General features: G+C 72.0%; 36 protein-coding genes and 2 pseudogenes (2 of these 38 only partly in view). 6 read left to right on the top strand and 32 right to left on the bottom strand.

Features of this window, described 5'->3' with window-relative positions; translation table 11 throughout:
• Together BJY18_RS33405 and BJY18_RS33400 are read left to right on the top strand one after the other, a co-directional pair.
• On the top strand, positions 1–181 hold the 3' end of the coding sequence (locus BJY18_RS33405; protein WP_184783837.1) for a RidA family protein. It extends 236 nt beyond the left edge of the window; the window shows 181 of its 417 coding nt (coding positions 237–417); its start codon lies off the left edge, out of view; it ends in the stop codon at positions 179–181.
• Complete coding sequence (locus BJY18_RS33400) at positions 174–1,046, top strand: amidohydrolase family protein (protein ID WP_184783836.1); 873 nt, start codon at positions 174–176, stop codon at positions 1,044–1,046. Before BJY18_RS33405 ends, BJY18_RS33400 begins: the two co-directional genes overlap by 8 nt.
• Positions 1,047–1,050: 4 nt before the next feature.
• Here BJY18_RS33400 and BJY18_RS33395 read toward each other — a convergent pair whose 3' ends face one another.
• On the bottom strand, positions 1,051–1,950 hold the full coding sequence (locus tag BJY18_RS33395) for a LysR substrate-binding domain-containing protein (RefSeq protein ID WP_184783835.1): 900 nt from the start codon (positions 1,948–1,950) through the stop codon (positions 1,051–1,053).
• Positions 1,951–2,093: 143 nt separating this feature from the next.
• Between BJY18_RS33395 and BJY18_RS33390 the strand changes: the two genes are divergently transcribed.
• Positions 2,094–2,867, top strand: a complete 774-nt coding sequence (locus BJY18_RS33390) for a maleylpyruvate isomerase family mycothiol-dependent enzyme (protein WP_184783834.1) — start codon at positions 2,094–2,096, stop codon at positions 2,865–2,867.
• Between the two features lie 7 nt (positions 2,868–2,874).
• Here the strand turns inward: BJY18_RS33390 and BJY18_RS33385 are convergent, their stop codons facing one another.
• A complete protein-coding gene (locus BJY18_RS33385; protein ID WP_184783833.1) occupies positions 2,875–3,093 on the bottom strand; it encodes an amidohydrolase family protein in 219 nt (72 codons plus the stop codon).
• Positions 3,094–3,113: 20 nt separating this feature from the next.
• Here BJY18_RS33385 and BJY18_RS33380 point away from each other — a divergent pair, with 20 nt between their 5' ends.
• A complete protein-coding gene (locus BJY18_RS33380) occupies positions 3,114–3,920 on the top strand; it encodes a LysR substrate-binding domain-containing protein (protein WP_312874050.1) in 807 nt (268 codons plus the stop codon).
• A gap of 19 nt (positions 3,921–3,939) precedes the next feature.
• On the opposite strand, the gene BJY18_RS33375 is transcribed toward BJY18_RS33380, so the two are convergent.
• Together BJY18_RS33375 and BJY18_RS33370 are read right to left on the bottom strand one after the other, a co-directional pair.
• Positions 3,940–5,160, bottom strand: a complete 1,221-nt coding sequence (locus BJY18_RS33375) for an MFS transporter (RefSeq protein WP_184783832.1) — start codon at positions 5,158–5,160, stop codon at positions 3,940–3,942.
• A 25-nt stretch (positions 5,161–5,185) separates the two neighbouring features.
• Positions 5,186–6,430, bottom strand: coding sequence for an FAD-dependent oxidoreductase (locus BJY18_RS33370; RefSeq protein WP_184783831.1), 1,245 nt, complete (start codon positions 6,428–6,430; stop codon positions 5,186–5,188).
• A 98-nt stretch (positions 6,431–6,528) separates the two neighbouring features.
• Between BJY18_RS33370 and BJY18_RS33365 the strand changes: the two genes are divergently transcribed.
• On the top strand, positions 6,529–7,416 hold the full coding sequence (locus BJY18_RS33365; RefSeq protein WP_184783830.1) for a LysR family transcriptional regulator: 888 nt from the start codon (positions 6,529–6,531) through the stop codon (positions 7,414–7,416).
• Between the two features lie 20 nt (positions 7,417–7,436).
• Here the strand turns inward: BJY18_RS33365 and BJY18_RS33360 are convergent, their stop codons facing one another.
• Positions 7,437–8,849 carry a pyridoxal phosphate-dependent decarboxylase family protein gene (locus BJY18_RS33360; RefSeq protein ID WP_184783829.1) on the bottom strand — a complete coding sequence of 471 codons (1,413 nt, stop codon included), beginning with the start codon at positions 8,847–8,849 and terminating at the stop codon, positions 7,437–7,439.
• 12 nt (positions 8,850–8,861) lie between these two features.
• Between BJY18_RS33360 and BJY18_RS33355 the strand changes: the two genes are divergently transcribed.
• Positions 8,862–9,362, top strand: a complete 501-nt coding sequence (locus BJY18_RS33355; RefSeq protein WP_312874049.1) for an Lrp/AsnC family transcriptional regulator — start codon at positions 8,862–8,864, stop codon at positions 9,360–9,362.
• A gap of 34 nt (positions 9,363–9,396) precedes the next feature.
• Here BJY18_RS33355 and BJY18_RS33350 read toward each other — a convergent pair whose 3' ends face one another.
• The 27 genes and pseudogenes from BJY18_RS33350 to BJY18_RS33220 form a co-directional block, all read right to left on the bottom strand.
• The gene (locus BJY18_RS33350) at positions 9,397–12,792 is read right to left on the bottom strand and encodes a GH92 family glycosyl hydrolase (RefSeq protein WP_184783828.1); all 3,396 of its coding nucleotides are present in this window, start codon (positions 12,790–12,792) and stop codon (positions 9,397–9,399) included.
• A 178-nt stretch (positions 12,793–12,970) separates the two neighbouring features.
• Positions 12,971–13,177, bottom strand: coding sequence for a LacI family DNA-binding transcriptional regulator (locus BJY18_RS36470; RefSeq protein ID WP_221458074.1), 207 nt, complete (start codon positions 13,175–13,177; stop codon positions 12,971–12,973).
• A gap of 69 nt (positions 13,178–13,246) precedes the next feature.
• Positions 13,247–14,671 (bottom strand): aminopeptidase P N-terminal domain-containing protein, encoded by a 1,425-nt coding sequence (locus tag BJY18_RS33340; protein ID WP_184783827.1) that lies wholly within the window; start codon positions 14,669–14,671, stop codon positions 13,247–13,249.
• On the bottom strand, positions 14,668–16,716 hold the full coding sequence (locus BJY18_RS33335) for a S9 family peptidase (RefSeq protein WP_184783826.1): 2,049 nt from the start codon (positions 16,714–16,716) through the stop codon (positions 14,668–14,670). The genes BJY18_RS33340 and BJY18_RS33335 overlap by 4 nt, the downstream gene beginning before the upstream one ends.
• Positions 16,717–16,745: 29 nt before the next feature.
• Entirely contained in the window at positions 16,746–17,882 is a 1,137-nt protein-coding gene (locus tag BJY18_RS33330) for a serine hydrolase domain-containing protein (RefSeq protein ID WP_184783825.1), read from the bottom strand.
• A 158-nt stretch (positions 17,883–18,040) separates the two neighbouring features.
• The gene (locus BJY18_RS33325) at positions 18,041–18,709 is read right to left on the bottom strand and encodes a TetR/AcrR family transcriptional regulator (protein ID WP_184783824.1); all 669 of its coding nucleotides are present in this window, start codon (positions 18,707–18,709) and stop codon (positions 18,041–18,043) included.
• A gap of 79 nt (positions 18,710–18,788) precedes the next feature.
• On the bottom strand, positions 18,789–19,607 hold the full coding sequence (locus BJY18_RS33320; RefSeq protein ID WP_184783823.1) for a choice-of-anchor M domain-containing protein: 819 nt from the start codon (positions 19,605–19,607) through the stop codon (positions 18,789–18,791).
• Positions 19,604–21,340, bottom strand: a complete 1,737-nt coding sequence (locus BJY18_RS33315; RefSeq protein WP_184783822.1) for a choice-of-anchor M domain-containing protein — start codon at positions 21,338–21,340, stop codon at positions 19,604–19,606. Before BJY18_RS33315 ends, BJY18_RS33320 begins: the two co-directional genes overlap by 4 nt.
• 35 nt (positions 21,341–21,375) lie before the next feature.
• Positions 21,376–22,248 carry an anchored repeat-type ABC transporter permease subunit gene (locus BJY18_RS33310; protein WP_312874048.1) on the bottom strand — a complete coding sequence of 291 codons (873 nt, stop codon included), beginning with the start codon at positions 22,246–22,248 and terminating at the stop codon, positions 21,376–21,378.
• Positions 22,245–22,997: an anchored repeat-type ABC transporter ATP-binding subunit gene (locus tag BJY18_RS33305; RefSeq protein ID WP_184783821.1), complete on the bottom strand. Its 753-nt coding sequence runs from the start codon at positions 22,995–22,997 to the stop codon at positions 22,245–22,247. Before BJY18_RS33305 ends, BJY18_RS33310 begins: the two co-directional genes overlap by 4 nt.
• Position 22,998: 1 nt before the next feature.
• Positions 22,999–23,817 carry a choice-of-anchor M domain-containing protein gene (locus BJY18_RS33300; protein WP_184783820.1) on the bottom strand — a complete coding sequence of 273 codons (819 nt, stop codon included), beginning with the start codon at positions 23,815–23,817 and terminating at the stop codon, positions 22,999–23,001.
• On the bottom strand, positions 23,814–25,352 hold the full coding sequence (locus BJY18_RS33295) for an anchored repeat ABC transporter, substrate-binding protein (RefSeq protein ID WP_184783819.1): 1,539 nt from the start codon (positions 25,350–25,352) through the stop codon (positions 23,814–23,816). Before BJY18_RS33295 ends, BJY18_RS33300 begins: the two co-directional genes overlap by 4 nt.
• A gap of 294 nt (positions 25,353–25,646) precedes the next feature.
• A pseudogene (locus BJY18_RS33290) lies at positions 25,647–31,868 on the bottom strand (SDR family NAD(P)-dependent oxidoreductase); the annotation flags it as partial.
• A 27-nt stretch (positions 31,869–31,895) separates the two neighbouring features.
• On the bottom strand, positions 31,896–40,802 hold the full coding sequence (locus tag BJY18_RS33285) for a type I polyketide synthase (protein ID WP_376774745.1): 8,907 nt from the start codon (positions 40,800–40,802) through the stop codon (positions 31,896–31,898).
• Between the two features lie 89 nt (positions 40,803–40,891).
• Positions 40,892–41,980, bottom strand: a complete 1,089-nt coding sequence (locus tag BJY18_RS33280; protein WP_184783816.1) for an HAD-IIIC family phosphatase — start codon at positions 41,978–41,980, stop codon at positions 40,892–40,894.
• Between the two features lie 16 nt (positions 41,981–41,996).
• The gene (locus BJY18_RS33275; RefSeq protein ID WP_184783815.1) at positions 41,997–43,097 is read right to left on the bottom strand and encodes an acyl-CoA dehydrogenase family protein; all 1,101 of its coding nucleotides are present in this window, start codon (positions 43,095–43,097) and stop codon (positions 41,997–41,999) included.
• Entirely contained in the window at positions 43,090–43,362 is a 273-nt protein-coding gene (locus tag BJY18_RS33270; RefSeq protein ID WP_184783814.1) for an acyl carrier protein, read from the bottom strand. The genes BJY18_RS33275 and BJY18_RS33270 overlap by 8 nt, the downstream gene beginning before the upstream one ends.
• On the bottom strand, positions 43,359–44,222 hold the full coding sequence (locus BJY18_RS33265) for a 3-hydroxyacyl-CoA dehydrogenase family protein (RefSeq protein ID WP_184783813.1): 864 nt from the start codon (positions 44,220–44,222) through the stop codon (positions 43,359–43,361). Before BJY18_RS33265 ends, BJY18_RS33270 begins: the two co-directional genes overlap by 4 nt.
• 2 nt (positions 44,223–44,224) lie before the next feature.
• Positions 44,225–55,168 (bottom strand): type I polyketide synthase, encoded by a 10,944-nt coding sequence (locus BJY18_RS33260; protein WP_376774744.1) that lies wholly within the window; start codon positions 55,166–55,168, stop codon positions 44,225–44,227.
• A 39-nt stretch (positions 55,169–55,207) separates the two neighbouring features.
• Positions 55,208–64,210 (bottom strand): type I polyketide synthase, encoded by a 9,003-nt coding sequence (locus BJY18_RS33255; RefSeq protein WP_184785006.1) that lies wholly within the window; start codon positions 64,208–64,210, stop codon positions 55,208–55,210.
• Between the two features lie 42 nt (positions 64,211–64,252).
• On the bottom strand, positions 64,253–77,623 hold the full coding sequence (locus BJY18_RS33250) for a type I polyketide synthase (RefSeq protein ID WP_184783811.1): 13,371 nt from the start codon (positions 77,621–77,623) through the stop codon (positions 64,253–64,255).
• Positions 77,623–86,613 carry a type I polyketide synthase gene (locus BJY18_RS33245; protein ID WP_184783810.1) on the bottom strand — a complete coding sequence of 2,997 codons (8,991 nt, stop codon included), beginning with the start codon at positions 86,611–86,613 and terminating at the stop codon, positions 77,623–77,625. The genes BJY18_RS33250 and BJY18_RS33245 overlap by 1 nt, the downstream gene beginning before the upstream one ends.
• Positions 86,613–99,749 (bottom strand): type I polyketide synthase, encoded by a 13,137-nt coding sequence (locus BJY18_RS33240; RefSeq protein ID WP_184783809.1) that lies wholly within the window; start codon positions 99,747–99,749, stop codon positions 86,613–86,615. The genes BJY18_RS33245 and BJY18_RS33240 overlap by 1 nt, the downstream gene beginning before the upstream one ends.
• Positions 99,750–99,810: 61 nt before the next feature.
• Positions 99,811–113,394 (bottom strand): annotated as a pseudogene (locus tag BJY18_RS33235) (type I polyketide synthase); the annotation flags it as partial.
• A 237-nt stretch (positions 113,395–113,631) separates the two neighbouring features.
• Positions 113,632–114,213 carry a methyltransferase family protein gene (locus tag BJY18_RS37215; RefSeq protein ID WP_184783807.1) on the bottom strand — a complete coding sequence of 194 codons (582 nt, stop codon included), beginning with the start codon at positions 114,211–114,213 and terminating at the stop codon, positions 113,632–113,634.
• A 99-nt stretch (positions 114,214–114,312) separates the two neighbouring features.
• Entirely contained in the window at positions 114,313–114,735 is a 423-nt protein-coding gene (locus BJY18_RS33225) for a hypothetical protein (RefSeq protein ID WP_221458073.1), read from the bottom strand.
• Between the two features lie 231 nt (positions 114,736–114,966).
• Positions 114,967–115,343, bottom strand: partial view of a class II aldolase/adducin family protein gene (locus BJY18_RS33220; RefSeq protein ID WP_184783806.1) — the 3' portion only. 445 nt of this gene lie beyond the right edge of the window; 377 of the gene's 822 nt are visible here — the last part of the coding sequence; its start codon lies beyond the right edge, outside the window; it ends in the stop codon at positions 114,967–114,969.

Raw genomic sequence — 115,343 nt, 5'->3', positions numbered from 1 at the left:
CCAGCTGGGCGACCCCGCCGATCGCCCGGCGCTCAACGACCAGTGGCGCGCGCTGTTTCCCGACCCCGACAGCAGGCCCGCCCGCATGGTCGGCTTCGGCACGAACCGTCCGCACATCCGGGTCCAATGCGAAGTCGTCGCCGTACTCGGCGACGCGGCCACGGGAGGAACACATGGCTGAATACGGGGTTTTCGACCCGGACACCCACGCGCCGAAGTGGCGGTTGCCCGCGGGTGCGTGCGACAGTCAGACGCACATCTTCGGCGATCGGGACCGCTTCCCGGTCAAGCCGGACACCGCCTATGTCGCCTACGACGCGACCGTGCAGACCATGCTGCGCACGCACAAAGTGCTCGGCATCGAGCGCGGGGTGATCGTGCAGCCCACCGCGTACGGCACTGATCATTCGGCGCTGATCGAGGCGCTTTCGGTCGCGGGGAGCGGCTACGTGGGTTGCGGGCGCGTCGACGACTCGGTCGATGACGATCAGCTCGCCGAGATGGACGCGGCCGGGATCCGCGGCGCCCGGTTCAACTTCCACCCGAAGCTCACCGCCAGCCGGCTCGCACCGGACGAGATCCGGCGGACGATCGAGCGGGTCGCCCGGCTCGGCTGGTACTTCAAGCTGCAACTGGTGGACATGGACCCCGACGAGGTGACCTCGCTGTTCGACGGCGTGGACGCCCAGATCATCGTCGACCACATGGGCCCGCTGGATTACGACCGCGGCCTTGCCGACCCCCGCTTCCGGAAGATGCTGGAGCTGCTGGACCGGGGCAACTGGTGGATGCTGCTGTCCAATGGGGACAAACGCGCGGAAGCAGCCGGACACCCGTGGGATGACGCTGTCGCCTACGCGCGCGAGTACATCCGGCGCGCACCGGAACGGATGCTGTGGGCCAGTGACTGGCCGCACCCGATCCGGCCCGTCCCGGTGCCGAACGACGGCGCACTGCTCGACCTGTTCGCCCGCTACGCCCCCGACGAAGCGACCCGACGGCAGGTCCTGGTCACCAATCCGCAACGGATCTTCGGCTTCGCCTGAGTGTTCACAGCCAGCCCTGGGTACGCGCGATCTGCTGTGCCCGGTCGGCGAACGCCCGCACTGCCACGCTCGCGTCCGCGCGGTGGATCAGCCGCACAGGCAGGTGCGCGAACTCCTCCTCCACGGTGAGGAAAGCGGCGACGCCGTCCGGGTGCACCCGCTGCACCGAAGCGGGCAGCAGAGCGACGGCGTTGTTGCGCGGCAGGTCCGCCATCACCCTGCTGCCGGGGACCGCGTTCGTGACGGTGCGGGGCGCGAACCCGGCCCGGGCGAACACCTGCTCGATCACCTCGTGGTAACCGGGCGCCACGGTGCGCGGGATGATCACGAACTGTTCGCCGGACAGCCGGGACAGCGACACCGTTTCCGCATTGGCGAGCCGATGCCCGTGCGGTACCGCGATCACCAGCCGCTCCCGGCGGATCAGTACCGACACCAGCTGCCGGTCCGCGGGGTCGTAGCGCACCAGCCCGACGTCCTGCCGCCGCCTGCGCACGGCGTCCAGGACGTCGTACTCCCACAGCTCCAAGGCCTCCGCCTGCAGTCCCGAGTCCACATCGAGACCGGCGAGCAGGACCGGCAGAGTCTCGTAACCGACGCTGAAGGTGTACGCCACCCGGAAGGACCCGCGCTCGCCCGAAGCAGTCTCCTGTGCTCGCGCGACGGCACCGTCGAACCGATCCAGCACGTCCCTGATGTCCTCGAGGAACTCGACCCCGGCGGGCGTCAGCCGGACGTTGCGGGTGTCGCGATCGAACAGCTGGACCTCGATCCTGCGCTCGAGCCGGCGCAGACGCTGGCTCAACGCCGGCTGCTCGATGTACAGACGCTCCGCGGCGCGCGCGAAGTGCAGCTCCTCAGCCAGCACGACGAACGAGCGCAGCAACGCGAAGTCGATGTTCATGCACCGAAGTTAGCAATTGCCGCGGGGCTTCCCGGTGAGCAGGGCGCCGCCGCCGACCGGATAGGTGCCGCCGTGATGACCTCTCGCGAGTGACGGCTCCTGCTCGGCGGAACACTCGCGTCCGGTCGGGAGTTGAGGGTGGCATGAGTCAACTCGTCGATCGCACGATCACCGCCCTGCGCTCCGAACACGCCACGCTCGCCGGACTCGTCCGCGCCCTCACCGACGACCAGCTCGCGACCACGAGCGGCGCTGCGGAGTGGACCGTCGCCCAGGCCCTCTCCCACCTCGGCAGTGGCGCCGAAATCGGCCGCGCACCCATCGCCCGCGCCGCCGGGGAAACCGTGGCTGCCGAGGACAACCAGACGATCTGGGCACGCTGGGACGCATCCACGCCCCGCGCGCAGGCCGAGGGTTTCCTCGAGCACAACCGCCGCTGGCTCGACACCGTCGAAGCGCTCACCCCCGAGCAGCGCTCATCACTGACCGTCGACCTCGGCTTCCTGCCGGAGCCGGTCCCGTTGCTGACCGCACTGGGCATGCGGCTCAGCGAAGTGGCCAACCACTCGTGGGACGTACGTGTGGCCTTCGACCCGAACGCCGAGGTGGACGCCGACTCCGCCGCGGTCCTCGTCGACCTCCTGACCGGGCCCGTCGGCTTCATGCTGAGCTTCCTGGCGAAGCCGGCCGAACTCGCGAACCCGGTGTCCCTCGCCGTCCCCGGAGCCGGTCTCGTGATCGACGACGCGGTCACCCTGGTCGACCACCTCGACGCACCGTCCGCATCGTTCAACGGATCGGCCGAAGCATTCGTCCGGCTGATCAGCGGCCGGCTCAAGGCGCCTTACGACAACGGCGTCACCCTCGAGGGCAGCATCACCCTCGACGACCTGCGCCGGGTGTTCCCCGGCTTCTGACGAACGATCAGCCGTCAGCCGGGCCGAGAAAACGATGTGCGTTGCCGTGGGTGATGGCGGCGATCTCGGCCTCTTCGAGGTACCGGGCGCGTCGTACGACGTCCCCGGCCGGTCGCTCCCCGAGCGGGTACGGATAGTCGCTGCCGACCATCACCTGCGACACCCCGAGCGTGTCGACGAGCGCGCGCAGGGCGGCCGGGTCGAGTTGTCGGCGCGGCAGCGGCACTGCACATCAGCCAGCCGGTCGTGACGCGTGGCCTGCAGGAGCTGGAGAAAATCCTGGGCGTCCCGCTGTACGAACGGGGTCCGCGCGGGATCGCGGTGACGGAGTTCGGGACGGCGTTCACCGGACATGCCCGCGCTGTGCTGGCGCAGCTCAGCCAGGCCGAGCGGCATGTCGAGGAGATCGCCGACGCCGACCGTGGACAGGTCGTGGTCGGGACCCACCTGGCCGGGTCCAACCTGCTGCTCCCGCGAGCCATCGCGCTGCTCAAGCGCGAGCACCCGCTGGTCACGGTGATCGTCCGGGAGGCGACGCCGGAAAACCTGCTCGTGGAGCTGCTCTCCGGACGCGTCGACGTCGTCGTCGGGCGGCTCGTCCATCCGCGGCCGGCGGGGACCGTTCACCGCGTGCTGCACCAGGAGTCGATCCGGGCGGTCACCGGCACGCACCACCCGCTCGCCGGCAGCGACCGCGTCGAGCTGGACATGCTCGTGGAGTACCCGTGGATCGTGCCCGGGGTGGAAACGAGGCTGCGGCAGGAGATCGAGGAACTGCTCACGCGCCACGGGCTGACGGTGCCGGCCGACCGCGTGGAAGCCACCTCGTTCCTGACGGTGCGCCAACTGCTCGTCGAGACCCGGATGGTGGCCGTCATCCCCGGCCTGATCGCCGCCGGCGACCCGCGGCTGACCCCGCTGCCGATCGCGCTCGAGCCCATCGGGCACGACGTCGGCCTCACCCTCGCGGCAGATCGCCGGCTGAGCCCCGCCACGCAGGCGCTGATCCGCTCGCTGACCACCGCCGCGGAAGCAGTCGGCCACGAATCGTGAGCCGATCAGGCGGCGCCGATCAGGCGGTGGCCGGCTGCTGCGCGTTGTCCGTCCGGTGTGGACGGTCGTCGCGGACGCCGAGCAGGACCGCGGCACCCAGCAGCGGGCCCGCCGCAAGTACCAGGAACGCCGCGTAGAAGGAGCCCGTCGCGTGGAAGACCGGGCCGACCACTGCCGGTACCAGGACGCTGCCCAGTTGCCACGCGGCATTGACCCCGCCCGCTGCCGAACCGGTGAGCCTGCCGCCGGCGAGTTTCGGGATCATCGCCGCGGTGAGCGGGCTGTAGGCATAGGCCGCGATCCCGAGTACCGGCGCGACCGCCAGGAAAGCTCCGTAACTGCGCAGCGCACCGAACACCAGCAGGGCGACCGTGAACACCACCAGGATCACCATGATCGGCAGCCGCATGCCGAGCCCGAGCCGGTCGGTGAGCCAGCCGACCGCCGGCTTCACCACCACCGCGGCGCCGGAAAAGATCACCACCACGATCCCGGCCTGGACCGGAGAAATCTGGCTGCCTTTGATCATCAGCGTGTTGGACCAGGTGACGAAGCCGTAGGTGCCCCACAGGCCACCGAATCCGGCGAGCCCGAGCAACAGCAGATCCCGGTTGCGCACCAGCGGCCGGATGTCGGGCAGCGACCGCGTGACGGGTCCGGACCGGGCCGTCCCGTCGCGCAGGAAGAGCACGCACAGCACGGCGAGGGCCACGGTGACTCCACCGAAGAGGTGGTAGGAGGCACGCCAGTCCGCGTGCTGGACCAGGGTGGGCACGACGGCGTTGGCGATGACCGTGCCGAGTGAGGTCGCGGTCATGAAGATCCCGCTGGCCCTGCCGATTTCCCGTTCCGGGAGCCAGGTCGTGATGAGTTTCATCCCGGCCGAGAACTCCACGCCCGCGAACAGCCCGACCAGGCCCTGCACGGTCAGGCCGAGCGGGATCGAGGTGGTGGAGCCGAATCCGATCATCAGCGCACCGGCGGCCAGCAGGCTCACCCCCAGCACCAGCCTGCTGCCGAGCCAGTCGGTGAGGAATCCGCCCGCCGCGTTCGACACGACGTACCCGATGTAGTAGCAGGTGGCGAAGATCCCGAGTGCCGCGAGCGGGACGTGCAGGGAATCGCTGACCGCGGCGGAGGCCGGGCCCCAGGTCGAGCGGTCGACCGAGGTCATCGTGAAACCGGCCCAGCACAGCAGCAACACGAGCCAGCGGTAGGGCGAGGGCTTGGCGGAACTCATCGTCGAGTCTCCTGTCTCGGGCGGGTCAGACGATCGCGTCTTGGCGGACGAGTTCCGCGCGCACCGCGGCCACGTCGTGTGGTCTCCCGTCGGCGTAGTGCGCGGACGCGACGCCCCCGGCGTGTCCGGTGGCGAAGGCGGTGCCCATCACCCGGACCGAGGCGTAGGCCTGGGAATCGGCACTGATCAGACGTCCCACACCCCACACGTTGCCGGTGTCGGCCGAGACGATCGCGCCGTAGGGCACGTCGTACCAGCCGCGGCCGGCGAGCTCGGTGTAGCGGGTGACGCCGGGACCCGCGTGGTCCTCGATCGGCCACCCACACCGCGCGATCGAGGACTCCAGTCGTTTGCGCGCATCGAGGACGTCGGACGCGATGAGGGTCTCCTGCCCGACGAGATGCCGGCCCTCCCGGATGCCCAGCTGGGGTCCGGTCTCGATCAGGTACGCGCCGGTCCAGCCGGGCAGATGCTTGCGCAGGGCGTCGAGATATCGCCAGGCCTGGCGCCGCGCACTGGCTTCGTTTCTGCTGAACGCGGCGGCATCGAGCACGTCAGCCTGTTCGTCGACCAGCAGGGCGATGACCTCTCCGGTGAGCGGCAGGCGCACCGCGATGCCGTAGTCCCGCACCAGCTCCGCGCCACCGTCGCGGTGGTGGGCGGCGACCGCTGCGCGCAGGCCTTCGCGGGAAAGGTCGGCGTCCTGGGCCACGCCGCCGAACCGACACACCAGGGTGCTGGTCTGCCGACGCTCGATCGGCTCGGTCCGCACACCCGCGCCGCCGGCCGCGAGCAGCGCGCCGTCGCCGCTGGCGTCGACGAAAGCCCGTGCGGTGACGGGTATGCGGCCACCCCGGTGGTACAGCTCGATCCCGGTCACGCGACCGTCTTCCCGTACGGCGCCGATCAGCGTGGTGTGCAGGAGCACGTCGACGCCCGCAGCCGCGGTGACCGTGTCACACGCCAGCTTGGTCGCCTCCGTGTCGAGCAGGATGATGCGGTTTCCCGTCCACCCCATGGTCTTCTCCTCGTAGGCACCGAGATCGCGCAGCTGCCGCAACACCTGCTCACCGACGCCCGCGACGACTCGTTCGCCACGCTGGTCGAAGAAGCCGCAATAGGTCAGCACCGAACTGGCCGTGGCCGCTCCTCCGAGAAACGGGTACTGCTCGACGAGGAGCACCGCGGCGCCGGTCCGCGCGGCACCGACGGCAGCCCCGATCCCCCCTGCCCCGCCCCCGACGACCACGACGTCGTACGACTTGTCCATCACTCGCCCTTCCCTCGCGTCCTGCCAGTACAGATGCGTGGCACGGGCAAAGCCAATACCATCTCGTCACCCGGGGCATGACCACAAGGTATGGCGGTATGGAACTACGGCAGCTGCGGTACTTCACCGCGATCTTCGAACAGCGCTCGATCTCCCGCGCCGCCGAACACCTGCGCATCTCCCAGCCCGCGCTGACCCGCCAGCTCCACCAGCTCGAACGGCACCTGCGCGCGGACCTGTTCGAACGCGTGCCCAGCGGGGTCAGCCCGACATCGTCGGCGATAGCCCTGTACGAGCACGCGAGACTAATGCTGCGGCTGGCCGAGGCCACCGGTGAGGTCGCCCGCTCCGCCGGTCCTGCCAAGGAGATCGTGCGCATCGGCCTCCCGCCCGGCGCGCCCACGAACTGGCTCAGCCGGGTCGTGCACGCGGTACGCGACCAGGTTCCCTCGGCGGCGGCCGACTTCACCGACGCCAGCAGCACCGACCAGCTGCGGATGCTGCGGGAAGGCCACCTCGACCTCGGGCTCGTCCACCAGCGGCCGGTCGCTCCGCTGACCGCACGGCTGCTCTACGAACAACCCTTCGGGGTCGCGGTCGTGCCCGGCCACGCGCTGGCCGGGCAGGACCAGTGCCGGCTGGCAGACCTCGACGGGCTGCGAATCCTCGCGCACAGCAGAGAACAGGTCACCACCGAACACGACCGCGTGCTCCGTGCCGCCGAAGCCGCGGACGTCCATCCGGACTGGGTGTTCGCCTGGTTCACCGAGAACGCACTGGCCTGCCTCATGGCGACCGACGCCTCCGCCGCGCTCCTGACCCGCCGCAGCGCACAGCGGCTGCTTCCGGAATGGCGCTGGATACCGCTGACCGAACCCGAGTTCACGCTGCCGACCTGGCTGGCCTGCCAGCCACAAACCCGCGCGATCGTCGCCGAGGTGGCCGAAGTCTTCACCACGACCTCGGCCGAGGAACCGCCGGCATGAACCAGCCACGTCCGGAGTTGTCAGCGACGAAGCAGGTTCGGCTCCCGTAACCGAGCGAGGATCAGGTCGATGTCTTCGGTCGTCGTGCGGTGGTTGGTGATGCAGGCGCGGATGCCGTGTCTGCCGTTGATCATCACTGGGCCGAGGAGTGCGGTGTTGTCCGCGGCGAGTGTTTCCAGGAGCTCGGTGTGTTCGTCGTGGGACGCGCCTTCGACGGCGAAGCAGATCGCGGTGAGGGTGACCGGGGCGAGCAGGGTAAGCCCGGCTGTGGCTTCGATGCCGCGTGCGAATTGTTGGGACAGTTCGAGTGTCCGGCGAGTCGCCGCGCGGAACGCATCGACGCCGAACGCCTGTAGTGCGCTCCACACTTTCAGGGCTTTGAAGTTTCGTGAGAGCTGGGGACCGTAATCCATGTAGTCGGTCATCAGCGGGTCTTCGGTCACGGTGAGGTAGGACGATTCGAACGCGTAAGCCGCACGCAGTGTGGTTCCGTCGCGCACGAGCAGGCAGCCGGCTTCCAGTGGAGCGAACAGCAGTTTGTGCGGGTCCAGGGAGATCGAGTCGGCACGGGCCGCTCCTCCCATCAGGTCCCGCATTTCCTCGCACAGCAAGAAAAGACCGCCGTAGGCGCCGTCGACGTGCAGCCACAGTTCCTGCTCCTGGCAGAGATCGGCGATCGCGTCCATGGGATCGACCGAGCCGGTGGCCACCGTGCCGCACGTCGCGACCACGCACCAGGGCCGGAGACCGGCTTCGCGGTCCGCGTCGATCGCAGCGCTCAGCGCGGCGACGTCCATCCGGTTCTGGTCGTCGACGGCGATGTGGCGGATGTGGTCGAGGCCGATCCCCAGGATCGCCGCGGCCTTGTCGACGCTGCGGTGAGCCTCGACCGAGGTGTAGACGACCAACGGGTGCGCCGACTGCTGGAGCCCGGTCCTGCGGAACCCGGGAACGCGATCCTCCAGCGCGGTCGCCAGTGCCTGCAGCGTGGCCAGCGAGCCGCCTCCGGTCAGGATGCCTTTCGCCGTCGACGGGAAGCCGACGATCGAGGTGAGCCACTCGAGCACGGACCGTTCGACGACGCTCGCGGCCGGGGACAGCTGCCAGAAGTTGCAGTTCTGGTTGATCGTCGCGGCGACGGCTTCGGCGTAGGCGGCGACGCCGTTGGGCGGCCCCAGCACGTAGGCGAGGAACCGGGAGTGCGCCACGGTGGTGGAATTCGGCAGGATCACGTCCTCGATGCGGTCGAACAGGCCGTCCACACCGATGCCCTTTTCCGGCACCGAATCCGCGAGCAGCGTCGCGAGCTGAGCGCGGTCGGGCTCAGGCAGCACGCGCGATCCGGGGAGGTCGCGTTCGTAGCGGTCCAGCAGTGTCACCAGACGCGCACCCGCCCGGGCACGTTCCTGGTCAGTCAGCACCAACTCACTCATACACAGCACGTTATGGCAAACGTCGAAGCACGCGATGCTCTTTTTCGCCGCCTCAGTGCCACGCTTTGGCATAATCTGCTTATGGATTCCATAGACAGCGCAATTGTTCACCACCTGCAGCTCGACGGACGTCTGTCCAACACCGATCTCGCCGACAAGGTCGGCCTGACGCCCTCGCCGTGTCTGCGCCGGGTGCGTGCGCTGGAGGAGTCCGGCGTCATCACCGGCTACCACGCCGCCGTGGACGCCGCCGCGCTCGGCCGGGCCTTCCGCGTCCTCGTGCACATCGACATGGCCACCCAGGACCTCGGCACCATCGAGGCCTTCGAAAACCGGATCGCCGAGGTCGACGAAGTTGATGCGTGCTTCCGTCTTTTCGGCCAGCCGGACTACCTGCTGTGGGTGGCCGTCGCCGACCTCGCCGCCTACGAGCGCGTCTACATGTCCACACTCACGCGGCTGCCCGGGGTCGCCCGCACCAACTCCCAATTCCCGATGAAAACGGTGAAATGACCGGAAGCCGGGCCGGTACGGGCGACCGGGACAGTCAGCGTTGCAGGGTCATCGCGTAGATTTCGAGATCGCTGTTGCGTTGCCAGTCGAGTCCTCCGGAGCCGGGTGCCACCCAGGCCGGGACGGACGGGGCGGTCAGGGACAGCGAACGGACCTGCTTTCCTGGTTCGAGCGGGACGGTCGTCTCGTAGAGCGACGCCTTGTTGTCGACCTTCCCGGTTCCGGCTTTGAGCTGGTACGCGGTCGTCAGCGCCACGGTGTTGCCGAAGTCCGGCGCTGTGTTCGCCCAGCCGGTGAGCTGGAGCGGAACCGTCGCGGCGCTGCCGTCGGTGTAAGTGACCACGGCGGTGGCCGACGCGGCACCGGTGCTGCCGTTGTCGGACGCGCCGACGATGTGGAGGCTGCCGTAGTGCCCGGACGGCAGGGCGAGCGCCTGCCCGGTGGACTTGACGAAGTTCGGGCTGCTGCCGGAGGTCGGCGGCGCTTGATAGGTGACGTCGCCGAAGGTCACCGGCCCCGGCGCGGGCAGCTGGTCGGCAGCGTAGCTCACACCGGTGCCGTCGAAGTCGCCCTCGCCGGGGGCGTCGAGGGTGGCGACGCCGTCGTTGTTGTAGGCGGCGTTCAGATCGACGGCGCACGACGTGTCCGTCTGGATCGCGCAACTCCCGGCCTGCTGGACGACGACGGTGACGGTCTTCGTGACCGGGGCGGCTCCGGGAAGCTTGGCGGTGACCGACACCGGATAGGTGCCCGCTGTGGTCCCGGCCGGAGCAGTGATCCGCACTGTGTCGTTCACCTGAGCGGGGAGCCCGTTCGAGCGGGCTGTGCTCACCGCGGAGGACGGGACAACCAGCCACCCCTTCGGTCCCTTCGCGGTGACGGCGATGCGTGCGTTGCGCGGAGCCGTGGCCAGCAACGTCAATTCGACGTCCTGCTGCGACGCTCGACCCGCCGTGGGCTCCAGGGAAACCTGGTCGGGCGTGACGTCGACATTCAGCTGATGCTGCGGGTTCGGCGTCCTGTCGATCGACGGCGGAGCGTCCTTCGCTGCTGTCGCCCATGCGGTGGGCTTGGTGCTCAGCGCGTAGTCGATGCGGCCGCCGTGCGCGATGTCGGCCTGGTCGACCCAGGCCTTGCCCCACGCCGTGCCGTTCACGGTCGCCGAAGCGATGTAGCGGTTGATCATGCTCGTGCCCGGCGCCGAAATCGTCAGCGTGCCGCCCTGTGTCTTCCCGTAGTCGCCGATCCGCACGCGCGCGGCCGGGAACTGCGGGGTGGTGAGCACGTCGAAGTTGGCACCGCTCGTCGTGGGATAGAGCCCCAGCGACGACATCACGTACCAGGAGGACATCTCCCCCATGTCGTCGTTGCCGGGGATCCCGCCGGGAGTGTTGGTGAACAAGGTTTCCTGCGCCTTGACGACGGTCGCGGTGTGGCCGGGCTGCCCGGTCCACGCGTACAGGTACGGCGCGATGAGGTTCGGCTCGTTGTTCGGGTTGTACTTCGTGGAGTCGTAGTAGTTGTACGGATCGCTGACCCATGCCTCGCGAGCGGTGCCCTCCGGATCGGCGAGGAGATCGTCGTAGGCGAAGAACTCGTTCAGCCGTGCGGTGGTCGTGCCGCGGCCACCCAGCATGCTGACGAGCCCTGCCGGATCCTGCGGCACCATCCACTGGTACTGGCTCGAGTTCTGCTCGTGGAAAGCGTGGTTGCTCGTGACCGGGTCGTACGGGGTCAGCCATGTGCCGTCGGCCGCGGTGCGAGGCCGGAACTGGCCGGTCCGCGTGTCGAAGACGTTCTTGTACGACTGGCCACGCTTGGCGAACATCGTCGCGTCGGACGCGTGGCCGAGCCCCTTCGCCATCAGCGCCAGCGAAGCGTCGGCGGCCGCGTACTCCAGTGTGGCCGACGTGCCGTAGTAGCAGTCGTTGTCGTTGCCCTTGGTCGGGCAGCAGGCACCGCTCGTTCCGCCGGACGCGCAGTTGTCGTTCGACGTGATGTTGAGGCCGTACGGGACATAGCCGCGTTCCGCGTAGTACGCGACACCGGCGCGCCCGTTCTGGCGGACGCCGGCGGAGGGCACCTCGGTCGCGGTCGCCCGGAGGTACTTGTAGGCCTCCTCGGCGTCCGCGCCGGTGAGCAGCCCCTTCGACCAGCCTTCCACCAGGAACGGGGTGACCGGGTCGCCGGTCATGATGTTGCCTTCCTGGTCTTCCAGGTACCAGCGCGGCAACGCCCCGCCCTCCCGCGCGATCGCGAGCAGGGACATGTCGATGTCGTGCGCGACCTTCGGGACAAGCATCTCGAGCAGTTGGTTCTGCGTGCGATAGGTGTCCCACAGGGAGAAATTGCTGTAGGGCGTGTAGCCGCGGGCCGTGTGGATCTTCTTGTCGGCTCCGACGTAGCGGCCGTCGACGTCCCCGATGAGGTTCGGATCGAGCATCGAGTGGTACAGCGCCGTGTAGTACGCGACCCGCTGGTCGTGCGACCCGCCCCCGACCGCGGCCTTGTGCAGCATGGTGTTCCACTGATCGTGCAACGCCTTGTGCGCGGCGTCGAAGTCGAATCCGAGCTTCCCTGTTTCCGTGGACAGGTTCTTGCGGGCGCCGTCGAGCCCGGTAAAGGAGAGCCCCACCTTCGCGACCACGGGAGCGTCGTCCTTCGTCGTGTCGAACGTGACCCATGCCCCGTTGGAGCCCTTGGCCGCCGACTCCCGCGACCCCGGCGCTCGATCGGATCCCCGCCAGGTGCCGTACGACGCGAACGGCCGACTCAGCTGCGCGACGAAGTAGGTCTTCTTCGAATCCTCGACCCACCCCTCCACAGTTCGGTCGCCGACAACACGGATCTCGGAACGGGTCACCCCGGCGCCGGCGCTGAACAGCACGTTCGCCCGGCTCGTCCGCGGGAAGGTGTACTGCTGCCACCCGGTCCGCGCGGTCGCGGTCAGCCCGACGGTCACGCCGTACTTGTCGAGTTCCGTCCGGTAGTAGTCAGGTCCCGTCGTTTCCTTGGCATGGCTGAAGGTCGACGCGTACTGGGCCGGATCCGTCGAAGTCACCGCGCCGGTGGTGGGCATCATCGGCAGGTAGTTGAACCGGCACCCGTTGATCGTCGTCTGACTGAACCCGGTGACCGTGTCGGCGGACTCCGTGTCACATCCGGTGCCACCGGCTGTTTTCATCAGCGGGCTCTCCTGCACCAGACCGAACGGCGCGCCCGCTGCGGGGAAGTCCAGCCCCTCGTTCTCGGTCCCGATGAACGGATTGACCAGCTTCGTCAGGTCGGCCCCGGCCCCCGGCACCGAGCCGGTGGCCGCGCCCGCGCTCACGCCCGTCCCGGCGAGAACCCCCGCGGCGACAAGGGCGACACTGAGGACCACGGTCCCCCACCGAGCTGCGCTGCTGTGCCGGACTGCTGCTGATCGCATGTCACCTCGTCGTGGTCACGTCCATGACATCGTTGTCATAAGCTCACCGAAGACGTTAGCCCCCTTCTTCCCGCTCCGGCAAGAGGCAGCGCGTCCCGACGGTCGCAGAAGGCGATGGGGCGGCCGTGCGCGCGCCGAGCAGACCGGGCTGGAAACCCGGGCAACCGCGGTCCCAGCGTCATCGTCCTCGCGCTGCGCATGCCCGGCGCGGCGGCGTTCGCCCGGTAGCCACCTCCTGCGCGGCGGCGTGGATCCGCTCCCGGGTCTCCGCGGACGCGAACCCACGCGGATCGTTGCGCAGCACCCGCGACACCAGGCTCGCGTCCACACCGGCCATCCGCGCGACATTCGCCAGAGCGGGGCTTCGCCGCCTCTCCTCCGCCATGCCACCTCCCCGTCGAGCGACGACCGTACCTGGCGGACGATCGCTGCGACCGGGTCGAGATTGTGCGCCTCACCGGGCGTGGTCGGCGATCCAGTCCTCGATGCCCGTGGCGGACGTCGGAAGCGCGGCGGTCAGCACCTCGATGCCGTTGTCCTCGACGACGACGTTGTCCTCGATACGCACGCCGATTCCGCGCAGGTGTTCGGGCACGTAGTCGTCGAACGGGGAGAAGTACAGGCCCGGCTCGACCGCGAGGACGTGTCCCGGCTCCAGCGTGCCGGCGGTGTACTCACCGGCCACCACGAGGCTGTCGTGCACGTCGGCGCCGAGCATGTGGCTGGTGACGTGCAACGTCCACCGCCAGGAGCGTTCGCCCGCGGCGAGACCGTCGAAAGCGGGATGGGGCAGCACGCCGAGGCTGTGCAAGCCGTCCGCCAGCACCCGCTGCGCCGCCTGGTGGGGATCAGTGAAGGAGCCGCCAGGCCGCGCAGCCGCGAGCGCAGCCTGGTGGGCAGCATGGACGATGTCGTGGACGTCGCGCTGCGCGGATGTGTACCGGCCGGAGACGGGCATGGTCCGGGCAACGTCGGAGGCGTACAGCTCGGGACCTTCGACGCCGGCGTCCAGCAGCAGCAGGTCTCCGGGTCCGATCCGCTGATCGTTGCGTTGCCAGTGCAGGATCGTCGCCTGGTGCCCGCTTCCGACGATCGGGGTGAAGGCGAGCCCGCGACCGTGCGTTCTGGCGTGTTGGGCGAACACACCTTCGACGAAAGCTTGGCCGTGCCGCACCGCGTCGGGCAAAGCCCTGGCTACGGCGGCGAAACCCTCGACCGTCACGTCCGCGGTGTGGCGAAGCTGCGCGATTTCGTAGGCGTCCTTGTACAGCCTGCGTCGAGCGAGCTGTTTTTCGAGCTCGCGACCGTCGTCTGCCACGAGGGCGTCCACGTGCGGATCGAGGCCTCGCACGGTTTTCGCCGCGGTTCCGCGGAGGCGCTTGCCGAGTTCGCCGATCGGCCGGGTCTCGACACCGAGCCGGACTGCGGTGGCCGCGCAGGTCTCCAGTGGACCTTCGATGAGCGGGCCGTGGACGTCGAGCACCGCGTTCGGGTGCCCCAGCGCCGGCTGCTCGGCAACGTAGAGCGTCTCCTCGCCGTCCGGACCGAGGACCAGCACCGAACCGGGTTCGGTCGGCCCGGCCAGCCACATGTGGTCCGTCCCCGGCCGGTACGCGAAGGGAAGGTCGTTCGTGCGCACTGCTGGTCGTCCCGCCGGGACGACCAGCGTGACGCCGGGGAAGTCCGCCGCGAGCACGCGACGGCGCGCTCGTCGTGGGGCGGCCCCGCGCCACTCCACGACGTCACTCGCGGGGACGGACCAGCCTCGCGTCATCGCGCGCAGCAGAGCCGGCGAGAGACGGCGTCCCGGGAACCGTTCGAGAAGAGCGGTGAGCTCAGCGTCGCTCCACTTCTTCTGCGGGACAAGACGATCGGTCACGGTGCCTCCTGCTGCGCCGGCGGGCCGGCTGGGGTCGGGATGCCCGGGGAAACGGGCAGGTAGCGCTCGAACCAGTCGAGCAGGCGTGCGCCCTGGTCGATCAGCGCCGGGAAGGACCGGACGCCGTGCCCTTCGCCGGGGTAGACCACGCAGGTGGACGGCACGCCCGCGAGCAGCAGCGCCTGGTGGAATTCCCAGGCCTGCCCGGGCGGGGTGCACCGGTCCTGCGTGCCGGCGATCAGCAGGGTCGGCGTGCGTACCCGGCCGGCGAAGGTCACCGGGCTCCGTTCGCGGTACCGGCCGGCAGTCCCGTGTGGACCGTCGGCCAGCAGCAACTCGTCGAAGAACGGGATGTTGCTCGTGTAGTGCTGGGAATACCAGTCGGTCACCGGAGCCATCGGCACGGCGGCGGCGAACCGCTGGTCCTGGGTGATCAGCCACGCCGCCATGTAGCCGCCGTACGACGCTCCCGTCACGCCGATGCGTTCCGGGTCGGCGACGCCGCGGGCGACCAGCGCGTCGATTCCGCTCAGGTAGTCCTGGGTGTCCGCCCCGCCGGGATCGCCGAAGACGGCTCCGGCGAATTCCTGTCCGCGCCCGCTGCTGCCGCGCGGGTTCGGATGCAGCACGGCGTAGCCGCGGCTCACGAGGAGACGGACGTACGCACCGCCCAGCATCCAGTGGTTCCGCCAGCCCCAGACCGGCCCGCCGTGCACGTTCACCACGAGCGGGAACGGTCCCTCGCCGTCGGGGGTGCACAGCAGCCCCTGGATCTCGGTGCCATCCGGCGCCGTCCAGTGGACCGGCTCGACCGCGCCGGCGACCTCGCGCACGTGATCAGCGCCCCCGTGACCGAGACCGGCCACGGTTTCGACCTGGCCCTCGCGAAGCCACGCCAGCTCCGGGCACACCGAATAGCTGCTGTGCACCATCGCCGCGGACCCGTCCGGCAGGAACGACGCGACGGGGTAGCGGTCACCGCAGGTGGCGGTGCTCGACCAGGTCTCGGTCGTCTGCCCGCTTCCGGCGTCGTGGACTCCCGCAACCGTCTCCAGCCCCCGCACTCCCAGGAACGCCAGCCTCGACTCGTCGAGCCACTGCAGGTGCGTGACGTCGACGTCCCCGGTTTCGATCTTCACCGTGGTGCCTCGCTGCGTGTCCAGCACGACGACGTCCCCGGCGACCACCCAGCGGTCCGATGACCGTGCCTCGACCACCGCGCGACGCCGGCCGGACGGGCTCGCCGCAGGCCAACCCAGCTGACCGTCCGGCTCGTGCACGAGCTCGGCCGCTTCGCCTGCCAAATCGATCCGGCGCAGATCTGCTGTGTACCACGCACCTTCGCCCGGCGAAGTACTCGTCACGGCCAGCACCGCGTCCGGCCCGCACCACACCGATTCCCACACGTTCAGCCCGGTCGCCGGTACCCGTTCGACCGAGTCCCTTGCGAGGTCGTAGATCCAGATGCCGCGCCAGTGATCACCGGAAATGCCGGAGTCCACTTCGGGGACCCAGGCGGGAAGCTCCGCGCGATCACCGCGGACGACGCTGCCCGATCCTTCACCGCCGGCCAGGTCGGCGGCGAGTCCGGCCACCCCGAGCAGGATCCTGGTTCCGTCGGGCGACCACTGGAGATACTCGACCGTGCCGTCCACGGCCGGAGTGTCCCGAAGCCGCCCGCTCACCGGATCGGCCACCGTCAGCTGCTGGACCCCTGGGGTCTCGCGGTCGGAGGTGAAGGCGATCCTCCGCCCGTCCGGGGAGTACTGCGGATTCCGCTCGTTCACCTGCGACTCAGGGTCGGTCAGCCGCCGGATCCCGTTGCCGTCGGCCAGGCACAGCCGGAACCGGGGGTGTCCTTCGAGGCCGGTGCGGATCTCGCCGGTGAACGCGATCGCGAGCCCGTCCGGCGAAGCCGACGGCGACGTCGCTCCGCTGACGCCACCGAAGGCAGGCCCGTGCCACCGCTGGTAGAAGCGTGCGACCCGCGTGAATTCGGCAGCGGCCCGGAGGTCGCGTACGCCGGGATCGATCAGTCCGGTCATTCCTGCCCCTCGTGTGTCGGAGAATCCGGTCAGTTCAGTGCCGAGTAGACGGCGTCCAGGACCGCGGTCTGGCGCGGATCGAACGCGGCCGTTCCGTAGCGGGTGGTCATCCAGCACAAGGCGAAACCGGCGTCGGGATCGGCCATCGCGAGCGAACCTCCGGCTCCGCCGTGGCCGAAGGCCCGTGGACTGCGCGCGAGCGGATAGGTCGTGCTGGGTTTCTGGAAAGCCAATGCGAACGCCGTCGGGGTCGACAACACCGCGTCCTCGCCGCGCACCACCTCGGTCGTCGCCAGTTCGACGGCGGCGCGGGACCAGAGCGGCGACGGCTCGCCCCGCAAGGCGCCGCTCAACGCGCTGTAGAGGTGCGCGAAGTCTCGTGTGCCGGCGAACATGTTGGCAGCGGGCAGGAAAGCGTCACAGATCGCTTCGCCGTTGACCATCGGGATCGGATCCGGCAGCGTCTCCGGGATGTTCCGCGCGATACGCGCGAACACGCTGTCCGGATCGGCGAGGATCGCGGCCAGATTCGCCTCCGCGATCGCGCCCCCCGCGGCGGCGAGCACGCGGGAGGCCCGGTGCCGCTGCGCGGGAGGCAGGCCGACGTACATCTCGATTCCGAGCGCGTCGGTGATTTCCCGCAACAGGCCGGCGAAGCCCTGACCCGAGGCTCGTTCGAACAGGAAGTCGGCGTAGTTGCCGATGGTCTGCGGACTGTAAGCGATCCTGGTGCCCGGCGTCCACACCGGAGCCTGCGCGACCAGTGCCGCCGCGAGCTTCTCCCGGTCCGAAGTGAGCGTCAACGGCATCGTGTCGTCCAGGTAGAGCAGCCCGGTCTGGTGCGAGAGCAGCTGCGCCACGGTGATGTCCCGCTTGTCCGGCGTGCCGAACTCCGGCCAGTACGACGCCACCCGCGCATCCGGGTCGAGCTGCGCGCGCGAGATCAGGAGCGCGGCTGCCGCCCCGACCACACCTTTCCCCATGCTTTGGGCGATCTGCAGCGTGTCCGAGGTGTAGGGCGTGCCCTTCTCGGCGTCCGCGAGCCCCCACGCTTCGTTGACCACCTCGACGCCGTCGACCACGACGCACAGTGCGGCACCACCTTCCGGATCGCCCTCGATCTGCGCGGCGGCGGTATCGCGGACCTTCTCGGCATCGAATGTCATGGGTACTCCCGGCATAGCGGCGACAGAGGACAGGGCAACGGGCGGGGTGCGGAGAGGCCGTTGCGAGCCATATTAACACCGTCAATTTAAAGGGCAAGAGAGGTCGCACCGGTGAAGGGATTTCCCGCGCGGCAACGGACTGGTCCGGCCGGCTGGCTTCAGTGCGGCGCCAGCTCCTGCAGGACGAGGTCCAGCTGCTGGTCGAAGCCCTGGTCACGCTCCGGCTCCGCGGCGCGGTGCAGGTAGCCGTGGAGCACGGCGTACCTTTCGGTGTTCAGATGGCGTTCGAGCCGATCGGTGAGCGGCGTCGCGCGTGGGCGAGCGTAGTTCGCGTAGGCGATCGCGTCGCCCACGCACAGCATCACCACAGCTCGGTAGAGCACGACCGCCCGCTCCGGCGCGGCTCCCGCGTCGAGCAGATCCGAGATGATGAGCTCGGCGCAGTCCATCTGCGCGGAAGGGGACTTCTCGGGGATGTAGCCGGCGATCGCGGACAGCAGTCCCGGATGCTCGATGCCGGCCCGGCGGAGCCGGTGCGCGATCAGCCGGACCCGCTTCAGCGGTGCCGTCTTCCGGGTTCCTGTTCCGGGAAGCCGCCGCAGCACCTTCCGGAACACGAACGCGTCCGCGACGGCGTCCAGCAGTTCGTCCCGGTCCCGGACGTGGTGGTAGATCGCGGTCGGGCTGACCCCGAGTTCGACGGCCACCGCGCGCAGGGACAGCTTCGCCACGCCGGACCGTTCCGCGACGATCTCGGCCGCGGCGACGACGGCCTCGCGGGTGAGCCCGGCCGATTCGCCGCGTGTGCGGCGTGCTGACCCTTCCACGGTGCCCCTCGATGTCGTGCGCTGGCGAGTACCCACCCACCTTAGGCCGCCCGGCGGCGGACTACGACCGACGCCTGCCTCAGCCTGTCGCTCCGCGCGATCGCATGCGGAGCAGCGCGGCGCCGGCGGCGGCGATCACGACCAGCCCGATACCCGCGGCCCACCAGGTCGTGGCCGAGTTCCCTCTGTCGGCGGGACGGGTTGCCTCGCCGACCAGGAAGCGTACGGTGGCCGACACCGTGACTGGCGGCCCGGCCTTCGGCGTGATGTTCGCCGTGAAGCGAGTGCGGTACTCACCCGGCGTGCTGAACGCCCAGTTGGCGTGCGTGTGCACATTGGACTCTACCGGGAGCTCGGCTACCGGGCCTGTGCTGTCCCAGACCGTCTTCGGGGGTCTGAACGCGCCGTAGTCGAGAAACACGTGCAGCTGTCCCGGTCCCTCGATGTCCCGCAGGGACAGTGAGACCGATTCCGGTGGCTGCGCCAGCAACCCCGGATGCCGGGTATTCCATCCGAGCCACACCACACCTGGCGCCTGGGTCTGCGGCAGCAGGTAGACGGTGCTCCCGGCGGCGCCCAGGAACTCGTATCCGGTACCCGCGGGCACCGTGGACTTCGCCGCCTCGCTCACGCGGAGGACGACGTCCCGGGGGTCCCGCCAGGTCGTGATGCCTGCGGAGTCGTCCTTGAGGCGGATGCTCCAGCGGCCGTCATCGAGCGCGGGCCCGATGTCGAGGTGGCCGTCGCGGATCTCGACCGGCTGCCCCGCCTCTTCGGCCACGGCGATGCCGCCCGGGCAGCCGGAAAGCCCGAGAAGCACAGCGGCGAACAGCAGCGCGGGGTGCCGCCGGCGAGAGCCACCGACGGCACCTCCATCCACTGTGGATCGGAACGTCACGCGTCGCTCTTCCGACGGGAGCGGGCGAAGAACACCCCTCCGCCGATCAGCACGACGACGATCACGACGCCTCCGACGACGAGCCACACCGGCACGCCATTCGAAGTGTCCTCTTCGGACGCAGCCGGAGTGTCCTCGACGTGCACGACCGGCGCCATCGCCTCGACGCTCTGCTCACCCGAGCCGTCACGGACGACCGCGCGGACCTGGCTGCCCTGCCAGCCGGCGTCGACCGGCCGGCTCAACGTCGCGCCGTGGCCGTCGTCGAGCGCGGTGTACTCGTTTTCGCCGTTCTTGCGCACCGACCAGTCGATGACGCTGTCCGGCGCGGCACCGGTGGCGGTGAACTTCGCGGTCTCCCCCGGCGCGTACGTCGGCTTCGCCGAGGTCACCCGCAGGTTCGCAGCCGGCGCACCGGAGACGGAGATCCGCAGCGGCGCGGCCTCGCTGAGGATGGCGTGGTCGGCGTTGAACAGCCGCGCCGTGATCTCCGCGCCGTCGAGGTCCGCCGTGATCGGCAGCTTCTGGTCGGCAAGGCGGGACTCCTCGATCCACTCGTAGGAGTCCTCACCCGGCTTCCGCAGATACCAGTGGTAGTGCTCGTCGGCCGTCGAGGGTTTCTGTACCGAGCTGAACGAAGCGGTGGCGCCGACGGGGTAGGTCTCCTGGTCAGGAGTGACCGTCAGCGTCGTCGTGGGCGGCAACGCGCGGACGCGGATGGTCTGCGGCTCCGACTTGTCGAGTACCTTTCCGTCCGCTCCCACCTGTTCGACGTGGACAGTGGTCCCGTCGAGCGCGCGGGTCGGCTTGTCGGTGTAGGTCGCGGTCTTCTGCTCCTCGTCCGGCACCGGGCCGCCGCCGGGTTTCGTGGTGTACCAGCGATAGCTACTGCCTGGTGTCGCGCCCGCGGGCGACATCGCCGTCAGGGTCACGGTCTGGCCGACGAAGTACTCGCCGTCCACCTTGTTCGGCACCACGGTGAGGTGGTCGAGCGAAGCACCGGCGGGCGGGTCCGCCCGCTTCACCGGGTCCGCTGGAGTGTCGGGCAGGTCGCCGACCTGGAAGCGCACCGTGGCGTCGTCGGACACCGGGGTGCCGTCGGCGAGGCTCGCCGAGACCTTGAAGGCGATGTCGTAGGTGCCCTTCGCGGTGAAGGTCCACGTGGCGTGCGTGTGCGCGCCGACCTCGCCGCTGACCGTCGTGAAAGGGGAGCCCGGTACGAACAGCTGGCTGACCTTCGTGTGGTCGAACCCGCCGGGCTGGGTCACCGCGAACCGCGGGTCGGTCGCGTCCCCGGCGTAGCCGTAGCCGGTGTAGTCGATCTTGACAGTGCCCTTGAGCAGGCCGCGCTCGATGCCCTCGAACGACCAGCCCGGCCACACGACCGACTGGTCCTGCGCCTCGGTGGTGACCCAGGCATCGCTGCCTTCCTGGCCGAGGAAGTCGAAGCCCGCGGGCAGCTTCACGTGGGAGCTGTCGGTCTCGGGGACGTGCAGAACGAGCTCCTCGGGCTCCCGGACACCGTCCGGGGTCAGGGAATGGACGGCGAGCTTCCCGTCGCGGACCTCGGGATAGATCGCGTCGACGTGGGCGCCGGCGCCCACGACCTCGCGGCCGCCGTCGGGCTCGAAGGCGGCGGCGGGCACCGGCGCGAGCAGGATCGTCGCGCCGGCGACCCCGGCGAACAGGGCGGCTGCCCGGGTGCGGCGGCGCCGCGGTTTGGGGTGGTGCACGAACTCTTTTCCTCTCTGTGGATGGAAAAACGAAGTCAGCGCGAGCCGACGGCGGGTGCCCGGCGGGTGCGCAGCTTCGCCAGCAACCCGTGCCGTGGCGCGAGGCACCAACACAGCAGGAACGCCGCGGTGACGGTGAGGACGACGAGCCCGCCGGCGGCTAGGTCCAAGAGGTAGGACAGGTACAGCCCGACCACGGAACTGCCCGCGCCGATCGCCGGTGCGAGCAGCATCATCACGCCCAGCCGGTCGGTCAGCAGCCGCGCCGCGCCCGCCGGGGTGATCAGCAGCGCGAGCACGAGCACGTTGCCCACCGCCTGCAGGGAGATCACGATGGCGAGCGTGACCATCGTGTAGAGCGCGATGTCCAGCCAGAACACCGGCATTCCCAGCGCGCGGGCCTGCTCCCGGTCGACGCTCGCCGCGACGAGCCTGGTGTGCAGCAGGGCGGCGAGCAGCAATACCACGGCCCCGATCACCGCGACGTTGCGGACGTCGCCGTCGCTGATCCCGAGGATCGAGCCGAACAGGAACGACTCCAGCGAACCGCTGTAACCGGGCGCCGTACTCAGCACCACGATGCCCAGCCCGAAGGCGGCGGCGAAGAAGATCCCGATCACCGAGTCCTCTTTGAGCCGCCGGTTCTGGGAGAACACGGCCACCAGCAACGCTGTCAGCAGCCCAGCGACGGCGCCGCCGATGACGAGATCGAATCCGAACACGAACGCCACCGCGACACCGGGGAACACCGAGTGCGCCACCGCGTCGCCGATGAAAGCCATGCCGCGCAGCACGACGTGGCTGCCGATCACCCCGCACACCACGCCCGACAGAAGCGCGACCAGCAGCGCGCGGCGCCAGAAGTCGTACTCCCACGGCCCGGCAAGGAACTCCATAACCGCGTTCACGTGGCACCGCCCAGGATGCGCAGCAGCTGCTCCGACCGCGCGAGCCCGAACGCGCGCAACCACACGTCGGCGTCGGCGAGGCGGGCGGGTTCGTCGTCGGCGACAACGGTGCGGTTGAGCAGGCACAGCCGGGTGCACATCCCCGCGGCTGCGGCGAGGTCGTGCGTGGTCATGAGCAGCGCGGTCCCTTCGGTGCGGAGCTGGGAGAGCAGGTCGGTGAGCGCTTCCTGGGTGGGCACGTCGATGCCGGTGAACGGTTCGTCCAGGAGCAGCAGGCGGGGACGCATGGCGAGCGCGCGGGCCACGAGCACGCGTTGCCGCTGCCCGCCGGAAAGCTCCCCGACCGGCCGCGACGCGAGGTCCGCCATGCCCACCCGGCGCAACGCGTCTCGCACCGTTTCGCGGTCTTCGGAGTCGGCACGCCGTCCCCAGCGCCGCAGATGCGCTCGTCCGGTGAGAACAGCCGCTTCCACGGAAATCGGGAAATCCCAGGCGAACTCGTGCCGCTGCGGGACGTAGCCGACCCTGCCGCGCGCCTGCGCGGGCGGACGGCCGCCCACCCGCAGGGTGCCCGAGCGCACCGGCTGCAGGGCGAGAATCGTGCGCAGCAGCGTCGTCTTTCCGGCGCCGTTCGGCCCGATCAGCCCGACCAGCTCGCTTTCGTCCAGCTTCAGGTCCACATCGTGCAACACCTGCCTGCCGCCGAGTTCGACGGCGACCCCGCTGAGTTCCAGTTGCCGCTCGGCCATCTCAGCTCCCCAACGTCCGCCGGGTGCGACGCCACACGACGGCGAGCACCACGACACCGGCCACCACGACGGCACCGGCAATCCACCAGACCGGCGAGCTGTCCGAGTCCTCGTCCGCCGACGTTTCCGGCACGGCGGTCGAGGCGACGGCGAACGCCCCGGCCGGATCGCCGTCCCCGACGTGAACCCGCAGGACCTGCCGGTCGGCCACTTGTTCGCCGTCCACTGTGGACGCGCTCATCTCGATACCGAGGAGATACGTGCCCGGCGCGCCGAAGGCCCAGTTGCCGTGCACGTGACTGCCGACCTCGATACCGGTCTCCTGCGGCAAGGGGTTCCGTCCGTCGAAGACCACCTGCGGCGCACCGAAAGCGCCGGTGAGGAACAGGGAGAACGGGCCGGGCCCCTGGACCGACCGCAGCCGCCAGGTCACCTCGCGGTCGACTCTCGCCGCGGTCCCCGGGTCCTGCGTGTTCCAGCCTGGCCAGACCGTACCCGCGCGCTCGGTTTGCGGCAGCAGCCAGACCGCCGAGCCGGGCGCGCCGAGGAACGCGTATTCGTCGCCCGGCGGCACTTCCGTGCGGGTGTCCTCGCCGGCGTGCAGGACGACGTCGTCGAGCCGCCGCCACACGGGTTCGCCGCCGGTGTCGTCGCGCATCTCGATCGTCCACGTGCCCCCGGGGAACCGCGGGCCCAGGTCGACGTGCCCGTCCCTGATCACGACGTGGCCAGGGGGCGCGTCGACCGGACCGTCCTGCACAGCGGTCGTGAGGGCGGCGGCCACGGCCGGGACAGCGAGCCATCGCGCCACGCGGATCATCCGGCACCTCCCAGGCACCGGGCGAGCTCATCCGCGTTGCGGCGCATCATGTCCACGTAGGTGCGGGTCTTCGCGTCGAACGCGTCGCCGTAGAGCGAGCACACCTGCACGTTCTGGTCGCGGGCGACCTGGACCAGCGTCGAAGCCCGCTGCGCCAGGTTCGGTTCGGTGAACACCGCGGGCACGTGCAGGTTCCGGATCGTCTCGGTCAGCTTGCGGACGTCCTCCACGCTGGGTTCCTGCGCCGGATTGGGCACGACGAACCCGGCGACCTTCAGCCCGTAGGCGTCGGCGAGGTAGCCGAACGCGTCGTGCGTGGTCACCAGCTGGCGATTGCCCGGTGGGATCGTGGCGATGGTGCGGGTCAGGTAGTCGTCGAGGCCGGCCAGCTTCCGCTGGTACTCCGCGGTGTTGCGGTCGTACTCCACGGCACCGCCGGGGTCGACCTTCTTCAACGTGTCGCGGATCAGCTGCGCGTACGCCGACGCGTTCCCGGCGTCCTGCCACAGGTGCGGATCGATCTCGCCATGCACGTGCTTGCCCAGAACCGCTTGCGGGAGCTGGAAAATCGGCGCTCCCGGCGAGCCGAGGAACGCGAACCGCGGGTCGTCGGGAACCTGTTCCGCCGCCTTGTTCGGCACCTCGATCACGGCGTCGGCCGCCGGGATCTCCTCCTGCGTCGTACCGCCGGTGGTGTCGTTGAAGGTGTAGAGCTCGCCCTTGTCCAGGTCGACGGTCAGGTCCGTGTGGCCCTCGTCGAGGACGCGCTTGCCCGGCGCTGCAGTCTCCGGATCCACCCCGACCGCGAACGTGAAAGTGTCCTCCCCCAACGGCTTCGGTGTGCCGCTGGGCTCGTTCAGCTGCGCGCGCAGCGAAAGCCGGTAGACACCCGGCGCGCTGAACGCCCAGTTGAGGTGGGTGTGCGCGGCGGGCGGCAGCGTGGTCGAGTCGCGCTCGTCGAAGCCGTCGGCCGAGGAGAAATACACCTCCGGCTGCCCCAGCGACTCGGTCAGGTAAGCCGTCATCGTGCCCGGACCCTCCAGCGCGGTCGCCGAGAGCCGGACCTCCGAGGTGCGCGTGGCGCCGAACTGCGTGCCGTCGCCGCGCACCCGCAGCCCCAGCCACAGCACGTCAAGGCCGACGTCCTCCACGAGCGGGATCACGTGCGCGCCATAGGATTCCGAATCCTCGGCGAGGGAGACGTTCGGCGTGCCTTCGCGCGCGTTGGAATCGATCGCCTTGATCAGGCGCTGTTCCTCCAGCAGCAGGTGGTTGGTGAACGTGACGTCGGCCTGTGCCACGTGTTTCGCGTCGGCAGGAGCCGGTTCGTAGGAATGCGGATCACCACCGGAGGGAACGATCGAGTCCACCTGCACCCGGTCACCGCCGACGGCGTGCACCAGATCCGCCAGGATCTCGGTCGTCGTCACCACCGACAGACCGTCGCCGGACCGACCGGCCGGAGCACATCCGCTCACGACGAGCACCATCGCCACGCACCCGCTCAGGGCACGCGCGGCCGCACGCTTACGCATCAAGACCTTTCCACGAAACAGGTATCCGCCAGGCGGGAACGGCCAAAACCCCTCAGCCGCCGCTCAGCCGGCACAAGGGAACGTAACGGACATGGAAACGACTATCAATGTCGATTTGAGCGACGAGCGGTGACGACCGGTGACATCAGCGGATGCGCATCCGTGAACGTGGTCCAGACCACCAGTGCGAACGGGCCGCGGCTCGGTCACGCGGTGCGCCACCGGAATTTCCGGCCGGGACACCGAAACGTGAGCGAGCCCTCAGACCGAGCCCTCAGCCGGGGTGGAGTCGCTTCAGATACCCAGTTCGTCGTCGATCAGGGTGAACAGCTCGTCGTCGGTGGCGGTTTCGAGGGTGGCTTCGTCCTCGGTGGGTGTCGCGCGCAGGTCGTGCAGCAACGTTTCCAGGCGGGACGACACCTTCGCCTTCTCCGCCGGGTCGGTCAGCGCGGCCAGCAGCGGGCCCAGGTCTTCGAGGGCGGCGGTGAGCGGGCTGATCGCGGGACCACCGTCGAGTTCGGACAGCAAGTGGGTCGCGAGCGCGGCCGGGGCCGGGTAGTCGAAGACGAGCGTCGGGAACAGCTGCAGCTCCGTGGCGGCGCTGAGCCGGTTGCGCAGCTCGACCGCGGTGAGGGAGTCGAAGCCGAGGTCACGGAACGAACGGTCCGCGCCGACCGCCGCCGGGCCGGCCAGGCCGAGCACCAGCGCCGCCTGCGTGCGGACGACCTGCAGCACGGCCTCATGACGGTCACCGGGAGCGAGAGTGGCCAGCCGCGCGGTGAGGCCGGATGCGGCGGGGATCGCAACGGCGGCCGTGGCGCGGACGGGCTTGCGCTGCACCAGAGCCGACAGCAGCGGCGGGGTTTCGGCGCCGTCGCGACCGGACACGTCGACCCGTGCGGGCACGAGCACCGGGTTGCCCGCGGCGACGGCGGCGTCGAGCAGCGCGAGGCCGTCGGAATCGCTCAGCGGGTGCAGACCGCGGCGGGCAAGGCGTTGCCAGTCCGCGTCGGTGAGCTTGCCCGCCATGCCGCTTTCGCTGCGCCACGGCCCCCAGGCCAGTGACGTCGCCGGCAGCCCGAGCCGGTGGCGGTGCGCGGCGAGCGCGTCGAGAAACGCGTTGGCCGCGGCGTAGTTGCCCTGTCCGGGGGTGCCCCAGATGCCGGTGACCGAGGAGAACAGCACGAACGCGTCGAGGTCGTGGCCGCGGGTCAGTTCGTGCAGCACCCGCGCGCCACCGGCCTTGGGGCGCATCACCGAATCGACGCGGTCCGGGGTCAGCGCGCCGACCAGCGCGTCATCGAGCACGCCGGCCGCGTGCACCACGGCCCTGAGCGGCGTCGTGCCGGGGATGGTGCCGAGCACAGCTGCCATGGCCTCGCGGTCGGCGGCGTCGCACGCGACCACCCGCACCTGCGCACCCAGGGCAGCGAGCGTGGCCACGGTTCCGGGCATCCCGTCGGCCGCCATGCCGCGGCGGGACGCGAGCACCACGTGCCGCGCGCGCCGGGCCGTGACCACGTGTTTCGCCACCAACCGGCCGAGCGCGCCCGAAGCACCGGTGACCAGCACGGTTCCGCGCGGATCGACGGGCGCGGGGAAGGTCAGCACGACCTTGCCGACGTTGCGGCCCTGACTGAGGTACCGGAACGCTTCCGCGGCGTGGCGCACGTCCCAGCACGTCACGGGCAGCGGGCGCAGGACCCCGCCGGCCAGCAGCGGCGCCAGTGCGGCGAGCACCGGTCCCATCGTGCCCACCCCCTCGGACAACAGGTCGAACGCCTCGTAGCGCACGTCGTGGTCGCGTCGCACCTCCGCCGGATCACGCGGATCGGTTTTGCCCATCTCCACGAACCGGCCGCCGGGCGCCATCAGCCGCAGCGAAGCGTCGATGAATTCGCCGGTGAGGGCGCTGAGGACCACGTCGATCCCGCCGGTGAACTCGGCCTCGAAGTCGAGGGTGCGCGAGGAGGCGAGGCGGTCACAGCCGAGCGCGCGCACCACGGGCCACTTCGCGGGGCTCGCCGTGGCGAACACCTCGGCGCCGCGGTGAAGCGCGATCTGCACGGCAGCCTGCCCGACGCCGCCGGCCGCGGCGTGGACGAGTACGGATTCTCCCGCACCGAGCCCGGCCAGGCCGACGAGCGCGTGCTGCGCCGTCGCGTACGCCACGGGTGCGGCCGCCGCCTCGGCCCACGACCAGTCCGCGGGCACGGGCAGCAGCAGCCGGGCGTCGGTGATCGCAACCGGGGAGAAAGCGCTGGTGAAGATGCCCATCACCGGGTCGCCGACCTGGAAGCGGTCGACGTCCTCGGCCACCTCCAGCACCACGCCCGCCGCTTCGAGCCCGAGCGGTCCCGCCGGTCCCGGGTACACGCCGAGGACCGTGAGCACGTCACGGAAGTTCACGCCCGCCGCGCGCACGCCGACGCGCACCTCGCCCGGGCCGAGCGGACGCGTGTTCTCCACCGCGTCGAGCGTCAGGTTCTCCAGCGTGCCCTGACCGGCGTACCCGAGACTCCAGCCGCCCGTGTCCGCCGCTGCCGGTGGGATGGTCAGCTCCGCGGCGGCGCGCACCAGACGTGGCACACGCAGTTCTCCGTTGCGCACGGCGAATTCCGGCTCGCCGAGCGCGACTCCGGCCGCGAGCAGCGGACCGGGGACCGAATCCTCCACATCGGACAGCACGAGGCGTCCGGGGTGTTCCGCCGCCGCCACGCGCAGCAGTCCCCACGCGGGCGCGGCCTCGGGCCGGACCGGGGCGCCCGGACCGGCGTCGACCGCTCGTTCGGTGATCACCAGCAGCTGCGCGGAAGTCAGGTCCTCGGCGGCCACCCACCGTTGCACCAGGTCGAGCGCGCCCGCGGCACCGTCGGCCGGGCACCGCACGGCGACGATCGGGGGTATCTCGGCGCCGGAACGCACGGCGGTGATCAGGTCGGCGAGTTCGGCGTACTGGTTGACGCCGGGCAGGTCGAGGTCGCCGAGCGCCGCCCACCCGGCCGTGTCGCCCGAAGCACTGGCAGGACGCCAGTCAACGCGGAACAACGCCTCCCGGGCGACCGCGGACGCGCCCGGCGTGAACGTACGCAGGCTCAGCGAACCGACCGTGGCCAGCGGCGACCCGGTGGTGTCGGCGAGCGTGACGCGTACGCCTTCGCCGACCGGGCTGAGCTGCGCTCGGACGGTCGTGGCGCCTTCCGCGTGCACGACGACGTCCGACCACGCGAAGGGCACTCTCGTCCCGCCGCTCAGACCGAGGACGTGCAGGGACGCGTCGAACAACGCCGGATGCACGCCGAAGCCGTGCGCGGTGAGTCCGTCCGGCAGGCTGACCTCCGCGTACAGGTCGTCGCCCTGCCGCCACGCCGCGCGCACGCCCTGGAACGACGGACCGTAGCTGAGGCCGTTGCCCGCGAGGGCCGGGTAGAAGTCTTCGAGGTCGACCGGGGTGGCGCCGGCGGGCGGCCACACGCTGAGGTCGACCGGCTCCGCGGTTTTCAGCGGGGCGAGGGTGCCCGTGGCGTGCCGGGTCCAGCCACTCGTGGCGCGCGAGTGGATTTCGAAGGCCCGCCCGCCGTTTCCCTCGGGCGGGGCGACGGTGACCTGGAGGCTGACCGCGTCTCGTTCGGGCAGTACCAGCGGCTGCTCGATCAGCAGCTCCGCGACGCGCGGGCAGCCGGTCTCGTCGCCGGCGCGGACGGCCAGCTCGACCAGCGCGGTGCCCGGCACGAGCGTGCTCCCGGCCACGACGTGATCGGCCAGCCACGGGTGGGACCGGCGTGAGACGCGTCCGGTGAGCACCACCCCGTCATCGCCGGCCCGCTCGAGCGCGGCGCCGAGCAACGGGTGCTCCACTGTGGACTGGCCGAGGCCGGCCGCGTCCGTGACGGCGCCGTCGAGCCACAGTCGCGTGCGCTGGAACGGGTAGGCGGGCAGATCCACGAGGTTCGCGCCGGTGCCGGAGAAGAACGCGGGCCAGTCGACATGCCCGCCGCGAACGTGCAGGCCCGCAACGGCAGTGACGAGCGTGGTCGGTTCGTGGCGCTCGCGGCGGAGCACCGGCAGCCACGCCTCGCCCGCGGCCGGGTCGGCCATCGGCGTGAGCGCGGCGTCCGGACCGATCTCGACGAACGTACGCACGCCGGCCGTCCGTAGCGATGACAGGCTGTCGGCAAAGCGCACGGGCTCGCGTACGTGCCGGACCCAGTAGTCCGGGTCGCACACCTCGTCGGTCACCGGTGCACCGGTCAGCCCGGACACCAGCGGCACGGTGGGCCGGTGGTAGGTCAGCGACTGCGCCACCGCGCGGAATTCCGCCAGCATCGGCTCCATCAACGGCGAGTGGAACGCATGCGACACCGTCAGCCGCTTCGACCGCACCTCCCCCAAAGCGTCCACAGTGGCCAGCACCGCGGCCTCCTCGCCGGACACCACCACAGAACGCGCGCCATTGACCGACGCGATAGCAGCACCGTCCACCAGAGCCGCCACGACATCGTCCTCACGAGCCGCCACCGCCACCATCGCACCGCCACGCGGCAACGCCTGCATCAACCGGCCACGCGCGGTGACGAGCTTGCACGCGTCCGGCAGCGACCACACCCCCGCCACGTACGCCGCCGCCAGCTCACCGATCGAATGCCCCGCGACGAACTCCGGCGCTACTCCCCAGCGCTTCAGCAAAGCCACCAGGGAAACCTCGACCGCGAACAGTCCGGCTTGCGCCCATTCGGTTTCGTGGACACGTTCGGATTCCAGCGCCGCGCCCAGCTGGTCGTCCAGTTCCGCGCACACGGCTTTGAACGTCTCCGCGAACACGGGGTACGCCTCGCACAGCTCGTGCCCCATCCGCAGCCGCTGCGCACCCTGCCCGCTGAACACGAACGCGGTCCTGCCCACCGACCCGGCCTCGCCGACAAGATGGTCCGCCGACGACAGCAGCTCGTCGCCGGAGCGCCCCAGCACCGCGGCGCGATGTGGCAGCGACGCGCGGCTCGAGGCCAGCGACCATGCGGCGTCCACCGGATCCGTTTCGGACAGCAGTGCGCGGTTCTGCTCGATCCGCGCGGGCAGCGCTTCGGTCGAGCGTGCGGAGAACAGCCACGGGATCACCGGCAGCTCGCGGCCCGGCTGGTCACCGGGTGGTTCCGGCGCCTGTTCCAGGATGAGGTGCGCGTTGGTTCCGCTGATCCCGAACGACGACACCCCGGCCCGGCGCGGACGGCCGCTGTCCGGCCACGGCGTGGGTTCGGTGACCAGCCGCACGGTGCCGGCCGACCAGTCCACGCGGGACGAAGGTTCGGCGGCGTGCAGGGTCGGCGGCACGACGCCGGAGCGCAATGCGGAGACCATCTTGAGGATGCCGGCGACCCCGGCGGCTGCCTGGGTGTGCCCGATGTTGGACTTCACGGTGCCCAGCAGGAGCGGCCGTTCGGCGTCGTGCCCGGCACCATAAGTCTGCACCAGCGCCTGCGCCTCGATCGGGTCGCCGAGGCGGGTGCCGGTGCCGTGTCCTTCCACGACGTCGACCTCGCCGGGCCCGAGCGCGGCGTCGGCCAGCGCGGCGCGGATGACCCGTTGCTGCGCCGGGCCGTTGGGTGCGGTCAGGCCGTTGGACGCGCCGTCGGAGTTGACCGCGCTGCCGCGGAGCACGGCGAGCACCCGGTGCCGGTTGCGCTGCGCGTCGGACAGCTTCTCCAGCACGACCATTCCCGCACCTTCGGCCATCCCCATGCCGTCGGCGGACTCGCCGTAGGCCTTGCAGCGGCCGTCCGAGGCGAGGCCGCCCTGGCGCGTGAACCAGACCAGCCACTCCGGCGTCGCGTGCACGGTGACACCGCCGGCCAGCGCGAGCGAACACTCCCCCGACCGCAGCGCCTGCATCGCCAGGTGCACCGCGACCAGGGAAGAGGAACAGGCCGTGTCGACGGTGACCGCGGGACCTTCGAGACCGAGCGTGTAGGCGATCCGTCCGGAAAGGACACTCGTGGTGAGTCCGGTGAGGAGGTGTCCGCTGCGGACCTCGTCCTGCAGGGAACCGGCCGGGCCGCCCGCGTAGCCCGAGGCGAACGCCCCGGCGAACACACCCGCGGCCGTGCCGCGCACTGCGGCCGGGTCGATGCCCGCGTGCTCCAGCGCCTCCCACGACACCTCGAGGGCGAGCCGCTGCTGCGGGTCCATCGCGAGCGCTTCACGCGGGGAGATGCCGAAGAACTCCGGATCGAATCCCGTGGCGTCGGCGAGGAAACCGCCGGCACCGCCGTCCGGGCCGAACAGTCCGTCGATGTCCCAGCCGCGGTTGAGCGGGTACGGCGCGACCGCGTCGGTGCCGCCGGCGACGAGCTCCCCCAGCCGCTCGGCGCTGTCGGCGCCGCCGGGCAGCCGGCACGCGGTGCCCACGACGGCGATCGGCTCGCGCGAGCGGTCCTCGGCGGCCCGCAGCCGCTCGCGCGCCGTCGCCAGCTCGGCGCTGACCCGCTTGAGGTAGTCGCGGAGCTTGTCTTCGTTGGGCATCGGGTACCTTCCCGGGATTCGGACTCGTCAGCTCCCCAGCTGGCTGTCGATGAAGGCGAACATGTCGTCGTCGCTGCCGGTGTCGAGCTGTTCGGCGGCCACGGCGGTGGCGGGGGCGAGGCGCGCCAGCAGCTCGCGCAGGCGCCCGGCGAGCCGGTCGCGGGCCACGTCGTCGAGCGCGTCCGCGCCGCTCTCGACCCGCTCCAGGTCGGTGAACGCGGTGAGCACCGGATCCGGCACGGTGCCGGTCAGCTCACGGTCGAGGTGCCGCGCGAGCGCTTCGGGCGCGGGATGGTCGAACACGACGGTCGGCGAGAGCGTGACAGCGGTGGTGGCGTGCAGCCGGTTACGCAACTCGACCGCGGTGAGCGAGTCGAAACCCTGCTCCCGGAAAGGCTTTTCGACGTCGACGCTGTCCCCGTCGGCCAGGCCGAGCACGAGCGCCGCCTGCCCACGCACGATCTTCAGCAACGTGTCGTGACGTTCCTCGGGCGACAGCGCGCCGATCCGATCGGCGAGGCCCACTTCTGCCGGTGCCGCCGCGGCCCTGCGCACCTTGCGATGGACCAGAGTGGACAGCAGCGGCCGCGGGTCGTCCTGGTCGGCGACTTCGACCCTGGCGGGCACCAGCGCCGGCTCACCACCGGCGAGAGCGGCATCGAGGAGCGCGAGCCCGTCGGCGTCGCTGAGCGGACGAAGTCCTTGGCGCGCCATGCGTTGCCAGTCGGTCTCGGTGAGCCCTCCGGCCATGCCGTCCGCGCTCCGCCACGGCCCCCACGCCAGTGCCGTCGCCGGCAGCCCGCGGCCACGGCGGTGCGCGGCGAGCGCGTCGAGGTAGGCGTTGGCGGCGGCGTAGTTGCCCTGGCCCGGGTTGCCCCAGATCCCTGCGACGCTGGAGAAGAGCACGAACGCGTCGAGGTCTGCCTGCTCGGTCAGCTCGTGGAGCACCCGTGCGCCGTCGGCCTTGGGCCGCAGCACGCCGGCGATCCGCTCCGGGGTCAACGCGCCCACCGCCGCGTCGTCGAGCACGCCCGCGGTGTGGACGACCGCTTTGAGCGGCGCCGTCTCGGGGATCGCGGCGAGCACCGCGCCGAGGGCGGCACGGTCGGCGACATCGCACGCCGTGACCCGCACACCCGCACCCGAACCGGCCAGCTGCGCGACGGTCGTGGCCAAACCCGGCGAACCGGCTCCCCGACGCGAAGCGAGCACGAAGTCCCGGTCCGGTCCGGCGAGGTGGTTCGCCACGAGCCGGCCCAGCGCGCCGGACGCGCCGGTGACCAGCACCGTGCTCCGCGGCCGTTTCGGGGCGGGCACGGTGAGCGCGACCTTGCCGATGTTGCGGCCCTGGCTCAGGTGCCGGAACGCCTCCGCCGCCTGCCGCACGTCCCAACAGGTCACCGGCAGTGGCGTGAGGGTGCCGTCGGCGAACAGCGGACTCAGCTCGGCCAGGATCGGTCCCATCCCGTCGACGCCGGTTTCCAGCAGGTCGAACGCGTGGTAGGCGGTACCGGGCAGGTCGCGGACGTCGGTTTTGCCCATCTCCACGAACCGGCCACCAGGGGCGAGCAACCGCAGCGACGCGTCGACGAACTCACCGGCGAGTGCGTTGAGGACCACGTCGACGCCGCGGCCGTCGGTCGCCGCGCGGAAGCGGTCCTCGAAGTCGAGCGTGCGCGAAGAAGCGACGCCGGCGAGTCCGGTGAGGACGGACCACTTACCCGGGCTGGCGGTGCCGTAGACGTGCGCGCCGCGGTGGCGGGCGAGCTGGACCGCCGCCTGCCCGACCCCGCCCGCGGCGGCGTGGACCAGCGCCGACTCCCCTTCGGCCAGGCCGGCGAGGCCGAACAGGCCGTGGTGGGCGGTGGCGAACGCGATGGGCGCGGACGCCGCCTCGGCCCAGGACCAGCCGTCCGGCACGGGGATCAGGAGCCGGGCGTCGGTGACCGCGGCCGGGGAGTACGCGCCGGCGAAGATGCCCATCACGGCGTCGCCCGGCCGGAAGCGGTCGTCGGCCGTCTCCAGCACGGTCCCGGCTGCTTCGAGGCCGAGCGGGCCGGCCGGGCCCGGGTACATGCCGAGGACCGTGAGCACGTCACGGAAGTTCACGCCCGCGGCCCGCACGCCGACCCGGACCTCGCCGGGCGCCAAGGGCCGCGTCGCTCGCTCGGACGGGGTGAGCGCGAGGGATTCGAGCGTGCCGATCCGCTCGGCAGTCAGCTCCCAAGAATCGTCCGGAATGGACAGACCGGGCTTCGCCCGCACCAGTCGTGGCACCCGCAGTTCACCGCCGCGGACGGCGAACTCGGGCTCGTCCGAAGCCGCTCCGGCGACCAGGAGCCCGCCCTGGTCCAGACTGTCCACATCGGACAGCGCGAACCGTCCTGGGTTTTCCGCGGCCGCGACCCGCAGCAGTCCCCACGCGGGCGCCGCGTCGGGACGCACGGGAGCGCCGGGTCCGGCGTCCACCGCGCGTTCGGTCACGACGAGCAGCCGGGCCGGGGCCAAAGTCTCCTCGGCGAGCCAGGACTGCACGAGCGTGAGTACGTCGACCGCCCCCGCCACCGGGGTTTCCGGCGTCGGGCATCGCACCACCGCCACCGGCGGCACCGGCGTGCCCGCGCGCACGGCTTCGGCGAGCGCGGCGACGTCGGCGTACCGCGTGACGTCGCCGGGCAGCGCCAGGTCGGGGCCCAGCAGTGCCCAGCCCTCCGCGGCGGCGATGTCTTTCCCGGCGGGCACCCAGTCCAGCCGGAACAGTGCTTCGCGCACCACGGCGTTTTCCGCTCCCGCGAACGGGCGCAACACGAGAGACGCGGCCGTGACGATCGGTGCACCGGTTTCGTCGGCCAGCGTCACCGAGACCGCGTCACCGTCGGCAGGCGCGATGCGAACGCGCGCGACCGCGGCTCCCTCGGCGTGCACGGTGACGTCCGACCACGCGAACGGCACGCGGGTGCCGCCGTGCGGCTGGAGGGCGACCAGGGTGTGCAGCGCCGCGTCGAACAACGCCGGATGCACCGAAAAGTCGCCTGACACGCCGGACGGCAGGGCGACCTCAGCGAAGATTTCGTCACCTCGCTGCCACGCGGCGCGGACGCCTTGGAACGTCGGGCCGTACTCGAGGCCGTTCGCGGCGAGAGCGGGGTAGAAGCCGTCGAGTTCGACCGGGATCGCATCCCGCGGAGGCCATACGGTCAGCTCTGGTGCGGCGGGCCTCTCGTCCGCGGTGAGTTCGCCGGTGGCGTGCCGGATCCACTCGCCTGCCCCGCGTGAGTGCAGCGTCAGGGTGCGCCGGCCGTCGCCGGGAGCGCTCAGGGTGAGCTGCACCTGCACCGGCCCGTGGTCCGGCACGACCAGCGGCTGCTCCACGAGCAGCTCGGCCAGGTGCGCGCAGCCGGCCTCCGCTCCGGCGTGCAGGGCCATCTCGACCAGTGCGGTCCCGGGAACGATGGGGGTGCCGGCGACGACGTGATCGGCCAGCCACGGATGCGACTGGAGCGAAAGCCGTCCGGTGAAGACCAGCTCGCCGCTGCCCGCGACGTCCAGGGCATCACCGAGCAGCGGACCGGTCGCGTCGGCCAGCCAGTAGCGCGTGCGCTGGAACGACGTGGTCGGCAGGTCCACGCGACGGCCGCCGGGGTGGAGCGCCCGCCAGTCGACGTGTCCGCCGCGCACGTGGAGTCCGGCGAGCGCGGTGACGACCGTGACCGGTTCCTCGCGATCACGACGCAGGAGCGGCAGCCACGCCTCGCCGTCGCGCTGGTCGGCCATCGGGGTCAGCGCGGCGTCGGGGCCGACCTCGACGAAGGTGCGCACGCCGTGCTCACGCAACGCGTCGACGGCGTCGGCGAACCGCACGGCCTCGCGGACGTGCCGCACCCAGTAGTCCGGCTCGCGGACGTCACCGGGGCGGCCGGTCACTAGCGGCAGCTGGGGTTCACGGAAGGTGAGCGACGACGCGACCTCACGGAACTCCGCCAGCATCGGCTCCATCAACGGCGAGTGGAACGCATGCGACACAGTCAGCCGCTTCGACCGCACCTCCCCCAAAGCGTCCACAGTGGCCAATACCGCGGCCTCCTCGCCGGACACCACCACCGAACGCGCGCCATTGACCGACGCGATAGCAGCACCGTCCACCAGAGCCGCCACGACATCGTCCTCACGAGCCGCCACCGCAACCATCGCACCGCCACGCGGCAACGCCTGCATCAACCGGCCACGCGCTTCGACCAGGCGGCACGCGTCGTGCAGTGACCACACCCCGGCCACGTACGCCGCGGCCAGCTCACCGATCGAATGCCCCGCGACATAGTCCGGCTCGACGCCCCACGACTTCAGCAGCGCCACGAGGGCGACTTCGACGGCGAAGAGTCCGGGTTGCGTCCAGCGCGTCTCGTGGATCGCATCGGTTTCCAGTGCTTCGGCCAGTCCGTCGAATTCGGCGACGACCGCATCGAAGATCTCCGCGAACACCGGGTACGCGCCGTGCAGTTCGAAGCCCATCCGGATTCGCTGGGCGCCTTGGCCACTGAAGAGGAACGCGGTCTTCCCGGCGGTCCCGGCCACACCGTCGATCCGTGACGATCCGATGAGGACGGCACGGTGGTCCGAAGTGGACCGTGTGGCGGCCAGGGACCAGCCGACGTCGACCGGGTGCGCCGCAACGTTGCCGAGGAGTGCGACCTGAGCGTCCAGTGCCGCGGGACTGTGTGCGGAAACCGGCCAGGCCGGAACCGGAACCGGCTGCGGCGCCGGGAGTTCTTCGGCGACCGGCGCCTGCTCCAGGATGACGTGGGCGTTGGTGCCGCTGATCCCGAACGACGAGACACCGGCCCGGCGTGGGCGGCCGTGGTCCGGCCACGGCGTCGGCTCGACGACCAGACGGACGGCGTCGGTCCAGTCGACGTGCGTCGTGGGCGCGCCGGCGTGCAGCGTCGGGGGCACGACGCCGTGCCGCAGCGCCGAAATCACCTTCAGCACACCCGTCACCCCGGCGGCCGCCTGGGTGTGGCCGAGGTTCGACTTCACCGTGCCGAGCAGGACGGGGTCCGTGCGGCCCGGTCCGTAGGCGGCGATCAGCGCTTCTGCCTCGATCGGATCGCCCAGCCGGGTGCCGGTGCCGTGGGCTTCGACCACGTCGACGTCGGCGGGCGCGAGACCGGCGACCTCCAGCGCGGCGCGGATCACGCGCTGCTGGGCGAGCCCGTTCGGCGCAGTCAGGCCGTGGGACGCGCCGTCGGAGTTGGTGGCGGTACCGCGGATGACGGCCAGGACCTGGTGACCGTGGCGGCGCGCGTCGGACAGCCTTTCCAGCGCGATCATCCCCGCGCCCTCGGCCATGCCCATGCCGTCGGCGGTGTCGGAGAACGCCTTGCACCGGCCGTCGGACGCGAGGCCGCCCTGTTCGGTGAACCAGGTCAGCCACTCCGGGGTCGCGTGCAACGTCACGCCGCCCGCCAGCGCCAGCTCGCACTCCCCCGCGTGCAGCGCCTGCACCGCCAGGTGGAGCGCGACCAGCGACGACGAGCACGCCGTGTCGACCGTGATCGCGGGCCCGGCAAGGCCGAGGGTGTAGGAAATCCGTCCGGAAAGGACACTCGAGGACAGGCCGGTCATCAGGTGACCGCTGCGGTCGGCACCGGCGTACCCGGAGGTGAACGCGCCCGCGAACACGCCGACCTCCGCGCCTCGCACGGAGTCCGGGGCGATTCCGGCGCGCTCCAGCGCTTCCCACGAGACTTCCAGCAGCACGCGTTGCTGAGGATCCATGGCCAGCGCCTCACGCGGGGAGATTCCGAAGAGGCCGGCGTCGAAGTCGGCGATGCCGGAGACGAAACCGCCGCCGGTGCCGTCGAGGGTGCCGAGGTCCCAGCCACGGTCAGCCGGGTACGCGCCGACCACATCGCGACCGGCCGAGACGACGTCCCACAGGTCCTCGATGCCGGTCACGCCGCCGGGCAGGCGACACGCCGTGCCCACGATCGCGATCGGCTCGCCGGACACCTCCCGTACCCGCGTGCGGACTTCCCCCGCCCCGCCCAGGTACCCGGCCAGCTCGGCCGGGGTGGGGCGGTCGAACACGACGCCCGCGGGCAACGTGCGCCCGGTCGCCGCAGCCAGCCGGGTGCGCAGCTCGACGGCGGTGACCGAGTCGATGCCCAACTGCTTGAACGTGTGCCCCTCGGGCAACGCCGCGGGGTCGGGGTGACCGAGCACGGCCGCGGTGTGCGCGCGGACGAGGGCCAGCAGATCCGTGGTGCCGACCGGTGCCGCTGCCTCGGCGGTTTCTGCGGTCGCGACGGTTTCCGCGATCAAGTCCGTCGATGCGGTTACTGCGGTCGCGGCGGTCCCAGTGCTCGCGGCGGTCCCGGCCGTCCCGGGGTTGCCGGTCTCGTCGAGCCAGTAGCGCTGCCGTTGGAACGGGTAGGTCGGCAGATTCACCTGCCGAGCCGCCGGGAACACGGCACGCCAGTCGACAGTGGCGCCGCCGACGTGGGCGGTGGCCAGGGACAGCAGCAGCCGCTCGGCGCCGCCGTCGTCGCGACGGAGCGTTCCGGTGACCACGCCGTCGCCGATGGTCGCCGTGACCGCGGCAGTCAGCACCGGGTGCGGCGAGGTCTCGATGAACACGCGGTGGCCGTCGTCGGCGAGCACGCGGACCGCGCGCTCGAACTCCACCGGCTCGCGCAGCGCGGTGTACCAGTACTCCGCGTCGGCTTCCGGACCGGCGAGCCGTTCACCGGTCAGTGACGAGATCATCGGAATCCGTGCCTCGCGCGGGGTGATGCCCGCGAGCGCGGCCAGGATCTCCTCGCGCAGTTCGCCCACCTGCGGGCTGTGTGACGCGTAGTCCACGGGGATCGTCCGCGTACGTACCTCGGAGTGCGCGTCGGCAAGGTCCTGCAACGCCTCCGGCACACCGGAGACCACTGTGGACAGTGGACCGTTCACTGCGGCGACCGAAACGTCCGGCGGCAGCCATCTGCGAACAACGTCGGCGTCCGCTTCGATCGCCAGCATGCCGCCGCGTCCGGCCAACGCGGTCAACGCGCGGCTTCGTAACGCCACGACACGTGCGGCGTCGTCCAACGACAGCACCCCCGCGACGACCGCGGCGGCGATCTCACCTTGGGAGTGTCCGACCACGGCGTCCGGCTGCACTCCGGCGGCTTCCCACACCGCGGCCAGCGAGACCATCACCGCCCACAGCGCGGGCTGCACCACGTCGGCCGCTTCGAAACCCTCCGCACCGTCGAGCACCGTGTGCAGGTCGAGGTAAGGTGCCAGCGCGGCCGCGCACTCGTCCAACCGGGCAGCGAACCCCGGAGACACGCGTGCCAGCTCCCGGCTCATGCCGAGCCACTGACTTCCCTGGCCCGGGAACACGAACGCGACCGGGCCGTCTGTCGCGGTGCCCGTGACCAGCGACGCGGCGGGGAGTCCCGCGGTCAACGCGGACAGTCCGCTCTCCAGCGCGCCCACGACCACCGCGCGGTCCTCGAACACCGCCCGCGTCGTGGCCAGCGACCACGCGGTGTCGCGTGCGTCCGCCTCCACCGCACGCAACCGCTCGGCCTGTGCGGCGAGCGCGGCGGTGCCACGGCCGGAGAACGGCCACGCCACCGGGCCTTCCGTCAGCACGGGTTGATGCGACACCGAGTTACTGATGTTCGGGGCCTCTTCGACCACGACGTGCACGTTGGTGCCGCCGATGCCGAAGCCCGACACGCCGGCACGGCGCGGCTGCGCGCCGGCAGGCCAGGCGACCGCTTCCATGGCCAGCCGAACCGCGCCCGAGACGATGGGATCGGTGACGTGCAGCGTCCGCGGCACCGTCTCGTGCCGCAGCGCCAGCACCATCTTGATCACCGCGGCCACACCGGCGGCGGCGAGTGTGTGCCCGAGGTTCGACTTCACCGAACCGAGCCACACCGGCCGGTCCCGGCCCACGCCATAGGCCGCCAGCAACGAACCCGCCTCGGTCCGGTCCCCGAGTGGGGTACCGGTGCCGTGCGCCTCGACCACGTCGATGTCCGAAGCGGCCAGCTCGGCGTCCCGCAGCGCGGCGCGGATCACGGCCTGCTGCGCGGCCCCGTCCGGCGCGGTCAGCCCGCTGCTGGCGCCGTCGGAGTTCATCGCCGACCCCCGAAGCACGGCCAGCACCGGGTGTCCCAGCTCGCGCGCCCGCGAAAGGGTTTCCACGGCCAGCATCCCGGCCCCTTCGGCCCACGCGGTGCCGTCCGCGTCGGCGGAGAACGGCTTGCACCGGCCGTCCACGGCGAGCCCGCGCAGGCTCGTGAACGCGGCGAAGTTCCCCGGCGACGCCAGCACCGACACCCCGCCGGCGATCGCCAGCTCGCATTCACCACGCCGCAGCGACGCCATGGCCAGGTGCAGCGCGACCAGCGAACTGGACGCCGACGTGTCGACGGTCAGCGCCGGTCCGCGAAGTCCGAGCGTGTAGGCGATCCGTCCGGAAAGGACACTCCCGGCGGTGCCGGTGAACAGGTGCCCCGCCACGCTCTCCGGCGCCTCGTGCAGCCGTGGCCCGTAGTCCCGCGATTCGGCGCCGACGAACACGCCGGTGGCCGAGCCGCGCAGACCGGCCGCGTCGATCCCCGCGTGCTCCAGTACTTCCCACGCCGTCTCCAGCGCGATCCGCTGCTGCGGGTCCATCGCCGCCGCCTCGCGCGGGGAAATACCGAAGAACGCGGCGTCGAACTCCGTGGCGTGGTCGAGGAAACCACCACGGTCCACAATAGAGTCCAGTGCCGCGAGGTCCCAGCCGCGGTCGGCCGGGAACGGGCCGCCGACGTGCCGGCCCTCGGCCAGCACGCGCCACAGGTCCTCCGGGCCGTCGACACCACCGGGGTAGCGGCAGCTCATCCCGACGATCGCCAGTGGTTGCATGCTGCCCATCTCGCTCACCTTCGTCCGCGCACCGAGAACGGAGTTTCCCAGGGGCCCCCGACGCCGTAAAGCAGCCGTTCAGCTGCGGAAAATCGGCGGCTGGACACTCACGCGCCCGCGGGAGTACGGCCCAGTTCCGGCGCCGCCAGCGTCATCGTCGACGGGGCCGGTCGGCGGTCGGCCGCGAGATGGCGGAACTGGATGTCCCCGCGCTCCCCGCTTCCGGGCCCGGCCAGGCACGCGCAGTCGTCGTCGGTGAACCCGGCGAAGCGGTAGGCGATGTCCATCATCCGGTTGCGGTCCGTACGCCGGAAGTCCGCGGCCAGGTGCACGCCGGCGCGTGCGGCGGAGTCGACGAGCCAGTTGAGCAGTGCGGCGCCCGCGCCGAACGACACGACACGGCACGACGTCGCGAGCAGCTTCAGGTGCCACACCTGTTCGTGGTAGCCGAGCAGCAGCACGCCGACCGCGCCGTGCGTGCCGAACTTGTCGGCCAGTGTCACGGTCAGCACGTCGTGGTCCGGGTCCGCCAGCAACGCGCGGAGGTCGGCGTCGGAGTAGTGCACGCCGGTCGCGTTCATCTGGCTGGTCCGCAACGTCAGTTCCTCGACGCGCGACAGGTCGGTCTCGTCCGCGCGCTTGATCTCCATGACCAGCTCGAGCGACCGCAGGAAGTCCTCGTCCGGTCCGCCGAACGACTCGCGCGCGGCGTCCCGCCGGAACCCCGCCTGATACATCGAGCGACGCCGCTTCGCGTCCACGGTGACGACCTCGGGGCTGAACTCCGGACGCTGGGTCAGCTCCAGCACCTCGGCCGCGTCGTAGCAGCGGACCTCGGGCAGGTGGTAGGTGACCTCGGCGCGTTCGGCGGGCTGGTCGTCGACGAACGCGACGGTCCTGGGCGCGAACTTCAGCTCGTCGGCGATCGCGCGCACCGACTCCGACTTCGGGCCCCAGCCGATGCGCGGCAGCACGAAGTACTCCGCGACCCCGAGTGCCTCCAACCGCGCCCAGGCGTGGTCGTGGTCGTTCTTGCTCGCCACCGACTGCAGGATGCCGCGCGAGTCGAGCTCCGCGATCAGCGCGCGGATCTCGTCGGACAGCGCGACCTCGCCATCCTCGAGCAGGGTGCCGCGCCACAGCGTGTTGTCCAGGTCCCAGACCAGGCATTTGACCAGGGTCGGCTCGTCCGCCACGGGATTCTCCTCCGGTTCAGGGGTGGGCGACCCGGTCCAGCGCGTGCCGCGCCAGTACCAGGCGGGAGATCTCGTTGCTGCCCTCGATGATCTCCATCAGCTTCGTGTCGCGGTACGCGCGCGCGACCACGTGTCCGTCGTTGGCACCCCACGAGGCGAGCACCTGCATCGCCTTCGCGGCCGCCTGTGCGGCCTGGGTGGCCGCGACGTGTTTGGCGAGCACCGCCGCGACGGCCTGGTCCGGCGACCCGGCGTCCCACTGCTCGCTCGCATGCCGGCAGACCTGCGTGACGGTCTGCTCGGCGACGTACAGATCGGCGAGGTGCCCGGCGACCAGCTGGTGTTCGCCCAGCGGTTTCCCGGACTGCTCGCGCGTGGCGGCCTGGGTGGCCGCGGCGTCGAGGCACGCGCGTACGATCCCGGCACAGCCCCACGCGACGGACATGCGGCCGTAGGACAGGGCCGTGGTGAACAGCAGCGACAACGACTGACGGCCGCCACCGAGCACAGTGGACACCGGCAGCCGCACGCCGTCGAACACCAGGCGTGCGTGGCCGGCCGCGCGGCAGCCCATCGGCTGCGGCACCGGCTCGATCGTCACGCCGGGCGCGTCGGCCGGGACCATCACCGCGGCCGCGTCGTCACCGTGGCGGCCGAGGACGAGCAGGTAGTCGGCGTAGCGCGAAGCGGTGACCCAGCGTTTCTCGCCGGTCACCACGACTTCCTCGCCCTGCGCTTCGATGCGTGTGGTCATCGCCGCCAGGTCGCTGCCGGCGCCGGGTTCGCTGAACCCGACCGCGGCGAGCTTGCCGCCGGTCAGCTCCCCGAGGTAGTGGCGCCGTTGCTCGCGATCGCCGAACCGGCGCACAGCCGTCGCCGCGATCCCGTGCGAGGTCATGATGCTGCGCAACGAACTGCACAACCGCCCGACGTGCGCGGTCAGCTCACCGTTGTCCACACTGGACACGCCGAGCCCGCCGAACCGCGCCGGCACCTCCGCGCACAGCAGGCCCATCGAACCCAGCTTGCGCAGCAGATCCGGCGGCAGTTCACCGGTGACGTCCCAGGTGGCGGGGCCGTCGCCGACCAGCTCGTCCGGGAAGACCGGCTCAGCCATCGTTCTTCCCGCTCAGCCGCAGCACGAGCGCGGTCATCGCGTCGACGCTGCGGAAGTGGTCCAGCGTCAGCTCCGGGCCGACGATCTCGATGTCGTAGGTGTCCTCGAGGTGCACCACGAGCTGCATGGCGAACATCGAAGACACCAGCCCGGCGCGGAACAGGTCGTCGCCGGGCTCGACCGGGGCCTTGATCCGTTCGGTGAGGAACGCCAGCAGCTGCGCCTCGACGGCCTTCGGGTCGACGGCGGGGTTCGCGGTGGTCATTCGGCGGCCTTCCGGTAGTCGAAGAATCCGCGGCCGGTCTTCCGGCCGTGGTGCCCGTCGCGGACCAGCTGGAGCATCAGGTCGCACGGGGCGCATTCGGGGTCGCCGGTCCGCTCGTGCAGCACCACGAGCGAGTCGGCGAGGTTGTCCACACCGATCAGGTCGGCGGTGCGCAGCGGGCCGGTCGAGTGCCCGAGGCAGCCCTCCAGCAGGCCGTCGACGACCTCGGCGGACGCCACGCCCTCCTGCACGAGCATCGCCGCGCGGTTGATCAGCGGGTGCAGCAGCCGGTTGATCACGAAGCCCGGCGCGTCGTTCACGACGAGCCCTTCGCGGCCCAGCACCGAGAGCAGCGCGGTGACCCGCTCCATCGTGGCGTCGCTCGTGCCGGTGCCGCGGATGACCTCGACCATCTCGATCAGGTAAGCGGGGTTCATGAAGTGCACGCCGACCAGCTCGTCACCGCGCGGGACCCAGGTCGCCATCTCGTCCACGGGGATGCACGAGGTGTTGGAGATGACCAGGGTGCCGGGCGCGACGAGGCCGCCGACCTCGGTCAGCACCTTGTTCTTGACCTCGGTGACTTCGGTGACGGCCTCGATCACGGTCGTCGCCTCGGCGACGTCGGCGAGCGTGGTCGTGGTGACCAGCTCCCCGCGGCCGCGGCCCTCCGGCAGCACGCCCATCAGCTGCGCGTGCTTGAGCTTCTGCCGCACGGTCAGCCGCGCGGCCGCGAGCTTTTCGTCGTCCACGTCCACCAGCACCACGGGCACGCCGTGCCCGGTGGCGAGTGCCGTGATGTTCGTGCCCATCACGCCGGCGCCGATCACGGCGAGCCGGTGTTCGGTGTGGTCGGTCATCGTTACCGCTCTCCTCGCTCGGCGAGCCATTCCTCGACGGCCCGCGCGGTGGTTTCGGCGTGGTCCCGCATCATCGTGAAGTGGTCCCCCGGCACGGTCACGGTCGTGACGTCGTGCGCGAGGTCCCAGCGGGAGTCCGGTGCGCTCGTCGCGCGGACGAGCAGGGTCGGCACAGTCAGCTGTGGCAGTCCGCGCCAGTCGAACGCGTAGTAGTGCGCCAGCGCGGTCAGCCAGCCGTCGCCGCCGGTGGCCTCCGTGTCGCCCGCCCCGGCCAGCACCGCGCCCGGGAGCGCGGCGAGGACGTCCCCGGGCACCCCGGCGTCCTCCGGGGTGAACGTGTCGATCAGTACCAGCGCCGACGGTCCGGGACCGGACTCGCCCAGCTTCGCGGCGAGCGCGTGCGCGACCAGGCCGCCCGACGAGTAACCCGCGAGGACGAAGTCCTCGTCCGGCAAGGACTTCCGGATCGCCGCGGCGTACGCGTCGAGCAGTGCCTCGGACGACGCGGCGAGCCGTTGCCCGGTCGCGAAACCGGGGGCCGGCAGGGCGGAAACCGCGCGGGCTCCGCGGAAGCCACGGCCGAAGCGGGCGAACTCACGGGCGTCAGCAGTGCCGGCGAACGACGGCAGGCAGAGCACGCGAGGCCGCGCCGTTCCTAGCGAGACCGAGACCACCGGCGGAGTGTCCTCTTCGGATGCTTCAGTGAACTTCTCGCGGAACTGCGCCAGTCCTTGCACGAGCTGCATCACCTCGCCCGCACGACCTTCCTCAGCGGCGCGCAGGTACAACGTGGTCAACGACTCCAACGGGGCCGGTGCTGTCGCGGCCGGCTTCGGCGCGTCCTCTTCGGACAGTCGCCCGGCCAGGTACGCACCGAGAGCGGCCGGGGTCGGATGGTCGAACGCGAGCGCACCGGTCAGGCGTAGCCCGGTCACCATCGCGAGCCTGTTGCGGAACTCCACGGCCGTCAGGGAATCCATGCCCTGTTCCAGGAAACTCGTGTCGACCTCGACGGCTTCCGGTGCGCCGTGGCCGAGCACCGCCGCGGCCTGTTCGCACACCAGCTCGACGAGCACACCGTCGCGGTCCGCCGGGCCGGCCTTCGTGAACTTCTCCCGCAAGGCTGCGCCAGCGGCACCGGCCGAGACGTCCTGGGCCACCCGTGGCGCGGGTGCGAGGCCGCTCAGGACGGCGGGCAGCCGGCCACCGGCACGGGCGATGGCCCGCAACGTCGGCACGTCGAGCGGGAGCGGAGCGAGTACCGCTTCGTCCCGCCGCACCGCCAGATCCAGCAACGCCAGGCCCTGCCCGGCTTCGAGCGAGCCGATGCCGGTGCGGCCGAACTTGGCACGTTCGGTGGTGCTGAGACCTTCGGTCATACCGGTCGCGTCGGCCCACAGGCCCCAGGTGAGGGACACGGCGGGCAGGCCGGCCGCGCGGCGGCGGGTGGCGAGCGCATCGAGGAACCCGTTGGCCGCAGCGTAGTTTCCCTGGCCGGGCGCACCGAGCGTGGCCGCCGCGGAGGAGAACAGGACGAACAGGTCGAGGTCCCGGCCTCGGGTGAGGCGGTCGAGGTGCCACGCCGCGTCCGCCTTGGGCCGCATCACCGCGTCGACCCGTTCCGGGGTCAGGGAACCGATGACGCCGTCATCGAGGACCCCCGCGGCGTGCACGACACCGGTCAGCTGCGGCACCCGGTCGAGCACCGTGGCGAGCGCGGCCGGGTCGGCGGCGTCGCACGAGGTGACGCCGACCGTGACGCCACGGTCCGCGAGGTCCGCGGCCAGGTTCGCGACGCCGCCGGCGCTCGGGCCGGAACGGCTGGTCAGCAGGACCTCCGCAGCACGGCCGGTGGTGGCGAGGTGCCGTGCGACGACTCCACCGAGCTTGCCGGTACCGCCGGTGAGGAGCACCGTTCCGGCCGGACGGGGGTCGGCCGGAACGGTGAGCACAACCGGGCCCGGCGCGGCCTTCGCACGGCGCACGTCGAGCACGGGGAAGGGGCCGGCAGCCTTCGCGTAGGACTCGTCGCCCATCGCGGTAAGGCGCTCGGCGGGGACCGTGACGAAGGAGGCGCAGCTGCCCGGCGCGGTGCCACGCACCCGATCACCGGTCACGAACCGCGTCACGCCGGGGCCGGTTTCCGCGACCACGCCGGCGAATCCACCGCCGTCGAAGCCACTGTCGAATTCGCCGCCGGACACCGCCGCACGCACCGCGACCCGGACTTCGCCCTGTGCGGGGGCCACCACCGGGGCCGGCTCGATGCCGTCGCCGGTCAGGCGCCACGGCTCCGCGGGCAGGGCAAGCCCGTCCGCAGGCCGGACGAGGCGACGCGTGCGGACGCCGTCGGCGCGGATCGCCAGCTCGGCTTCGGCGGAACCCAACGCCGTGACGAGTGCGTCCGCCGATGCGTCGGGTGCGAGGTCGGCGAGCACGAAGCGGTCCGGGTTCTCCGACTGCGCGGACCGCACCAGGCCCCACACCGCCGCACCCGCGAGGTCGGTGACGTCCTCGCCCGGCGCGACCGCGACCGCGCCGTGCGTGACCAGCACCAGACGGCCGGACTCGAACCCGGGTTCGGCCAGCCACCGCTGGAGCAGGCCCAGCACTTCGCCGGTCACGCGCCGCACCTGCTCCGGGGTGCCGTCGTGGTCCGGCAGCGTGGCCAGCACGAACTCGGGTTCGGTGCCGACGAGGTCTTCGATCCTGTCGTACGAACGCGTCTCGATCCCAGGCACGGCCAGCTCCCCCAGCACAGCCCAGTGACCCGCTGGGTCCCGGCGCGCAGCGCGGACGGGCACCCAGTCGACGCCGAACATCGCTTCCCCAGTGCGGTCACCGGTGGAGGCGTCCGCAGCGGTCGCCTTGCGCATCACGACGGCGTCCACAGTGCACACCGGCGCGCCCGCCGCGTCGGCCGCCGTCAGCGAGAGCCCGCCCTCTGCGTCTCGGCGCAGGCGGACCCGCACCGTACGAGCGTGCGCGGCGTGCAGCGTCATACCGGACCAGCCGAACGACAGCCACGTTTCGCCGGAATCCCAGCCGCCGGTAGCGAAGACGCCGGCCTGCTGCGCGGCATCGAGCAACGCCGGGTGCAAACCGAACACCGCGGCGTCTGCCGAAGCCTCCTCCGGCAGCGTGGCCTCGGCGAACACGTCGGTGCCGCGCTGCCACACCGCCTGCAAGCCTTGGAACGCCGGGCCGAGCGCATAACCACCCTCGGCGGTCAGTGCGTAGAAGCCGTCGATCTCCACCGGCTCCGCCCCGGCTGGCGGCCAGGTCGCGAAGTCGGCGTCCTGCGCGGGCAGCTCCGCGGCCGGGGACAGCACGCCGGAAGCGTGCCGCGTCCACGGCAGGTCGTCGCCCGCGCGGGAGTGCACAGTGAACGCGCGGCGACCGGCCTCGTCGGGAGCGGCGACCACCGTCTGCAGCCGCACCGCACCGTCGGCGGGGACCACGAGCGGTGCTTCCAGTGTCAGGTCCTCGACCAGGCTGCAGCCGGCGTGCGCGCCCGCGGTGAAGGCGAGTTCGGCGAACGCCGCGCCGGGCAGCACCATCGCGCCACGGATCACGTGGTCCGCGAGCCACGGGTGCGTACGCAGGGAAATCCGGCCCGTGCAGACGAGCTCGCCGCCGTCCGCGCGTTCGACCGCTGCCCCCAGCAGCGGGTGCCCGACCGGGTCCAGACCCAGCTCCTCGGCGCCGTCGGCGTTGGCACCGTTGGGCTTCGGCCAGTAGCGCTGATGCCGGAAGGCGTAGGTCGGCAGCTCGACACGGCGGCCACCGCCGAGCACCGCGGACCAGTCCACCGGCAGCCCGTGGACATGCGCCTCAGCGAGCGAGCACAGCACGCGGGCAGCACCGCCGTCGTCCCGCCGGATGGTGCCGGTGAGCACCGGGTCGGCCAGGTCGGCGCGGGTTTCCAGCACGTCCTCGATCGCTGTGGTGAGCACCGGGTGCGCGGAGACCTCGACGAAGCTGCGGTGCCCGGACTCGGCCAGCCCCACGGCGGCGTCGGCGAACCGGACGGTGTTGCGCACGTTGGCGTACCAGTAGGCGGCGTCCAGTTCCGGCCCGGTCAGCCAGCGGTTCTCGACCGTGGAGAAGAACGGCACCGCGCCGGTGGTGGGCCGCAGGTCGCTCAACGTTTCGGCGAGCACGGCCTCGACCGGCTCGCACAACCGGGAGTGCGCAACGAAATCGGTCTGCGGGATGCGCCAGCGCATCACCCGGCGGGCACGCAACTCACGCTCGAACTCCGTGAGCGCTTCGGGTTCCCCGGACACGACCGTCGCTTGTGGACCGTTGACCGCGGCGACGGCCAGCCGATCACCCCACGGTGCAAGCAGCTCACGTACTTCGTCGGCAGGCAGGACCGCAGACAGCATCCCGCCCTCGACATCCAGCTCGCTCAACGCCTTGGAGCGCAAGGCAACCACCCGTGCGCCGTCCTCGGGCGACAGAATCCCCGCCACGGTCGCCGCGGCGATCTCGCCCTGGCTGTGGCCGACGACGGCGTCCGGCGTGATCCCGGCCGCCCGCCACACGTCGGCGAGCGCGACCATCAGCGCCCACAGCAGCGGCTGCAGGACCTCCGCGGTCTCCGGAGCAGGCGCACCCTCGGCTCCGGTGAGCACGGCGACCGGATCCCAGTCCACCACGGACCGCAGGGCGTACGCGCATTCGGTGAACCGCTCCGCGAACACCGGCGACTCGACGAACAGCTGCCGGCCCATGCCCGGCCATTGACTGCCCTGACCGGGGAACACGAACACGACCTTGCCGGGCCCGCCGACCGGCACCGAACCGGCGACGGCCATCGAGTCCGGCTGTCCGGTCGCCACCGCAGCCAGCCGCGCGGCCAGTTCCTCGCGGTCCTCGCCGACCACCACGGCACGGTGCGGGAACGTGGTGCGGGTCGTGGCCAGCGACCACGCCGTGTCGGCCGGGTCGAACTCCGGCCGCGCCAGCGCGAACTCCCGCAGCCGGCCGGCCTGGGCGGCGAGACCGTCGGCGGTGCGCCCGGAAACCGGCCACGCGTGGACCTCGCCGGTGAGCACGGCCGGCAGCCCGAGCACCGGCGGTGTCTCGATGGCGGGCGGCTCTTCGACGATGACGTGCGCGTTGGTGCCGCTGATGCCGAACCCGGAAATCCCGGCGCGGCGCGGCCGATCCCCGCCCGGCCACGCGACGGGCTCGGTGAGCAGCTGTACACGCCCGGCGTCCCAGTCGATGTGCGGTGAGCGCTCCTCGGCGTGCAGCGTGCGCGGCAACACCTGATGCCGCATGCCCAGCACCATCTTCATGATGCCCGCCACACCCGCGGCGGCCTGCGTGTGCCCGAGGTTGGACTTGATGGAACCCAGCCACACCGGGTCGCCGCGGTGCTGGCCGTAGGTCGCGATCAGCGCACCCGCCTCGATCGGGTCACCGAGAACGGTGCCGGTGCCGTGCGCCTCGACCGCGTCGACGTCCTGAGTGGACAGACCACCGCTGGCGAGCGCGGCACGGATGACGCGTTGCTGCGAAGGTCCGTTCGGCGCGGTGAGACCGTTCGACGCGCCGTCCTGGTTGACCGCGGTGCCGCGCACGATCGCGTGCACCGGGTGACCGTTGCGGCGGGCGTCGGAAAGGCGTTCGACGGCCAGCATCGCGGCCCCCTCGCCCATCCCCATGCCGTCGGCATCGGCGGAAAACGGCTTGCAGCGCCCGTTTTCGGCGAGCGCCAGCGCGGAACCGAACCCGAACGCGCCCGGCGTCGGCATCACCGTGACGCCGCCGGCGAGCGCGAGCGTGCACTCGCCGGAGCGCAGCGCTTGAACGGCGAAGTGCAGCGCCACCAGCGAAGACGAGCACGCGGTGTCGATCGTGACGGCCGGCCCTTCGAGACCGAGCGTGTAGGACACACGTCCGGAAAGGACACTGCCGCCGTCGGAGGCCGGGGTGTAGCCCTGCATCGAGCTCTTCGCGAGCACGTTGCCGTACACCTGCAGCCAGCCGCCCGCGAACACGCCGGTGCGGGAACCCTTCAGCGAAGCCGGATCGATGCCCGCGCGTTCCAGCGCTTCCCAGGAGACCTCCAGCAACAGCCGCTGCTGCGGGTCCATGGCCAGCGCTTCCTTCGGCGAGATGCCGAAGAACCCGGCGTCGAACTCGGCGGCGTCCTGGACGAACCCGCCCTCCTGGCCGTAGAGACCGCGGATGTCCCAGCCGCGGTCCTTCGGGAACGGCGAGATCGCGTCCGTACCGGCGGACAGGAGGTCCCACAGCTGCTCGGGTGAGCCGACGCCGCCGGGGAAACGACAACCCATGCCGACGATGACGATCGGGTCGTCGTCCGCGACCGCGCCCACCGTGACCTGTGGGGCTGTGGCCTCCGCACCGAACAGGCCGTCGAGCACGAACCCCGCGAGCGCCGTGGCGGACGGGTAGTCGAAGACCACGGTCGAGGGCAGCCGGATTCCGGTCACCTCGGTGAGCCGGTTGCGCAGTTCGACTGCCGTGACCGAGTCGAACCCGAGGTCGCGGAACGCCCGCTCGGCCTCGACCTCGGCGGCGTCGGAGTGCCCGAGCACCGCGGCGGCCTCGGCGCGGACGAGACCGATGAGCGTGCTCAGCCGGTCTGCACCGGTCAGGGGTGCGAGACGCTGGGCCAGCTCGCCGTCCTCGACTTCTTCGACCCGGCCGGCCAGCGCGCGGACGGCGTCCGGCAGCGTGGACAGCAGCGGGCTGGGGCGGCGCATGGTGAACGTCGGCGCGAACTGCTCCCAGTCGATGTCGGCGACCGCGAGCGAGCCGTCGCCGCCGTCGAGAGCCTGGGCGAGCGCTTCGATGCCCCGGTCGGGGTCCATCACCCGCAGGCCGTAGCGACGCAGCTGGTCACCGGCGTCCCCGGCGCCCATGCCACCGCCGCCCCACAGGCCCCACGCCACGGACGTCGCGGCGAGACCGCGGGCGCGGCGGGATTCGGCGAGCGCGTCGAGCGCGGCGTTCGCGGCCGCGTACCCGGCGAGCAGGCCGCTGCCCCAGGTCGCGGCGCCGGAGGAGAACAGCACGAAGGCGTCGAGGTCGCCGGTCAGCTCGTCGAGATGGCGAGCGCCGTCGACCTTTCCGGCCGAGACGTCGGCCAGCTGCTCGACGGTGGTGTCGGTGACGAATGACGCCCGCGCGACGCCCGCGGCGTGGGCGACGGCCGACAGCCGCGGTCCGGTCGTCGCGATGCGGTCCAGCAGCCCGGCGACCTGGTCGCGGACGCCGGTGTCGCATGCCGCGACGTCGACCGCGCAACCACGGCCGGCGAGGTCCGCGACGAGCGTGGGCACCCCGGCGGCGCCGGCGCCGGAACGGCTGGTGAGCACGAGACGGCCGGCACCTCGGTCGGCGAGCCAGGCGCCCATGCGACTGCCGATCAGGCCGGTGCCACCGGTGATCAGGACCGTGCCGCGGGGCTCGTAGCGGCCCGGCTTCGGCGCGCGGGCCCGCACGAGCCGCCGTGCGAGCAGCCCGGACGCCCGGATCGCGATTTGGTCCTCACCACACCCGGCGAGCACCCCGGTGAGCCGGGTGACGACCTGGTCGTCCCACGTGCCGGGAAGATCGATCAGGCCACCCCAGCGGTGCGGCAGCTCCAGGCCGATGACCTGCGCCAAGCCCCACACCTGGGCCTGCGGGATCGACGGCGTCTCCCCCTGCGTGGCGGCGACCGCGCCCGCGGTGAGAGCCCACAGGGGTGCCTCGATCCCGGCATCTCCGAGTGCCTGCACCAAAGCCAGGGTCGCGGCCACGCCGTTCGGCACCACGGGATGCTCCGGCAGTGGCCGCTCGTCCAGCGCCAGCAACGAAACGACTCCCGTGTAGTCGCCGGCGGGCAGCGCGGCGAGCAGGTCTTCGCGGCTGGTGGCGTCGGTGCTCAGCAGCTCGGTTTCGGCGCCGCGGGAGCGCAGTGCCGCCACGCAGTCGGCGGCTTCGTCGCGGCTGACGACCAACCACGTTCCGGACAGGCTGGTGACGGCCGGTTCCGCGGCCGGTGCCCAGGTGATGCGGTAGCGCCAGTCGGTGACCGGCGAGTGTTTGCGCCGGCGCCACGCGGCGAGGGCGGGCAGCAGCTCTTCGGCAGTGCCGGTGGCCAGGTCGAGCGCTTCCGCCAGCTCCGCGACGTCGCCGCCCTCGACCGTGGCCCAGAACTCGGCGTCCTCGGTCGCCGGGGGCGGCTGGTCGAAGACCGGCCAGAACCGGCGATGCCGGAACGCGTACGTCGGCAGCGGCACCGTCCGTCCACCCAGGATGGTGGACCAGTCGACGGACGCGCCTCGGGTCCAGGCCTCGGCGAACGAGGTGAGCAGCCGGCCCGCACCGCCGTCGTCGCGGCGCAGCGTGCCGGTGACGACGGGCTCGTCAAGGGTGTCGGAGATCGCGCCGGTCAGCACCGCATGCGGCGATGCCTCGATGAACACGCCGTGGTCCTCGCCGAGAATCCGGATGGCGCGCTCGAACTCGACGGTTTCGCGGAGGCTGGCGTACCAGTACTCCGCGTCCATGTGCGGGTTCCACTCACCACTCATCGACGAGACGAGCGGGATCTCGCCTTCGCGCGGCTCGATCCCGTGCAAGTGCTGGATAATCTCGTCCCGCAGCTCATCAACCTGCGCAGAGTGTGACGCATAATCCACCGGAACCATGCGAGTACGCACATCGGCACTCTCGGCAAGTTCGCGGAGGGCGTCCGGCTCACCACTGACCACCGTGGACACCGGACCATTCACCGCCGCGATCGAGACCCGATCTCCCCACGGCTCAATCCTCACCCGCACCTCGTCGGCGGGCTCGGCAATCGACAGCATCCCGCCACGACCAGCCAACGCCGTGAGCGCCTTACTGCGTAGAGCAACCACGCGGGCGGCGTCATCGAGCGACAGGACCCCCGCCACCGCCGCCGCCGCGATCTCACCTTGTGAGTGACCCACCACCGCATCCGGGCGGACACCCGCCACCCGCCACACCTCAGCCAACGAGACCATCACAGCCCATAACGCAGGCTGCACGACGTCAGCACCCTCGAGTTCGCCCGCGAGAGCCGCATCCAAGTCCAAGTACGGCGCCAAAGCATCCCGGCACTCGGCCAGCCGCGCGGCAAAAACCGGCGACACCTCCGCCAGTTCCCGGCCCATCCCGGCCCACTGGCTGCCCTGCCCGGGGAACACGAACACTGTCCGGCCGACCCCGGCGGCGGCGACCGCCCCGGTCACCACCTCCGGTGCGGAACGTCCGGTCGCCAGGGCAGCGAGTCCGGCGGTCAGCTCGCCACGGTCGTGCCCGAGCACCACGGCGCGCCGGTCGAACGCGGTGCGCGAGGTGGCCAGTGACCAGGCGACGTCGGCCGGGTCCTGCTCCGGATTCGCCAGCGCGTGCTCCCGCAGCCGCCCGGCCTGCGCCGGCAACGCCGCGGCACCTCGGCCGGAAACGAGCCAGGGCTGCAGGTCCGTCCGGTCGAGCACACTGCCGACCGCAGGTCGCACCTCGATCGGCGCGTCTTCGTCCTCGGCGGCAGGAGGCTCTGGCGACTCTTCGAGGATGAGGTGCGCGTTCGTGCCGCTGATGCCGAAGGCGGACACCGCGCCACGCCGGGGGTGCTCGTCCTTCGGCCACGGCATGGTTTCCTGCAGCAGCCGCACGTTCCCGGAATCCCACTCGACGTGCGGTGACGGCTCGCCGGCGTGCAGTGTCGCGGGCAACGTGCCGTGCCGGAGCGCCAGGACCGTCTTGATCACGCCGGCGATCCCCGCCGCCTGCTGCGCGTGCCCGATGTTCGATTTGACGGAACCGAGCCACAGTGGCCGTTCCGCGGAACGGCCCTGTCCGTAGGTGGCGAGCAGCGCCTGCGCCTCGATGGGGTCGCCCAGCTCGGTGCCGGTCCCGTGTGCCTCGACGAGGTCGACGTCGCCGGTGCCGAGCTTCGCGCTCGCCAGCGCCGCGCGGATCACGCGCTGTTGCGACGGGCCGTTGGGCGCGGACAGGCCGTTGGACGCGCCGTCGGAGTTGACCGCGCCGCCGGTGATCACGGCCAGTACCTCGTGACCGTTGCGCCGTGCGTCGGAAAGCCGTTCCAGCAAAACGACACCGGCGCCCTCGGCGATGCCCATGCCGTCGGCACCGGCCGCGAAGGCCTTGCAGCGGCCGTCCGCGGCCAGCACCCGCTGCCGCGAGAATCCGACGAACTCCGCCGGGTCCGCCATCACCGTGACCCCACCGGCGAGCGCGAGCGAGCACTCGTCCGACCGCAGCGCCTGAACCGCCAGGTGCACCGCGACCAGCGACGACGAGCACGCCGTGTCGACGGTGACCGCCGGCCCTTCGAGACCGAGGGTGTAGGAGACGCGGCCGGAGATGACGCTCGTGACGTTGCCGGTGATGAGGTGGCCTTCGGAGCCGGCCATCCCGGCGCCCGCGCCGAGGTATCCCGACGGTGCGGCGCCGGCGAACACCCCGGTCGCGGACCCGCGCAGCGCCTCCGGGTCGATCCCGGCGCCTTCGATGGCCTCCCAGGCGATTTCCAGCAGGAGCCGCTGCTGCGGGTCCATCGCGAGCGCTTCGCGTGGGGAGATGCCGAAAAACGCGGCGTCGAAGTCCGCGACTCCGTGCAGGAAGCCGCCTTCCGCGACGTAAGTGGTGCCCGCCGCTTCGGGATCCGGGTCGTACAACGACTCCACGTCCCACCCGCGGTCGGCGGGAAACGCCGAGATCGCGTCGCCACCGGAGGCCAGCAGTGCCCACAGGCCCTCGGGGTCACGCACGCCGCCGGGGTAACGGCAGCCCATGCCGACCACGGCGATGGGCTCCCGCTCCCGCTCGCTGACCTCACGCAGCCGGGCGCGCGTCGTGCGCAGCTTGGCGGTGGCCTGCTTGAGGTAGCCGAGGAGCTTCTCCTCGTTCTGCATCCGTGTCACTTCCTTCGACCGGGGCCGGCAGGCGTCGGGCGGGTCACGTCAATCGAGGTCGTCGTTGAGCTCGTCCTCCAGGAGGGCGAACATCTCCTCGGCGCCGGCCGAGGCCAGTGCCTGTTCCGCGGCGGCGTGCTCGGCCGCGCGGTCGGCCGGACGCGCCCGGAACCGCTGGGCGAGCACCTCCAGCCGCGCCGCGATCTCCGCGCGCGCCGCGTCGTCCGGCGGGGTGAGCGTGGCCGCGAGCCGGTCCACCTCGTCGAGCGTCGCGGTGTAGCCGGTTTCGCCGCCACCGAGCGCGCCGAGCACGAACTCGCCCAGTACGGCCGCGTTCGGATAGTCGAAAACCACCGTCGCCGGCAGCTTCAGCCCCGTCGCGGCGCCGAGCCGGTTGCGTAGCTCGACCGCGGTCAGCGAGTCGAACCCCAGGTCCCGGAACGCCCGCGTGGCGGGTACTTCCGCGACGGCTTCGAACCCCAGCACCGCGGCGGCGTGCTGCCGCACCACCTCCGTCACCACTCGCGACCGGTCCCCGGGTGCCGTCCCGGCCAGCCGGCCGGCGAGCTCGCCCGCACCGTCCTGCCCGGACTGCCGCTCGGGCTCCCCCGCCTCGGGGATCAGCTCGAGCAGCGGCCTGTCCCGCTTGGCCGTGAAGACCGGGGCGAAGCGTTCCCAGTCGACGTCGGCCAGCGCGAGGAAGGTGTCCCCGTCGTCGAGCACCTGCCCCAGCGCCGTGAGCGCCCGGTCCGGGTCCAGGAAGTTCATGCCCTGCCGCACCAGCCGCGCGGGCGTGACGCTACCCGGACGGGCCTGGTCGAGACCAGCGTCCACCGCCGCCCAGTCACGCGTATCCCAGACACCCCAAGCGATCGAGGTGCCCGGCAGCCCGCGTGTGCGCCGGTTCTCGGCGAGTGCGTCCAGGAACGCGTTGCCCGCGGCGTACGCGCCGTGATCGTTGCTGCCCCACGTCGCGGAGATCGACGAGAACACCACGAACGCGTCGAGGTCCAGGTCGGCGGTCAGCTCGTCGAGGTGCACCGCACCGGCGGCCTTGGCACCCATCGACACCGCGAGACCTTCGACGTTCGTGTCCTCCAGCCGGGACAGGAACGCGGCGTTGGCCGAGTGCAGAACCCCGCACAGCGACGGCCCTTCCCCGGCGACGCGGTCGAGCAGCCCCGCCACCGCGGGCCGCTCCTCGAGGTCGCAGCACACGACGTCGACCCGCGCGCCACCGTCGGCGATCTCCGCGGCCAGGTCCGCGACACCCGGCGCCGACGGACCGGACCGGCTGCTGAGCACCACCCGCGGCGCCCCGCGGCCGGCGAGCCACGACCCGACGCGGCCGCCGATCGAACCGGTGCCACCGGTGAGCAGCACCGTCCCTTCCGGACGCCACTGCGGGCCCGGCGCGGTGCGAGTGGCCGAGCGGACGAGCCGGCGCGCGAGAATCCCGTTACGCCGCACCGCGACCTGGTCCTCGGTACCGGTGAGGACCGCACACAGCCGGGCGGCGACGCGGTCGTCCCACACCGGTGGCAGGTCGATCAGGCCACCCCAGCGTTCGGCGTGCTCCAGCCCCACAGTGCGCCCGAGACCCCAGACCGGCGCCTGCGCGACGGCGGTCATGGCTTCATCGGGGGTCGTCGTGACCGCTCCCTGCGTGACGACCCACAGCGGTGCGTCGATCCCGGCGTCACCGAGCGCCTGCACCACGGTGAGTGTCGCGGCCAGCCCGGCGGGCACTGTCGGATGCGCGGCCAGCGGGGAACCGTCGAGCGCCATCAGCGACAGGACGCCGCTGACCTCGCCGCGCGGCAGCTGGGCCGCGAGCGCGGCCCGGTCGGTCGCGCCGGTCGTCACCACGGCGACGTTCGCACCGCGTTCGGTCAGGGCTTTCGCACTGTCGGCGGCGGCCTCGCCGGACGGCGCGACGAGCACCCAGGTGCCGGTCAGCACGGTCGCGCCGGGCTCGGCGACGGGTGTCCAGGTGATGCGATAGCGCCAGTTGGCCACCGACTCTTCGGCCCGCTCACGCCGCCGCCACGACGCCAACGCGGGCACCACGCCCGCGAGCTGCTCGTCGTCCAGTGCCAGCTCTCCGGCCAGGCTGTGCACGTCACCACGTTCGACCGCGGCCCAGAAGCCCGGCTCACCCGGATCGGCCGGCGCCGCCGGGGCGACCGGCTCCGGCCAGAACCGGCGGCGCTGGAACGCATACGTCGGCAGCGACACCTGCTGCCCGTCGAGCACACTCGTCCAGTCGACCGGGACACCACGCACGTGAGCCGCGGCGAAGGACGCCACCAGCCGCTCGGCGCCACCGTCGTCGCGGCGCAACGTGCCGACCACGACCGCGTCGTCAACGGTGTCCTCGATCGCGCTCGTGAGGACGGCGTGCGGCGAGGTTTCCACGAAGACGCCGTGGTTTTCGCCCAGTGTGCGGACCGCGCGCTCGAACTCGACGGTTTCGCGGAGGCTGGCGTACCAGTACTCCGCATCCATCGTCGGGTTCCACTCACCACTCATCGCGGAGACCAGCGGAATCTCGCCTTCGCGGGGCTCGATTCCCTGCAACCGCTGGATGATCTCGTCCCGCAGCTCATCAACCTGCGCAGAGTGCGAGGCGTAATCCACCGGAACCATCCGCGTACGCACATCGGCACTCTCGGCAAGTTCGCGGAGAGCGCCTGGCTCACCACTGACCACCGTGGACACCGGACCATTCACCGCCGCCACCGAAATCCGGTCACCCCACGGCACGATCCTCACCCGCACCTCGTCGGCGGGCTCAGCAATCGACAACATCCCGCCACGACCAGCCAACGCCGTCAGAGCCCTACTCCGCAAAGCAACCACGCGAGCCGCGTCCTCCAACGACAGGTGCCCCGCCACCGCCGCCGCAGCGATCTCCCCTTGCGAATGACCCACCACCGCATCCGGACGCACACCCGCCGCACGCCACACCGCCGCAAGCGACACCATCACAGCCCACAACGCAGGCTGCACCACATCCGCACCCTCAAGCTCACCCGCGAGAGCCACATCCAGGTCCAGGTAGGGAGCCAAGGCATCCCGACACTCCGCCAACCGCGCGGCGAACACCGGCGAGACCTCGGACAGCTCCCGCGCCATCCCGAGCCATTGGCTGCCCTGACCGGGGAAGACGAACACCGTGCGGCCCGCACCGCCGGGAGCGGCCGTGCCGGTCACGATCCCGGGCGCGGGCTGATCCGTCGCCAGCGCGGCGAGCCCGGCCACCGGGTCCGGCCCGCTCACCACGGCGCGATGCTCGAACGGGGTCCGCGTCGTGGCCAGCGACCATGCGATGTCGTCGGAGTCCATTTCCGGATGCGCCAGTACGTATTCCCGCAGCCGCCCGGCCTGGGCGGCGAGCGCCGGCTTCGACGCCCCGGACAGCACCCACGCCGGACCGCCGTCCGCCACCACCGGCGCCGGACGCGCCTCCACCGGTGCGGAGGCCGCCGCGGGAGCCTCCTCGACGATGACGTGGACGTTCGTCCCGCTGATCCCGAACGCCGAGATCCCGGCCCGGCGCGGACGTTCGGACGCCGGCCACGGCACGGCCTCGGTCAGCAGCCGTACGTCACCCTCGGTCCAGTCGACGTGGGTGGTCGGCTCGTCGGCGTGGAGCGTGCGGGGCAGCTCGCCGTGCTGCAGGGCAAGCACCATTTTGAGCACGCCCGCGACGCCCGCCGCGGTCTGCGCGTGGCCGATGTTGGACTTCACCGAACCGAGCCACAGTGGCCGGTCGCGGTTCCGGCCGTACGTCGCCATCACCGCGCGCGCCTCGATCGGGTCACCCAGCGACGTGCCGGTACCGTGCGCTTCCACGGCGTCGACGTCCGAAGTGGACAGACCGGCGTCGGCCAGCGCGGCGCGGATCACCCGGCTCTGCGAGGGGCCGTTCGGGGCGGCGAGGCCGTTGGACGCGCCATCGGAGTTCGTCGCGCTCCCACGGACCACGGCCAGCACCCGGTGCCCGTTGCGCTGCGCGTCGGAAAGCCGCTCCAGCACGATCATGCCCGCGCCCTCGCCCCAGCCGATGCCGTCGGCACCGTCGGCGAACGCCTTGCACCGGCCGTCCGCGGCCATGCCGCCCTGCTGGGAGAACTCCATGAACGCACCCGGCGTCGACAGCACCGCCACACCACCGGCCAGCGCCATCGAACACTCCCCCGACCGCAACGCCTGCGCGGCGAGATGCAGTGAGACCAGCGATGAGGAGCACGCCGTGTCGACGGTGACCGCCGGGCCCTCCAGGCCTAGCGTGTAGGAGATGCGTCCGGAGATGACGGCGGTGAGGCCGCCGGTGAGCAGGTATCCCTCGACGCCGCTGTCACCGTTCGCCAGGCCCATGCCGTAGCCGGCGTAGGTGGCGCCGACGAACACGCCGGTGCGCGAGCCCTTCAGCGACCGCGGGTCGAGGCCGCACGATTCCAGCGCCTCCCACGATACCTCCAGCAGCATCCGCTGCTGCGGGTCCATCGCCAGCGCCTCGCGTGGGGAAATGCCGAAGAAGGCGGCGTCGAAATCGGCGGCGTCGTAGACGAAACCGCCCTGCCGGACGTACGCCGAGCCGGACGCCACCTGTTCCGACCCGTAGTTCTGCTCGACGAAGTCCCACCCGCGGTCGGCAGGGAAACCGGCGATCGCGTCGGTGCCCGTGGCGAGGAGGTCCCACAGCTGGTCGGGGCTGCTCACGCCGCCCGGATAGCGGCAGCCCAGTCCGACGATCGCGATCGGCTCGTCGTTCGCCGAGTTCACCACCGTCGTGGCCTCGGCCTCGGCGTCCGCGCCCAGCAGCTCCGCGCGGAGGCTGCCCGCGAGCGCGGCCGCGTTGGGGTAGTCGAAGACGACCGTCGAGGGCAGTGCGACGCCTGTCGCGGTGGTGAGGCGGTTGCGCAGCTCCACGGCGGTGAGCGAGTCGAAACCCAGCTCCTTGAACGCGCGTCCCGGCTCGACCGCCGCGGGCGAGCTGTGGCCCAGCACCGCCGCGGCCTCCGCGCGGACCAGCTCGGTCAGCACGCGGTCCTGTTCCGTGCGCGCGAGACCGGCCAGCCGTCGTCCCAGCTCGGAGTCGCTTCCGGGCTCGTCCACGACCTGGCTCCGGACTTCCGGCAGGCTCGCGATGAGGGGGCTCGGACGGCGCAGTGTGAACGTCGGCGCGAACTTCTCCCAGTCGACGTCCGCCACCGTGATGGCGGGCTCGTCACCGTCGAGGATCCGGGCCAGCGCGCGGATGCCGCGCGCCGGGTCGATGACGCGCATGCCGTAGCGCTGCAGTTGCTCGCCGGCGGCTCCGCCGACCATGCCACCGCCACCCCACAGCCCCCACGCGATCGAGGTCGCCGCCCGGCCCCGCGCGCGGCGCGATTCGGCGAGCGCGTCGAGGAACGCGTTGCCCGCCGCGTATCCGGCCAGCAACCCGCTGCCCCAGATCGCGGCTCCGGAGGAGAACACGATGAACGCGTCCAGCTCGCCGGTCAGCTCGTCCAGCCACCGCGCACCGCGGACCTTCGCCCGAGTGGCCGCGGCGAGGTCGGCCGCGGTGGTCTCGTCGATCGGGCCACCGTCACCGACCCCGGCCGCGTGGACGACGGTGGACAGGGTGTCGAGGCGGTCGATGAGGTGCGCTACCTGGTCGCGCTCGGCGACGTCGCAGGCGAAGACCTCGACCGCCGTGCCCGACTCCGCCAGCTCCGCGGCCAGCGCCACTCCCGCCGACGGTCCGGACCGGCTGGTCAGCACGAGCCCGCTCGCGCCCCGCCCGGCCAGCCAGCGGCCGACGTGCCCGCCGATCGCTCCGGTGCCACCGGTGATCAGCGCGGTACCACGCGGCTGCCACTCCTCCGTCCGGCCCGGGGCCGGGGCGCGCTCGAGGCGCCGGGCCAGCACGCCCGGGGCTCTGAGGGCGACCTGGTCCTCTGCGCCGGCCAGCACGCTCCTGACCTGCTCGGCCGTGCGACTGTCCTCAGTGGAGGGAAGGTCGATCAGCCCACCCCAGCGTTGCGGATGCTCCAACGCCGCGACCCGGCCGAAGCCCCACACCTGTGCCTGCTCCGGCGCGGGCACCGGCTCGCCGGGGACGGCGGCCACCGCACCGCGGGTCAGCACCCACAGCGGCGCGCCGAGGTCGCGCTGCACCAGCGTGAGCGCGCCAGCCAGGCCATCGTCCTCGGGGACGTAGAGGACGCCGTCGAAGTCGCCGTCCGGAATGGTGTCGAGCGTCGCCGTGACCACGTCGGTGTCGCTGAGCGCCGAGGTGACCTCGGAGGCGTCGCCGATCACCAGCCACGTGCCGGTCGGTGTCGCCGTCGTCGTGGGCACCGCGGCCCAGGTCACGCGGTAACGGAGGCTTTCGTCGCCCGTCGTGGGTTTCGGGAGCGGGGCCGGCCAGTAGCGTTCGCGCTGGAAGGCGTAGGTCGGGAGGTCGATCGTGGTGCCGCGCACGACGGTCGTCCAGTCGACGGGCACGCCCCGGACGTAGGCCTCCGCGAACGAGGTGAGCAGCCGGCGCGCGCCACCATCGTCCCGGCGCAACGTCCCGGTGACCACCGGCTCATCGAGCGTGTCCCCGATAGCGGCGGTCAGCACCGCATGCGGCGATGCCTCGATGAACACGCCGTGGCCCTCGCCCAGGATTCGGATGGCGCGCTCGAACTCGACCGTCTCGCGGAGGCTCGAGTACCAGTACTCCGCATCCATGTGCGGGTTCCACTCACCACTCATCGCCGAAACGAGCGGAATCTCACCCTCACGCGGCTCGATCCCCTGCAAGTGCTGGACAATCTCGTCCCGCAGCTCATCAACCTGCGCAGAATGTGACGCATAATCCACCGGAACCATCCGAGTACGAACATCCGCACTCTCGGCCAATTCCCGCAACGCATCCGGCTCACCACTGACCACAGTGGACACCGGACCATTCACCGCCGCGATCGAAATCCGGTCACCCCAGGGCACGATCCTGGCCCGCACCGCATCCGCCGGCTCGGCGATCGACAGCATCCCGCCACGACCAGCCAACGCCGTGAGCGCCTTACTCCGCAACGCAACGACGCGAGCCGCGTCCTCCAGTGAAAGGTGCCCCGCCACCGCCGCCGCAGCGATCTCACCTTGCGAGTGACCCACCACCGCATCCGGACGCACACCCGCCGCCCGCCACACCGCCGCAAGCGACACCATCACAGCCCACAACGCAGGCTGCACGATGTCCGCACCCTCAAGCCCACCCGAGAACGCAGCATCCAGGTCCAAGTAGGGCGCGAGAGCATCCCGGCACTCCGCCAACCGCGCGGCAAACACCGGCGACACCTCCGCCAGCTCACGACCCATGCCGACCCACTGACTGCCCTGCCCGGGGAACACGAAGACTGTCTTCCCCCGCCCCGCGGCAATCCCACGCACAACGCCGGGCGCGGGCTGCCCCTCGGCGAGCGCGGTCAGCCCGGCCGTCAGCTCGTCGCCGGTCCCGAGGACCACCGCCCGCTGCTCGAACGCCGACCGCGTCGTGGCCAGTGACCACGCCACATCCGCCGCCTCAGCGGGGTGCGCAGCCAGGTGCTCCCGCAGCCGTCCGGCCTGCGCGGACAACGCCGTCCCACGCGCCGAAACCGGCCACGCCACCACCTCGGTCCGCACCACCGGCTCTGGACGCTCGACCGGTTCTGTCTCCGCCGCAGGTGCTTCCTCGACGATGACGTGTGCGTTCGTCCCGCTCATCCCGAACGCCGACACACCAGCCCGACGAAGCCGCTCGCCTGCGACCCACTCGACGTCCTCCTGCAACAGCCGAACGTCCCCGGCGTCCCAGTCCACATGAGACGTCGGCACATCAGCATGCAACGTCCGCGGCAGCCGCGAATGCTGTAGCGCCTGCACCATCTTGATCACGCCGGCCACACCCGCGGCCTGCTGCGTATGACCGAGGTTGGACTTCAACGAGCCCAGCCACAGCGGCGTACTGCGATCCTGCCCATAGGTCGACAGAACAGCCTGCGCCTCAATCGGATCACCCAGGGTCGTGCCGGTACCGTGCGCCTCGACCACGTCGACGTCCGCCGCCGAGAGGTGTGCGCTGTCCAGGGCCGCACGGATCACGCGTCGCTGCGACGGGCCGTTCGGGGCGGTGAGTCCGTTCGACGCGCCGTCCTGGTTGACCGCAGTACCGGTCACCACGGCGAGCACGTGGTGACCGTTGCGGCGAGCGTCGGTAAGCCGCTCCACCACGAGGACCCCGGCACCCTCGGACCAGCCGGTCCCGTCGGCGTCCTCGGAGAACGACCGGCACCGGCCATCCGCGGAAAGCCCCTGCTGCCGCGAAAACTCCGCGAACGTCCCCGCCGTCGCCATCACCGTCACACCGCCGACGAGCGCGAGTCCGCACTCCTGCTGTCGCAGTGCCTGCACCGCGAGGTGCAGCGCGACCAGAGAGGACGAACACGCCGTGTCCACCGTGACCGCAGGGCCCTCCAAGCCCAGCGTGTAGGAGACCCGACCGGAAATCACACTGCCCGCGTTACCGGTCATGAGGTAACCCTCAGCCCCGGTGCTGTTGCCGGCGAACCCTGCGGCGTACCCGGATGTGGCGGCTCCGGCGAACACACCCGTGCGGGAACCGCGCAGCGAGTGCGGGTCGATCCCCGCGCGTTCCAGCGCCTCCCACGTGACCTCCAGCAACAGCCGCTGCTGCGGATCCATCGCCAACGCCTCACGCGGAGAGATCCCGAAGAATGCCGGGTCGAAATCGGCCGCGTCGTGGACGAAACCACCCTGGCGCGTGTAGTCGCCGCCATCGTCCCAGCCGCGGTCGGAGGGGAAGCCCGAGATCGCGTCGCCACCCGTGGCGACGAGGTCCCACAGGTCACCGGGCCCGCGCACGCCGCCCGGCAGCCGGCAACCCATGCCCACGACCGCGATCGGCTCGCGGCCGCGTTCCTGGACCTCCCGCAGCTGCCGCTGGGTGTCGTGGAGGTTGGTGACCGTCCACTTCAGGTAGTCGCGCAGTTTGTCTTCGTCCGCCACCGTCGCCTCACTCACCCTCGCCGCACCGCAGCGCCGTCCCGGTCATTCCGACCGGCCGAGCTCGGTGTTGATGAAGTCGAACATCTCGTCGTCCGTCGCCGCCTCGATCCGGCTCACGACCTCGTCCCCGTCCCGGGCGCGGTCCGTCCACGCCGCCAGGACCTTCTGCAGCCGCGCCGCGACCAGCTCGTGCGTGCGCTCGTCCGCCTCCGCGCCGGCCAGCAGCGCCTCGAACCGGTCGAGCTGCTCGGGCAGCCCCGCCTCCGCGCTGTCACCCACCAGTTCCGCCCGCAGGAACTCCGCGAGCGCCGCGGGGGAAGGATGGTCGAACACCAGCGTCGCCGGCAAGGCCAGCCCGGTGGACACGCTCAGCCGGTTCCGCAGCTCGATCGCGGTCAGCGAATCGAAGCCGAGGTCCTTGAACGCGCGGTCCTGGCCGACCTGGCCCGCGTCGGCGAAGCCGAGCGCCGCCGCGGCCTCGCCGCGCACCAGGTCCACCAGGGTCCGCACCTGGTCCACAGTGGACAGTACGGAGAGCCGCTGCGCGAACCCGTCGTCCACTTCCGGTTCCGCCTCTTCGGCAGTGCACGCTTCCGGCAGGGAGCCCAGCAGCGGGCTGGGCCGCCGCACCGTGAACGCCGGGGCGAACCGTGCCCAGTCGACGTCCGCGACCGCGATGGCGGTGTCCCCGCCGTCCACGGCCTGCGCGAGCGCACTGATCGCGCGGCGGGGGTCCATCATCCCGAGCCCGCGGCGGGCGAACTCCTCACCAGCGGCGCCCGCGCCCATGCCGGCGCCATCCCACAGGCCCCACGCCACCGACGTGGCCACCCGCCCGCGCGTCCGCCGGTTCACCGCGAGCGCGTCGAGGTAGGCGTTGCCCGCCGCGTAGGCCGGCTGGAGCGCACTGCCCCACGTCGCCGCGATGGACGAGAACAGCACGAACACGTCCAGGTCACCGGTCAGCTCGTCCAGCCATCGCGCGCCCGCGACCTTCGCCGCGACCACCCGCGTGTGCTCCTCGAGCGTGACCTCCGCGGTCGGTGTGGTCTGGCCGATCCCGGCCGCGTGCACCACGGCGGTGAGGCCGGGCAACCGTTCCAGCATCGCGGCGACCTGCCTCCGCTCGGCGGTGTCGCAGGCGAGAACCCGGACGGCGGTGCCCTGGCCGGCGAGTTCGGCGGCCAGGCCGGCCACGCCCGCGGCCGCGGGCCCGGAACGGCTGGTCAGCGCCAGCTCCGGCGCCCCACGTCCGGCGATCCACCGGCTGAGGTGACCGCCGATTCCGCCCGTGCCACCGGTGATCAGCGTGGTGCCGCGCGGTTGCCACGTGCGCGTGAGCTCCGCACGCGGCGCGCGCACCAGTCGCCGGGCCAGCAGCCCGGACGGCCGGATCGCGACCTGGTCTTCCGCGCCGGACAGCACCGCGGCCAGGCTCGCCGCGTTCCCCTCAGAGCCGAGGTCGACCAGACCGCCCCAGCGCTCGGGGAACTCCAGCGCGGCCACCCGGCCGAGGCCCCAGATCTGTGCCTGAGCCGGATCCGCCACGGCCTCCCCCGGCCCGGCCGCGACCGCGCCCTCGGTGACGACCCACACCGGCGCGTCGAGTCCTTCCTGCACCAGAGTCAGCACCTGACCGACACCGCGCGGCACGACCGGGAAACCCGGCACCGGCTCGTCCCCGGACGCGGGCAACGCCACGATCCCGGCGTAATCGCCCGCGTGCCCGGCGTCGAAACCTGCCTCGACCACTTCGGCACCCGCCGCGGTGAGCGCACGCACGCAGTCGCGTGTCTCCCGTGCGGGGTCGGCGACCACGAGCCACGTTCCGTCGAGCGTGGCCTTGGCTTCGGTCACCGGCTCCCAGGTGATCCGGTAGCGCCAGGCGGCCGTCGTGGAGTCGTCGCGTTCCCGGCGGTGCCACGACGCGAGCGCGGGCAGCACTTCCCGGAACGGCCGGTCCCCGTCGACCGCCAGCGCCTCGGTCAACATGTCCGTGTCACCGTGCTCGACGGCCGCCCAGAACCGCGCTTCGCCCTCGCTTCCGCTCGTCACGGTGGGCTTGGCCGACAACGGTTTCGGCCAGAAGCGCTGCTGGTCGAACGCGTACGTCGGCAGGTCGACCCTGTGTCCGGTCAGGATGGCGTCCCAGGTCACCGGCAGACCACGTGTGTAAGCCTGCGCCAGCGCCGTGACGAATGCCTCCGGAGCCGGAGAGTCCTTGCGCAGTAGGGGAAGGAAGGTGCTGTCGGGGGTGACTGCCGGGCCCATCGAGGAGAGCGTGCCGTCCGGTCCGATCTCCAGGAACATCGAAATCCCTTGTGCGGCCAGCGATGCGACCGCGTCGCCGAACCGTACGGCTTGCCTGGCCTGCGTGGGCCAGTAGTCCGCCGTCGGAGCTTCGACCGGTGCACCGTCCAGCGCGCCGATCCACGGGATGCGCGGGCTGTCGAAGGTGAGGCTTTCGGCCACCGTGGTCAGCTCGCCAAGTACGGGATCCATGCGGTGCGAGTGAAACGCGTGACTCACCCGCAGCTTCCGCACCCGGTGCCCGGCCGCTCGATGCTCCTCGACCAGCGCGTCGACCGCGTCCTCGTCACCGGACACGACCACCGACCCGGGACCGTTCACCGCGGCCACCGAAACACCTTTCGGCACCTCGATGTCCGCCACGCCGATCGCCGCCATCGCGCCGCCACCCGGCAATGCCTGCATCAAGCGAGCACGGTGCGCCACCAGCCGTGCAGCGTCTTCCAGCGACAGCACCCCAGCCACGTGCGCAGCCGCGATCTCACCGACCGAGTGCCCGGCCACGGCGTCCGGCCGGAGACCGCACTCCGCCAGCAACGCGACCAACCCGACCTCGACCGCGAACAGGCCGGTCTGCGCGTACAGCGTCCGGTCCGCGCGCTCGTCCTCGCCGTCGCCGAGGACGACGTCGCGGATCGGGTGTCCCAGCTCGGCCTCGATGAGCTCGCACGCCTCGTCGAACGCTGCCGCGAACACCGGACTGGCGGCGTGCAACTCGCGCCCCATCCCGGCGCGCTGACTGCCCTGGCCGGCGAACAGGAACCCGACCCGCCCCGCTCCGGCGGCCGGGACGACACCCGACACCACACCGGGCGCCGACCGTCCCTTCGCGACCGCTGCCAGTCCCTCGACCGGCTCACCCAGCACGACCGCACGGTGCTCGAAGGCCGACCGCGTGGTGGCCAGCGAGTACCCGACGTCGGCGTGCTCCAGCTCGGTGTGGGTGAGGAAGTGATCCCGCAGCCGGGCAGCCTGCTCGGCGAGCGCGTCCGCCGAACGTGCGCTGATCGGCCACGCCCGCGCCACGATCGCCGGCACACGCGGGTCGCCGGCCGGTTCTCCCGCGGGCGCCTCCTCGATGATCACGTGCGCGTTGGTGCCGCTGATCCCGAACGCGGACACCCCGGCGCGGCGCGGCCGCTCGCCCGGTGCCCAGTCCACGAGTTCGCGAAGCAGTTCGACCCGGCCGGACGACCAGTCGACGTGCGGCGACGGCTCGTCCACATGCAACGTCGCCGGCAACTTCCCATGCCGCAACGCCTGCACCATCTTGATCACACCCGCCACCCCAGCGGCCTGCTGACTGTGCCCGATATTCGACTTCACCGAACCCAACCACAACGGCTCACTCCGGTCCTGCCCATACGTCCCCAACAACGCCTGCGCCTCGATCGGATCACCCAGCGCCGTACCCGTGCCATGCGCCTCAACAACGTCGACATCCGCAGTGGACAGACCGGCGCCAGCCAGCGCCGCACGGATCACCCGCTGCTGCGAAGGACCGTTCGGCGCAGTCAAACCATTCGACGCACCATCCTGATTCGTCGCACTACCCCGAACCACCGCCAGCACCTCATGCCCATTACGCCGCGCATCCGACAACCGCTCCAGCAGCACCATCCCCGCACCCTCGGCCATGCCCATCCCGTCAGCCGCAGCAGCGAACGCCTTGCACCGGCCATCCGCCGCAAGCACCCGCTGCCGCGAGAAACCCACGAACTCCGTCGGATCCGCCATCACCATCACACCACCGGCCAACGCCAGCTCACACTCACCAGCCCGCAGCGCCTGCGCCGCCAAGTGCAACGCCACCAGCGAAGAAGAACACGCCGTGTCAATCGTCACCGCCGGACCTTCCAGACCGAGCGTGTAGGAGATCCGCCCGGAAAGGACACTCCCGGTGTTGCCGGTGATCAGGTGTCCTTCCACGCCGTCGAACTCCCCCGAGCCGAGGTACCCGGACGGCGCCGCACCCGCGAAGACGCCGGTCGCCGAGCCGCGCAGCCGCTCCGGGTCAATTCCGGCGCGCTCCAGCGTTTCCCACGAAACCTCCAGCAGGAGCCGCTGCTGCGGGTCCATCGCCAGCGCCTCGCGCGGGCTGATGCCGAAGAATCCGGCGTCGAAGTTCGCGACGCCGTGCAGGAAACCACCCTGCGACACATAAGAGGTGCCCGGGTTGTCGGGGTTCGGGTCGAACAGGCCGTCGGTGTCCCAGCCACGGTCGGCGGGGAAGCCGGTGATCGCGTCGCCACCCGAGACCAGCAGGTCCCACAGAGCGTCGGGATCGTGCAGGCCACCCGCGTAGCGGCAGCCCATGCCGACGATCGCGATCGGCTCCGTCGACACGTCACGGCTGTGCGTGATCACCGGCGCGGCGGCACCGAAGACGCGTTCGACGATCTCCTTGGCCAGCACCATGGGGTTCGGATAGTCGAAGACCACTGTGGACGGCAGTTTCAGTCCGGTCGCCGCGCCGATCCGGTTACGCAGCTCGACCGCGGTCAGCGAATCGAAGCCGAGGTCGCGGAACGCGCGGCCCGCCGGGACCTCCTCCGCGGCGCCGTGCCCGAGGACCGCCGCCGCGTGGCCGCGAACCAGTTCCGCCACCACCCGCAGTCGCTCGGCCGGGTCCGCGTCGGCCAGTTTCGCCGCCAGATCGCTGGTTTCTCCCGGCTCGGTCGCGGCTGCTTCGGGCTCGCGCGCCTCCGGAATCCGCTCCAGCAGCGGCCGTTCGCGCGCCGCGGTGAACACCGGCGCGAACCGCTCCCAGTCCACATCGGCGACGGCCAGGAACGTCTCGTCGTCGTCCAGCACCTGACCCAGCGCCGTCAACGCCCGGCCGGGTTCGAGGAAGTTCATCCCCTGGCGCAGCAGACGTTCCGGCGTGACGCTGCCCGGGCGCTGCTCCAGGACCGCGTTCACGGCGTCCCAGTCGCGGGTGTCCCAAACACCCCAAGCGATCGACGTGCCCGGCAGGCCCCGCGCGCGACGGTCTTCGGCGAGGGCGTCCAGGTACGCGTTGCCCGCGGCGTAGGCACCGTGGTCGTTGCTGCCCCACGTGGCCGAAATGGACGAGAACAGCACGAACGCGTCGAGGTCCAGGTCGGCGGTCAGCTCGTCGAGATGCCGGGCACCGGCGGCTTTCGCGCCCAGCGACACCGAAAGTCCCTCGACGCTGGTGTTGTCCAAGGGCGTCACGTAGACGGCGTTCGCGGAGTGCAGTACCGAGCTGAGCGCGGGACCGGTCGCGGCGATCGTCTCCAGCAGCTCGGCGACCTGTGTGCGGTCGGCGGTGTCGCAACACACGACGTCCACTGTGGACCCGCCGACGGCGATCTCCGCGGCGAGATCCGCCACCCCTTCCGCGGACGGGCCGGAACGGCTGGTCAGCACGACCCGGGGCGCACCGCGGTCCGCGAGCCAGGTACCGACCCGGCCGCCGATGGACCCGGTGCCCCCGGTCAGCAGCACCGTGCCCCGTGGCGTCCACCCTGCTCCGGCGGGACGCCGGGTGCCCGAGCGCACCAGGCGACGGGCGAAGCTGCCGGACGCGCGCACGGCGACCTGGTCCTCGTGCCCGGCCAGCGCCGAGCAGACCTTGGACGCGATGCGGTCGTCCCACGCGGGCGGCAGGTCGAGCAGCCCGCCCCAGCGGCCGGCGTGCTCCAGGCCGACGACCCGGCCGAGGCCCCACACCTGGGCCTGCACCGGGCTGGTCAGCACCTCGCTCGCCCCGGTGCTCACGGCGCCGCTGGTCAGTACCCACAGTGGCGCCGTGACCCCGGCGTCGCCGAGGGCCTGCACGAGGACCAGCGTGCCCGCGACGCCACGGGCGACGGTCGGGAACGCGGCCAGCGGCGTCTCGTCCAGCGCGAACGCGGACACCACCCCGTCCACCGGCGGCAGCCCGCTCAGCGCCTCGGCGAGCGTGTCCCGGTCCAAGACCGCGACGTCGAGGGTGATCACCTCGGCGCCGCGGCCACGGATCGCGTTCGCGAGCTTCGGAGCTTCGCCGACGATCAACCAGGTGCCGGACAGCACCGCCGGCGTCTCGGCGATCGGGGCCCAGTCGATGCGGTAGCGCCAGTCCGAGACGGTGGAATCGGCCTGTTCCCGGTGGCGCCAGGAGGTCAGGGCGGGCAGCACGTCATCGAGGCCGGAGCCGTCGAAGGCCAGCAGGTCCGCCAGTTCCGTGCGGTCGCCACGATCGACGGCGGCCCAGAACCGGCCCTCCGCACCACTTGCCGCGACGGTGGTTTTCGGCTCCGGTTCCGCGGGCCAGTAGCGGCGCCGCTGAAAAGCGTAAGTGGGCAACGGCGTGTTCGCGCCACCGCCCAGCACAGCGGCCCAGTCGACCGGCACGCCGTGCACGTACGCCTCGGCGAACGACGTCAGCAGGCGCTCGGCGCCACCGTCGTCCCGGCGCAGCGTCCCGGCGACCACAGGTGCGTCGAGGGTGTCCGCGATCGCCCCTGTCAGCACCGCGTGCGGTGAGGCCTCGACGAACACCGAGTGCCGCTCGCCGGCGATCCGGATGGCGCGCTCGAACTCCACCGTCTCGCGGAGACTGGCGTACCAGTACTCCGCATCCATCGTCGGGTTCCACTCACCACTCATCGCGGAGACCAGCGGAATCTCGCCTTCGCGCGGCTCGATTCCCTGCAACCGCTGGATGATCTCGTCCCGCAGCTCATCAACCTGCGCAGAGTGCGAGGCGTAATCCACCGGAACCATCCGCGTATGCACGTCAGTGCTCTCGGCCAGCTCCCGCAACGCATCCGGCTCGCCACTGACCACAGTGGACACCGGACCATTCACCGCGGCCACCGAAATCCGGTCACCCCACGGCACGATCCGCTCCCGCACCGCATCCGCCGGTTCCGCGATCGACATCATGCCGCCACGCCCGGCCAACGCCGTGAGCGCCTTGCTGCGTAGAGCAACCACTCGGGCGGCGTCATCGAGCGAGAGGTGCCCCGCCACCGCCGCCGCCGCGATCTCACCTTGTGAGTGACCCACCACCGCGTCCGGACGCACACCCGCCGCCCGCCACACCGCCGCAAGCGACACCATCACAGCCCACAACGCAGGCTGCACCACATCCGCACCCTCAAGCCCACCCGCGAGAGCCACATCCAAATCCACGTAAGGCGCCAAAGCATCCCGACACTCCGCCAACCGCGCGGCGAACACCGGCGACACCTCGGACAGCTCCCGCGCCATCCCGAGCCACTGACTGCCCTGACCGGGGAAGACGAAGACCGTGCGGCCCGCTCCAGCCGGGACGACCGTGCCGGTCACGACACCGGGCGCGGGCTGGCCGGTCGCGATGGCCGCGAGCGCGGCCGCCGGATCACCTCCGGTGACCACGGCGCGGTGCTCGAACGGCGACCGCGTGGTGACCAGCGACCACGCGACGTCGACGGGGTCGAGGTCCGGGCGCGCCAGCACGTGCTCACGCAGGCGGCCGGCCTGCGCGGCGAGCCCGTTTTTGGACCGGCCGGTCACGACCCACGCCGGCACCGCGGCGCGTACCAGCGGTGCTCGTTCGACGACCACCGGTTCCGCCGCCGGTGCCTCCTCGACGATGACGTGCACGTTCGTGCCGCTGACGCCGAACGCCGACACCCCGGCACGCCGCGGCCGCTCGCGCGCGGGCCACGGCACCGCCTCGGTGAGGAGCCGGACGTTGCCCTCGGTCCAGTCGATCTCGGCCGACGGCTGTTCGGCGTGCAGGGTCGGCGGGAGCTGCCCGTGCCGCAGCGCGAGCACCATCTTGAGCACGCCCGCGACGCCGGCGGCGGTCTGCGGGTGCCCGATGTTGGACTTGATCGACCCGAGCCACAGCGGCTCGGCACGGTCCTGACCGTACGTCGCGAGCACAGCCTGCGCCTCGATCGGATCGCCCAGCGCAGTGCCGGTGCCATGTGCCTCGACCGCGTCGACGTCCTGTGTGGACAGCCGAGCGTCGGCAAGGGCCGCGCGGATGACGCGTTGTTGCGAAGGACCGTTGGGAGCGGCAAGACCGTTGGACGCACCGTCCTGGTTGGCGGCGGTGCCGCGGAGGACCGCGAGGACCTCGTGGCCGTTCCGCTGTGCGTCGGACAGGCGCTCCAGCAGCAGCATCCCGGCGCCTTCGCCCCAGCCGATGCCGTCCGCCCCGGCCGCGAACGCCTTGCACCGGCCGTCCGCGGCCATCCCTTGCTGGCGCGAGAACTCCGCGAACGCACCCGGTGTCGACAGCACGGCCACCCCACCGGCGAGCGCCATCGAGCACTCGCCCGACCGCAGCGACTGGGCCGCGAGGTGCAGTGCGACCAGCGAAGAAGAACACGCGGTGTCCACTGTGACCGCCGGGCCTTCCAGACCGAGCGTGTAGGAGACGCGGCCGGAGATGACGGCGGTGAGCCCGCCCGTCATCAAGTAGCCCTCGGCGCCGCTTTCGCCACCTTCGAGGCCCATGCCGTACCCGGAGTAGGTGGCCCCGGCGAAGACGCCGGTCGCCGAGCCACGCAGGCTCGCCGGGTCGATCCCGGCGCCTTCCAGGGTTTCCCACGCGACTTCCAGCAGCATGCGCTGCTGCGGGTCCATCGCCAGTGCCTCACGCGGGGAGATGCCGAAGAACCCGGCGTCGAACTCGGGCGCGTCGTAGATGAAGGCACCTTGGCGGACATAGGTCGTGTCCGGGTCACCGTAGCGCTGCTCGACGGCTTCCCAGCCGCGGTCGGTCGGGAACGCGGAGATGGTGTCGGTGCCCGCGGCGAGCAGTTCCCACAGCTGCTCCGGCGAGGTCGCACCGCCCGGGAACCGGCAGCCCATGCCGACGATCGCCAGCGGCTCGCCGTCGGCGATCGTGGTGACCCGTGCGCTGTCCGGGCCGACGTGGACGCCGGTCAGCCGCGAGCCCAGCAGCTCGGCGAGCGCGGCGGCGTTGGGATAGTCGAAGATCAGCGTCGACGGCAGTTTCAGCCCCGACGCCGCGGTCAGCCGGTTGCGCAGCTCCACCGCGGTGAGCGAGTCGAAACCGAGTTCCTTGAACGCACGACGGGGTTCCAGCGCCTCGACCCCGGTGTGCCCGAGCACCGCGGCGGCCTCCGCACGCACCAGGTCGGTCAGCTCACGCAGCTGCTCCTCGCGCGACAACCCGGCCAGACGGCGGCCGAGCTCGCTCGCGGATTCACCGGGTTCGTCCTCAGTGGACAGCGCGGTCCTGACCTCCGGCAGTCCGGCGATCAGCGGGCTGGTCCGGCGGAGTGTGAACGTGGGCGCGAACTTCTGCCAGTCGATGTCCGCCACGGTGACGGCGGGTTCGTCGCCGTCGAGAATCCGGGCCAGCGCGTCGATGCCACGCTCCGGTGCCATCACGCGCATCCCGAGACCACGCAGCTGCGCACCCGCGGCGCCACCCACCATGCCACCGCCACCCCACAGTCCCCACGCGACGGACGTCGCCGCCAGGCCGCGGGCGCGACGGGAGTCGGCGAGCGCGTCGAGGTGGGCGTTGGCCGCGGCGTAGCCGGAAAGGCCACCACTGCCCCAGATCGCCGCGCCGGAGGAGAACACGACGAACGCGTCCAGCTCACCGGTCAGTTCGTCCAGCCACCGCGCGCCGTCGACCTTCGCACGCATCGCCGAAACCAGGTCGGCCGCGGTGGTCTCCGCGATCGGTCCACCCTCGCCGACCCCGGCGGCGTGCACGACCGCGGTCACGCCGGTCCGGTCCAGCAGGCCCGCCACCTGGGACCGTTCCGCGACGTCACACGCCACGACCTCGACCGCCGTGCCCGATTCCGCCAGCTCCGCCGCCAGCGCCACCCCGGCGGCGGGCCCGGAACGACTGGTCAGCACGAGCTTTTCCGCACCACGCCCGGACAGCCAGCGCCCCACGTGGCCACCGATCGCCCCCGTGCCCCCGGTGATCAGCACCGGCCCGCGCGGTCGCCACTCCTGCGTGCGCTGCGGCGCCGGGGCGTGCACCAACCGGCGGGCCAGCGTGGTGGAACCGCGAAGCGCGACCTGGTCCTCGACCCCGGCCAGCGCCGCGCACAGCAATGCGGCAGTGCGGTCGTCCTCAGTGGACGGAAGGTCGATCAGGCCACCCCAACGTTCCGGATGCTCGAGCGCGGCAACGCGGCCGAAGCCCCACAGCTGCGCCTGCTCGGGCGCCGGAACGGCTTCGCCGGGCACCGCGGCGACAGCCCCGCGGGTAAGCACCCACAGCGGCGCGCCAAGGTTTTGCTGCACCAGCTCCAGTGTCTCCGCCAGCGTCGGCTCCACGGCCACAGCGCCGGTCAAGCCGGTCAAGCCGGTCTCGGTGACGTCCGTGACGACCTCGACGCCCCGCTCGGCAAGCGCCCGCTCGACCTCGGGCGCATCGCCGAGCAGCAGCCACCTCCCGGCCGGTGCCGCCGCCGACTCGCCGACCTGGGTCCAGACGATCCGGTAACGCCAGTCCTCCGCCGCGGTGGCCGGCTTGGCCTCGGGCCAGAAACGTTCGCGCTGGAACGCGTACGTCGGCAAGTCGATCACAGTGCCGCGCAGGAACGACGACCAGTCGACGGGCACGCCCCGGACGTAGGCCTCCGCGAAGGAGGTGAGCAGCCGGCGCGCGCCACCATCGTCCCGGCGCAACGTCCCGGTGACCACCGGCTCATCGAGCGTGTCCCCGATAGCGGCGGTCAGCACCGCATGCGGCGATGCCTCGATGAACACGCCGTGGCCCTCGCCCAGGATTCGGATGGCGCGCTCGAACTCGACCGTCTCGCGGAGGCTCGAGTACCAGTACTCCGCATCCATGTGCGGGTTCCACTCACCACTCATCGCCGAAACGAGCGGAATCTCACCCTCACGCGGCTCGATCCCCTGCAAGTGCTGGACAATCTCGTCCCGCAGCTCATCAACCTGCGCAGAATGTGACGCATAATCCACCGGAACCATCCGAGTACGAACATCCGCACTCTCGGCCAGCTCCCGCAACGCATCCGGCTCACCACTGACCACAGTGGACACCGGACCATTCACCGCCGCGATCGAGACCCGATCACCCCACGGCACGATCCTCACCCGCACCGCATCCGCCGGTTCCGCGATCGACAGCATCCCGCCACGACCAGCCAACGCCGTCAGAGCCTTACTCCGCAGAGCAACCACGCGAGCCGCGTCCTCCAACGAAAGGACCCCTGCCACCGCAGCAGCCGCGATCTCACCTTGCGAGTGACCCACCACCGCATCCGGACGCACACCCGCCACCCGCCACACCTCAGCCAACGACACCATCACAGCCCACAACGCAGGCTGCACCACATCCGCACCCTCGAGTTCGCCCGCGAAAGCCGCGTCCAAGTCCAAGTACGGCGCCAAGGCCTCCCGACACTCCGCCAACCGCGCAGCAAACACCGGCGAGACCTCGGACAGCTCACGGCCCATCCCGAGCCACTGACTGCCCTGACCCGGGAACACGAACACGGTCCGGCCGCGTGCCCCGTTCCGGCCGGTGACCAGGCCCGGTGCCGGTCGGCGCTCAGCCAACGCGGCCAGGGCGTCGTCGTCGCGCAGCACGGCCCGGTGCTCGAACGCCGACCGCGTCGTGGCCAGCGACCACGCCACGTCACCACGATCAGCCGGGTGACGCAGCAGGTGCTCCCGCAGCCGCACGGCCTGCGCGGCAAGCCCCTCCGGGGTCCGTCCCGACAGCACCCACGGCGTCGCCGCAGTCGTCAGGACCTCCGGCGCCGCAATGGCTTCCGCAGGTTCCGCAGCGGGCGCCTCCTCGACGATGACGTGTGCGTTCGTCCCGCTCATCCCGAACGCCGACACACCAGCCCGCCGAAGCCGCTCGCCCGCCGCCCACTCGACGTCCTCCTGCAACAGCCGGACATTCCCAGCCGACCAGTCCACCTGAGACGTCGGCTCACCGGCATGCAGAGTCCGCGGCAGCCGCGAATGCCGCAACGCCTCCACCATCTTGATCACGCCAGCCACACCCGCAGCCTGCTGCGCATGCCCCAGATTCGACTTCAGCGAACCCAACCACAACGGCGCACTGCGATCCTGCCCATACGTCGACAGAACAGCCTGCGCCTCAATCGGATCACCCAAAGTCGTACCGGTACCGTGCGCCTCCACGACGTCGACCTGTTCGGGGCTGATCCGCGCGGCCGCGAGTGCGGAGCGGATCACCCGCTGCTGCGAAGGGCCGTTGGGAGCGGTGAGGCCGTTGGACGCGCCGTCCTGGTTGACCGCCGAGCCGGTGACCACCGCGAGGACCCGGTGACCATTGCGGCGAGCGTCGGTAAGCCGCTCCACCACCAGCACACCGGCACCCTCCGACCAGCCCGTGCCATCGGCGTCCTCCGAGAACGACCGGCACCGACCATCCGCGGAAAGCCCCTGCTGCCGCGAAAACTCCGCGAACGTCCCCGCCGTCGCCATCACCGTCACACCACCGGCGAGAGCCAGCCCGCACTCACGGTTCCGCAGCGCCTGCACCGCGAGATGCAGCGCGACCAGAGAGGACGAACACGCCGTGTCCACCGTCACCGCAGGGCCCTCCAAGCCCAGCGTGTAGGAGACCCGACCGGAAATCACACTGCCCGCGTTACCGGTCATGAGATAGCCCTCGGCACCGGTGTTCCCGCCGGTCAGCTCGGTGCCGTACCCAGCGGATGAGGCACCGGCGAACACGCCGGTCCGCGAGCCGCGCAGCGAGTGCGGGTCGATTCCCGCGCGTTCCAGCGCCTCCCACGTGACCTCCAGCAACAGCCGCTGCTGCGGATCCATCGCCAACGCCTCACGCGGGGAAATCCCGAAGAAAGCCGCGTCGAAATCCGTGGCGTCATGGACGAAACCACCCTGACGCGCGTAGTCGCCGCCATCGTCCCAGCCGCGATCAGTGGGGAACGGGGACACCGCGTCGGTGCCGGCGGCGACCAGGTCCCACAGGTCACCGGGGCCACGCACGCCGCCCGGCAGCCGGCAACCCATGCCCACGATCGCGATCGGCTCGTCGCGGTCGGCCTCCAGGCCACGCAGCCGCCGCCGGGTCTCCTGGAGCTCGGCCGACGCCTTCTTGAGGTAGTCGAAGAGCTTTTCCTGACTCTCCATCACAGGCTCCCGAGTTCCTTGTCGAGAAAGTCGAACACTTGCTCCTGGGTGGCCGAACCGAACTCGATGCCCTGGTCCGGCGCCGGGTCCCGGTCGAGGCCGGCGAGGATGCCGCGCAGCCGGCGGCGCACGTCCTCCCGCAGCCCCTCGTCGGTGACCTCGACCAGCCCGGCCTCCAGCCGGTCCAGCCCGGCGAGCACGGCACCCGGCCCGCCGTCGTCCGCGCCGCCGAGCCCGGCCCGCAGGTACGCGGCCAGCGCCTCGGCGGTCGGGTGGTCGAACACGAGCGTGCTGGGCAGCGTGAGCCCGGCCGCCGCGCCGAGCCGGTTGCGCAGTTCGACCGCGGTCAGCGAGTCGAACCCGAGCTCGGAGAACGCGCGGTCCGCGGCCACGGCGTCAGCCGAGCCGTAGCCGAGCACGGTCGCGGCCTCGGTCCGCACGAGCTCGACCAGCAGCCGGTCCTGCTCGGCCCGGGACAGTCCGGCGAGCCGGCCGGCGAGGTCGCCCGTCCCCGTCTCGACGGTCAGTGCACGCGCGGCGTCCGGCAGCGTCGACAGCAGGGGGCTGGGCCGCCGCAGCGTGAACGTCGGTGCGAACACCGGCCAGTCCACGTCGGCCACCGCGACGACGCCTTCGCATGCGTCGACGGCCTGCGCGAGCGCCCGGATGCCGAGCCGCGGATCCATCGGCGCCAACCCGAATCGGCTGAGCTGTTCTGCCGCCTCGCCCGCGCCCATTCCCGCACCGCGCCACACACCCCATGCCACCGAGGTAGCGGCCTCACCTCGCGCGCGGCGCTGTTCGGCAAGCGCGTCGAGGAAGGCATTGGCCGCCGCGTACCCGGGCTGCAGCGCGCTGCCCCAGGTCGCGGAGACCGACGAGAACAGCACGAACGCGTCGAGGTCCTCGGTCAGCTCGTCCAGCCAGACCGCGCCGGCCGCCTTGCCCGCCAGTGACTCCGCGAGACCGGCCTCGTCGAGGTCCGCGACCGCGATGCCCTGTCCGATCCCCGCCGCGTGGATCACGGCGCTCAGCTGCGGAATCCGTCCGACGACCCCGGCGACCCGCTCGCGTACCGCGGTGTCGCAAGCGAAGACGTCGACCGCGCTGCCCTGGTCCGCCAGCTCGGCAGCCAGCTCGGCCACGCCCGGCGCGGCCGGACCGGAACGGCTGGTGAGCACGAGGCGAGGCGCGGAACGCTCGGCGAGCCAGCGGCAGACGTGCCCGCCGACGCCACCGGTCCCGCCCGTGACCAGCACCGAACCACGCGGCTGCCATTCCACCGCCGGTCGCGGCGCCGGGGCACGCGTGAGACGGCGGACGTGGAGACCGTCGGCACGCAGGGAAACCTGGTCCTCACCGATTCCGGCGAGCACCGTGCACAGCCGCTCCGCATCGAACTCCGTCACCTCGACCAGGCCGCCCCAGCGGTCCGGATGCTCCAGCGCGACCACCCGGCCTAGTCCCCAGACCTGCGCCTGACGCGGGTCGCTGAGCTCGGGCGTCAGCACCCACAGCGGCGCGTCGATTTCCCGCTGCACCAACTTGAGCGTGTCGGCGAGGCCGCGGGTCAACGCGGGCGAGCCGCCGAGCGGAGTGGTGTCGTAAGCGAGCGTCGAGACGATGCCGTCGAGGTTTTCCGGCAGGTTTTCGACGTCTGTGACGACCGTGGCGCCACGCTCGGTGAGCGCTGTGGCGATCTCTGGAGCGTCCCCGGCCAGCAGCCAGGTCCCCACGAGCGTGGCCGGTTCCGGGTCCGGGATCGGGTGCCATTCCGTCTGGTAACGCCACTCGGCGACCGACTCCGGCTGCGCCGGGCCGATGCTTTCCGGCCAGAAGCGTTCGTGGTGGAACGCGTAGGTCGGCAACGCGACCCGGGTACCGGACAGGACGTTGGCCCAGTCGACGTCGAGCCCGTGCACATGGGCCCGCGCCAGCGCCGTCAGCACGGCCTCCTGCGCCGGAGCGTCCTTGCGCAGCACCGGGAAGAACGTCGCTTCGGGGCGGACGCCCGCGCCCATCGAGGACAGTGTGCCGTCCGGGCCGATCTCGATGAAGACGGAAACATCCTGTGCCGCCAGCGTTTCCACCGCGTCGGCGAACCGCACCGCGCTGCGCGCCTGGGCCGGCCAGTAACCCGCGTCCGGAGTGTCGACGAGCTTGCCGTCGAGCGCGCCGGCCCACGGCAGCTTCGGCGGCTGGTGCGCGGTCACGGCCGCGACGAGCGACAGCTCCTCCAGCACCGGGTCCATCCGGTGCGAGTGGAACGCGTGGCTCACCCGCAGCCGCCGCACGCGGTGCCCGGCCTCACGGTGCTGGTCGGCCAGCGCCGCCACAGCCTCCTCGTCGCCCGACACGACCACCGAACCGGGACCGTTGACCGCGGCGAGCGAAACCCCTTGCGGCAGCTCGATCTCCGCCTCGGCGACCCCGATCGCGGCCATCGCGCCACCGCCCGGCAACGCCTGCATCAGCCGCGCCCGGTTGGCGACCAGCCGAGCCGCGTCGGCGAGCGACAACACCCCGGCGACGTGCGCCGCGGCGATCTCGCCGACGCTGTGCCCGGCGACCGCGTCCGGCCGCACCCCGGCGGCCGCCAGCATCGCGACCAGCCCGACCTCGACCGCGAACAGGCCGGTCTGCGCGTACAACGTCCGGTCCGCGCGCTCGTCCTCGCCGCCGCCGAGGACCACGTCCCGGACGGGCAGCCCCAGCTCCAGCTCGATCAGCGCGCACGCCTCGTCGAACGCCGCCGCGAACACCGGACTCGCCGCGTACAGCTCACGGCCCATCCCGGCTCGCTGACTGCCCTGGCCGGCGAACAGGAACCCGACCCGGCCACCGGATCGCGCCACGCCCGTGACCAGTCCCGGCGCCGAACGACCGGCGGCCAGCGCGGCCAGCCCCTCGGCCGGATCGCCCACGACGACGGCCCGGTGTTCGAGCGCGGAACGCGTGGTGGCCAAGGAAAACGCGACATCTGCCGAATCCAGTTCGGGGTGCGCGGCGAGGTGGTCACGCAGGCGAGCGGCCTGCGCGGGCAATGCCTCCGCGGTGCGAGCGCCGATCGGCCACGCCGTGGCGTCGAGCGCCCGCATTCGCACCGGAATCTCGACCGGTACGGCAGCGGGTGGTTCCTCGAGGATCACGTGCGCGTTGGTGCCGCTGATCCCGAACGCGGACACTCCGGCGCGGCGCGGTCGCTCACCGGTCGGCCACGCGACCTCGTCCCGCAGCAACTGCACACCACCCGACGACCAGTCGACGTGCGGCGACGGCTCGTCCACATGCAACGTCGCCGGCAACTTCCCATGCCGCAACGCCTGCACCATCTTGATCACACCCGCCACCCCAGCGGCCTGCTGACTGTGCCCGATATTCGACTTCACCGAACCCAACCACAACGGCTCACTCCGGTCCTGCCCATACGTCCCCAACAACGCCTGCGCCTCGATCGGATCACCGAGTTCGGTACCGGTGCCATGCGCTTCGACCACATCGACGTCCGACGTGGACAGACGCGCGTCAGCCAGCGCCGCGCGGATCACCCGCTGCTGCGAAGGACCGTTCGGCGCAGTCAGACCATTCGACGCACCATCCTGATTCGTCGCACTACCCCGAACCACCGCCAGCACCTCATGCCCATTACGCCGCGCATCCGACAACCGCTCCAGCAGCACCATCCCCGCACCCTCGGCCATGCCCATCCCGTCAGCCGCAGCAGCGAACGCCTTGCACCGGCCATCCGCCGCAAGCACCCGCTGCCGCGAGAAACCCACGAACTCCGTCGGATCGACCATCACCATCACACCGCCGGCCAACGCCAGCTCACACTCACCGGACCGAAGCGCTTGCACGGCGAGGTGGAGCGCGACGAGCGACGACGAGCACGCGGTGTCAATGGTGACCGCCGGACCTTCGAGACCGAGCGTGTAGGAGATCCGTCCGGAAAGGACACTCCCGGTGTTGCCGATGATCAGGTAGCCCTCGCTGCCGTCGTCACCGGCCATGACGGAGCCGTAGCCGGACGGCGCCGCGCCCGCGTACACGCCGGTCGCCGAACCACGCAGCGACTCCGGGTCGATTCCCGCGTGCTCCAGCGTTTCCCAGGAAACCTCCAGCAGGAGCCGCTGCTGTGGGTCCATCGCCAGCGCTTCCCGCGGATTGATGCCGAAGAACCCGGCGTCGAAGTCGGCCACGCCGCGCAGGAACCCGCCTTCGGCCACGTAGGACGTGCCGGGGTGGTCCGGGTCGGCGTTGAAGAGACCGTCGGTGTTCCAGCCACGATCGACGGGGAAGCCCGAGATCGCGTCGCCACCCGTGGCCAGCAGGTCCCACAGCGCGTCCGGGTTGTCGATTCCGCCCGCGTAGCGGCAACCCATGCCGACGATCGCGATCGGCTCCGCCGACACGTCACGGCTGTGCGTGACCACCGGCGCGTCCGCGCCGAACGTCCGCTCGACGAGCTCCTTCGCCAGCACAGCCGGGCTCGGGTAGTCGAAGACCACTGTGGACGGCAGCTTCAGCCCGGTCGCCGCGCCGATGCGGTTACGCAGCTCGACCGCGGTCAGCGAATCGAAGCCCAGTTCGCGGAACGCCCGCGCTGCCGGCACGTCGTCGGCCGAGGCGTGGCCCAGCACCGCGGCGGCGTGCCCACGGACCAGCTCGGTCACGACCCGCCGGCGCTCCGGCCCGGTGAGGCCGGCCAGCTTCGCCGCCAGTTCACCGGCCGGCTCCTCGGCAGCCGTGACAGGCTCAGTCGGCCGGGCTTCCGGGATCAGCTCCAGCAACGGCCGTTCGCGCGCCGCGGTGAACACCGGCGCGAACCGCTCCCAATCCACATCGGCTACAGCCAGGAACGTCTCGTCGTCGTCCAGCACCTGCCCCAGCGCCGTCAACGCCCGGCCGGGTTCGAGGAAGTTCATCCCCTGCCGCAGAAGCTTGGCAGGGGTGACCGTGCCGGGCTTGGTCTGGTCGGCAGCCGCGTTCACGGCGTCCCAGTCGCGGGTGTCCCAGACGCCCCAGGCGATCGATGTGCCCGGCAGGCCGCGGGCACGGCGGTCCTCGGCGAGGGCGTCGAGGTAGGCGTTGCCCGCGGCGTAGGCACCGTGGTCATTGCTGCCCCAGGTCGCGGCGATGGAGGAGAACAGCACGAACGCGTCGAGGTCCAGGTCGGCGGTCAGCTCGTCGAGATGCCGGGCACCCGCGGCTTTCGCTCCGAGAGAAGCGGACAAGCCGTCGACGTCGGTCTCGTCCAGCGGCGTGACGTACACGGTGTTGGCCGCGTGCAGCACGGAGGTCAGCTCCGGCCCGGTCGCGGCGATCCGGTCGAGCAGCCCGGCGACCTGGTCACGCTCGGCGACGTCGCAGGCGAGCACTTCTACCCCGCTGCCCGCCACCGCGAGGTCCGCGACCAGCTTCGTCACCCCCGGCGAGGCCGGGCCCGAACGCCCGGTGAGCACCACCCGCTCGGCGCCACGGCCGGCCAGCCAGCGGCCGACGTATCCGCCGGTCGAGCCGGTTCCGCCGGTCAGCAGCACCGTGCCGCGGGGCACCCAGCGCTCCGGGCCCGAGCGGTACCCGGCCGCGCGGACCAGCCTTCGCGCGAGCACCCCGGCGCCGCGCACCGCGACCTGGTCCTCGCCGCCGGACAGGACTGCGCACAGCCGCGCCGCGCTGCGTTCGTCCCCAGTGGACGGGAGGTCGATCAGGCCGCCCCAGCGTTCCGGATGCTCCAGACCGACCACGCGGCCCAGGCCCCAGGCTTGGGCCTGCTCCGGATTCGTGAGGAGTTCACCCGGCCCGGTCGACACGGCGCCGCGCGTGACGATCCACAGTGGAGCGTCGATCCCGGCGTCACCGAGGGCCTGCACGAGGTGCAGGTTCGCGGCCGTCCCCGCGGGCACGCGCGGATGGCCGGGCAGCGGAGTCGTGTCGAATGCCAGCACGGAAACGACCCCGTCCGGGTCGAGCCCCGCCAGCGCCGCCGCGAATCCTGCGCGGTCGGCCGCGGTGATGGTGCACACCTGCGCGCCACGGTCGGTCAGGGCGCGCACACAGTCCTCGTCCTCACCGACGACGACCCAGGTTCCGGACAGCCGGACGGACTCCGGTTCCGGCACCACGCTCCAGGTCACGCGGTAACGCCAGTCGGCCACCGCGGATTCAGCTCGTTCACGGCGTCGCCACGACACCAGCGCGGGCAGCACCTCGCCGAGCGCGCGGTCGTCCACCTCCAGCGTTTCGGCCAGCTCACGCACGTTCCCGCGCTCGACGGCGCTCCAGAAGCCGGACTCCGCCGTGTCCGGCTCCGGTGCGGCCACCGCGGGCTGTGGCCAGAACCGCTGCCGCCGGAACGCGTGTGTGGGCAGCTCCACTGCTCGTCCGTCGAGCACGGTCGTCCAGTCGATCGCCACGCCACGCGTGTACGCCTCGGCGAACGAGGTCACCAGCCGATCGGCGCCACCGTCGTCCCGGCGCAGGGTGGCGGCCACGACGGGCTCATCGAGCGTGTCCCCGATAGCGGCGGTCAGCACCGCGTGCGGCGATGCCTCGATGAACACGCCGTGGCCCTCGCCGAGAATCCGGATGGCGCGCTCGAACTCGACGGTTTCGCGGAGGCTGGCGTACCAGTACTCCGCGTCCATGTGCGGGTTCCACTCACCACTCATCGACGAGACGAGCGGGATCTCGCCTTCGCGCGGCTCGATCCCGTGCAAGTGCTGGATAATCTCGTCCCGCAGCTCATCAACCTGCGCAGAGTGTGACGCATAATCCACCGGAACCATGCGAGTACGCACATCGGCACTCTCGGCAAGTTCGCGGAGGGCGTCCGGCTCACCACTGACCACCGTGGACACCGGACCATTCACCGCCGCGATCGAGACCCGATCTCCCCACGGCTCAATCCTCACCCGCACCTCGTCGGCGGGCTCAGCAATCGACAACATCCCGCCACGACCAGCCAACGCCGTCAGAGCCCTACTCCGCAAAGCAACCACGCGAGCCGCGTCCTCCAGCGAAAGGTTCCCCGCCACCACCGCAGCAGCGATCTCACCTTGCGAGTGACCCACCACCGCATCCGGACGCACACCCGCCGCCCGCCACACCGCCGCAAGCGACACCATCACAGCCCACAACGCAGGCTGCACCACATCCGCACCCTCAAGCCCACCCGCGAGAGCCACATCCAAATCCACGTACGGCGCCAAAGCATCCCGACACTCCGCCAACCGCGCAGCAAAAACCGGCGACACCTCCGCCAGTTCCCGGCCCATCCCGAGCCACTGACTGCCCTGACCCGGGAACACGAACACCACGCGCCCGGCACCGCCCGGGGGCACGATCCCGGTCACCACACCGGTTCCCGGCTGTTCCGTGGCGACCGCGGCGAGCCCGGCCGCCAGCTCCTCCCGGTTGTCCCCGAGCACCACCGCACGGTGCTCGAACGCCGACCGCGTCGTGGCCAGCGACCACGCCACGTCGGCGACGTCCGTACCCGGCGAGAGCACGAACTCCCGCAGCCGCCCCGCCTGCGCCGCCAGCCCGCTCGCCGAACGCCCGGACACCGGCCACGCCGTGCCCGGCGGCGTCAGCACCATCGTGCGCTCGGCCGGTTCCGGGGACTCTGCGGGTTCGGCAGCCGGTGCCTGTTCCACGATGACGTGCGCGTTGGTTCCGCTGATCCCGAACGCCGACACCGCCCCGCGGCGCGGACGGCCCGGATCCGCCCAGTCGATCCGCTCCTGCAGCAGGCGGACGTTCCCGGCGCTCCAGTCGACGTGCGGTGACGGTTCGCCGGCGTGCAGGGTCCGCGGCAGCACGCCGTGCCGGAGTGCCTCCACCATCTTGATCACGCCGGCGATCCCGGCCGCGGTCTGGGTGTGCCCGATGTTGGACTTCACCGAACCCAGCCACAGCGGGTCCGTCCGGTCCTGGCCGTAGGTCGCGAGCAGCGCCTGCGCCTCGATCGGGTCGCCGAGCGCAGTGCCGGTGCCGTGCGCTTCCACAGCGTCGATGTCCGAAGTGGACAGCTGTGCGTCGGCCAGCGCGGCGCGGATCACGCGCTGCTGCGACGGGCCGTTCGGGGCGGAAAGGCCGTTGGACGCACCATCCTGGTTCGTCGCGCTGCCGCGGATCACAGCGAGCACGGGGTGGCCGTCCCGCTGGGCGTCGGAAAGCCGCTCCAGCACGATCATGCCCGCGCCCTCGCCCCAGCCGATGCCGTCGGCGCCGGCCGCGAACGCCTTGCACCGCCCGTCGGCGGCCATCCCCTGCTGCTTCGAGAACTCGACGAACGAACCCGGCGTCGACAGCACCGCCACGCCACCGGCCAGCGCCATCGAGCACTCTCCCGAGCGCAGCGAGCGGACCGCCAGGTGCAGCGCCACCAGCGAAGACGAGCACGCCGTGTCGACCGTGACCGCCGGACCTTCGAGACCGAGCGTGTAGGAGACGCGGCCGGAGATGACGCTGATCGCGTTGCCGGTCAGGAGATACCCCTCACCGCCGGCGTCGGTGCCCGCCAGGTTGGCTTCGTAACCCGACGACGAAGCGCCGGCGAACACCCCGGTCCGGGAGCCACGCAGCGAATGCGGATCGATCCCGCCGCGTTCCAGCGCTTCCCACGACACTTCGAGCAGCAGCCGTTGCTGCGGGTCCATCGCGAGCGCCTCGCGCGGGGAGATCCCGAAGAACGCGGCATCGAAGTCGGCGACGTCGTGGACGAACCCGCCCTGGCGCGCGTAGCCGGTCTCGGCGTCGGCCCAGCCGCGGTCGGACGGGAACCCGGAAACCGCGTCCGTGCCGGCCACGACCAGGTCCCACAACCGGCCGGGCCCGGTGACCCCGCCCGGGTAGCGGCAGCCCATGCCGACCACGGCGATGGGCTCGTTCTCCCCGGATTCGAGCTGCTTGACGCGTTCGCGGGTCTGGTAGAGGTCCGCGGCCAGCTTCTTCAGCGCGCCGAGCAGCTGCTGGTCATCCGCCATCACGCCATCCCCAGTTCGTTGTTGATGAAGTCGAGGACCTCGTCGGCGGAGGCCGCCTCGAGCCGGCCGGTGACGGCCTCCTCCGACGAGCCCGCGTGCCCGTCCAGCCACTTGGACAACACGGTCCGCAGGCGCGCGGTCACGTCCGCGCGCAGCTCACTGCCCTCGGGAATGCCCTCGAGGGTCGTTTCCAGCCGGTCCAGGTCGACGAAGACGGGCTCGCCGTCGTCGCCGCCGCACAGCTCGCTTCGCAGGAACCCCGCCAGCACAGCCGGGTTCGGGTAGTCGAAGACCAGCGTCGCCGGCAGCGCGAGGCCGGTCGCCGCGGTGAGCCGGTTGCGCAGGTCGACCGCGGTGAGCGAATCGAAACCCAGCTCACGGAACGCCCGCCCGGGCTCGACCGCGTCCGCCCCGGCGTAGCCGAGCACGGCTGCCGCCTCGGCGCGGACCAGCTCGGTCAGCACCCGGTCCTGCTCCCCGCGCGGCGCCTCGGCCAGCCGGTCGGCCAGTCCCTCGGTGGAACCGGTTTCCACCACGGGTTCGATCACCGCTTCCGGCAGCGTCGACAGCAGCGGGCTCGGCCGTCGCAGCGTGAACGCGGGCGCGAACGTGCTCCAGTCGACGTCCGCGACGGTCACCGCGGTCTCGCCGCCATCGAGCACCTGGCCGAGCGCGCGGACCGCGAGCCGCGGATCCATCGTGCGCAGGCCGAAGCGGCGCAACTGCTCACCGGTTTCGCCACCGCCGAGGCCGCCGCCGCCCCAGAGTCCCCAGGCCACCGACGTGGCGGCGAGACCGCGGGCGCGGCGGGATTCGGCGAGGGCGTCGAGGAACGCGTTTCCCGCGGCGTACCCGGGCTGGTAGCTGCTGCCCCAGGTCGCCGCGCCGGAGGAGAACAGGACGAACGCGTCGAGGTCGTCGGTCAGGTCGTCGAGGTGGACGGCGCCGGCGATCTTCGCCTCGGTGACGTCCGCGAGGTCCGCCACGGTCGTGCCCGCCACCGGGCCACCACCGCCCGCCCCGGCCGCGTGCACCACGGCCGACAGCGCCGGCCCGGTCGCGGCGATCCGGTCGAGCAGCCCGGCGACCCGGTCACGTTCGGCGGTGTCGCAGGAGATGACGTCCACGGCGGTGCCGTTCCCGGCGAGGTCCGCCGCGAGGCCGGCGACGCCGTCCGCGCCGGGCCCCGAACGGCTGGTCAGCACGGCGCGCGCGGTCGCGCGTTCGGTCAGCCAGCGGCCGACGTGCCCGCCGACCGCGCCCGTGCCGCCGGTCACGAGGACCGTGCCGCGCGGCACCCACGGCGCGGCCGGACCCGGCTTCGGGGCGTGCACCAGACGTCGGGCGAGCATCCCGCCCGCCCGCACGGCGACCTGGTCTTCGGGGCCGGCGAGCACCGTGCACAGCCGGTCCGCGACCCGCTCGTCCCACGTGGGCGGCAGGTCGACCAGGCCGCCCCAGCGCTCGGGATGTTCCAGGCCGGCGACCCGGCCCAGCCCCCACACCTGCGCCTGTCGCGGATTCGGTGTCTCCCCGGGACCGGTCGCCACGGCGCCGCGGGTCAGCACCCACAGCGGTGCGTCGATCCCCCGCTGTACCAGGGAAAGCGTGTCGGCGAGCCCACGCGGGACGATCGGGTGTCCGTCGCTGGGGCTGTCGTCGAGCGCGAGCACGGACACCACGCCCCGCACGTTCCCGGGCAGCACGTCCAGGTCGGCCGAGCACACGTCCGCCCCGTGCGCGGTGAGAGCCGCGGCGATCTCGGGAGCGTCACCGGCGAGGAGCCAGGTGCCGGACAGCGCCGCGGGCCGGTCGGGCACAGTGGTCCAGGTGATCCGGTAGCGCCAGCCGGTGACCGCGGCCTCGTCGCGTTCCCGGCGGCGCCAGCGTGCGAGCGCCGGGGCGACCGCGCCGAGGCTCTGCTGGTCCACGGACAGCGCGTCGGCGAGCTCGCCCAGGTCACCGTGCTCGACCGCGGCCCAGAAGCCGGACTCCTCACCGCTTTCGGTGCTGACGCGTGGCTCGGGCCAGTAGCGCTCACGCTGGAAGGCGTAGGTCGGCAGGTCGATGAGCCTGCCGCCGGTGACCGCGCTCCAGTCGACGCGGACACCACGCGTGAACGCCTCCGCGAACGAGGTGACCAGTCGTTGCGCACCGCCGTCGTCGCGCCGCAGTGTGCCGACCGCGACCGGATCGCCGAGGGTGTCGGTGATCGCCCCGGTGAGAACAGCGTGCGGGGACATCTCCAGGAACGCACCGTGGCCGGTCTCGCCGAGCGTCCGGACGGCGCGTTCGAACTCGACCGTCTCGCGCAGGCTCGCGAACCAGTACTCCGCGTCCAGGTACGGGTTCCATTCGCCACTCATCGCGGAGATCAGCGGAATCTTCCCCTCGCAGGGCTCAATCCCTCGCAACTGCTGGACGATCTCGTCCCGCAGCTCGTCGACCTGCGCCGAGTGCGAGGCGTAATCCACCGGAACCATCCGAGTCCGCGCATCGGTGCTTTCGGCCAGCTCACGCAACGCTTCGGGCTCACCACTGACCACAGTGGACACCGGGCCGTTCACCGCGGCCACCGAAACCCGGTCACCCCACTGCTCGATCCTGGCTCGCACAGCGTCCGCGGACTCGGCAATCGACAACATCCCGCCACGACCAGCCAACGCCGTCAGCGCCTTACTGCGCAGCGCCACCACCTTCGCCGCATCCCCCAACGACAGGTGCCCCGCCACCGCGGCGGCGGCGATCTCGCCTTGTGAGTGACCCACGACGGCGTCCGGCCGAACACCCACCGCTTCCCACACCGCCGCGAGTGACACCATCACAGCCCACAACGCGGGCTGCACCACATCCGCAGTCTGCAGATCACCAGCCAGCGCGGCATCCATGTCCAAGTAGGGCGCCAAAGCGTCCCGGCACTCCGCCAAGCGGGCAGCGAACACCGGCGACACCGAAGCCAGCTCCCGCCCCATACCGAGCCACTGGCTGCCCTGGCCAGGAAAGACGAACACGGTGTGCCCCGGTGTGGCCGCGGTCCCGGTCACCACGCCCGTGCCGGGCTGGCCGGTCGCGACCGCGGCGAGCCCGGCCACGTCCGGCACGACAGCACGGTGCTCGAACACCGGCCGCGTGGCGAGCGACCGCGCGACGTCGGCGGGGTCCTGCCCGGGGTGCGCGAGGACGTGTTCCCGAAGCCGTCCCGCCTGGGCCGCGAGCCCGCCGGCGGTACGGCCGGACAGCACCCACGGCGCGGCGCCGGTCACCACGGGTGTCCGGGGTGCCGGCGGTTCAGCGGCGGGAGCTTCCTCGACGATGACGTGCGCGTTGGTCCCGCTGATCCCGAAGGCCGAGATCCCGGCGCGCCGCGTCCGGCCGCCCGCGGGCCATTCGGCCTCGTCCCGCAGCAGGCGCACCGCGCCGGCCGACCAGTCGACGTGCGTGGACGGTTCGTCGGCGTGCAACGTCCGCGGCAGGCGCGAGTGCTGCAACGCCAGCACCATCTTGATCACGCCCGCGACCCCGGCCGCGGTCTGCGCGTGGCCGAGGTTGGACTTCACCGAACCCAGCCACAGCGGCTCGGACCGGTTCTGCCCGTAGGTCGCGAGCACTGCCTGCGCTTCGATCGGGTCGCCCAGCGAGGTGCCGGTACCGTGTGCTTCGACCGCGTCGACGTCCGAAGTGGACAGTCCGGCGCCGGACAGCGCCGCGCGGATCACGCGTTGCTGCGACGGGCCGTTGGGCGCGGACAGGCCGTTGGACGCGCCGTCGGAGTTGGTCGCGCTGCCGCGGACGACCGCGAGGACGCGGTGCCCGTTGCGCTGGGCGTCGGACAGCCGTTCCACGACCAGCATCCCGGCGCCCTCGGCCCAGCCGGTGCCGTCGGCGTTGTCGGCGAAGGCCTTGCACCGGCCGTCGGAGGCGAGTCCCTGTTGTTTGGAGAACTCGGCGAAGGCACCCGGCGTGGCCATCACGGCAACGCCGCCCGCGAGCGCCAGCGAGCACTCACCCGACCGCAGCGCCTGCGCCGCGAGATGCAGCGCGACCAGCGAAGACGAGCACGCTGTGTCCACCGTGACCGCGGGGCCCTCCAGTCCGAGCGTGTAGGCGACGCGACCGGAGATCACGCTGCCCGCGTTGCCGGTGAGCAAGTAGCCCGCGGCACCCGGCGTGCCGGTCATCAACTCGCCGTAGCCGGAGGCCGAAGCGCCCGCGAACACACCGGTCCTGCTGCCCCGCAACGCGTGCGGGTCCAGGCCGGCGCGTTCCAGCGCCTCCCAGGAAACCTCGAGCAACAACCGTTGCTGCGGATCCATCGCGAGCGCTTCACGCGGGGAGATCCCAAAGAAGGCCGGATCGAATTCGGTGGCGTCATAGACGAAACCGCCGCGGTGCGCGTACGGCGAAGAAGCGTCCTCCGCGACCGACCAGCCGCGGTCGGCGGGGAAACCGGCGACCGCGTCGGTGCCGGAGGACAGCAGCTCCCAGAACTGCTCGGGGCCGGTCACGCCGCCCGGGTAGCGGCAGCCGATGCCGACGATCGCGATGGGCTCGTCGGCAACGGCGGCGACGGTCGTTTCCGCGACGTCGTCCGCGCCGAACAGCTCGGCGTGCAGGAAATCCGCGAGCACGGCGGGAGCCGGATGGTCGAACACGAGCGTCGCCGGGAGCCGCAGCCCGGTCACCGCGGCCAGGCGGTCGCGCAGTTCGACCGAGGTCAGGGAGTCGACGCCGAGATCGCGGAACGCGCGGTCGTCCTGTACCTCGCCGAGTCCGCCGGGTTCGTCGTCACCGCCGTGGCCGAGCACTCCTGCGGTTTCCTTGCGGACCAGGTCCACGAGCCGCCGGGTGCGCTCGGCGCGCGACAGTCCGGCCAGCGCCCGGCCCAGTTCGGTGCCGCCACCGGGTGCCTCAGCGGTGGGCTCCGCGAGCGCTCGCACGACCTCGCGCAGGCTGCTCAGCAGCGGGCTCGGCCGGCGCAGACTGAAGGTCGGAGCGAAGCGGGCCCAGTCGACGTCGGCGACGGTGACGTGGTGCTCGCCCGCGTCCAGTACTTGTGCGAGCGCGCGGATCGCCTTACGGGGCGCCATCTTTCGCAAGCCACGACGACGCAGCGTCTCACCCGCCTCGCCGACGCCCATGCCACTGCCGTCCCACAGTCCCCACGCGACCGAGGTCGCCGCGAGGCCACGGGCACGTCGGTCCGCGGCGAGGGCGTCGAGGTACGCGTTGCCCGCGGCGTAGGCGGGCTGCAGGCCGCTGCCCCAGGTCGCGGAGATCGAGGAGAACACGACGAACGCGTCGAGGTCGCCGGTCAGCTCGTCCAGGTGCCGCGCGCCGAGGGTCTTCGCGGCGGTCACAGCGGCATGCTCGGCCACGTCGGTGTCGGCCAGCGGGGTGGCTTGGCCGATGCCCGCGGTGTGCACGACGGCGGTCAGGTCGTCGATGCGGCCGACCAGCGCGGCGACGTCCGCGCGGCGCGTGACGTCGGCAGCGAACACCTCCACCGCCGTCCCCCGGCCGGCCAGCTCGGCGGCCGTGGTGATCGCGGCGGCAGGCCCGGAACGGCTGGTCAGCACCACCCTCGGCACGTCCCGGTCGGCAAGCCAGCGCGTCACGTGTCCGGCCAGGCCGCCCGTGCCACCGGTGACCAGGACGCTGCCGCGGGGCTGCCACGCCGTGGCCGCGGCCGGCGCGGGAGCGTGCACGAGACGGCGGGCAAGCAGCCCGGACGGGCGCACCGCAACCTGGTCTTCACCGAGACCCGCGAGCACAGCGCACAGCCGGTCCGCAGCCTTTTCATCCACCGTGGACGGAAGGTCGATCAGACCGCCCCAGCGTTCGGGGTGTTCGAGCGCCGCGACCCGGCCGAGGCCCCACGCCTGTGCCTGATCCGCGGAGACGCGCTCGCCGTCGAGGCCGGCCGCGCCGCGGGTGACGACCCACAGCGGCGCGTCGTGCGTGCGGACGAGGTCGAGCACGTCGGCGATGCCTGCCGGAACCGTCGGGTGCTCGGTGTGCGGGGACTCATCGAAGGCGAGCACGATCCCGGTGAGTTCGCCCTCCGGGAAGGTGACCACGTCGGCGCCGTGCGTGGCCAGCGCCGCGGCGAGGTCCGGGCCGTCGCCGACCAGCAACCAGGTGCCGGACAGCGTCGCGGCGGAGGCGCTGACCGGCACCCAGCTGGTCCGGTAGCGCCATCCGGTGAGGACCGCGTCGTCCTGCTCACGACGGTGCCAGGCGGCGAGGTCGGGTAGCAGTTCGCGGAGCGGGCGGTCGGCGTCGAGGGCGAGCGACGTGAGGTCCCCGGACTCGACGGCGGTCCAGAAGCCCGAGTCCGCCCCCGTGGTGCGCACGGTCCGCTCCGGCCAGAACCGGCGGTGACGGAAGGCGTAGGTGGGCAGCTCGACCGTACGTCCACTGAGGACGGTGGACCAGTCGAGCGGTGCGCCGTGCACGTAGGCACGGGCGAGGGCGCAGCGAAGGGCGTCGGCAGCGGGGAGGTCCTTGCGCAGCACCGGCACGAACACGCTGTCCGGCAGCACGCCGGCGCCCATCGACGACAGTGTGCCGTCCGGGCCGATCTCGATGAAGACCGAAACACCTTGGTCCGCCAAGGTTTCCACTGCCGCGGCGAACTGGACGGCGCCACGTGCCTGGCCCGGCCAGTACGCCGCGTCCGGTTCGGTCACCAGAGCACCGTCGAGCGCGCCGGCCCACGGGATCTCCGGCGAAGCGAACGTGAGGCTTCCGGCCACCACGGTCAGCTCGTCGAGCACGGGGTCCATCCGGTGCGAATGGAAAGCGTGGCTCACCCGCAGTTTCCGCACCCGATGGCCGAGCGCGCGATGCTGCTCGGCCAGGACCTCGACCGCGTCCTCGTCACCGGACACGACCACCGAATCCGGGCCGTTCACCGCGGCCAGCGAAACACCGTCCGGCACCTCGACGTCGTCGGCTCCGATCGCCGCCATCGCACCGCCCGTGGGCAATGCCTGCATCAGCCGAGCGCGGTGCGCGACCAGCTTCGCGGCGTCCGCCAGCGACAGCACGCCCGCCGCGTGGGCCGCGGCGACCTCACCGACGGAGTGCCCGGCCACGGCGTCCGGCCGGATCCCGTGCGCCGCGAGCACGGCGACCAGCCCGACCTCGACCGCGAACAACCCGGTCTGCGCGTACAACGTCTGATCCGCGCGCTCGTCGTCACCGGCACCGAGCACGACGTCGCGGATCGGGTGGCCCAGCTCGGCCTCGACCAGGTCGCAGGCCGCATCGAACGCCGCCGCGAACACCGGGCTGGACGCGTGCAGCGCGCGGCCCATCCCGGCTCGCTGACTGCCCTGACCGGCGAAGACGAACCCGATCCGCCCCGGCCGCACCGAGCCCGTCACGACGCCAGGCGCGGTCTCCCCGGCCGCGACGGCGGTGAGCCCGGCGAGCAGGTCGTCACCGTGCACGACGGCGCGGTGGTGGAAGGCGGTGCGCGTGGTTGCCAGCGACCAGCCGACGTCCGCCGGGTCCAGCTCCGGGTGCGCCACCAGATGATCACGCAGTGTGGCGGCCTGCGCCGCGAGCGTACCGGCGTCCCGGCCGGAGACCGTCCACACGGGACGGTGCTTGCCGGGATCGGCAGGTGCGTGGAGTGCCGGAGCCTCTTCCAGGATCACGTGCGCGTTGGTCCCGCTGATCCCGAACGCCGACACCGCGGCCCGGCGCGGACGGTCACCGGCGGGCCACTCGACCCGGTCCTGCAGCAGCGCGACCTTGCCCGTGGTCCAGTCGATGTGCGGTGACGGCGCCGAAGCGTGCAGCGTCGCCGGGAGCATACCGTGCCGCAGCGCGAGCACCATCTTCAGCACGCCCGCGACCCCGGCGGCCTGCTGCGCGTGCCCGAAGTTGGACTTCACCGAACCCAGCCACAACGGCTCGGCCCGATCCTGCCCGTACGTCGCCAGCAACGCCTGCGCCTCGATCGGGTCGCCCAGCGCAGTGCCGGTGCCGTGTGCTTCAACGACGTCGACGTCCGAAGTGGACAGCCGCGCGTCAGCCAGCGCCGCGCGGATCACCCGCTGCTGCGAAGGACCGTTGGGCGCAGTCAGACCATTCGACGCACCGTCCTGGTTCGTCGCACTGCCCCGGACCACGGCGAGCACCTGGTGCCCGTTGCGTTGCGCGTCGGAAAGCCGCTCGACGGCGACCATCCCCGCACCCTCGGCCCAACCGGTGCCGTCCGCGTCGGCGGCGAACGCCTTGCACCGGCCGTCCGAAGCGAGACCCTGCTGTCGCGCGAACTCGGCGAACACGTCCGGGTCCGACATGACCGTGACGCCACCAGCCAGCGCCAGCGTGCACTCACCGGAGCGCAAGGCCTGCACGGCGAGGTGCAGCGCGACCAACGACGACGAGCACGCGGTGTCCACCGTGACCGCGGGGCCCTCCAGCCCCAGCGCGTACGCGATGCGGCCGGACAGGATGCTGGTCGCGGTGCCCATGAGCAGGTGGCTGTCGTTTTCCAGCACCGTGCCCGTGCCGTAGCCCGAGGCCGCGGCGCCGGCGAACACGCCCGTGCGCGAGCCACGCAGCGTTGTCGGGTCGATGCCCGCGCGCTCGAGCGCTTCCCACGCCACTTCCAGCAGGAGACGTTGCTGCGGGTCCATCGCCAGCGCCTCGCGCGGCGAAATCCCGAAGAAGCCCGGGTCGAACTCGGCGGCATCGGCGAGGAAGCCGCCAACGCTCGCGTAGTCGGCGCCGGCAGTGTCCCAGCCGCGGTCGGCGGGGAACGCACCCACCGCGTCGGTACCGCTGACCAGCAGGTCCCACAGCTGCTCGGGCGTGCTCACGCCACCGGGCAGCCGCATACCCAGTCCGACGATCGCGAGTGGTTCGCCGTCCGGTGCGGCGACCACGACGGTGCCCGGCTCCGGCGTGTCCCCTGCCAGCTCACGACGCAGGAAAGCGGCCAGCGCCGCCGGGGTCGGGTGGTCGAACACCAGCGTCGCGGGCAACCGCATCCCGACCGCACTGGAGACGCGGTCGCGCAGTTCCATCGACAGCAGCGAGTCGAAGCCGAGGTCCTTGAACGCGCGGGCCGGGTCGACGTCGGCGGCCGACGCGTGCCCGAGCAGCGCCGCCGTGCGCTCACGGACCAGCTCGACCAGGTCGTGGACCGGTGGCGGGCCGCTGAATCGCGCCGGGGGCTCCTCCGGCTCCGGCAGCAGCGCCGACAGCAGGGGGCTCGGGCGGCGCAGGGTGAACGCCGGTCCGAAGGTGTCCCAGTCGACGTCGGCGACGGTCAGGAGGGTTTCGCCACCGTCGAGCGCCTGGGCCAGCGCCCTGATGGCGACCTGCGGGTCCATCGGCCGCAGCCCACGGCGGCGCGCCTGCTCACCACCGTCTCCGGCACCGAGACCGTCGCCGCCCCACAGTCCCCAGGCGACCGAGGTCGCCGCCGCGCCGCGGGCACGGCGTGCTTCGGCGAGCGCGTCGAGGTGAGCGTTGGCGGCCGCATACCCGGGTTGCCATGCGCTGCCCCAGGTAGCCGAGATCGAAGAGAACAGCACGAACGCGTCGAGGTCACCGGTCAGCTCGTCCAGGTGCGTCGCACCGGCCACTTTCGCCCGCGTGACCGCGGCCTGCTCCTCGGCCGTCGCGTCGTCCAGCGCCGTCGACTGGCCCACCCCGGCGGCGTGCACCACCGCACGCAGGTCCGGAATTCGGTCCAGCAGCGCGGAAACCTCGGAGCGCTCGGCGACGTCGGCCGCGACGACGTCCACGGCTGAACCGGCCTCGGCCAGTTCGGCGGCCAGCGTGATCCCGGCCGCCGGGCCGGTACGGCTGGTCAGCACGATCCGCTCGGCACCCCGCGAGGCGAGCCAGCGCGCGGTGTGGCCACCGATGGCGCCCGTGCCGCCGGTGACGAGCACGCTGCCCCGCGGCGTCCACGTCGTCGTCGACGGCTCCGGCGCGCGGTCCAGCCGCCGAGCGAGGACACCCGACCGACGCACGGCCACCTGGTCCTCGGTGCCGGTGAGCACTGCGCACAGCCGCGCCGCAGTGCGTTCGTCCCAGGTGGACGGCAGATCGACCAGCCCGCCCCAACGCTCCGGGTGCTCCAGGCCGACCACGCGGCCGAGGCCCCACGCCTGCGTCTGCACCGGCCGTACGCCGTCGACGACCGCGCCACGTGTGACAATCCACAACGGACTCGAAACGCGTTGCGCCAGATGCAGCGCATCGGTGATCCCGACCGGCAGCTCCGGGAAGTCCGGGTGCGGTGTCTCATCGAACTCCAGCACGATCCCGGCGAAGTCGCCGTCCGGCAGCGAAGCGGCGTTCTCGACGGAAACGACCTCAGCGCCGTGCGCGCGAAGGGCGTGCCCGACCTCAGCCGAACCGCCGACGATCAGCCAGCTGCCGTCGAGTTTCGCGCCGCCGGTCTCGGGCACCGTGGTCCACGAGACGCGATACCGCAGGTCGGCCAGCGGACTTGACGGGGCAGTGCGGCGCTTCGAGGTGTCCGGCCAGTAACGACGCCGCTGGAACGCGTACGTCGGCAAGTCGACTCGGCGGCCGCCGAGTACCGCCGACCACTCCACCTTGACGCCGTGCGCGTGCGCCTTGGCAAGCGCCTCGGCGACGCTGCCACGCAGCAACGGGACGAACACGGCGTCCGGCAGCACCCGGGCGCCCATGGACGACAGCGTGCCGTCCGGACCGATCTCGATGAACACCGAAATGCCCTGTGCCGCCAGGGTTTCCACCGCGTCGGCGAACCGCACCGCGCCTCGCGCCTGCGCGGGCCAGTACCCGGCGTCCGGCGCACCGACCAGCTCGCCGGTCAGGGCGCCCGCCCACGGCACCTGCGGCGCCGAGAACGTCAGCCCGTCCGCGACCTGCGCCAGTTCGGGCAGCGCCGGCTCCATCAAGTCCGAATGGAACGCGTGACTCACCCGCAGCCGCCGTACTCGCCTGCCGCGCTCGCGCCACCGCTGGACCACCGCGTCCACGGCATCCGCCGCGCCCGACACGACCACCGACCGCGGACCGTTCAGCGAAGCCAGCGACACCGGCTCACCGGCGATTTCCGCTTCGGTCGCCTCGATCGCCGCCATCGCGCCACCCTCCGGCAGCGCCTCCATCAGCCGCGCGCGATGCGCGACCAGCTTCGCGGCGTCCGCCAGTGACAGCACGCCGGCCGCGTGCGCAGCGGCGATCTCGCCGACCGAATGCCCGGCGACCGCGTCCGGCACGATCCCGTACGACTTGAGCAGCGCGAGCAGCCCGACCTCGACGGCGAACAACCCGGTCTGCGCGTAGAGCGTCCGGTCCGCGCGGTCGTCCTCGCCCTCGCTGAGGACGACATCGCGGACCGGGTGTCCCAGCTCGGCCTCGACGAGATCGCACGCCTCGTCGAACGCGGCCGCGAACACCGGATTCGACGCGTGCAGGGCGCGCCCCATCCCGGCCTTCTGGCTGCCTTGCCCGGCGAAGACGAAGCCGACCCGGCCTGTGGCCGCCACCCCGGTGACGGCTGCCGACGCATCGCCGTCCGCGAGCCGGTCCAGTGCCGTGCGCACGTCCGCAGCGGTGCCGGTCAGTACGGCGCGGTTGTCCAGCGCGGCCCGGGTGGTGGCGAGGGAGAACCCGACGTCGGCCGGGTCCAGCTCCGGGTGCGCGCTCAGGTGGTCCCGCAGCCGCCGGGCCTGCGCCGTGACCGCCTCGGCGGTGCGGCCGGACAGGGGCCATACCAGCTCGTCCACAGTGGACTCACGACGAGAGTTCTCCTCGGCGGCCGGTGCTTCCTCGAGGATCAGGTGCGTGTTCGTCCCGCTCGCGCCGAACGCCGACACCCCGGCACGGCGCGGCCGTTCGCCCGCCGGCCAGGCGACGTCCTCCTGCAGAAGCGCGACCTTGCCCGCGGACCAGTCGACGTGCGGGGTCGGCTCCCCGGCGTGCAGCGTCGCCGGCAGCACGCCGTGCCGCAGTGCGAGGACCATCTTGATCACGGCCGCGACGCCCGCCGCGGTCTGGGTGTGGCCCAGGTTGGACTTGAGCGACCCCAACCACAGGGGCTCCGCGCGGTCCTGCCCGTAGGTGGCGAGCACGGCGTCGGCCTCGATCGGGTCGCCAAGCTCGGTGCCGGTGCCATGCGCCTCGACGACGTCCACCTCGGCCGCGGTGAGCCGTGCGTCGGCGAGCGCGGCGCGGATCACGCGGCGCTGCGCGGGACCGCTCGGCGCGGTCATGCCGTTCGACGCGCCGTCCTGGTTCGCCGCGCCGCCGCGGAGCACGGCGAGCACTTCGTGCCCCAGCCGCTGCGCGTCGGACAGCCGCTCCAGCGCGACCAGACCCGCGCCCTCGCCCCAGCCGGTGCCGTCCGCGTCCGCACCGAACGCCTTGCAGCGGCCGTCGGACGCGAGACCGCCCTGGCGTGCGAACTCGCCGAACATGCCGGGCGTGACCATCACCATCACGCCGCCCGCGAGCGCCATCGAGCATTCGCCGGAGCGCAGCGAGCGCATCGCGAGATGGATCGCCAGCAGCGACGACGAGCACGCGGTGTCGATCGTGACCGCCGGGCCGGTGAGCCCGAGCGTGTAGGCGAGGCGCCCGGACAGCACGCTGATCGCGTTGCCCGCCACCAGGTGTCCCTCGGCGCCGCCGTGCTCGCGGGAGAACCAGTCGTACCCCGAAGCAGTGGCACCGACGAACACGCCGGTGCGGGACCCCTTGAGCCGCACCGGGTCGATGCCCGCGTGCTCCAGCGTCTCCCAGGCCACTTCCATCAGCAGCCGTTGCTGCGGATCCATCGCGAGTGCTTCCCGCGGTGAGATGCCGAAGAAGTCCGCGTCGAACTCCGGCACCTCCGGCACGAACCCGCCCTGGCGCTCGGCGCCGGAGCCGAGGCCCGCGGTGTCCCAGCCGCGGTCGGTGGGGAACGGACCGACCGCGTCGACCCCGTCCGCGACGACCCGCCACAGGTCGGCCGGCCCGCGCACCCCGCCGGGATAGCGGCAACCCAGTCCGACGATCGCGATCGGCTCCCCTGCCGCCGCCTCCAGCTCACGCAGCCTGCCGCGGGTCTCGTGCAGGTTCGCGGTGACCTGCTTGAGGAAGTACCGGAGCTTTTCTTCGCTCACCTACGCCACCTCGTTGATTGCACGTCGCTCTGCACGTCGGTTCGCACGCGGACAGGGCCTGCTACTGGATGCCGAACTCGGAGCCGATGAAGTCGAAGACCTCGTCGTCACCCGCGGCTGCCAGGGTTTCGGCGATCCCCGGCCCTTCCCCGCGCAACTCGCGCCAGCGCGCCACGACCGCTTCCAGCCGCGCGGTCACGCGACCGGCGTCCTCGGCGTCCGCGGCCCCGGCCAGCAGCGCGTCGAGGCGATCCAGCTCGGCCAGCGCACCGTCCGAACCCTCGTCCCCGTCGCCGAGCAGCTCGGCCAGCCGGGCCGCGAGCTCGGCCGGGGTCGGGTACTGGAAGACCACAGTGGACGGCAGCTGCACGCCGGTCACAGCGGTGAGCCGGTTGCGCAGCTCGACCGAGGTCAGCGAATCGAACCCGAGCGCGCTGAACGCCCGGTCGCGGTCGACGTCCGCCGGTCCGGTGTGGTCGAGCACCCGCGCGGCTTCGGCCCGGACCAGGTCGGTCAGCTCCTGCTCGCGCTGCGCGCGAGGCAACGCGGCCAGCCTCCCGGCCCGGCCGGGCTCCTCCGGCTCGGGCTCGGCGAGCGCGGCCGCGACCTCGGGCAGCGCCTCGACCAGCGGACTCGGCCGCCGCAACGTGAACGCCGGAGCAAACCGCGCCCACTCGACATCCGCGATCGTCACGGCCTCTTCGCCGGCGTCGAGCACCTGCCCGAGCGCCCGCACCGCAGCCGCCGGGTCCAGCGTCCGCAGGCCGTGGCGGATCGACTGGCCCGCCTCGGCGCCGCCGGTCCACGGACCCCACGCCACCGTCGTCGCCGCCAGTCCCCGCGCCCGACGGCGTTCGGCCACGGCCTCGGCGCACGCGTTGCCCGCCGCGTAGCCGCCGACCAGGGCACTGCCCCAGGTCGCCGCGATCGAGGAGAACACCACGAAGGCGTCGAGGTCGCCGGTCAACTCGTCCAAGTGCTTCGCACCCGCCGCCTTCGCCGCGGTGATCGCGGCCAGCTCGGCTTCGCCGGTCTCCGCGACCGGCGTCGCCTGGCCCGCGCCGTCGGCGTGCACCACCGCGGCCGGAGCGGTCCGGTCGAGCAGCGCGGCGAGCGAGGCACGGTCGGTCGTGTCGCAAGTGGACACGAAGACGTCGGCGCCCACGTCGGCGATCTCGGCGGCGGTGACGGCGGCGATTTCTCGCGCCGTAAGCACAACCCGCTCAGCGCCGCGATCCGCGAGCCACCGCGCGGTGTGCCGGCCGAAGGCCCCGTGGCCACCGGTGACGAGCACCGTGCCGCGCGGCTGCCAAGTCCGCCGGACGCGTGGCCGGTCGGCGCGGGTGAGACGGCGGGCGAGGATGCCGGAGCGCCGCAGTGCGACCTGGTCCTCGCTGCTGGTCAGTACCGCGCACAGCCGTGCGGCAGTCCGGTCGTCCCAAGTGGACGGCAGGTCGACCAGGCCACCCCAGCGTTCCGGATGTTCGAGGGCAGCCACTCGGCCGAAACCCCACACCTGCGCCTGGTCCGGATCCGGCTCCTCACCGGGGACCGTCGCGACGGCACCGCGAGTCAGTACCCACAGCGGCGCGCCAATCCCGTGCCGCACCAAGCGCAGCGTCGAGGCCAGGCCGGAACCGCCCATCGCCAGCACGGAAACCACACCGGCGAACTCGCCCGCACGCGACAGCCCGGTGCCGTCCACTGTCACCTCGGCGCCGCGCGCGGACAGCGCCGCGGCGATCGGCGCGGTCTCGGCGGGATCGCCGACGATCAGCCAGGAACCGGACAACACCGTCGTCGGGGGTTCGGCGACCGGCGCCCAGGTGACCCGGTAGCGCCAGTCCGCCGAGGCGGAGTTGTCCCGTTCCCGCTGTCGATAAGCCGCGAGCGCCGGCAGCAGATCGTCGATGCGGTCGTCGTCGAGCGACAGCGCATCGGCCAGCTCGCGGGTGTCGCCACGGTCGACCGCGGCCCAGAAGCCGGAGTCAGGTCCGTCCGCTGTGGTCACCGGGTCCGGCCAGAAACGCTGATGACGGAAGGCATACGTCGGCAAGTCGACCTTCGCGGCACGACCCAGCACAGCCGGCCAGTCCACCGCCACGCCCCGCACGGCCGCGGCAGCGAACGAGCTCAGCAGCCGCCACGCCCCGCCCTCGTCCCGGCGCAAGGTGCCGGTGACGACGGTGTCGACCGCGTCCAGAGTGTCTTCGATCGCCGAAGTGAGCACCGGGTGCGGAGAGGTTTCGATGAACACGCCGTGCCCGTCATCGCCCAGCTTCCGCACGGCACGCTCGAATTCGACCGTCTCGCGCAGGCTGCGGAACCAGTACTCGGCGTCCAGCTCGGGCCCGGCGAGCACCTCTCCGGTCAGCGCCGACACCATGGTCAGCTCGGCCCGGCGCGGCGTGATTCCGGCCAGCGCGGTGAGGATTTCGTCCCGCAGCCCGTCCACCTGCGCCGAGTGGGACGCGTAGTCGACCGGAATCATCCGCGCACGCACATCCGCGGCTTCCGCGATCTCGCGCAACGCCTCCGGGTCACCCGAGACGACCGTCGCCTGTGGACCGTTGACGGCGGCGATCGACACGTCCCACGGAGCGATCCGCTCGCGTACCGCATCGGCCGGCTCGGCGAGCGACAGCATTCCGCCGTGCCCGGCCAGCGCCGTCAATGCCTTGCTGCGCAACGCCACCACTCGTGCACCGTCCTCGAGGGACAGTGCGCCCGCGACGACAGCCGCGGCGATCTCGCCCTGGCTGTGCCCCACCACAGCGGCGGGCTCGACGCCGGCCGCCCGCCACACCTCGGCGAGCGACACCATCACGGCCCACAACGCCGGCTGCACCACGTCGGCGGCCTCGAAGCCGTGCGCACCGGCCAGCACCTCGTTCAGGTCGAGGTACGGCGCCAGCGCCGCGGCGCACTCCGCCAGCCGGGCGGCGAACACCGGTGACGACTCCGCCAGGTCCCGTCCCATGCCGAGCCACTGACTGCCTTGGCCAGGAAAGACGAATGCCGTTTTGCCGACCCCGCCACGTGTGACGGACCCGGTCACCAGCCCCGGCGCCATGTCCCCGGTGGCCAGCGCCGCGAGCCCGGCCGACAGCTCCTCGGCGTCCTCGCCGAGCACAAGTGCCCGATGGTCGAACGCGGACCGCGTCGTCACCAGCGACCACGCGACGTCCCGCGGGTCCGGGGCGTGCGCGGCGACGTGGTCCCGCAGCCGTCCGGCCTGTGCGGCCAGCGACTCCGCATCGCGTGCCGACACCGGCCACGCCACCAGCCCGGTCACCACCGGAGCCGTCTCGGCAGGCGACCCGGCGCGCGGCGGCTCCGGTGCTTCCTCCAGGATCACGTGCGCGTTGGTGCCGCTCATGCCGAACCCGGACACCCCGGCCCGGCGCGGCCGCCCGGCGGGCTCCCACGCGACCGGCTCGGTGAGCAGCCGCACCGTCCCGGCGGCCCAGTCGATGTGCGACGAGGGCGCGTCGGCGTGCAGGGTCACCGGCAGGCGCCGGTTCCGCAGCGCCAGCAGCATCTTCAGCACCCCGCCGACGCCGGCGGCGGCCTGCATGTGGCCGAGGTTGGACTTCACCGAGCCGAGCCACAGCGGGTTCGGCCGGTCCTGGCCGTAGGTCGCCTGCAACGCCTGGACCTCGATCGGGTCGCCGAGCGGCGTACCGGTTCCGTGCGCCTCCACCGCGTCGACGTCCGCGGCCGACAACCCGGCGTCGGCCAGCGCCGCGCGGATCACGCGCTGCTGCGAAGGCCCGTTCGGCGCGGTCAAGCCGTTCGACGCGCCGTCCTGGTTCACCGCGCTGCCCCGCACGACCGCGAGCACCTCGTGCCCGGCGCGGTGCGCGTCGGACAGCCGCTCCACGGCGATGACTCCGGCGCCTTCGGACATGCCCATCCCGTCCGCGCCGGCGCCGAACGCCTTGCACCGGCCGTCGGAGGCAAGCCCACGCTGGCGGGAGAAGCCGACCAGGTCACGCGGTGTCGCCATCACCGTGACACCGCCGACCAGCGCCAGCTCGCACTCGCCGCCACGCAGCGCCTGCGCGGCCATGTGCAGCGCGACCAGCGAGGACGAGCACGCCGTGTCGACCGTGAGCGCCGGCCCTTCCAGACCGAGCAGGTAGGAAAGGCGCCCGGACAGCACGCTGGTCGCGTTGCCGGTCAGCAGGTGGCCTTCGAGTTCGGCGCTGCCGAGCTGGTCGTAGCCGGAGACGTAGCCGCCGACGAACACCCCGGTCCGCGAGCCGCGCAAGGTCGCCGGGTCGATCCCGCCGCGCTCCAGCGCCTCCCACGACACCTCCAGCAGCAACCGCTGCTGCGGGTCCATCGCCAGCGCCTCGCGCGGGGAGATCCCGAAGAACCCGGCGTCGAACTCGGCGACGCCGTGCACGAACCCGCCTTCCCGCACGTACGCCGTGCCGGGCCGGTCCGGGTCCTCGTCGTAGAGGGCGCCGAGGTCCCAGCCGCGGTCGGTGGGCAGGCCGCCGATCGCGTCGCCACCGGTGTCCACGAGGGACCACAACTGCTCGGGTGAGCTCACGCCACCGGGGAACCGGCAGCCCATCGCGACGATCGCGAGCGGCTCCTCGACCGGTCGCGCGACGGCCGGGCCGAGGGCCGCCGGGCCGGCCGCACCGGTCAGCTCCGCGCGCAGGAATCCCGCCAGCGCCACCGGGTCGGGGTGGTCGAACAGCAACGTCGTCGGCAGCTTGAGGCCGGTGGCCGCGCCGAGCCGGTTGCGCAGTTCGACCGAGGTCAGGGAGTCCAGGCCCATCTCGCTGAACGCGCGCGCCGGGTCGATCACGGCCGCGTCGCCGTACCCCATCACCCACGCGGCCTCGGTGCGGATCAGCTCCACCAGCAGCCGCTCCTGCTCGGCGAGCGGCACCCCGGTCAGGCGCTGCGCGAACTCGGCATCTTCCTCGGTTTCCGTGACCTCGGGGAGCGCGTGAAGTTCCGGCAGCTCCCGCATGAACGGCGCGCGCCGCAGCTCGTCGGCGCCACGCTCGGTGGCCAGCGCCGCGAAGTCGACCTCCATCAGCGTCAACGTCGCGTGCGTGGGGTCCTCCACCGCCTGCGCCAGTGCTCGCACAGCGAGTGCCGGGTCCATCAGGACCTCCCACTTGTTGCGCGCGAGCCGCTGCCGGGCGCCTTCGCTGGCCTGCCCGACACCGCCGCCGTCCCACGGTCCCCATGCCAGCGAAAGACCCGGCAGCCCGCGCGCACGGCGTTTCTCCGCGAGCGCGTCGAGGAAGGCGTTGGCGGCGGCGTAGTTGCCCTGGCCGCCGTTGCCGAAGGTGGCCGACGTGGACGAGAACAGCACGAACGCGTCGAGGTCGAGGTCCGCCGTCAGTTCGTCGAGGTGGACCGCGCCCGCGGCTTTGCCGGTGAGCGTGCTCGCGAGCCGTTCGGTCGACAGGCGGTCCAGGACCCCGTCGTCCAGGGCCCCCGCCGCGTGCATCACGGTCGAGAGGTCAGGGCCGATCCGGTTTACGAGGTTCGACAGGTCCTCGCGTGAGCCGGTGTCGCAGACGACGACGTCCACCGCGGTGCCGGCGCCGGCGAGACCGGCGGCCAGCTCGGGCACGCCACCGGCGCCCGGCCCGGACCGGCTCGTCAGCACCACGCGGCGGGCGGCACGCTCACTCAGCCACCGTCCGACGTGCCCGCCGATCGCACCGGTACCGCCGGTGACCAGCGCGGTGCCGCGCGGCGCGTACCGCTCCCGGGCAGTCGCCGGCTGCGGGGCGCGAGCCAGCCGGCGCGCGAGAATTCCGGTGCCGCGCAACGCGACCTGGTCCTCGTCACGCGCCGCGAGCACAGCGCGGAACCGGTCCGCTGAACGCTCGTCCCACGTCTGCGGCAGGTCGATCAGCCCACCCCAGCGACCCGGCACCTCCACCGCGGCAGTACGGCCGAGGCCCCAGATCTGCGCCTGCACGGGGCTGCGCAGCTCTTCACCACCGGCCGTCACGACCGCGCCGCGGGTCAGCACCCACAGCGGCGCATCCAGGCCCACGTCGCCCAGCGCCTGCACCAGAGCGAGCGTCGCGGCCAGCCCGGCCGGCACAGCGGGGAACGCCGGCAGCGGCGTTTCGTCCAGCCCGCACAGGGAAACGACCCCGGCGACGTCCTCGCCCGAAACCGCCTCCGCGATCCGGAAGGCCAGTGCCTCTCGATCCGGGTCGTCGCCGCCGGCACCGACGGCGACGACCCGGGCGCCGTGTCCCTCGAGAGCCGGCACGCAGGGGTGCACCGGCGCGTCATCGGGGGTCACGACGAGCCAGGTGCCGGTGAGCTGCCCGGCGGCGGGCTCCGCGACGGGACGCCACTCGGCCCGGAACCGCCAGTCCGCCACGGCCGAGTCACCACGTTCCCGGCGGCGCCACGAGGCCAGCGCGGGCAGCACCCCGTCGAGCCGCGTCCGGTCCTCGACCGCGAGCGTGTCGGCGAGCCCGGTGAAGTCGCCCTCTTCCACCGCACGCCAGAACCGCTCTTCCGCTTCGCTCCCACCGGAACGCGCGGGCGGCTTCGGCAGCGGCCAGTAGTGCGTGCGCTGGAACGCATACGTCGGCAGCTCGACCACGCGGCCACGCAGCACCGCAGTCCAGTCGACCGGCGCCCCGTGCGCGGCCAGCACGGCCAGCGCCTCGAGCACGCGATCCGCACCGCCCCGCTCACGCTCGATGGTGCCGGTGACCACCGGTGCGGGCAGGCCCGCCGCCTCGGCGGTTTCGGTGATCGCAGCGGTCAGCACGGGGTGCGCGGAAACCTCGGCGAAGAAGTGGTGTCCCGTCCCGGCCAGCGCGCGCACCGAGTCGGCGAAGCGGACCGGCTCCCGCACGTTGGCATACCAGTAGTCGCCGTCGAGCTCCGTGCCGTCGAGCCAGGACAGCCGCACGGTCGAGAAGAACGGCACGGTGCCCGGTTCGGGGCTGAGCTCTCCCAGTCCGGCGGGCAACGTCGTCGCCAGCGGCTCGACGAGCTTCGAGTGGGCGACGAAGTCCGTCGCCGGGATGCGCCACCGCAGCACCCGCCGCGAACGCAGCTCACGCTCGAATTCGGTCAGTGCCCCGGGCTCACCGGAGACGACCGTGGTGGCCGGGCCGTTCACCGCGGCGACGGCGAGGCGCTCACCCCACGGCACCAGCAGCTCCCGCACCGCTTCGGCGGGCATGACCACCGAGAGCATCCCGCCCTCGGTGTCCAGGTCACGCAACGCCTTCGAGCGCACCGCGACCACGCGTGCCCCGTCCTCGACGGACAGGATCCCGGCGACGACCGCGGCCGCGATCTCGCCCTGGCTGTGCCCGAGCACGGCGTCCGGTTCGATCCCGCACGCACGCCACAGCTGGGCCAGCGACACCATCACCGCCCACAGCACCGGCTGCAGCACGTCCGCGGTGGCCAGGTCCGGCGCGCCGTCCGCACCGGCGAGCACGTCGGCCGGCGAGAAGTCCACAAAGGATTCCAGCGCACGCGAGCACTCGGCGAACCGCTCGGCGAACACCGGCGACTCGGCCAGCAGCTGCCGTCCCATCCGGGCCCACTGACTGCCCTGCCCCGGGAAGACGAACACGATTTTGCCGTCGGTGACGCTGCCGGTGACCGAGCTGGTGACAGAGCTGGTGACGCCGCCCGCGCCGGACTGCCCGGTCGCGACGGACGCCAGGCCCGCGGCCAGCTCCTCCGTCCCGGCGCCCACGACCACCGCGCGGTGGTCGAACAGGGTGCGGGTCGTGGCGAGCGACCAGCCGACGTCGGCCGGGTCCAGCTCCGGGTTCGCCAGCACGTACTCCCGCAGGCGGCCGGCCTGCGCGGCCAGCGCTTCCGGAGTGCGTGCCGACACCGTCCACGCGGTGCCCGCCGGAGCCAGCACCCGCGGTGCCTCCGACTCGGCCACGTCGTCGGCCGGCGCTTCTTCGAGGATGACGTGGGCGTTGGTACCACTCATGCCGAACGCGGACACGCCCGCTCGGCGCGGCCCGCCCGTGGTCTCCCACGGCCGCTTCTCCGTCAGCAGCCGCACCTGACCCGACGCCCAGTCGATCTCGGGCGACGCGACGTCGGCGTGCAGGGTCTTCGGCAGCGTGCGGTGCCGCAGCGCGAGCACCATCTTCAGCAGACCGGCCACGCCCGCGGCGGTCTGCGTGTGTCCGATGTTCGACTTCGCGGACCCCAGCCACAGTGGACGGTCACGTTCCCGGCCGTAGGTGGCGAGCAGCGCGTGCGCCTCGATCGGGTCACCCAGCGTCGTGCCGGTGCCGTGTGCTTCGACGGCGTCGATGTCCGCCGACGCCAGGCCGGCGTCGGCGAGCGCGGCGCGGATCACGCGTTGCTGCGACGGCCCGTTCGGCGCGGTCAGGCCGTTCGACGCGCCGTCCTGGTTGGTCGCGATGCCACGTACGACGGCGAGGACAGGGTGGCCGTTGCGGCGCGCGTCGGAAAGCCGCTCCACCGCGATCACCCCGGCGCCCTCGGACATGCCCATGCCGTCGGCCTCCGCGCCGAACGCCTTGCAGCGGCCGTCCGCCGACAGCCCGCGCTGGCGCGAGAACCCGATGAACTGTCCCGGGGTCGCCATCACCATCACGCCACCGGTGAGCGCGAGATCGCACTCCCCCGACCGCAGCGCCCGCACAGCCATCTGCAGCGCGACCAGCGACGACGAGCACGCCGTGTCGATCGTGACCGCCGGGCCCTCCAGCCCGAGCGTGTAGGCGACGCGGCCGGACATGATGCTGCCGGAGTGCCCGGTGACGAGGTAGCCCTCCGCGCTTCCGTCGCCCTCGGCCAACCCGGCGCCGTACCCGGTCAGCGCGCCGCCGGTGAACACGCCGGTGCGCGAACCGCGCAGCGTCTCCGGGTCGATCCCCGCGCGCTCCAGTGCTTCCCAGCTGACTTCCAGCAGCAGCCGCTGCTGCGGGTCCATCGCCAGCGCCTCACGCGGGTTCACCCCGAAGAAGCCGGCGTCGAACTCGCCGGCGTCGTGCAGGAAACCGCCCGAACGCGTGTAGGACTTGCCCTGGTGGTCCGGGTCCGGGTCGTACAGCGCCGGGTCCCAGCCGCGGTCGGCCGGAAAGCCGGAGACCGCGTCGACGCCGGAGGCCAGCAGATCCCAGTACTGCTCGGGAGTGCGGACCCCGCCGGGGAACCGGCAGCCGAGCCCGACGATCGCGATCGGCTCCGCCGGATCGGCCGTGCGAACCGGCGCGGTCTCGGCCGGGGCGGCCGTACCGAGCAGCTGCCCGATCAGCTGCTCTGCCAGCGCGGAGGGCGTCGGGTAGTCGAACACCACCGATGACGGCAGTTTCAACCCGGTCGCGGCCGCCAGCTTCCGCCGCAGCTCCACCGCGGTCAGTGAGTCGAAGCCCAGGTCACGGAACGCTCGCGCGGCCGGGACCTCCTGCGTCGCCGAGTGGCCGAGCGTCGCGGCGGCGTGCGTGCGGACCAGCTCGGTGACCGTGCGAAGACGCTCGCCCGGCGCCAGCGTGGCGAGCCGCCGCGCGAGATCGTTCACCGGTGCTCCGGGAGCATCCACTGTGGTCTGTGCGTCCGCGATGCGATCGAGCAGCGGCCGCGGCCGGGCGGCGGTGAACACCGGAGCGAAGCGGGCCCAGTCCATGTCGGCGAGCGCGAGGTAGGTGTCGCCGTCGGCGAGCACGCGGCCCATCGCCGTGAGCGCCGGTGCGGGCGGCAGGAAGTTCATGCCCTGGCGCAGCAACCGAGCCGGCGTGACACTGCCCGGTTCGTGCACGGCGGCGGCGTTCAGCGCGTCCCAGTCACGTGTGTCCCAGACACCCCAGGCGATCGACGTCGCCGGGAGGCCGCGTGCGCGGCGGGACTGGGCCAGCGCGTCGAGGTGGGCGTTGGCGGCGGCGTACGCGCCGTGCTCGTTGCTGCCCCATGCCGCGGCGATGGAGGAGAACAGCACGAATTCGTCCACCTCCGTGGCCAGCTCGGCAAGGTTCTCGGCGCCGGTCACCTTCGCAGTGAGCGCGGTTTCCAGGCCCTGGGGACCGGTCTCGTCCAGCCGCGTCAAGTCGAAGACGTTGGCCGCGTGGATCACCGTGCTCAGCTCCGGCACCCGCGCCAGCAGCGCCGCCAACGCGTCGCGGTCGGCGATGTCGCAGGTCACGAGGTCCACGGCGGTTCCGGCGTCCGCGAGCCCGGCAGCCAGTTCCGCCAGCGCCGCCGACGGCCCGGACCGGCTCGGCAGCACGACCCGGCTCGCGCCGCGCTCGGCCAGCCACGGCCCGATGTGCAGCCCGATCGAGCCGGTGCCGCCGGTGACCAGCACACTCCCGCGCGGCGTCCACGGCACGTCGTCCGTGCGCAGCCGCGGCGCGCGCTCCAGCCGGCGCGCCAGCACCCCGTGCGCACGCACAGCGATCTCGTCCTCGCGGCCCATCAGCACGGCGGGCAGCTGCGCGAGGCCGGCCCCCGGCGCGAAGTCGGCCAGCCCACCCCAGCGATCCGGGTGCTCCAGGCCGATCACCCGGCCGAGCCCCCACGCCTGCGCCTGCACCGGCGACGGCGTCTCACCCGGCACCGCCACCACGGCGCCGCTGGTCAGCACCCACAGCGGCGCGTCGATCCCGGCGTCACCCAGCGACTGCACCAGCGCCAGCGTCGCGGCCGTACCCTGCGGCACGTCGGGACGGTCCGCGCTCGGCTGCTCGTCAAGGGCCATCAAGGAAAGCACCCCGGCGAACTCGCCGTCCGGCAGCTGCGCGCCGAATGCGTCGCGGTCGGTCTCGTCGGTCCGCAGTGTCACAACCTCGGCGCCCGCAGCGGTCAGCGCTTCGGCGTACTCCGTGGCGTCGGCACCACCAGTGACGAGCAACCAGGTACCCGAGAGCGTCGCCGGAGCCGGGTCCGCGGGAGTCCAGGTGACGCGGTAGCGCCAGTCGTCGGTGCGGTCACGCTCCACTCGGGCGACGGGCTCCGGCCAGAAACGGCGGCGCTGGAACGCGTAAGTCGGAAGGTCGACAATCTCGGCTTCATCGAGCACCGCAGTCCAGTCGACCGGCGCGCCGTGTACGTAAGCCTCGGCCAAGGAGAGCACGAGCCGCTGCGCGCCACCGTCGTCCCGCCGCAGCGTGCCGAGAGCAAGGACCTCTTCGAGGCTGTCGCCGACCGCTGCGGTCAGCACCGGATGCGGCGAGCTCTCGATGAAGGTGCGGTGCCCTTCAGCCCCGAGCAGCCGGATGGCGCGTTCGAACTCGACCGGCTCGCGCAGGCTCGCGTACCAGTACTCCGCGTCCATGCGCGGATTCCACTCGCCACTCATCGCGGAGATCAGGGGCACGGTGCCTTCCCGCGGCTCGATCCCCCGCAGCACACGCAGAATCTCGTCCCGCAGCTCGTCGACCTGCGCCGAGTGGGACGCGTAGTCCACCGGAATCAGCCGCGTCCGGACCTCGGCCCGGTCGGCGATCTCCTGCAGCGCATCCGGCTCACCACTGACCACCGTGGACTGCGGTCCGTTCACCGCGGCCACCGAAACCCGGTCACCCCACGGCTCGATCCGCCTCCGCACCGCATCGGCGGGCTCGGCGATCGACAACATCCCACCACGACCAGCCAACGCCGTCAGCGCCTTACTCCGCAGCGCCACCACCTTCGCCGCGTCCTCCAGCGACAGGATTCCTGCCACCGCGGCGGCCGCGATCTCGCCCTGTGAGTGACCCACCACCGCGTCCGGCCGAACACCCACCGCCTCCCACACCGCGGCCAGCGACACCATCACAGCCCACAACGCAGGCTGCACCACATCCGCAGCCTCCAGCTCACCAGCCAGCGCCGCATCCAGATCGAGGTACGGCGCCAGCGCCGCACGGCATTCAGCCAACCGCGCAGCAAACACCGGCGACACCGAAGCCAGCTCCCGCCCCATCCCGAGCCACTGACTGCCCTGGCCAGGAAAGACGAACGTGGTCCGGCCCTGCTCTCCGGCCACGCCGCTGACCAGCTCGCCAGCGGGCAGACCGTGCGCGAGCGCGTCCAGCGCGGCCGCCGGGTCCGCCGCGGCGACCACCGCGCGGTGCTGCAGCGCCGCCCGCGTGGTCGCCAGCGACCACCGCAGGTCCTCCGGCCGCCCGCCGAGGTGCTGCCCCAGCTCGCCGGCCTGCGCGGCCAGCCCTTCGGTGCTACGGCCGGAAACCAGCCACGCCTGCGCACCGTCGAGCACCTTCACCCGCGGCTGTTCCTCCGGCTCCTCGGGCTCGTCGTCCTCGACGACCGCGGGTGCCTCTTCGAGCACCACGTGCGCGTTGGTGCCGCTGATACCGAAGCCGGAAACCGCGGCACGGCGCGGAGTTTCACCGGACGGCCACGCCACCGGCTCGGTGAGCAGCCGGACGGCCCCGGCGCTCCAGTCCACGTGCGGTGAAGCGTTCGACGCGTGCAGCGTGCGCGGCAACGTCTCGTGCCGCAAAGCCATGACCATCTTGACCAGGCCCGCCGCGCCGGCCGCGGCCTGCGTGTGCCCGATGTTCGACTTCACCGACCCCAGCCACAGTGGACGGTCCTCCGGCCGGTTCCGGCCGTAGACCTCCAGCAGTGCTTTCGCCTCGATCGGGTCGCCCAGCGCGGTACCGGTGCCGTGTGCCTCGACGACGTCGACGTCGGCCGGGGTCAACCGCGCCGACGCCAGCGCCGCCTCGATCACCCGCTGCTGCGAAGGACCGTTCGGCGCGGTGAGACCGTTGGACGCGCCGTCGGAGTTCACCGCGCTGCCGCGTACCACCGCGAGCACCCGGTGCCCGTTGCGCTGTGCGTCGGAAAGCCGCTCCAGCACGAGCATTCCGGCGCCCTCACCCCAGCCCGTGCCGTCGGCCTCGGCGGAGAACGCCTTGCACCGCCCGTCCGCGGCGAGCCCCTGCTGGCGCGAAAACTCGGCGAACAGCGTCGGGGCGGACATCACGGTCACGCCGCCCGCGAGCGCCAGGTCGCACTCGCCACCGCGCAGCGCCTGAGTCGCCAGGTGCACCGAGACCAGCGAAGAAGAACAAGCGGTGTCCACCGACACCGACGGACCTTCGAGCCCGAGCACGAAGGACACCCGGCCCGACAGCACGCTGTTCGCGGTGCCGGTCAGCAGGTGCCCCTTCACTTCCTCGGAACTCATCGGCAGCGTCGTGCCGTAGCCGGAGGAGTAGACGCCGGCGAAGACCCCGGTGCGGGAGCCCTTGAGCGAAAGCGGATCCACGCCCGCGCGCTCCAGCGCCTCCCAGGCGACCTCCAGCACGACCCGCTGCTGCGGATCCATCGCGAGCGCTTCGCGCGGCGAGATGCCGAAGAACCCCGCGTCGAACTCCGTGGCGTCGTGCAGAAAACCGCCGTGGCGGGTCGTCGCGTCGCCAGGGGTGCCGCTGTCGTAGAGGTTGTCCAGGTCCCATCCGCGGTCGCCGGGGAAGCCGGACACCGCGTCGGTGCCGGCCTCGACCAGCTCCCACAGCTGCTCCGGGCTGCGCACCCCGCCGGGGAAGCGGCAGCCGATGCCGACCACGGCCACCGGCTCCTGCCCCCGTCCGGACAGCTCACGCAGCTGCCTGCGCGTCGTCCGCAGGTTGGCGGTCACGAGCTTCAGGTAGTCGCGGAGTTTGTCTTCGTTCGCCATGTCCCCACCGTTTCCCGGGTACCGGAACGCTTGTCCGAGGAAGGCCGCGAGGCACCCCGAGGCACCCGTGGCGAACCGGGACGCTACTACGGCGAGACGGTGGCGGGGGCTGTGTTCAGCCGCCTACCGGCAGCAGCTGAACAGCAGCCGGAATCGTTGACACGACGGGAAAAGTGCGGAAGGCCGCCGGAGAGTCTGGGGTCTCTCCGACGGCCGTTCGTGAGGGCCGCGTACGGCTCACCACAAGCCGGGCACGAGCCGTTTCGTGCCGGCGCGGTAGGTCTCGTACGGACGGCCCAGTACCCGCACGAGTGCCCGCTCCTCCACGGCGATGCGCACGAGCACCGAAACCAGCGGGAGCACGACCGTCAGTGCGAAGGAGAGCCAGTTGCCCGCGGCCAAGCCGTAGCCGGCGGCCAGCAGGAGCACCCCGGTGTAGCTCGGGTGCCGCACCCGCCGGTACGGCCCGCGGGTGACCACCGGCTGGTCGCGGCCGACCTCGACGGTGGTGCGGAACGCCTTGCCCAGCACCACCACGGACCAGCCACGCAGCACCAGCCCCGCCCCCATCGCCACGACGCCCGCGATCTGCTCCCAGCCCGGGAGCCCCAGCGCGGAGAAGCGCAACGCGCTGCCGGCCGGCAGCAGGAACTCGAAGACGGTGGCGGCCAGCGTCGCCGACAGCGTGAGCACGACGACGAGCCGGCGGGTACCGCGGTCGGCCCGCGCGGAGCCGGTGCCGCGCACCCGGTCACGGATCACAAGAGAGATTTCCAGCAGCAGCCACAGCCACGAGGTGACGTGGACGGCGGTGAACACGGTAGCGGACCCTTTCCGGACTGTCCCTCCCCGCGCCGATGCGCGGGAAGGGACGGCGGGCTTCTCGGACAGGTTCCCCAGCCGGAACGGCCGGGCCGGTCAGCGCGCGAACGAGGCGCGGACCTTGCGTCCGTTGATCAGCAGGACCACACCCAGCAGCACCACGCCGCAGACGGCCTGTTCGATCTTCATCCAGGTCGGGAACCCACCCGGCAGCGCGACGATCACCGCGATCACCACGACCATGATCGCCGACACGATCCGCAGCCGCAGCAGCGCCCGCGGGTTGCCCTTCCCGGCGCCGACCGCGAACGACAGCATCAGGAACGCGGTCACCGCGACGATCCCGCCGCGGATCCACACCGCGTCGGTGACGAGGTCGGGATGATTGCGCAGGAGCACGATCGCCGCGAGCGTGAGGACGCTGATCACCGTGTAGACGACGACGAGCGACTTGGCGGTGCCGAGGGCGGACTTAGCGTCCGGTGTGACGGCGGTGCGGGTGGCGGTCTTGGCGTTCACCGTGCCTCCTCCTTCGAAGTGGTTCCGACTGCCGTCGGTATCTTGACCGGAACCAGTGTCGTGGAGGAAGCCGTTCACCCGGCAGTGAGTTCCTTCATCGGTCCGCCGTGACATTTGTAATGCGGGCCGCTCAGGGTTCCCCCTGAGGTCACCACAGCCGGACCGGGCTGTCAAGACACGCACGGGCGCCGCCCCGGGTGCTCCCCGTGGCGGCGCCCTGTGCGTGGCGGATCAGTCGAACAGGTCCGGCTCGGCGGCCGCGATCTGCTCGAACAGCGGCTGGAACTGGATCCAGCCGGCGTAGTCGTGCCCGGACTGCTCGTGGGTCAGCTTCGCGTTCTCCGGCGAGATCTGCTGCACCGGACCGGCGGCCTTCGCCGCGAGCTGCGCCTGTGCCGAGCGCTCCATGGTGATGAACCACCACGCCGCCGCGTCGACGGTGGTGCCGACCGTGAGCAGGCCGTGGTTGCGGAGGATGACCGCCTTGTGCGAACCGAGCGTGCGCGCGATGCGCCGCCCTTCCTCCAGGTCGGTGACCAGCCCGGTGTAGTCCTCGAACACCGCGTGGTCGTCGTGGAACACGCAGGCGTCTTGGGTGAGCGGCTCGA

The organism is Amycolatopsis jiangsuensis, from assembly GCF_014204865.1.
GTDB classification, from domain to species: Bacteria; Actinomycetota; Actinomycetes; order Mycobacteriales; family Pseudonocardiaceae; genus Amycolatopsis; species Amycolatopsis jiangsuensis.
Note: the sequence above shows the minus strand (reverse complement) of the source record. Positions and strands in the feature narration are given on the sequence as shown.

Bases quoted from the DNA above. Each gene is read 5' to 3' on its own strand.
- BJY18_RS33295 (WP_184783819.1), bottom strand. From the start codon at position 25,352: ATGCGTAAGCGTGCGGCCGCGCGTGCCCTGAGCGGGTGCGTGGCGATG.
- BJY18_RS33365 (WP_184783830.1), top strand. From the start codon at position 6,529: ATGGAACTACGGCAGCTGCGGTACTTCACCGCGATCTTCGAACAGCGC.
- BJY18_RS33390 (WP_184783834.1), top strand. From the start codon at position 2,094: ATGAGTCAACTCGTCGATCGCACGATCACCGCCCTGCGCTCCGAACAC.
- BJY18_RS33250 (WP_184783811.1), bottom strand. From the start codon at position 77,623: ATGGAGAGTCAGGAAAAGCTCTTCGACTACCTCAAGAAGGCGTCGGCC.
- BJY18_RS33355 (WP_312874049.1), top strand. From the start codon at position 8,862: ATGGCAAACGTCGAAGCACGCGATGCTCTTTTTCGCCGCCTCAGTGCC.
- BJY18_RS33270 (WP_184783814.1), bottom strand. From the start codon at position 43,362: ATGACCACCGCGAACCCCGCCGTCGACCCGAAGGCCGTCGAGGCGCAG.
- BJY18_RS36470 (WP_221458074.1), bottom strand. From the start codon at position 13,177: ATGGCGGAGGAGAGGCGGCGAAGCCCCGCTCTGGCGAATGTCGCGCGG.
- BJY18_RS33395 (WP_184783835.1), bottom strand. From the start codon at position 1,950: ATGAACATCGACTTCGCGTTGCTGCGCTCGTTCGTCGTGCTGGCTGAG.
- BJY18_RS33305 (WP_184783821.1), bottom strand. From the start codon at position 22,997: ATGGCCGAGCGGCAACTGGAACTCAGCGGGGTCGCCGTCGAACTCGGC.
- BJY18_RS33350 (WP_184783828.1), bottom strand. From the start codon at position 12,792: ATGCGATCAGCAGCAGTCCGGCACAGCAGCGCAGCTCGGTGGGGGACC.
- BJY18_RS33330 (WP_184783825.1), bottom strand. From the start codon at position 17,882: ATGACATTCGATGCCGAGAAGGTCCGCGATACCGCCGCCGCGCAGATC.
- BJY18_RS33370 (WP_184783831.1), bottom strand. From the start codon at position 6,430: ATGGACAAGTCGTACGACGTCGTGGTCGTCGGGGGCGGGGCAGGGGGG.
- BJY18_RS33375 (WP_184783832.1), bottom strand. From the start codon at position 5,160: ATGAGTTCCGCCAAGCCCTCGCCCTACCGCTGGCTCGTGTTGCTGCTG.
- BJY18_RS33300 (WP_184783820.1), bottom strand. From the start codon at position 23,817: ATGATCCGCGTGGCGCGATGGCTCGCTGTCCCGGCCGTGGCCGCCGCC.
- BJY18_RS33400 (WP_184783836.1), top strand. From the start codon at position 174: ATGGCTGAATACGGGGTTTTCGACCCGGACACCCACGCGCCGAAGTGG.
- BJY18_RS33360 (WP_184783829.1), bottom strand. From the start codon at position 8,849: ATGAGTGAGTTGGTGCTGACTGACCAGGAACGTGCCCGGGCGGGTGCG.
- BJY18_RS33245 (WP_184783810.1), bottom strand. From the start codon at position 86,613: ATGGCGGATGACCAGCAGCTGCTCGGCGCGCTGAAGAAGCTGGCCGCG.
- BJY18_RS33265 (WP_184783813.1), bottom strand. From the start codon at position 44,222: ATGACCGACCACACCGAACACCGGCTCGCCGTGATCGGCGCCGGCGTG.
- BJY18_RS33275 (WP_184783815.1), bottom strand. From the start codon at position 43,097: ATGGCTGAGCCGGTCTTCCCGGACGAGCTGGTCGGCGACGGCCCCGCC.
- BJY18_RS33335 (WP_184783826.1), bottom strand. From the start codon at position 16,716: ATGACCGGACTGATCGATCCCGGCGTACGCGACCTCCGGGCCGCTGCC.